The following is a 112893-nucleotide window of genomic DNA, read 5'->3' on the forward strand; positions in this document are numbered from 1 at the left end:
CGGTGCTGGGTGCGCCTTTGCTTCTGGTACTCGGCCATGAAAGCTGCGGTGCCATTGAAGCCGGGATCAAAGCAGTAAAGGACAACGCCAAGTTCCCTGGGCATATTCCGAAGCTGACGGATGCGCTCAAGGGCTCAGTCGAAAAGGCGATCAAACAGCCTGGCAATCTGATGGACAATGCCATCGCGCAGAACGTCAAGGATTCTGTTGAGGCGCTCAAGAAGGCCACACCGCTGCTTACCGATGCGATCAGCAAAGGCAAGTTGAAGGTCGTGGGAGGCGTGTATCGGCTGGCCACTGGGAAGGTGGAGCTTATTGCCTGAGCAAGTGTCTGGATGGGGCCGGCGCGCGCTTACCCCATCCAGCCTTCAGGGCCTGGCTGTGCGCAAAAAAAAGGCCCGCTTGAGCGGGCCTTAGTTCTTCAGCGGTTGCTGCAACCTGATCAGAAGTCCAGGTTCGATACCGACAGCGCATTGCTTTCGATGAAGTCGCGGCGTGGCTCCACCGCGTCGCCCATCAGGGTATTGAAGATCTGGTCGGCGGCAATCGCGTCTTCGATGGTGACCTTGAGCATGCGGCGGACGGTTGGGTCCATGGTGGTTTCCCACAGCTGCTCCGGGTTCATCTCACCCAAACCTTTGTATCGCTGGATGGTGTGGCGCTTGGTGCTTTCGTTCATCAGCCAGTCGAGGGCTTCCTTGAACTCGGTGATCGCCTTGCGACGTTCACCGCGCTGCACGTAGGCACCCTCGCCGAGCAGGGTAGACAGCTTGGCACCCAGGGTGACCACCGAGCGGTAGTCGTTGCTGCCGAAGAAGTCGCGGTTGAAGGTGACGTAGCTGGCCAGGCCGTGGGAAGTAACTTCCACTTCCGGCAGCCAGACATTGCGCTCCTTGTCTTCGCGCAGGCTGGCCTGATAGACCAGGCCCGATTTCTGGCTGTTGCTCAGACGCTCCTGGAACTTCACCTGCCAGGCTTGCATCACCGCGTGGTCGCCCAGTTGCTCCTGAGTGACTTCCGGCAGGTAGATGAAGTGCTCGGTGATGTCTTCCGGGTACAGGCGCGACAGGCGCTTGAGGGTCTTCATCACGGCGCGGAATTCGTTAACCAGGGTTTCCAGCTGTACGCCGGAAACGGCTGGCGCCGACTCGTCCAGGTGCAAGCTGGCATCTTCGAGGGCCGATTGGGTCATGTATTCTTCCATGGCCTCGTCGTCCTTGATGTACTGCTCCTGCTTGCCTTTCTTGACCTTGTACAGCGGCGGCTGGGCGATGTAGATGTAGCCACGCTCGACCAGCTCCGGCAGCTGACGGAAGAAGAAGGTCAGCAACAGGGTACGGATGTGCGAACCGTCGACGTCAGCATCGGTCATGATGATGATGTTGTGATAACGCAGCTTGTCGATGTTGTACTCTTCGCGGCCGATACCGCAGCCCAGTGCAGTGATGAGCGTGCCCACTTCCTGGGACGAGATCATCTTGTCGAAGCGCGCTTTCTCGACGTTGAGGATCTTGCCCTTCAGCGGCAGGATCGCCTGGGTGCGACGGTTACGGCCTTGCTTGGCCGAGCCACCTGCGGAGTCACCCTCCACCAGGTACAGTTCGGAGAGGGCAGGGTCCTTCTCCTGGCAGTCCGCCAGTTTGCCCGGCAGGCCGGCGATATCCAGCGCGCCTTTGCGGCGGGTCATTTCACGGGCTTTACGCGCCGCTTCACGGGCACGGGCAGCGTCGATCATCTTGCCGACCACAGCCTTGGCTTCGTTCGGGTTTTCCAGCAGGAAGTCGGCGAAGTACTTGTTCATCTCTTGTTCCACGGCGGTTTTCACCTCCGAGGAGACCAGCTTGTCCTTGGTCTGCGAGCTGAACTTCGGATCCGGCACCTTCACCGAAATGATCGCGGTCAGGCCTTCACGGGCATCATCACCGGTGGTGGCGACCTTGTTCTTCTTGGCCAGGCCTTCCTGCTCGATGTAGCTGTTCAGGCTACGGGTCAGCGAGGAACGGAAACCGACCAGGTGGGTACCGCCGTCACGCTGCGGAATGTTGTTAGTGAAGCACAGCAGGTTTTCGTTGAAGCTGTCGTTCCACTGCAGCGCAATCTCGACACCCACGCCATCGTCACGCTGGACGTTGAAGTGGAAGACCTGCGAGTTGACCGGAGTCTTGTTGGTGTTGAGGTATTCAACGAACGCCTTCAAGCCACCTTCGTACTTGAAGAACTCTTCCTTGCCCGAACGCTCGTCCTTCAGCAGGATGCCGACACCCGAGTTGAGGAACGACAGTTCGCGAATCCGCTTGGCCAGGATGTCCCAGCTGAAGTGAATGTTCTTGAAGGTTTCAGCCGAAGGCTTGAAGTGGATGTGAGTACCGGTGGTTTCGCTGTCACCGACGACGGCCATCGGCGCCTGAGGAACACCGTGAACGTAGGTCTGTTCCCAGATCTTGCCGCTGCGGCGAACGGTCAGCACCAGCTTCTCGGACAGGGCGTTCACTACCGACACACCTACACCGTGCAGACCGCCGGATACTTTGTAGGAGTTGTCGTCGAACTTACCGCCGGCGTGCAGCACGGTCATGATGACCTCGGCTGCGGAAACGCCTTCTTCTTTGTGCACGTCGACCGGAATGCCGCGACCGTTGTCGCGCACACTGATGGATTCGTCCGTGTGAATGATGACGGTGATGTCATCGCAGTGACCGGCGAGGGCTTCGTCGATCGAGTTGTCGACCACTTCGAAGACCATGTGGTGCAGGCCGCTACCATCATCGGTGTCGCCAATGTACATGCCGGGACGCTTGCGTACGGCATCCAAACCTTTCAGCACCTTGATGCTGGAGGAGTCGTACGTTTGATTTTCGCTCATGCCTTCACTCCCGATGGTCGTGGGTCTGGGTGATACAGCCTTGTTCCACGTGGAACAAGGCAACTGGCGTTTCCGTCTGCCAGCCTTCCCTCAGTAATTCGTGATCTACACAGGTGATGAACACCTGGCAGCGTAATTCTTCAAGCAAGCGGCACAGCGCGCGGCGATGCTGGTCATCCAGCTCGGACGGCAGGTCGTCAACGAGATAAATACAGTGGCCGCGTCGAGCCTGACTGACGAGGTGGCCCTGGGCAATGCGCAGCGCGCACACCACAAGCTTTTGCTGACCACGCGACAAGATGTCGGCTGCGTTATTGGCAGCCAGACGAAGACGCAGATCAGCACGCTGCGGGCCGGCCTGGGTATGGCCCATCTGCTGATCGCGAAGGAGAGAGGAGGCGAGTACTTCTTGCAGTTCCCGGTCCTTGTCCCAGCCTCGGTAGTAGCTCAGGGTCAACCCGTCCAGCTCGACCAGCTCGCTCAGGGTTCGCTCGAAGACGGGCTTCAAGGCCTTGATGTAGTTGCGACGGTATTCATCTATTTCCGCGCTGGCCAGGCATAACTCCCGGTCCCAGGCGGCTTGCGAAGCTGGGTCAAGTGTACCATGCCGCAACCACGAGTTCCGCTGCCGCAGCGCCTTCTGCAGACGTTGCCAGGCAGGCAGGAATCGAGGTTCCACGTGAAACACTCCCCAATCGAGAAACTGCCGGCGGATTTTCGGTGCGCCTTCCAGCAACCTGAAACTGTCCGGGTTGATCAGCTGCAGCGGCAACAGTTCAGCCAGTTGAGCAGCGCTCCTGGCATTCTGCCCGTCGATGCGGATAGTGAATTCGCCCGCCCGCTCCCTGGAGACGCCCAGGTTGCTGGTGCCACCTTCAGCCAACTGAACTTCGCCAAACACGGTGCAAGTAGGTTGCTCGTACTGAATGACCGGGTTCAACCGAGTGCTGCGGAATGACCGGGCAAGGCCAAGCAGGTGCACGGCTTCGAGCACACTGGTCTTGCCGCTGCCATTGGCGCCGTAGAGGATATTGATGCGGGGGGAAGGTGAGAGAGTCACCGGGTGCAGATTGCGCACCGCGGTGACCATGATACGTCGAAGGGACATTTCGCCTGCTACGTATTACAGGCGCATCGGCATGACAACGTAGGAAGAATCGTCATTGCCAGCTTCCTGCAGCAGCGCACTGCTGTTGGAGTCAGACAGAATCAGACGAACTTGCTCGGTAGTCATAACGCCCAACACGTCCAGCAGGTAGCTGACGTTGAAGCCGATCTCCAGCGAACTACCTTCGTAGTCAACGCTGATCTCTTCTTCCGCTTCTTCCTGCTCCGGGTTGTTGGCCTGAATCTTCAGTTGGCCAGCTGCCAGTTGCAGGCGAATACCGCGGTACTTCTCGTTGGACAGAATGGCGGTACGGCTGAACGCTTCACGCAGCGCCTGGCGGTCACCGATTACCAGCTTGTCACCACCCTTTGGCAGCACGCGCTCGTAGTCCGGGAACTTGCCGTCGACCAGTTTGGAAGTGAAGGTGAATTCACCGGTGGTCGCACGGATGTGGTGCTGACCGAGAACGATGCTGACCATGCCTTCCGGATCCGTGAGCAGGCGCGCCAGCTCAAGAATACCTTTACGTGGAACGATGACCTGATGGCGATCATCCTGCTCGATCGGTGCGCTCATCGAGCACAGCGCCAGACGGTGACCGTCAGTGGAAACCGCACGCAGGGTGTTGCGCGACACTTCCAGCAGCATGCCGTTGAGGTAGTAACGCACGTCCTGCTGAGCCATGGCGAAGCTGGTGCGCTCGATCAGGCGGCGCAGTTTGCTCTGCTCCAGGTTGCAGGTCAGCGAGCCCGGGCCTTCTTCAACGGTAGGGAAATCGTTGGCAGGCAGGGTCGACAGGGTAAAGCGGCTACGGCCGGCTTTGACCAGGAGCTTCTGCTCGTCGACCTTGATATCGATCAGAACATCGTTCGGCAGGCTCTTGCAGATGTCCATCAGCTTGCGCGCCGGGACAGTGATCTCGCCTGGCTCGGCCGGTTCTTCCAGTTGCACGCGGCCAACCAGTTCGACTTCCAGGTCGGTACCGGTCAACGACAGCTGCTGGCCTTGCACGACCAGCAGGACATTGGACAGCACCGGCAAGGTCTGGCGGCGCTCGACGACACCGGCGACCAGTTGCAGGGGTTTCAACAGGGCTTCGCGTTGAATGGTGAAATGCATGGTCTAGTCCCTTGCCTTCAATTAGCTGCGCTGGCGACCTTCAAGTCGTCAGCGTCCGCAGCAGGTTCTTGTAGTCCTCGCGGATGTCCGCGTCGGATTCCTTCAATTCGTTGATCTTGCGGCAGGCGTGCAGCACGGTGGTGTGGTCACGGCCGCCAAACATGTCGCCGATCTCCGGCAGACTGTGGTTGGTCAGCTCCTTCGACAGTGCCATGGCCACCTGACGCGGGCGCGCAACGGAGCGCGAGCGGCGTTTGGACAACAAATCGGCGATCTTGATCTTGTAGTACTCGGCCACGGTGCGCTGGATGTTATCCACACTCACCAGCTTGTCCTGAAGCGCCAGCAGGTCCTTCAACGACTCGCGAATCAACTCGATGGTGATGTCACGGCCCATGAAGTGCGAGTGAGCGATCACCCGCTTCAGGGCGCCTTCGAGTTCACGTACGTTGGAGCGGATGCGCTGGGCGATAAAGAACGCGGCATCATGCGGCAGTTCGACCTTGGCCTGGTCGGCCTTCTTCATCAGGATCGCCACACGGGTTTCCAGTTCCGGCGGCTCGACAGCCACCGTCAGGCCCCAGCCGAAGCGCGACTTCAGGCGCTCTTCCAGGCCTTCGATCTCCTTCGGATAGCGGTCGCTGGTGAGAATCACCTGCTGGCCACCCTCGAGCAAGGCGTTGAAGGTGTGGAAGAACTCTTCCTGGGAACGCTCTTTACGGGCGAAGAACTGGATGTCGTCGATCAGCAGCGCATCAACCGAGCGGTAGAAGCGCTTGAACTCATTGATCGCGTTGAGCTGCAGCGCCTTGACCATGTCCGCGACGAAGCGTTCGGAATGCAGGTACACGACCTTGGCATTCGGGTTCTTCTTCAGCAGGTGGTTACCCACAGCATGCATCAGGTGGGTCTTGCCCAGGCCCACACCCCCATAAAGGAACAGCGGGTTGTAACCATGCTTGGGGTTGTCGGCGACCTGCCAGGCCGCAGCGCGAGCCAGCTGGTTCGACTTACCTTCTACAAAGGTCTCGAAGGTAAACGTGCGGTTCAGATAACTGGTGTGCTTGAGCGCGCCTTCAACCTGAACCGTGCGCTGCTCGGTACGGCTGCCGGCAGCCGGTGCCGACGCGCTGTCGCCCATGCCATCGAAGCTGTCACGTGAAGCCGACTCGACGACCTCATTCACCTGCACCGGCTCAGCCGCTGGCGCCTGTACCGGCTCGGCAATGGCAGGCGCAGCGGCCTGTTGAGTCTGGCTTTGTGCAAGCGTGGCTGCGACTGCAGCGCTGACGGGTGCATTGGGTGCGGCCCGTGGAGCAGAGCTGCGACGGCTGCCTATTAACAAGGAAAGGGCTGGCGCCATGCCGCTGCCGTTTTCACCCAACAGTTCGAGCAGACGGCCAAGGTACTTTTCATTCACCCAATCGAGTACGAAACGGTTCGGCGCATAGACGCGCAACTCGTCGCCTTCGGCTTCGACCTGTAGCGGACGGATCCAGGTGTTGAATTGCTGGGCAGGCAGTTCATCGCGCAGAAGCTCCACGCACTGCTGCCAAAGTTCCACTGACACGGATATCCCCTGAGTTGAAAGCCGGATGAGGCAAAAACAAACCGCCATTGTACCGGTCGAGCGATCAGTTATCCACATGTGGAAACATTCCGAGCCATGACAAAACAGCCATTTAGCGGCAAAAACGTCTCTCAAGCTCTGTGAATAAGGTCTGTGGATAACCGTACGTGAGGTCTATGCACAACCCTGAGGTCAGGCCTGTTGATAACTCCTCTGTGGATAACGGGCCTTTCTATCCACAGGCTTTTCCCACGTCCGACACAGGCGGAGCACCTGTTACCGACAAGGTTGTAAATCTCTGTACAGCTCGTAAATATTGGGCTGCATGGAGTTATCCACAGAAGGTTATCCACTTAAGATTTATAAGTTCTTCAGAAAAGCTTTTTATATGTCTCTTCTTTTTTTTCATTTTGTCGTCCGTCTGCCTAGCTGATCAACCCTCCCTGGCATCCAGCCGTCAGGGCGCCTTCTATAAGGAAAGACTGGTTGGAAATTGACCTATGGGCTTGCTTTCTCTAGAATCGCCGATCTCTTAAAAAGGGGGCCATTCCGGCCCGTAGTCGACAAACCAGGTAACAACGCCATGAAACGTACTTTCCAACCAAGCACCATCAAGCGCGCTCGCACCCACGGCTTCCGTGCCCGTATGGCTACCAAGAACGGCCGCGCTGTTCTGTCGCGTCGTCGTGCCAAAGGCCGTAAGCGTCTGGCCATTTGATTTTTCGGCACAGGTGGTGAGTCAGGACTTCAGTCGGGAAAAGCGACTGCTTACACCCCGGCACTTCAAAGCGGTCTTCGACTCCCCAACCGGCAAGGTTCCAGGGAAAAACCTGCTGATCCTTGCTCGCGAGAACGGCCTGGATCACCCGCGCCTCGGCCTGGTGATCGGCAAGAAGAGCGTCAAGCTCGCCGTTCAACGCAACCGCCTCAAGCGCTTGATGCGCGATTCCTTCCGGCTCAACCAGCAAATGCTGGGTGGCCTGGATATAGTGATCGTCGCGCGCAAGGGATTGGGTGAGATAGAAAACCCGGAATTGCACCAACACTTTGGCAAGCTCTGGAAACGCCTGGCGCGCAGCCGGCCAACTCCAGCGGCAAACGCCGATTCCGCAGGGGTAGACAGCCAAAATGCGTAAACTGGCCCTCGTTCCGATCCAGTTTTACCGTTACGCCATCAGTCCCCTGATGGCCAATCACTGTCGTTTCTACCCCAGTTGCTCCTGTTACGCTCTAGAAGCCATTGAAAACCATGGCCTCTTGCGTGGTGGGTGGCTAGCCGTTCGTCGCCTGGGGCGTTGTCATCCGTGGAACGACGGCGGTTTCGATCCCGTTCCCCCCGCTCCTTCCTCCCGAACTTCTTCGATAGCCGAGTAATCATGGATATTAAACGCACGATCCTGATCGTCGCCCTGGCAATCGTGTCCTACGTCATGGTCCTCAAGTGGAACGAGGACTACGGCCAGGCTGCCCTGCCGACTCAGAATACTGCTGCCAGCACCGTTGCCCCGGCCTTGCCGGATGGTGTGCCGGCCGGTACCGCCAGCGCCGATGTGCCGAGCGCCAATGCCGAATCCAGCCCTGCCGAACTGGCTCCGGCCGCGGTCAGCAAGGACCTGATCCGGATCAAGACCGATGTCCTGGAACTGGCTATCGACCCGGTCGGTGGTGACATTGTCCAGCTGAACCTGCCTAAATACCCACGCCGTCAGGACCATCCGGACATTCCGTTCCAGCTGTTCGACAACGGTGGCGAGCGCATCTACCTGGCACAGAGCGGCCTGACCGGCGCCAACGGTCCGGATGCCCGTTCGTCGGGTCGCCCGCTGTACGCCACCGAGCAGAAGAGCTACCAGCTGGCTGATGGCCAGGAACAACTGGTCGTCGACCTCAAGTTCAGCGACAACGGCGTCAACTACATCAAGCGCTTCAGCTTCAAGCGCGGTGAGTACGACCTGACCGTCAGCTACCTGATCGACAACCAGAGCGGCCAGGCCTGGAACGGCAACATGTTTGCCCAGCTCAAGCGTGACGCCAGTTCCGACCCATCGTCGAGCACCGCCACCGGCACCGCGACCTACCTGGGCGCCGCCATGTGGACGGCTTCCGAACCTTACAAAAAGGTCTCGATGAAGGACATCGACAAAGGTAGTTTGAAAGAAAATGTGTCCGGTGGCTGGGTTGCCTGGCTGCAGCACTACTTCGTGACCGCCTGGATTCCGGCCAAGTCGGACAACAATGTTGTCCAGACCCGCAAGGACAGCCAGGGCAACTACATCATCGGCTATACCGGCCCGGCGCTCAGCGTTCCAGCTGGCGGCAAGGTCGAAACCAGCGCCATGCTGTATGCCGGTCCGAAAATCCAGTCCAAGCTGAAAGAGTTGTCCCCAGGCCTGGAACTGACCGTCGACTACGGCTTCCTGTGGTTCATTGCCCAGCCGATCTTCTGGCTGCTGCAACATATCCACAGCCTGCTGGGTAACTGGGGCTGGTCGATCATCGTGCTGACCATGCTCATCAAGGGCCTGTTCTTCCCGCTGTCGGCTGCCAGCTACCGCTCGATGGCGCGCATGCGTGCCGTGGCGCCGAAGCTTGCCGCACTGAAGGAACGCTTCGGTGACGATCGCCAGAAGATGTCCCAGGCGATGATGGAGCTGTACAAGAAAGAGAAGATCAACCCGCTGGGCGGTTGCTTGCCGATCCTGGTGCAGATGCCGGTGTTCCTGTCCCTGTACTGGGTACTGCTGGAAAGCGTCGAGATGCGTCAGGCCCCATGGATGCTGTGGATCACTGACCTTTCGATCAAGGATCCGTTCTTCATCCTGCCGATCATCATGGGCGCCACCATGTTCATCCAGCAGCGTCTGAACCCGACTCCGCCGGATCCGATGCAGGCCAAGGTGATGAAAATGATGCCGATCATCTTCACCTTCTTCTTCCTGTGGTTCCCGGCTGGTCTGGTGCTGTACTGGGTTGTGAACAACTGCCTGTCGATCACTCAGCAGTGGTACATCACCCGCCGTATCGAAGCAGCCACCAAAAAAGCTGCTGCTTGACGGGCTACTGCGCTAGCCTGTGAATAAAAACGCCCCTTCGGGGGCGTTTTTGCTATCTGTCGTTTTTGTCGTAGAGGCTTTCGAGCATGAACACTGTGCGTGAAACCATCGCCGCCATCGCCACTGCCCAGGGCCGCGGAGGCGTCGGGATCGTGAGGTTGTCCGGGCCATTGGCGAGCAAGGCGGGGCAGCTGATTACCGGCCGAACGCTGACGCCACGCCACGCCCACTACGGGCCATTCCGTGACGAGGATGGCCTGGTGCTGGATGAAGGCATTGCGCTGTACTTCCCAAGTCCCAACTCGTTCACCGGCGAGGATGTGCTCGAGCTGCAGGGGCATGGCGGCCCCGTGGTCCTGGATATGCTGCTGCAGCGGTGTGTACAAGTGGGTTGCCGTCTGGCGCGTCCGGGTGAGTTCAGCGAGCGTGCGTTCCTCAACGACAAGCTCGACCTGGCCCAGGCCGAAGCCATCGCCGACCTCATTGAAGCGAGCTCCAGCCAGGCTGCGCGCAATGCCTTGCGCTCACTGCAGGGGGAATTCTCCAAGCGTGTGCACAGCCTGACAGAGGCGTTGATTGCCCTGCGCATCTACGTCGAGGCCGCGATCGACTTCCCTGAAGAGGAAATCGATTTCCTCGCCGATGGCCATGTGTTGTCGATGCTTGATGCAGTGCGCAGCGAGTTATCCACCGTGCAGCGCGAGGCCGGGCAGGGCGCCTTGCTGCGTGACGGCATGACGGTGGTCATCGCCGGCCGGCCCAATGCCGGCAAGTCGAGCTTGCTGAACCAGTTGGCGGGGCGCGAGGCGGCCATCGTCACCGACATCGCCGGCACCACCCGGGACATCCTGCGCGAACATATCCACATCGACGGCATGCCACTGCACGTAGTCGATACGGCCGGCCTGCGGGACACCGACGACCATGTGGAAAAGATCGGCGTTGAACGCGCGCTGAAGGCCATTGGCGAGGCTGACCGAGTGCTGCTGGTGGTCGACTCCACTGCCCCCGAGGCCAGTGACCCGTTCGCCTTGTGGCCCGAGTTTCTCGACCAGCGGCCAGATCCTGGCAAGGTCACGCTGATTCGCAACAAGGCCGATCTCAGCGGTGAGCGGGTAGGCCTGGAACAGTGCGACGACGGCCATGTGACCATCACCCTGAGCGCCAAAGGGGACGATCAGGGGCTACAACTGCTGCGCGATCACCTCAAGGCCTGCATGGGTTATGAACAGACCGCCGAGAGCGGTTTCAGCGCCCGCCGGCGCCACCTGGATGCCTTGCGCCAGGCCAGTTCGCACCTGGAGCACGGTCGCGCACAGTTGACCCTGGCTGGCGCGGGTGAACTGCTGGCCGAAGACCTGCGTCAGGCGCAGCAGGCGCTGGGGGAGATCACCGGTGCGTTCAGTTCCGATGACCTGCTTGGACGGATTTTCTCGAGTTTCTGCATCGGTAAGTAATCCACAGCTGGATAAAACCAAGGCCGCTCCTCCGGGAGCGGCTTTTTTTTGCCTGCAATTTATCCACTCGTCGGATCTTTCAAAACTACACCGCCCCCTGTGGGAGCGGCTTTAGCCGCGAAGAGGCCGGTTCAGGCTTGCGGAAATCCATCCACAGATACAAAACCCTATTCAGGAGCCCTGTGGAAAACCCGGCTTCAGCTCCGTTGATAAGCAGGCGTTTTTTCTGAGGACAAATACGCCTGTGGGTAAACAGTCATTTAATCCACAGGCTAAAAGACGTTATCCATAGCCCTCACGGTGGGTAAGCCACAGGGTTCAATTTTGCTGTAAAACAGACAGATAAAGGGCTGCAGAACCTTATCCACAGGTAGGGCTGTGCATAAGAATAAACATAAAAACAAAGCTTTTTTAAATTTCTCCTCTTTGATTTCTGTTGTCTGCCATTCATCCACAGACTGGTCAAAATTTGCTCAGACGGTTCCTTTAGAGGGGGTGAAGTCCCTATACTTGTCGGCTTACCTTCTCTATTCGCAAAAACAGGCACGAGGTGCGTGGTGGATTTCCCTTCCCGTTTTGAAGTGATCGTCATCGGCGGCGGCCATGCCGGTACCGAGGCTGCGCTTGCGTCAGCACGCATGGGTGTGAAAACCCTGCTGTTGACCCATAACGTGGAAACCCTCGGTCACATGAGCTGCAACCCGGCCATTGGTGGCATCGGCAAGAGCCATCTGGTCAAAGAGATCGATGCGCTCGGCGGCGCCATGGCGCTGGCCACCGACAAGAGCGGCATCCAGTTCCGCATCCTGAACAACCGCAAGGGCCCGGCCGTACGCGCCACCCGTGCGCAAGCCGACCGCGCCATCTACAAGGCGGTGGTCCGCGAGATCCTGGAAAACCAGCCGAACCTGTGGATATTCCAGCAGTCCTGTGATGACCTGATCGTCGAACAGGACCAGGTCAAAGGCGTGGTGACCCAGATGGGTCTGCGCTTCTTCGCCGAATCCGTGGTGCTGACCACCGGTACTTTCCTCGGCGGCCTTATCCACATCGGGCTGCAGAACCATTCCGGCGGTCGCGCCGGCGATCCGCCATCGATTGCCTTGGCTCACCGCATGCGTGAACTGCCGCTGCGCGTCGGCCGCCTGAAAACCGGTACACCGCCGCGTATCGACGGGCGTTCCGTGGACTTTTCGGTCATGACCGAGCAGCCAGGCGACACGCCGATCCCGGTGATGTCGTTCATGGGCAATGCCGACATGCACCCGCGGCAGGTGAGCTGCTGGATTACCCACACCAACGCCCGCACCCACGAGATCATTGCCTCGAACCTCGACCGTTCGCCGATGTACTCCGGTGTGATCGAAGGTGTCGGCCCGCGCTATTGCCCGTCGATCGAAGACAAGATCCACCGCTTCGCCGACAAGGAAAGCCACCAGGTGTTCATCGAGCCGGAAGGCCTGACCACCCACGAGCTGTACCCCAACGGTATTTCCACTTCGCTGCCGTTCGATGTGCAGCTGGAGCTGGTGCGCTCGATCCGCGGTATGGAAAACGCCCACATCGTTCGCCCGGGTTACGCCATCGAGTACGACTACTTCGACCCGCGTGACCTCAAGTACAGCCTTGAGACCAAGGTCATCGGCGGCCTGTTCTTCGCCGGCCAGATCAACGGCACCACCGGCTACGAAGAAGCCGGCGCCCAGGGCCTGCTGGCCGGGACCAACGCCGCGCTGCGCGCGCAAGGCCGCGAAAGCTGGTGCCCGCGTCGCGACGAGGCGTACATCGGCGTACTGGTCGACGACCTGATTACCCTGGGTACCCAGGAGCCGTACCGCATGTTCACTTCGCGCGCCGAATACCGGCTGATCCTGCGCGAAGACAACGCCGACCTGCGCCTGACCGAGAAAGGTCGCGAGCTCGGCCTGATCGATGACGATCGCTGGGCCGCGTTCTGCGCCAAGCGCGACGGTATCGAGCGGGAAGAGCAGCGCCTGAAGTCGACCTGGGTGCGCCCGAACACCGAGCAAGGCCAAGCCATTGTGGATAAGTTCGGCACGCCGCTGGCCCACGAGTACAGCCTGCTCAACTTGCTGGCCCGGCCAGAGATCGACTATGCCGGGCTGATCGAAGCGACCGGCGGTGAGGAAATCGATCCACAGGTCGCCGAGCAGGTCGAGATCAAGACCAAGTACGCCGGTTACATCGACCGTCAGCAGGACGAGATCGCACGTCTGCGCGCCAGCGAAGACACCCGCCTGCCTGTGGATATCGACTACACCACGATTTCCGGGCTGTCGAAGGAAATCCAGGGCAAGCTCGGCCAGACTCGCCCGGAGACCCTGGGCCAGGCTTCGCGTATCCCCGGTGTAACCCCGGCGGCGATTTCCCTGTTGCTGATTCATCTGAAAAAACGCGGCGCTGGCCGCGAATTGGAGCAAAGCGCTTGAGTTCCCTGGTCACCCCGCAACACGCCGAAGAGTTGTCCACAGGTGCGCGCCAGCTCGGAGTCGAGCTGAGCGCCGAGCAGCAGGAAAAGCTGCTGGGCTACCTGGCCCTGTTGATCAAATGGAACAAAGCCTACAACCTCACTGCCGTGCGCGATCCGGACGAGATGGTGTCCCGCCATCTGCTCGACAGCCTCAGCATCATGTCGTTTATCCACAGCGAGCGTGACAACTGGCTGGATGTTGGCAGCGGCGGTGGCATGCCCGGCATTCCTTTGGCTATCCTGCATCCGCACAAGCAGGTGACGGTGCTGGACGCCAATGGCAAGAAGACGCGCTTCCTGACCCAGGTGAAAATGGAACTGAAACTGGACAACCTCACGGTTATCCACAGCCGGGTCGAAGCCTTCCAGCCGTCGCTACCGTTCAGCGGAATCATCTCCCGCGCCTTCAGCAGCATGGAGAACTTCACCAACTGGACCCGCCATCTGGGCGACACCGGGACGCAATGGCTTGCAATGAAGGGGCTGCATCCTGCCGATGAACTGGTAGCATTGCCCGCAGACTTCACAGTGGAAAGCGAGCAGGCCCTGACCGTTCCAGGTTGCCAGGGCCAGCGCCATCTGCTGATACTGCGCCGCAAGGCTTGACTGGGAACACACGCAACAATGGCTAAGGTATTCGCAATCGCGAACCAGAAAGGTGGTGTCGGCAAGACCACCACCTGTATCAACCTCGCAGCATCGCTGGCCGCGACCAAGCGTCGTGTGCTGCTGATCGACCTCGATCCCCAGGGCAACGCGACCATGGGCAGCGGTGTGGACAAACACGAACTCGAGCATTCGGTCTATGACCTGCTGATCGGGGAATGCGACCTTGCCCAGGCCATGCACTACTCCGAGCATGGCGCCTACCAGCTGTTGCCGGCCAACCGCGACCTGACCGCCGCGGAAGTAGTGCTGCTGGAAATGCAGGTCAAGGAGAGCCGCCTGCGCAACGCGCTGGCGCCGATCCGCGAAAACTACGATTTCATCCTCATCGACTGCCCGCCGTCGCTGTCGATGCTGACGCTCAACGCGTTGGTCGCCTCCGATGGCGTGATCATCCCGATGCAGTGCGAGTACTACGCACTGGAAGGTCTCAGCGACCTTGTGGATAACATCAAGCGCATCGCTGCCCGGTTGAACCCGCAGCTGAAGATCGAAGGCCTGCTGCGGACCATGTACGACCCGCGCCTGAGCCTGAACAACGATGTTTCGGCGCAGCTCAAGGAACACTTCGGCGAGCAACTGTACGACACGGTCATTCCGCGCAACATCCGCCTGGCCGAGGCCCCGAGCTTCGGCATGCCGGCGCTGGCCTACGACAAGCAATCGCGTGGCGCACTGGCCTATCTGGCCCTGGCCGGGGAACTGGTACGCCGTCAACGCCGTCAATCTCGCACTGCACAAACAACTTAAGGAATCCGCATGGCCGTTAAGAAACGGGGTCTCGGACGTGGGTTGGATGCACTGCTAAGTGGTCCTTCCGTCAGCGCGCTCGAAGAGCAGGCTGTGACGATCGACCAGAAAGAACTGCAACACCTGCCCGTCGAACTGATCCAGCGCGGCAAGTACCAGCCGCGCCGTGACATGGACCCCGAGGCACTGGAAGAACTCGCGCACTCGATTCGCAACCATGGTGTGATGCAGCCGATCGTGGTCCGCCCGATCGACGGTAGCCGCTACGAGATCATTGCCGGTGAGCGCCGCTGGCGCGCCACCCAGCAGGCCGGTCTCGACACCATCCCGGCGATGGTGCGCGAAGTACCGGATGAAGCCGCCATCGCCATGGCGCTGATCGAGAACATTCAGCGCGAGGACCTCAACCCGCTGGAAGAAGCCTTGGCCCTGCAGCGCCTGCAGCAGGAGTTCGAGCTGACCCAGCAACAGGTGGCCGATGCCGTGGGCAAGTCGCGGGTGACCGTGGCCAACCTGCTGCGCCTGATCTCGCTGCCCGAGGCGATCAAGACCATGCTCGCCCACGGCGACCTGGAAATGGGCCACGCCCGTGCCTTGCTCGGCCTCGAGGAAGATCGTCAGGAAGAAGGGGCGCGTCATGTTGTCGCACGTGGCCTCACCGTGCGCCAAACCGAGGCACTGGTGCGTCAGTGGCTCAACGGCAAGCCTGATCCGGTCGAACCGAGCAAACCTGATCCGGACATCGCGCGCCTTGAACAGCGGCTCGCAGAGCGCCTGGGCTCTGCCGTGCAGATACGCCACGGCAACAAGGGCAAAGGCCAATTGGTTATTCGCTACAACTCGCTTGACGAGTTGCAAGGCGTGCTTGCTCACATCCGCTGAAACAATTCCCGTTGTAGCGCGCAGTCGGAAATCACTACCGAAGAGTTGAATAGGGGTTAATCCACCCCTATACTCTGCGCGCATTTTGTCGGCACAAATTATGCCAAGTCATAACTGACTTGTTGGTCGACTTCCGAGGAGCAGTTGTGATGGAAATCCGCACGCCAAACCGCCTGCCTTTCCATCGCTGGGCGGTTTTTCCGGTACTGCTGGCTCAATTCGTCGTACTACTGCTGGCAACCTTGGTGTTGTGGCAGTGGAAAGGGGCGGTCAGTGGATATTCAGGCCTTTGCGGAGGTTTGATTGCCTGGCTGCCCAATGTGTATTTCGCCTGGAAGGCTTTTCGCTTCAGCGGAGCCAGGGCGGCACAAGCTATCGTCAAGTCGTTTTACGCTGGCGAGGCAGGCAAGATGATTTTGACGGCAGTGCTATTTGCACTGACCTTCGCAGGAGTGAAGCCACTGGCGCCGTTAGCAGTATTCGGCGTCTTCGTGTTGACCCTTTTGGTCAGCTGGTTCGCGCCCCTGCTGATGAATAAAAGACTTTCGAGACCTTAGGGCGTTTGAGGCAACCATGGCAGCAGAAACCGCTTCGGGCTATATCCAGCACCACTTGCAGAACCTGACCTACGGTCAACTACCAGACGGCAGCTGGGGCTTTGCCCATTCGGCTGCAGAAGCCAAGGCAATGGGCTTCTGGGCGTTCCACCTGGACACCCTGGGTTGGTCCGTCGCGCTGGGTCTGATCTTCCTGTTCATCTTCCGCATGGCGGCCAAGAAGGCGACTTCCGGCCAACCCGGCGGCCTGCAGAACTTCGTTGAAGTGCTGGTGGACTTCGTCAACGGCAGCGTGAAGGACTCCTTCCACGGCCGTAGCCCGGTGATCGCCCCGCTGGCGCTGACCATCTTCGTCTGGGTATTCCTGATGAACGCCATCGACCTGGTACCGGTCGACTGGATTCCTCAGCTGGCCATGCTGATCTCCGGTGATCCGCACATTCCGTTCCGCGCCGTGTCGACCACCGACCCGAACGCGACCCTGGCCATGGCCTTCAGCGTGTTCGCCCTGATCATCTTCTACAGCATCAAGGTCAAGGGCCTGGGCGGCTTCATCGGTGAGCTCACCCTGCACCCGTTCGGCAGCAAGAACATCTTCGTTCAGATCCTGCTGATTCCGGTGAACTTCCTGCTGGAATTCGTCACCCTGATCGCCAAGCCGATCTCGCTGGCACTGCGTCTTTTCGGCAACATGTACGCCGGCGAGCTGGTGTTCATCCTGATCGCCGTGATGTTCGGCGCCGGCATTCTCTGGCTGAGCGGCCTGGGTATCGTGCTGCAGTGGGCGTGGGCTGTGTTCCACATCCTGATCATCACGCTGCAAGCTTTCATCTTCATGATGCTGACCATCGTCTACCTGTCGATGGCTCATGAAGATAACCATTAAGACCGCCTGGCGTGTCTTGTAGCCTTCCCCGCTCGTTTGGGGGGAGGGCTTTAAAAGTCCGCAAGGGCAGCTGTACCAAACGATTTGTTTTACCGCTTCAACTTAAAAACCTAACCAATACGACGTAAAAGTCGGGAGGAAAGATGGAAACTGTAGTTGGTCTGACCGCTATCGCTGTTGCTCTGCTGATCGGCCTGGGTGCTCTGGGTACCGCCATTGGTTTCGGCCTGCTGGGCGGCAAATTCCTGGAAGGCGCTGCTCGTCAACCAGAAATGGTTCCGATGCTGCAGGTTAAAATGTTCATCGTTGCCGGTCTGCTCGACGCCGTAACCATGATCGGTGTTGGTATCGCTCTGTTCTTCACCTTCGCGAATCCGTTCGTTGGTCAGATCGCCGGCTAATCACTCGTAACCACGAGTTGATGGCTGTGATGAATTAAGACCGAGCGAGGTGTTGGCGTGAACATTAATGCAACCCTGATTGGCCAATCCGTTGCCTTCCTGATTTTTGTACTCTTCTGCATGAAGTACGTATGGCCTCCGGTCATCACTGCTCTGCAAGAGCGTCAAAAGAAGATTGCCGACGGCTTGGACGCTGCCAACCGCGCAGCTCGCGACCTGGAGCTGGCCCAAGAGAAAGTGGGTCAGCAACTGCGTGAAGCTAAAGCACAGGCAGCCGAAATCATTGAGCAAAGCAAGAAGCGCGCTGCTCAGCTTGTCGAGGAAGCCCGTGACCAGGCCCGCGTCGAAGCTGACCGTGTGAAGGCTCAGGCTCTGGCCGAGATCGAACAGGAACTGAACAGTGCTAAAGACGCCCTGCGTGCCCAAGTGGGTGCCCTGGCCGTTGGCGGTGCTGAAAAGATCCTTGGCGCCACAATCGATCAAAACGCGCATGCGGAGCTGGTTAACAAACTGGCCGCTGAAATTTAAGCGAGGGCGATCATGGCAGAACTGACCACGTTGGCCCGACCTTACGCTAAGGCTGCCTTTGAGCATGCCCAGGCCCATCAGCAACTGGCCAATTGGTCAGCCATGCTCGGCCTGGCTGCTGCGGTGTCGCAAGACGACACCATGCAGCGCCTGCTCAAGGCCCCGCGACTGACGAGCGCAGAAAAGGCCGCCACGTTCATTGACGTGTGCGGTGACAAGTTCAATGCACAGGCACAGAATTTCATTCATGTTGCCGCGGAAAACGACCGTCTCCTGCTTCTGCCGGAGATTGCCGCCCTGTTCGACCTGTACAAGGCCGAGCAAGAGAAATCCGTGGACGTGGAAGTCACCAGTGCCTTCGCGTTGAACCAAGAACAGCAAGACAAACTCGCCAAGGTTCTCAGTGCACGGCTAGGCCAGGAAGTTCGCCTGCACGCGTCGGAGGATGCCAGCCTGATTGGCGGTGTCGTCATCCGCGCTGGTGACCTGGTAATCGATGGCTCTGTTCGCGGCAAGATCGCGAAACTGGCCGAAGCATTGAAATCTTGAGTTTGAAGGGGCAGCAGAGCAATGCAGCAACTCAATCCTTCCGAAATTAGTGAAATCATCAAGGGCCGCATCGATAACCTCGATGTGAGCTCCCAAGCCCGTAACGAAGGTACCGTTGTTTCGGTATCCGACGGTATCGTGCGGATCCACGGTCTGGCCGACGTCATGTACGGCGAAATGATCGAGTTCCCTGGCAGCGTATTCGGCATGGCCCTGAACCTGGAGCAAGACTCCGTAGGTGCAGTGATCCTGGGTGCCTATGACACCCTCGCCGAAGGCATGAGCGCCAAGTGCACCGGCCGCATCCTGGAAGTTCCGGTTGGTAAGGAACTGCTGGGTCGCGTCGTTGACGCACTGGGCAACCCGATCGACGGCAAAGGTCCTCTGGGCAACACCCAGACCGACGCGGTCGAGAAAGTGGCTCCAGGCGTGATCTGGCGTAAGTCGGTAGACCAGCCTGTACAGACTGGCTACAAGTCCGTCGACGCCATGATCCCTGTCGGCCGTGGCCAGCGCGAGCTGATCATCGGTGACCGTCAGATCGGCAAGACCGCCATGGCCATCGACGCCATCATCAACCAGAAAGACTCCGGTATTTTCTGTGTTTATGTTGCAGTCGGCCAGAAGCGTTCCACCGTTGCCAACATCGTTCGCAAGCTGGAAGAAACCGGCGCCCTGGCCAACACCATCGTGGTCGTTGCCAGTGCTTCGGAATCCGCCGCACTGCAGTTCCTGGCGCCATACGCCGGCTGCACCATGGGCGAGTTCTTCCGTGACCGCGGTGAAGACGCCCTGATCGTTTACGATGACCTGTCCAAGCAGGCCGTTGCTTACCGTCAGATCTCCCTGCTGCTGCGCCGTCCACCAGGACGTGAAGCGTACCCAGGTGACGTGTTCTATCTCCACTCCCGTCTGCTGGAGCGTGCATCGCGCGTTTCGGAAGAGTACGTCGAGAAGTTCACCAACGGCGCAGTCACTGGCAAGACCGGTTCCCTGACCGCCCTGCCGATCATCGAAACCCAGGCTGGCGACGTTTCCGCGTTCGTTCCGACCAACGTGATTTCCATCACCGACGGTCAGATCTTCCTGGAATCGGCCATGTTCAAATCGGGCATCCGCCCTGCAGTGAACGCCGGTGTTTCGGTATCCCGCGTAGGTGGTGCCGCTCAGACCAAGATCATCAAGAAGCTGTCCGGTGGTATTCGTACCGCTCTGGCTCAGTACCGTGAACTGGCTGCATTCGCCCAGTTCGCTTCCGATCTGGACGAAGCGACCCGCAAGCAGCTGGAGCATGGTCAGCGCGTAACCGAGCTGATGAAGCAGAAGCAGTACGCGCCAATGTCCATCGCGGACATGGCCCTGTCGCTGTACGCCGCTGAGCGTGGTTTCCTGACTGACGTGGAAGTCTCCAAGGTCGGTAGCTTCGAGCAAGCACTGATCGCCTACTTCAACCGTGATCACGCCGAACTGATGGCGAAGATCAACGTGAAGGGTGACTTCAACGACGAAATCGACGCTGGCATGAAAGCCGGTATCGAGAAGTTCAAGGCCACCCAGACCTGGTAAGCCGCAGCGGGGGCTCCGGCCCCCGCTTGCTAACCTGATAGGTGATACATGGCAGGCGCAAAAGAGATTCGCAGTAAGATTGCGAGCATCAAAAGCACGCAAAAAATTACCAGCGCCATGGAGAAAGTGGCGGTCAGCAAGATGCGCAAGGCACAAATGCGCATGGCTGCTAGCCGTCCTTACGCGGAGCGTATCCGCCAGGTGATCGGTCATCTGGCCAACGCCAACCCGGAATACCGCCACCCGTTCATGATCGAGCGCCCTGTAAAGCGCGCCGGTTATATCGTGGTGAGCAGTGACCGTGGTCTGTGCGGTGGCTTGAACACCAACCTGTTCAAGGCCCTGGTCAAGGACATGAACGAAAACCGCGAACAGGGCGTTGAAATCGACCTGTGCGTGATCGGCAGCAAGGGTGCGACTTTCTTCCGCATCTTTGGCGGCAACGTCGTAGCCGCGATCAGCCACCTGGGCGAAGAGCCATCGATCAACGATCTGATCGGCTCCGTCAAAGTGATGCTGGACGCCTACCTGGACGGCCGTATCGATCGCCTTTCGGTGGTTTCGAACAAGTTCATCAACACCATGACCCAAAAACCGACGGTCGAGCAATTGGTACCGTTGGTGGCAACCCCGGATCAGGATCTCAAGCATCACTGGGATTACCTGTACGAACCCGACGCAAAAGAGCTGCTGGACGGCTTGATGGTGCGTTACGTGGAGTCGCAGGTATACCAGGCGGTGGTCGAGAACAACGCTGCTGAACAAGCGGCCCGGATGATCGCCATGAAGAACGCCACAGACAACGCCGGTGATTTGATCAAAGAGCTGCAGTTGATCTACAACAAGGCGCGTCAGGCTGCGATCACCCAGGAGATCTCGGAAATCGTCGGCGGCGCTGCCGCGGTTTAACGGTTCAAAAATTCAGAGGATCCAGCTATGAGTAGCGGACGTATCGTTCAAATCATCGGCGCCGTCATCGACGTGGAATTCCCACGTGACGTCGTACCGAGTGTTTACAACGCGCTGAAAGTACAAGGCGCGGAAACCACCCTCGAAGTTCAGCAGCAGCTGGGCGACGGCGTGGTTCGTACCATTGCGATGGGCTCGACCGAAGGCCTGAAGCGCGGTCTGGATGTCGTCGACACCGGCGCTGCCATTTCCGTTCCGGTTGGTAAGGCCACCCTGGGCCGTATCATGGACGTACTGGGCAACCCGATCGACGAAGCCGGCCCGATCGGCGAAGAAGAGCGTCGCGGTATCCACCAGCCAGCGCCTTCGTTCGCTGACCAGGCAGGCGGCAACGACCTGCTGGAAACCGGCATCAAGGTTATCGACCTGGTCTGCCCGTTCGCCAAGGGTGGTAAGGTTGGTCTGTTCGGTGGTGCCGGCGTCGGCAAGACCGTAAACATGATGGAACTGATCCGTAACATCGCCATGGAACACAGCGGTTACTCCGTGTTCGCTGGTGTGGGTGAGCGTACTCGTGAGGGTAACGACTTCTACCACGAGATGAAGGACTCCAACGTTCTCGACAAGGTAGCGCTGGTCTACGGTCAGATGAACGAGCCACCAGGAAACCGTCTGCGCGTAGCGCTGACCGGCCTGACCATGGCTGAGAAGTTCCGTGACGAAGGTAACGACGTTCTGCTGTTCGTCGACAACATCTATCGTTACACCCTGGCCGGTACCGAAGTATCCGCACTGCTGGGCCGTATGCCTTCGGCAGTAGGTTACCAGCCGACCCTGGCCGAAGAGATGGGCGTTCTGCAAGAGCGTATCACTTCGACCAAAGAAGGTTCGATCACCTCCGTACAGGCCGTATACGTACCTGCGGACGACCTGACCGACCCGTCGCCAGCGACCACCTTCGCCCACCTGGACGCCACCGTCGTTCTGTCCCGTGACATCGCCTCCCTGGGTATCTACCCAGCGGTCGACCCACTGGACTCGACTTCGCGCCAGCTGGACCCGAACGTGATCGGCAACGAACACTACGACACCGCTCGTGGCGTTCAGTATGTTCTGCAGCGCTACAAAGAGCTGAAGGACATCATCGCGATCCTGGGTATGGACGAACTGTCCGAAAGCGACAAGCAACTGGTAGCCCGCGCTCGTAAGATCCAGCGCTTCCTGTCGCAGCCGTTCTTCGTGGCTGAAGTCTTCACCGGTTCGCCAGGCAAGTACGTTTCCCTGAAAGACACCATCGCTGGCTTCAGCGGCATCCTCAAAGGTGACTACGACCACCTGCCAGAACAAGCGTTCTACATGGTCGGCAGCATCGACGAAGCGATCGAGAAAGCCAAGAAACTGTAATCCCGGCGCCCCGCAAGGGGCGCTAATCAGGTTGAGGCAAGCAGATGGCTATGACAGTCCATTGCGATATCGTCAGCGCGGAAGGAGAAATCTTCTCCGGCCTGGTCGAGATGGTAGTAGCGCACGGCAACCTGGGCGATCTTGGTATCGCTCCAGGCCACGCCCCGCTGATCACCAATCTCAAGCCGGGTCCGATCACGCTGACCAAGCAAGGTGGCGATCGTGAGGTGTTCTACATCTCCGGTGGCTTCCTCGAAGTGCAGCCGAACATGGTCAAGGTTCTTGCCGACACCGTGCAGCGCGCTGCCGACCTGGACGAAGCTCAGGCTCAGGAAGCCCTCAAGGCTGCTGAGAACGCCCTGAATGCGAAAAGCGCGGACTTCGACTACGGTGCTGCTGCCGCACGCCTGGCCGAGGCTGCAGCTCAGCTGCGTACCGTCCAGCAAATGCGCAAAGGCAAGTAATCCGGTTTCGGCCGCATCTTTGCATTGCGATTGAGTTAAAGGGTAGCCTCGGCTACCCTTTTTCTTTTTCTGAATTCCCCTCTTCGGTCATCCCTGACCGCCCAGGATTGGTAGCCAGTCAATGTCCCTTGATATCGTTATTCTCGCCGCCGGCCAAGGTACTCGCATGCGTTCGGCGCTGCCCAAGGTACTGCACCCGGTAGCTGGCAATTCCATGCTCGGCCATGTTATCCACAGCGCGCGCCAGCTTCAGCCCCAAGGCATCCACGTGGTCATCGGCCACGGTGCCGAGCTGGTACGTGAGCGCCTGGCAGCCGACGACCTGAATTTCGTCATGCAGGACAAGCAGCTGGGTACCGGCCATGCCGTTGCGCAGGCATTGCCAGCGATCACCGCCGACACGGTGCTGGTGCTTTATGGCGATGTACCTCTGATCGAAGTGGAAACCCTGCAGCGTCTGCTGGCCAAGGTCAGTGACAAACAGCTGGGCCTGCTCACCGTCACGCTGCAGGACCCGACCGGTTATGGCCGCATCGTGCGTGATGGCGAAGGCCAGGTGACCGCTATCGTCGAGCACAAGGACGCCAGCGAAGCACAGAAGGCGATCAAGGAAGGCAACACCGGCATCCTGGCCATGCCGGCCGCGCGCCTGGCTGACTGGATGGGGCGCCTGTCGAACAACAATGCCCAGGGCGAGTACTACCTCACTGACGTCATCGCCATGGCGGTGGCCGACGGGCTGGTGGTCGCCACCGAACAGCCGCACGACCCGATGGAAGTGCAGGGCGCCAATGACCGTCGCCAGCTGTCCGAACTCGAGCGCCACTACCAGCTGCGCGAAGGCCGCCGGCTGATGTCCCTGGGTGTCACCCTGCGCGACCCTGCGCGCTTCGATGTACGTGGTGAAGTGACCGTTGGTCGCGACGTGCTGATCGACATCAACGTGATTCTCGAAGGCAAGGTGGTCATCGAGGACGACGTGCAGATCGGCCCGAACTGCGTGATCAAGGACAGCACCCTGCGCAAGGGCGCGATCATCAAGGCCAACACTCACCTCGACGGTGCGGTGATGGGCGAGGGCAGCGATGCCGGCCCGTTCGCGCGCCTGCGCCCAGGCAGTGTGCTGGAAGCCAAGGCCCATGTGGGTAACTTCGTCGAGCTGAAAAATGCCCACCTGGGTGAAGGCGCCAAGGCCGGTCACCTGACCTACCTGGGCGATGCCGAGATCGGTGCACGCACCAACATCGGTGCCGGTACCATCACCTGCAACTACGATGGCGCCAACAAGTTCAAGACCGTGATGGGTGAGGATGTGTTCATCGGCTCCAACAACTCGCTGGTGGCGCCTGTGGAAATCAAGGCAGGTGCTACTACGGCTGCCGGTTCGACCATCAATCAGACCGTCGAAGCCGGTGACCTGGCGGTGGCGCGTGCGCGCCAGCGCAACATCTCGGGCTGGAAGCGGCCGGAGAAGATCAAGAAAAGCTGAGTTATACACAGCCGCTTCGATCGAAAGCCGACTTATGTGAATAAGTCGGCTTTTTTCTTGGCTCGAGAAATGTTGTCCACACCTTGACGAAACGCTCATCTTAGGTTTTGATTGCAACCATTATCTTTCGAATCGAAACTTATTAGCCCATGTCGAAACGAAACACCCCCCAACGCCGCCACAACATCCTGGCCATGCTCAGTGAGCAGGGCGAGGTGAGCGTGGACGCCTTGGCCAAGCGTTTCGAAACGTCGGAAGTGACCATTCGCAAGGACCTTGCCGCGCTGGAGGCCAACGGCCTGCTGCTGCGCCGCTATGGCGGTGCAGTGCCGGTACCGCAGGAGATGCTGGGTGAAGCCGCGCAGCCTGTCTCTGCCTACAAGAAGGCCATCGCCCGGGCAGCGGTTGGGCGTATTCGCGAGCATGCGCGGATCATCATCGACAGCGGCAGCACCACCGCCGCCATGATCCCGGAACTGGGGCGTCAGCCCGGCTTGGTGGTGATGACCAACTCGTTGAATGTGGCCCGCGCCATCAGCGAGGTCGAGCACGAACCGGTGCTGCTGATGACCGGTGGCACCTGGGACCCGCATTCGGAGTCGTTCCAGGGTCAGGTCGCCGAGCAAGTACTACGCTCCTACGACTTCGACCAGCTGTTCATCGGTGCCGATGGCATCGACCTGCAGCGCGGCACCACCACCTTCAATGAGCTGCTTGGCCTGAGCCGAGTCATGGCCGAGGTGGCCCGTGAGGTGATCGTGATGGTCGAGTCCGACAAGGTCGGACGCAAGATCCCCAATCTCGAGCTGCCCTGGGGCAGCGTGCACACCCTTATTACAGACGAACGCCTGCCCGCAGCGGCACGCGAACAGATTCAAGCCCGCGGCATCAACCTGATCTGCGCCGCGATCAGCCAGGAGCAATAACCATGTGTGGAATCGTTGGTGCCGTAGCCGAGCGCAACATCACTGCCATTCTCATCGAAGGCCTCAAGCGTCTTGAGTACCGCGGGTACGACAGTGCCGGCCTGGCCGTCTACACCCAGCAGGGCGAACTGCAACGCCGCCGCCGCATCGGCAAGGTCGCCGAGCTGGAAGCTGCTGTGGCCGCTGAGCCGCTGAACGGTCAGCTGGGCATCGCCCACACCCGTTGGGCCACCCACGGCGCACCGACCGAAGGCAACGCCCACCCGCATTTCTCCGCTAGCGAAGTGGCCGTTGTGCACAACGGCATCATCGAGAACCACGAAGAGCTGCGTGAAGAGCTCAAAGGCTTGGGTTACGTCTTCACCTCGCAGACCGATACCGAAGTTATCGTGCATCTGATCCACCACACCCTGAAGACCGTTCCAGACCTGGCCGATGCGCTGAAGTCCGCGGTCAAGCGCCTGCACGGTGCCTATGGCCTGTCGCTGATCAGCGTGAAGCAGCCTGACCGTCTGGTCGCTGCGCGCAGTGGCAGCCCTCTGGTGATCGGCCTGGGCCATGGCGAGAACTTCCTGGCTTCCGACCAACTGGCCCTGCGCCAGGTCACCGACCGCTTCATGTACCTGGAAGAAGGCGATATCGCCGAGATCCGCCGCGACCAGGTGAAGATCTGGGATCAGGCCGGGCAGCCGGTGGTGCGTGAAACCGTGCAGTACCACGAGGGCGCCGAAGCCGCCGACAAGGGCGCTTATCGCCACTTCATGCTCAAGGAGATCCACGAGCAGCCAACCGTGGTCCAGCGCACCCTGGAAGGCCGCCTGGGCAAGGACCACGTGATGGTCCAGGCCTTCGGCCCGCAGGCTGCAGAACTGTTCGCCAAAGTGCGCAATGTGCAGATCGTCGCCTGCGGTACCAGCTACCACGCCGGCATGGTCGCCCGTTACTGGTTGGAAAGCCTGGCTGGCATTCCTTGCCAGGTCGAAGTGGCCAGCGAGTTCCGCTATCGCAAGGTGGTGGTGCAGCCAGACACCCTGTTCGTCTCGATCTCCCAGTCCGGCGAAACCGCCGACACCCTGGCCGCCCTGCGCAATGCCAAGGAACTGGGCTTCCTCGGTAGCCTGGCCATCTGCAACGTCGGCATCAGCTCGCTGGTACGCGAGTCCGACCTGACCCTGCTGACCCTGGCCGGCCCGGAGATCGGCGTGGCTTCGACCAAGGCCTTCACCACTCAGCTGGTTTCGCTGATGCTGCTGACCCTGGCCCTGGGCCAGGTGCGTGGCACCCTGGAAGCGGGCGTCGAAGCTGGGCTGGTCGAGGAGCTGCGCCGCCTGCCAGCGCGCCTGGGCGAGGCCCTGGCCATGGACAGCACCGTGGAGAAAACCGCCGAGCTGTTCGCCGACAAGCATCACACCCTGTTCCTCGGCCGTGGTGCACAGTACCCGGTGGCCATGGAAGGTGCGCTGAAGCTCAAGGAGATTTCCTACATCCACGCCGAAGCCTATCCGGCCGGTGAGCTCAAGCACGGCCCGCTGGCGCTGGTGGATAACGACATGCCAGTGGTGACCGTGGCGCCGAACAACGAACTGCTGGAGAAGCTCAAGTCCAACCTGCAGGAAGTGCGTGCGCGCGGTGGCGAGCTGGTGGTGTTTGCCGACGAGAACGCCGGCATGAGCAACGGCGAAGGCACCCACGTGATCAAGGTGCCGCATATCGCTGACGAGCTGGCGCCGATCCTATACACCATTCCGCTGCAGCTGCTGTCGTACTACGTGGCAGTACTCAAGGGTACTGACGTCGACCAGCCGCGTAACCTGGCGAAGTCGGTAACTGTTGAGTAAGCGCTTGTTCTTCGGAAAAGCGTGATCGTAAATATTAAAGTCTGTCTCTGAATATTAAAGTCTGTCTCGCTTGGAGCCTCTGTGGGCTCCAAGCGCAGATCCCGCTCTGCTGCCCCTCCGCTGCCTTGAAATCCTGGGTGCTCCTCCTTGCTGCTCGCCATCCAACCGCACGAGTCTCTGCGTTCCTTTATCGAAAGGCGATTCAGAAGCCGGACAAGCTTCGCACCGTATAGGCACCGCGACTGAAACCGAATAGATAGATGTCGGAGCCTGGCTTATAGCTGTAGCACAGCTTCTGATATGCACTCTTGATGTTGTCGTCCAACCCGGCGCCGGTGCCACCGCCAATCGCCTTGTCCCACCACTTGCCGGAAGTCCCTACGCCGGGGTGGTAGTACTTTTCCTGCGGCGTGCCCTTTACGTCGCTCTCGGCAACCGCGTTGTGCAGTCGGACGATATTGGTGGGGGCAGGAACGCCTTTATCGAGTTGGTCGGGTGTATTCCAGGTGCCGTCTCAGCAAATGACGATGTTTGCCATGGGGAAGCCCTTTTTAAGTGTTTCGTGAAGTCAAAACTAGTTTAGATAGTGCTTCAAGTATCAGATATTCGGTCCAGCTATATAGCTAATTCCAAAAGTCTCAGTCAGAAAACTTGTTCGTGGTCTATAAGGGGCTGTTATGGTTTTGATACACGTCTTTTTCAAGTTGCCGCCTCATCCATCTATTGCTCTGCAAATATCGATGCCGGCTATGAATTAGCTTGCTTTCGTGTTTGGTGCTTTAGGATATGGATAGTGAGATTTCCTCAGAATTTCATAGCGTCGGGCTCGAAGTGTTCAGGGCGTCGACTCATTAAGGGTCTATAGTAGTGATACACACACTGAATGTCGAAGCAAAGGCGGGCTGGTTATGGATCTCAGCAGCGAGCTTATGGAAGTGGTGGCCAAGTACGCTGGGTTGGCAGGCATTGCTGTACTTACCCTCGCCGGAATATTTTATAAAGTTTTAGCGGAGAAAATACTGGTGCCTTTAGGCCCCGATAAAGCCTATAAGATTCTAAGAATGGTAATTGGGTGGGCAGGAGTAATCGCCATCTTGGGTATCGGAAGTTGGGTTGCTCTGAAGATTATGGAGCGACCTCCAAGCGAAGAGGAAAAAGTATCTGCTGCAGTAAATAATCCGCATTGGAAAGCATTCAAGCAATACTTAGTTACCGGTCGGGATTATACAAAGGCATTTGAGGAAGTAAGCGCCGCTACTGAGGAAGGTAATCCACTAGCACAGACACAAGTTGCACTGTTTTTAATGGGTGGCGTTGGCACGCAGAAAGATCTAAGTCGATCTATTGACCTGGCAACAAAATCCTTGCCGTACCTTACCGAATGGTGCGAGAAACTCAAAAATCCAGCAGCTTGCCTGTATTTGGGTTTATTGTACAGTAATGGTCTGGTTGTAGGTAAAGATGAAAAACATGCTGCGAAATTAATAAGGCTTTCAGCTGAAGGGGGGTACAGTAGATCGTTTGGTATTCTTGCTAGCTTATACGAGGCAGGCGAAGGTTTAGATGAAGATTTGCCAGCTGCTAAAGTTTGGTATGAGAAGTCTATAAAGGCGGGATATCCGTACGCAATGTACGCATTGGCAATGATCTATAGGCAAGATCTAGATAGTGATAAGGACAAATTTGTAACCTATCTATCAATGGCTGAGGGCACTGGATATCCACCCGCGCTTTTACAATTGTCCAAGGAGTATTTAGACGGCGAAGTTTTCGAAAAAAATGATGAAGTTTCACGTCGTTATCTTGAAAAGTCACAGTCCGATGATTTTCCCGAAGCTTATAATGAAATTGGACATCGCTATGCGGCGGGGTATGGGGGGTATCCGTTAGAAGAAGAGAAAGCAGTCTATTTTTATAAAAGAGCTGCTGAACTTGGAGACTTAGATGCAATGGTTGTTTTAGCTTCTTGCCTAGCATCAGGTTGGGGGACTAAGAAAGATTATTCCGAGTCTCTAAAGTGGTCATGGAAAGCGTATAATCAAGGTAATAAAAATGCTGCGCTGGAATTGGCAATTCGACATTTGAATGGGCAGGGAGTAAAAAAGGACGAGAGCAAAGGGCTAGAGCTCATGCAGGAGGCGGCAGAAGGTGGAAATCTTGATGCAGCGGTTCGGCTTGCAACATCTTATATCTACGGAGAAAAGCCTTTTGATAGGGATCTACCTAAGGCATTGTCTATTTTGCAGAAAGGTGTAGAGGCGTCTGATGGGACTTCAGTTGGTCTTGTAGGAGTTGTCTATCTGGAGAGGCGGAAGTATCCTGAGGCGATTGAATATTTTAAGCAGGCTGTCGAACTGGGGCATGCATATTCAGCTTATGAGCTTGGGTATATGTACGAGAATGGTCTCGGCGTAGCGCGGGATCTGGCTACGGCGAAAAAATATTATCATCAAGCAAGTGTTATTGATTCTGGTGATGCCGATTATGAGATGTACGCGGCTGCAGTGGAATACGAACTCTCCACTTCGGTTGAGCAAAAACTAAATGCGTTGAATAAAGTTATTCATTTCTCAGAAGCAGGGAGTCCGTGGGCGCAATATAGACTTTATTCAATATATTCCAAAAGCGCTGTTGATAAGGAGAAGTCACTTTCGTGGCTTAAAAAGGCCGCGTCTAACAATCAGCCATGTGCAATGGTAGATCTAGGAGCTTTGCTCCTGTCTGGTGATGGGGTTGATAAAGATGTACCTAAAGCGATTGAACTATTCCAAAAAGGGTTTGAGGGGGGACGTGCTAGCGGGGGATATAATCTTGGAGTTATATATACTTCTGGCGAATATACTGCGCGGGATATCGAGCGAGGAATAAAATACCTTGAGCAGGCCGCGGATTATGGAAGCACAGAGAGTCTCGTTTACCTGTCAAAATTATACGGTGACGGCCTTCTTGTTAAGGTCGATGTTTTAAAGAGTAAAGAGTATTTATTAAAAGCAGCAACAGCGGGGAATGAAGAGGCAACAAAACTTTTGGTCGAATCTGCTCCTGCAAAAATACAATCGTGCACGGCAAGCGCCGGACCGTGATAGCGGCAAACATAGATACTGTCTTTCATCTAATAGCAAATATTTAGTAGTTGGAAAAGCTTTCGCCGGCGGTCCGTGTGCCCGAACGAGCCCCATGAAAGGCAGGATATTTTTTCCCCCTTACGATAAGGGATTAGCAAACGGCTCTATGACTAACAGCAACGATAAGAGTGGTAGCTTTTGGGCCAGGAGCGGCGGCGCCGGCGGAGCCCAGAGCAAAAGCTGCCCATGGTTTGCGAGGACCTTGAACCCGGACAATGTGTGTCGCTCGGCGCAACGCAATCAATGCTTATCAGTTATTCCTACAGCCAAGCTGTATAAGGACCGCAGTCTGTCGGCGGTCAGCACGGGCGAAGCCGTGGTGCCGGCCTCCGAGTTGAGAGATGCGCTCAAGCATCTCCGAGGACCATGGCCAACAGTCTCAGAGCAAACCTCCTTAGGTTACGCATTCTGCGCAGCCTACCTGTTCATCGTCAGGCTGAGAGTTGCATCTGGTTGGATGCGAGACAGTTTTTAATATTTTCCACAACCGAAAAGCGGCCCGAGCGGTAGGGTGAGACAGACTTTAAAACTCATTCCACCACGCTACAGGCCCCTAGGCTCTGTACTAAAAGAGATGTCGCAAACACCGCATGGAGCAAGCCAGTGAGACCATGGCGGCATAACTTTTTGCGAGCTTGTCGAAGCGGGTCACGATCCGGCGGTTCTCTTTCAGCCAGCCGAACATGCGATCGATGATGTTGCGCTGTCGGTATTTGGGCCGGTCAAACAGTCTAGGTAAGCCAGGCTTGGGCTTGCGCTTCATCGAGCGCAGCGGGATGACGGGTTGCATTCGATATTGGTCGCAGTAGCGGCGTAGCGCTTCGGCGTCGTAGCCCTTGTCGGCGAGCAGCCATTTGCAGCGCTTGCGCGGGCGGCCACGTTGGCTCGATGGAATGCTGACCTCGTCCAACAGTGGTTGTGCGTAGCTGATGTCACTGGCTTGACCGCCAGAGAGGAGAAAGCGCAGCGGTGTTCCGTTGGCGTCGAAGAGCATGTGGATTTTGGTTGTCAGGCCACCTCGACTGCGGCCTAGAGCATGATCGGCAGGCTCGTCAGGCCCCCTTTTTTCCCGGCGCCAGATGAGGCTCGGGTTGCGCGTACTGCGGTTGAGTCGATCATCCAGGTTTGCAGATCGATCAAGCCCTGCTCATTCAATCGCAGGTGCAGACGTTTGAGCATCTGCTCGAAAGTCCCTTGGTTTCGCCAGCCACGAAACCGTTGATACACCGTTGACCATGGGCCGAAGCGCTCTGGCATATCTCGCCATGCAGCACCTGAGCAGAGCACCCACAGCACGCCATCGAGCATCAGCCGGTCGCTCAGTCGAGGCCGGCCTCGGCCATGGGTTTCGATGAAGAGATCGGAGACCACATCCCAGGCCTTGTCCGTGAGTTCGTAGCGCCTTGCCATTACAGAATTCCTTTCCGTTAATGGCGCATGACTCTACAAAACCTCAGCGCTGAAGGAGCGACGATTAGGTTTCTCGGGATTTCGTACAGAGCCTAGATTCGTGCTGAGGCGAGACAGACTTTAATGTCTACGATCACGATGGTTTTAAAGAATTAAAGCTGTCGCTAAACAATAAAAACTGTCGCAGAAGGAGGGAGCCACTCTGGCTCCCCCCATCGACATTTCAGCCTCAAGCTGATTGTGCTCAAGCTTGTGGGTGAGGGTTTAGCCTAGAGCCTCTCGCACTCTCGCAGGTCATCGTGAATTTTGCGATAACCGTACGCACCTCTGCTTTCCAGCCACGCATGTTGAGTATTGAACGTAATACTGATTTATCGACGACTTCTATTAGGATGCCGGTGCTGATTGAAGATTTACCTAGTGGGTCAATATTCGCTCAGCGGCAACAATGCTTGCAATACGTCGTGTAAAATGCGATCACAAGGGATGCACTGGGCTGGAGGACACATGAAGTCTCACTCACACAACGTCAGTGGGAAAAGCCCAGCTCCCGGCAATGCGAAGACATTCGCTGTATGGGCCAGGAAACTCTGGCCGCTGCCAATCCTGTTGCTCGCCACGCTGGCTCGAATGTACGGCTCAACGGCCTCCGCCATATGGTGCGACGAGGGCTCCAGCTTGTTAATGAGCCAGTACTCACCCTCGCTCATCTGGATCCACAGCGCCCATGACGTACACCCACCGCTTTACTTTCTCCTTCTACACGCCTGGATAGGTGCATTCGGGGACAGTATCTTTTCGGTCAGGTTCATCAGCGTGCTGACAGGTGTCGGTACTGTAGCCCTGGGCATGTGGCTGGTTTATCAGATTGCAACACGTCATGCAGCCATACTGGCTGGTGTTTTGTTGGCCTTGCTGCCAATTGCAGTGCGTTACAGTCAAGAAGTGCGCATGTATTCCCTCATGGGTTTTTTTCTGCTGGGCGCAACCATCGCGCTTGTATATTGGGTAAAGAATCCTGAGCGCCACCGCTACCTTTGCGTGTATGTGCTGTTGATGGCGGCCGGTTTCTATACTCATTATTTCACAGGCCTTTGCGTACTGTCTCACTGGGCCTATCTATGGGTTGTGCGCGGCGACAAACACCGCCTCATCACCAGGCCAGCATGGTGGGCCGCCAACAGCTTGATCGTCTTGTTGTATATCCCCTGGATGCCCAACTTGATAGACCTGCTGCAGCACCTTGACCAACTCAAGGCGGGTGGCGACATTGGCTGGATACTGCCCGTTACACTGTATTCACTGCCATCGACAATCTGGCAGGATCTGGCCCTTACCGATGGTCTGGATCTGAAATGGCCAGTCTACTTTGCACTGCCACTGGCGTTGGCGCTGGTAACGGGCGCTGTCTGCCGACAGGATCGAAGTCCGCATAGATTCCATACGTTAATGGCAATATATACGTTTCTGCCGTTGATCGTCGTATTTGCTGTCTCGTGGATAACGCCACTTATGGTCGAGCGTTATCTGATGTTTTCCGCCCTGGGCTTACCGTTGATACTGGCAGTCGCCATTGATCGAATGAAGCGTAATTTTCGCTACGCGGCCATAGCCACCCTGGTAACTTTTCTGGCGGTAGAGCTGGGCGGCCTGAGTAGTTACTACCAAAAGGATGATGATCAGTTCAACAAGCTGGTCAACTTCGTCAATGAAAACTATCGTGCGAATGACCGTATCATCGTCAGCGATCTTTTCTGGTATTTCAGCTATGTCTACTATAACAAGACCGGGTCAGTGCCACTGCTCTATACGCCGCCACAGGCCAACGGCGCTTCGGGTCGGCCAGGTAACTACGGATTTGGCACACTGGTGAACAATGATGCCGATAAAATCTATTTCGACAGCCTTGAAAATCTACCCGTCGGTCAAACCAGAGTCTGGTTGATAAGCAATAGCGAACCGCCCGATGATTTCTCACCGATACCGGATAATTGGAATAAGGTCAGTACGCTAAAAGTCGGCGATACCCAAGTACGCCTTTATACTATTGGCATGCCCTATAACGCGAAAGCAAACTAGCCCCAGCCTACCCTACGAACTCGAAATGTATCGGACGCATCAGAGATAGTGCACGAGCGTGCCACATACTCTGCAGGAACGGCTTTAGCCGCGAAGCAAGCAGCGCGAGGTGAGGATCCAGACGGTATCTTCAAGGGCCCGCGTCTCATTGATGTCATCTGCGCATCAATTAATGAAAAATGAACGATTATCTCCAGCGCCGCTTTCGACGATCATTCCAGAAATAAGCACTTACAATTATTAAGAAACGCTGGAGATCCACCATGAGTCTGCCGTCACGCTCGGTGCCCGAGGGCAAGTCCAAGGCCGGTATGGTCTTCCGGGTAACGTCCGGAAACTTCCTCGAACAGTTCGACTTCTTCCTGTTCGGCTTCTACGCCACGCACATCGCGGGGGCCTTCTTCCCCGCATCCAATGAATTCGCCTCGCTGATGATGACCTTCGCCGTATTTGGCGCAGGCTTCCTCATGCGTCCGCTGGGTGCGGTGATCCTGGGTGCGTACATTGATGACGTAGGCCGACGCAAAGGGCTGATCGTCACCCTGGCGATCATGGCCAGCGGGACCTTGCTGATCGTGCTGGTGCCCGGTTACGCCAGCATCGGACTGTTGGCCCCGGCGCTGGTGCTGATTGGGCGATTGCTGCAAGGGTTCTCGGCGGGCGCCGAGCTGGGCGGTGTGTCGGTCTACCTGGCGGAAATGGCAACGCCAGGGCACAAGGGCTTCTACGCCAGCTGGCAGTCCGCCAGCCAGCAGGTGGCAATCGTCGTCGCCGCCGCGCTGGGCTTTGCCCTCAACGAATGGCTGTCTGCCGCCGAGATCGCCCAGTGGGGCTGGCGCGTGCCGTTCGGTGTCGGCTGCATGATCATCCCGGTGATTTTCCTGCTGCGTCGCAACCTGCAGGAAACCGAAGAGTTCGCCGCCCGCGCGCATCGCCCTACCATGAAGCAGGTGCTGGCGACGCTGGCTGCCAACTCCGGCGTGGTGCTGTTCGGCATGCTGATGGTGGCCATGACCACTACGGCCTTCTACATGATCACCGTGTACGCGCCGACCTTCGGCAAGACCGTGCTGCAACTGAGTACCGGCGACGCACTGTTGGTGACCTTGCTGACGGCGGTGTCGAACTTCATCTGGCTGCCCATCGGCGGCACCCTCAGCGACCGCCTTGGGCGCAAGCCGCTGTTGCTGACCATGTCGCTGATGACCGTGATCACCGCCTACCCGGCGCTGACTTACCTGGCCCAGTCGCCGACCTTTGGCCACATGCTTGAAGTGCTGCTGTGGTTCTCGTTCCTGTACGGCATGTACAACGGTGCGATGATCCCGGCGCTGACCGAAATCATGCCGGTGGAAGTGCGGGTGGCAGGTTTCTCGCTGGCCTATAGCCTGGCGACTGCACTGTTCGGCGGTTTCACCCCGGCGATCTCGACCTGGATGATCCATGTCACCAATGACAAGGCCGCACCGGCCTACTGGATGATGTTCGCCGCCGTCTGTGCATTCGTCGCCACCTGGATGCTCTATCGCCGCCTGGCCAACCGCGCAGCGGTGGCCGCATGAGGGCTTCGTTGAAAGCTTGGCTGGCTGCTACGTTGCTCGCTGGCTGCAGCCTTGCCCAGGCTGCCGAACTGACCGTGATGACCTCGGGCGGCTTCACCGCCGCCTACAAGCAGCTGGGGCCGCAGTATGCGGCGCAGAGCGGCGATACCTTGGTCACCGTGCTGGGCCCGTCCATGGGCAAGGCGCCCGAGGCCATCCCCAATCGCCTCGCTCGTGGCGAACACGCCGATGTGCTGATCATGGTCGGCTATGCGCTGGATGAGCTGATCCGTCAGGGCAAGGTCGACCCGGCATCGCGGGTGGAACTGGCGGACTCGCGCATCGGCCTGGTGGTCAGGGAAGGGCAGGCCAAACCTGCAATCGGCACCGCTGCCGAATTGAAGCAGACGTTGCTGGCAGCGCGGTCGGTGGCCTACTCGGACAGCGCCAGCGGCGTGTACATCGAGAAGGAGCTGTACAAGAAGCTGGGCATCCAGGACCAGCTCGTCGGCAAGAGCACCATGGTAGAGCGCATTCCGGTGGCCTCGCAGGTGGCCAAGGGTACCTATCAGCTTGGCTTCCAGCAGGTTGCCGAGCTGCTGCCGGTGCCGGGTGTCACGTACGTTGGCAAGATCCCGGAGAGCCTGCAGTCGGTGACCCGCTTTGCCGCCGGTATCCCGAAAACCGCCGAGCACCCGGCCGAGGCGAAAAAACTGCTGAATTACCTGGCTTCGCCGGACGTGCAGCCTGCAGTGCGCGCCACCGGGCTGGATTCAGTCGCCCGGTAATACGCCGGGCAATTGCCGAATCAGCCTCACCATCTCGAGTGCCGCCGGTGTCAGCGTGCGGCCGCGGCGCTTGAGCAGGCCCATCTTGCGGCTGACCTCCGGTTCGACCAGTGCAATGCTGGCGAGGATCGGATGCGGAGTCATCGGCAGCGCGATCGATGGCACCGCCGCAATCCCCAGGCCCGCTTCGATCAAACCGAGCAGGGTGGTCACATGCCTGGCTTCGCACACACTCTCTTTGCTGACCTGCATCCCGGCCAACGCCCGATCCAGTACCAGGCGGTTGCCTGACGATTTGCCCAAGGTGATGTAGTCATGCTCATAGGCTTGCGCCCAGGTCACCTTGTCCAGCTTGGCCAGCGGGTGGTCCTGGCGGCAGGCGATGACATAGCGCTCCTCGAGCAGGACGCTGAAGTCGATCTCGGGGGCGAGGTTGCCCGTGAAGCTCAGGCCGAAGTCCGCTTCGCCGGAGGCCACGGCGGCGCTGACTTCGTTGGCGGAGGCGTCGTACAGGTTGATCCGAACTTTCGGATACTGGGTGTGGAAGGCGCGGATTGCATGGGGCATGAAGTAATAGGCCGCTGACGGCACGCAGGCGATGGTCAGGGTGCCGGTGCGCAGCGAGCCACCATCGCCGACGCTGAGCAGCGCCAGGTCCAGGTCGTCCAGCAGGCGTTCGACCTGAGGCAGGAAGGCGCGCCCGACATTGGTCAGCGATACCTTGCGCGTGGTGCGTTCGAGCAGCTTCACGCCCAACGCCGACTCGAGTTTTTCGATACGCCGGCTCAACGCCGACTGGGTGATGCGAATGGTATCGGCGGCGCGGCGGAAGCTGCCTTGCTCGACCACGGCACGAAAGGCCTGCAGGTCGTTCAGATCGAAGTTGATACTCACCCGGTGGGCTCCGCTGGTTTGATCGAAAGCGTGCATCAATGGTATTTCGAAAAAACCGGCGGAGCCAGATGGGTCAGATCTGCATGGCCATGCCGTGCACGTTCATCGCGGCCTGGCGCAGGGCTTCGGAGCGGGTCGGGTGCGGGTGGCAGATCAGGGCGATGTCTTCAGCCGAGGCGGCGAACTCCATGGCCACGCAGAACTCGCCAATCATCTCGCTGACGCTCGGGCCGACCAGGTGCACGCCAAGTACCTCATCGGTGTTGGCGTCGGCGATGACCTTGGCGAAGCCTTCGGTCTCGTGGTTGATCTTTGCGCGGCTGTTGGCGGTGAAGGGGAACTTGCCGACCTTGTAGGCGCGGCCTTCGGCCTTCAGTTGTTCTTCGGTCTTGCCGACGGTAGCCAGTTCCGGACGGGTGTAGATCACGCCGGGGATCAGGTTGTAGTTCACTTCATGGGGCTTGCCGGCGATGCGCTCGATGCAGGCGACCGCTTCATCTTCAGCCTTGTGCGCCAGCATCGGGCCGGAGGTGACGTCGCCGATCACCCACACACCGGGGACTGAGGTACGGTGGTGCTCGTTGCTCAGCATGCCGCGCTTGTCGGTTTCCAGTCCTACGCTCTCAAGGTTCAGGCCCTTGGTGTAAGGACGCCGGCCGATGGCGACCAGTACGTAGTCGGCCTGCAGGGTTTCGGCGGCACCGCCGGCAGCCGGCTCCAGGGTCAGGCTGACACCGTCGGCTTCAGTCTTCGCCTGGGTGACCTTGCTACCGAGCTTGAAGGCCATGCCTTGCTTGGCCAGGGCTTTTTGCAGGGTCTTGGCGGTTTCTTCATCGGTGCCCGGGCAGATGCGGTTGAGGTACTCGATGACGGTGACCTGTGCACCCAGGCGGCGCCAGACCGAGCCCAGTTCCAGGCCGATGACGCCCGCGCCGATCACCACCAGATGCTTGGGCACCTGCGGCAGGGCCAGGGCACCGGTGGAATCGATGATGCGCTGGTTGTCGATGGTCACGCCGGGCAGGGGAGTGGGCTCGGAGCCAGTGGCGATAACGATGTCCTTGGCCTGCAGTGCGGTCTCGCTGCCATCTTCGGCCTTGACGATGACCTTGCCGACGCCATCCAGGCGGCCCCAGCCCTTCACCCAGTCAACTTTGTTCTTGCGGAACAGGTACTCGATGCCCTTGGTCAGGCCGGTCACGCTCTCGTCCTTCTGTTTCATCATCTGGGCGAGGTTGAGCGTCGGCTTCACTTCGATGCCAAGGTGGGCGAACTCGTCGCCGCTGGCCGCTTCGTAAAGCTCGGAGGCGTGCAGCAATGCCTTGGACGGCATGCAGCCGACGTTGAGGCAGGTGCCACCGAGGGTCGAACGGCCTTCCACGCAGGCGACGCTCAGGCCCAGTTGGCCGGCGCGGATTGCTGCGTTATAGCCGCCAGGGCCGCCGCCAATGATCACCACGTCATAGGATTTCATGGGTTTTGTACTCCAGATGAGGAAGCGCGAGAGGGGCATAAGGTTAAGCTGAGAAGCGCAGATTGTATACAATCCGTTGCTTTCATCAGATCAGTTGGTTCTAGACCTTGGTCTCGGTTAGAGGAAAGCTCCTACGAATGAACTACTCTGATCCGGCGACGTTCGAAATTTCAGGCGTCGTGCCTTTAGGGATAGGAGGAGTGTTCATGCTTGCTCAACTTCCACCGGCACTGCAAAGCCTGCATCTGCCGCTGCGGCTGAAACTGTGGGACGGTAACCAGTTCGATCTGGGCCCAAGTCCACAGGTCACCATCCTGGTCAAGGAACCACAGCTGATCAGCCAGCTGACCCACCCAAGTCTGGACCAGCTGGGCACTGCATTCGTGGAGGGCAAGCTGGAACTGGAAGGTGATATCGGTGAAGCCATCCGCGTGTGCGACGAGCTCAGCGAAGCGCTGCTGATTGACGAGGATGACACCCCGCCAGAGCGCCTGTCCCATGACAAGCGCACAGACGCCAAGGCTATTTCCTACCACTACGATGTCTCCAATGCCTTCTATCAACTCTGGCTCGACCAGGACATGGCCTATTCCTGTGCCTATTTCCGCGAGCCGGACAACACCCTGGATCAGGCTCAACAGGACAAGTTCGATCACCTGTGCCGCAAGCTGCGCCTGGATGCCGGCGACTACCTGCTCGATGTGGGCTGTGGCTGGGGCGGGCTGTCGCGTTTCGCCGCGCGCGAATATGGCGCCAAGGTATTCGGTATCACCCTGAGCAAAGAGCAGCTCAAGCTTGGGCGCGCGCGAGTAAAGGCCGAGGGCCTGGCCGACAAGGTCGACCTGCAGATTCTCGACTACCGTGACCTGCCGCAGGACGGCCGCTTCGATAAAGTTGTCAGCGTTGGCATGTTCGAGCACGTCGGGCACGCCAACCTGGCGCTGTATTGCCAGAAGCTGTTCGGTGCAGTGAGGGAAGGTGGCGTGGTGATGAACCATGGCATCACTGCCAAGCACATCGATGGCCGACCGGTCGGGCGCGGGGCAGGTGAGTTCATCGACCGTTACGTGTTCCCCAATGGTGAGCTGCCGCACCTGTCGATGATCAGCGCGAACATCTGTGAGGCGGGGTTGGAAGTGGTGGACGTGGAAAGCCTGCGCCTGCACTACGCCAAGACGCTGCATCACTGGAGCGAGAACCTCGAGAACCAGTTGCACAAGGCAGCGGCGTTGGTGCCAGAGAAGACCCTGCGCATCTGGCGCTTGTACCTGGCCGGCTGTGCCTACGCCTTCCAGAAGGGCTGGATCAACCTGCATCAGATTCTGGCCGTGAAACCATATGCCGATGGCCACCATGATCTGCCGTGGACACGGGACGACCTTTATCGCTGATCATGCTGTGAATGAAGAAAGGGCCGCACAAGCGGCCCTTTCTTCATTCAGAGGATGGGTGAAATCAGTCGCGCAATGCGCATCCCCAGCTGCTGGACACGATGGGTATCGCGGCTGTCTTCGGCGGTGATCTCGCGGGCCTGCTCGAAGTCGTCCTGCAGCATCGCCTCCACCTGGTCGGCGAACGGGCGGTCCACCGTCAGCAAGGTGATTTCGAAATTGAGCCGGAACGAGCGGTTGTCCAGGTTGGCGCTGCCGATTGCGCTGACCTCGTCATCCACCAGCACCACCTTCTGGTGCAGGAAACCAGGCTGATAACGGAACATCCTCACCCCGGCACGTACCGCTTCGAACGCGAACAGGCTGGAGGCCGCATAGACGATCTTGTGATCGGGCCGAGACGGAATCAGCACGCGCACATCCACTCCGCGCAGCACCGCCAGGCGCAAGGCGGCGAACACCGCTTCATCCGGAATGAAGTATGGGCTGGTGATCCATACCCGTTTGCTCGCCGAGTGGATGGCTTCAATGAAGAACAGCGAACAGGTTTCCTGCGGGTCTGCCGGGCCACTGGCCAGGGCTTGGCAGAGCACGCCGTTGTCGGGGTAGGTGTCCGGCAGGATCAAAGGTGGCAGCTGGCGTGTGGCCCAGTACCAGTCTTCGGCAAACGACTCCTGCAGGCAAGCCAGCACCGGGCCACTGATCTGCACATGGGTATCGCGCCAAGGTGAAAGGTGTGGGTTCTTGCCGAGGTACTCGTCCCCTACGTTATGCCCACCGATGAAGCCGAGCAGGCCATCGACCACGACGATCTTGCGGTGGTTGCGGAAGTTGACCTGGAAGCGGTTGAACCATCCGCGGCGGGTGGCGAAGGCATGGATCTGCACACCACCATCACGCAGCACCTGGCTGTAGCTGGCGGGCAGGGCATGGCTGCCGACACGGTCATACAGCACGAACACCTTCACCCCCTCGGCCGCCTTGCGCAACAACAACTGCTGCAGGGTTTTGCCAAGGGTGTCGTCGTGGATGATGAAAAACTGCACGAGAACCGCTTCGCGTGCCTGCTCGATGGCGGCGAAGATCGCGTCAAAAGTGGCTTTGCCATTGATCAGCAGCTTCACTTGGTTATTGGCCAGGCAAGGCATTCGTCCGAGTTTCGGCATGGCACGCAAGGCCGCGTAGCTTTCCGATTGCCTGGCGGTGAGTGCTTCTTCAACCCACGGCCGCCAGTTGAGGTTGGCCATGGCCACATGCATTTCCTGGTTGGCCTGGCGTCGTGCCTGGATGTAGGCGTAGAAGGATCGCGCACCAAAGATCAGGTAGGGAATCAGCGTGAAGTAAGGAATGAAGAACAGCGACATGGCCCAGGCGATGGCGCCCTGGGCGGTACGCACGGTGAACACTGCATGCAATGCGGCGATCATGCCTAGCAAATGGAGCAGGCCGAGCACGTAGCCGAAAAAGTAGGGGCTGTGGTAATCCATACGCATCCTGCTTGCCGAATACACTGCGGATAACAGAACACGTTCCACGTCCGGCTTGCAACCTGAAAGCGGATTTGGCGTCTAAGGCTGAGCCCGGCCCGTTGGCCGGCTTTTCGAGGAGCGTTCGTACATGAAGATTCGTCTGCCACTGTTGGCTTTGGCCTTGGGCCTGAGCAGCCCACTGGTGAATGCGCAGATGTTGCAACCTGGTTTGTGGGAGCTGACTACCAGCAACATGCAGGTCGATGGCAAGCCGTTACCCGATATGCAGTTCATGCTCGGGCAGTTGAAGAACCTGCCGCCGGAACAGCGGGCCATGATGGAAGGGGTGCTGGCCAAGCAGGGCGTCACCATTGGCGGCAATGGGGTGCGTTCGTGCCTGACGCGCGAGCAGGTGCAGACCAACGATATTCCGCTGCAGGATCCGAAGTCGGGCTGCACCCAGAAAATTACCGACCGCACCGGCAATGTCTGGAAGTTCCAGTTCAGCTGCCCGAAAGCCCAGGGTACTGGCCAGGCGACTTTCCTCAGCGACAAGGAATTCACCACGCAGGTCAACGGCACCTTCAATGCCTCGGGCGTTCAGCAGCAGGGCAGCATGAACACCCGGGCCGTATGGCTCGGCAACGACTGTGGAACAGTCAAACCGCGTACCTGAGTTTCACCACCTCCATTGGCTGCTGGCTACCGCATCGTGGGCATGCAGGCTCTCTGCATGTTCCACGCGCAGCTTGAAGGCGGTCGCCCATTCCAACTGCCGTAGCGACTGGTGCAGTCGCCGGGCGGCATCCTCACAGAACATCAGGTTCTGCCCATTGGCCAAGGCGAACGCCTGCTCGTCTGCACGCTTTACCGCGGTCTGCACAGCCGTACCCAGGCTGGCCTCAATCCGGTCGATCAGTTCGGTTATGGGTAACGACGCCAGGTTGTCTTGCAGGCGCACGCTGATCAATGCCTGGCTGCGCTGGCTATGCGGCGTTGCGACGATACCCTGGCTGCTGGCCAACCATTCCAGTACCGCACTGCGCTCCAGGTGCGGCCCAGCGAAGTCAGCCTCGAACTGTTGTTGAATCAGTTGCCTTGCCAGCGCAGCCGAGCAGGGGCAGGTTGAGGAGTAAGGCACACGAACTGATAGTTCCACGTGGAACATTTCATTTTCTATCTTCGCGTCGAGGGTGATCGGATAGCGCTTCCAGCCAGCGAGTGGGCTGACCAAGGCGGGTCGTTTCAGCAGGTGCTCGAAAGCCAGCTTGAGATAAGCCGCGTTGGAAAGCCCTTCGTGACTGGCGAGAAAGTCTGCCAGAAGACGTCGAATGGCCAAGGGCGACAATGGCTGCTGTTCAAGCGATTCCAGTGCGAGGTAGAGGCGAGACATATGAATGCCCCGCGAAGTGCCATCCACCAGGCTGACACCGGCATCGGCCATGGCCGGCACCTGACGGCCATCGAACGAGATGGGTAAGGCGATACCGCACATGCCGACCCAATCCAGCGGGACGGCGTGTGCGTGGGTCTGTGTGGCAATGTCCGGAAGCTTCAGGCTAGTCATGGGGGTACCAGGCAAAGGGGTCAGCGACATCCGCCGACCAGGCTGCAATGCAAGTTGAACCGTTGGCCGCTGGAGCTGGACACGCGATTCAACGTGGTCCAGCCGACACGTCGGCTGTAACCGAACCAGGCTTCACCATCGCTGGCCAGGCCGGTGAAAAACGTCAGCGTGCCGTAACGGCTGTTGGTCTGCGACCAAAGCCGGCGTGTCGCTGAGTCGAAACCGCGCAGGTAGTAATGGCTGCCCTCGGTGCGCACGCTGTAATAACTACCGTTGCCGTCCTGGCAGGCGAGCAGTGTTGCACTACGGGTGCATAACGCCAGCGAGTTGCCCTGCGCCAATGCCAAGGCAGGCATAGGCGTAAGAAGCAGCAGCAACAGGGCTGCACGTGACAGGCTCATTTCCATCTCCGAAGTACGCTTGCGACGAGTACGGCTTGGCGAAATTGTATTGTTACTTTATAACATTGTGCAATGCATCGTTTCGAGTGCGTCCGCCTGAAGGGGTTTCACCATGTCCAATCGCCTCCCTGTCACCGTGCTTTCCGGCTTCCTCGGCGCCGGCAAGAGCACCTTGCTCAACCATGTGCTGCGTAACCGCGATAACCTTCGGGTCGCGGTGATCGTCAACGACATGAGTGAAATCAACATCGACGCCAGTGAAGTGCAGCGCAACGTCAGCCTCAACCGCGCCGAAGAAAAACTGGTAGAGATGAGCAACGGCTGCATCTGCTGCACCCTGCGTGAAGACTTGCTGGAAGAAGTCGCGCGACTGGCCGATGAAGGCCGTTTTGACTATTTGCTGATCGAGTCCACCGGTATCTCGGAGCCGCTCCCGGTCGCCGAGACGTTCACCTTCCGCGATGAGCAAGGCCGTAGCCTGTCCGACATGGCGCGCCTGGACACCATGGTCACCGTGGTCGATGGCCTGAACTTCCTGCGCGATTATCAGGAAGCCGATAGCCTGGCCAGCCGTGGCGAGACGCTGGGTGAAGACGATGAGCGTTCCATCAGTGACTTGTTGATCGAACAGGTCGAGTTCGCCGATGTGCTCTTGCTCAGCAAGATCGACCTGATCAGCCAGCACGAGCGCGAAGAACTCACAGCCATTTTGCGCAGCCTCAATGCTCGCGCGCAGATCATGCCGATGGTCATGGGCCAGGTGCCGCTGGCGCGGATTCTCGATACTGGGCTGTTCGACTTCGACCAGGCCGCCCAGGCACCAGGTTGGCTGCAGGAGTTGCGCGGCGCGCACCTACCGGAAACCGAGGAATACGGCATTGCGGCGAGCACCTGGGAAGCCCGCCGGCCACTGCACCCACAACGTTTCTTCGACTTTATCCACAACACCTGGAGCAATGGTCGGCTGCTGCGCTCCAAGGGCTTTTTCTGGCTGGCCAGCAAATTCCAGGAAGCCGGCAGCTGGTCGCAGGCTGGTGGCATGATGCGCCATGGTCTGGCCGGGCGTTGGTGGCGTTTTGTTCCACGCGAGCATTGGCCGCAGGATGAGCAGAGCACAGCAGACATTCTCAAGCACTGGCACGCCGAAACCGGTGACTGCCGCCAGGAGCTGGTATTCATCGGGCAGAACATCGACTTCACGCAGTTATCCACAGAACTGGATGCCTGCCTGCTGAGCGATGAGGAAATGGTGCTTGGGCCGATGGCCTGGCTTCGCCTGTCGGATCCTTTCGGCCCCTGGCATGCCGAGGAAGCAGCATGAACCCGGCGTTGCAGCCTGTGGATATCCGCCAGGCCTTTGCCGAATCGCCAAAGGTGCTCACCGAGATCTTCCAGGATGGCGTGAACCTGGCCGTCTGGCAGCGCCGCTTGCCAGCACAGGTGGAAGACTTTGCTGCCTTGGCGGTGAGCCTCGGCCAGTCCCTGGCTGACCAGCGCGTACTCGATGTGAGCGAGCACGAGCCGCCGCTATTGCCTGGCTTGCTGCAGGAGGCTGCCGACCTGCAGGGCTACGAGGGCTTTGTCGCCGATGTGAAGTGGCTGGTATCAGCCTACACCTGCCTGCTCGGCGCACGGCGGGTGGGGCTGCGGTTGCGGGTGCTGCAAGGTGCCATGTGCCCGCGCTTCCATGTGGATAACGTACCCTTGCGCTTGCTCACCACCTACGTCGGCCCTGGCAGCGAATGGCTGGAGGAAGGCGCAGTAGAGCGGGTCGGTCTGCATCTAGCGGCGGCACCTGTGGATAACATTCGCACCTTGCAGGCGGGTGAGGTGGCTGTCCTCAAAGGGGAAAAATGGCTGGGCAACGAAGGCGCGGGACTTATCCACCGCTCGCCAGCCAGTGAACAGCGGCGGTTGTTGCTCAGCCTTGACTGGCTGGCATGACGGGGCATAGTGGGGTGAATTCCGCATAGAAGTCCTGACATGCTGCAGAACATTCCCACCCACGTCATTGCCGGTCCCTTGGGGGCCGGCAAGACCAGCCTGATCCGCCAGCTGATGGCCCAGCGCCCGGCAGGCGAACGCTGGGCCGTGCTGGTCAACGAGTTTGGCCTGGTCGGGCTCGATGCGGCGTTGCTCAGCCGTGACGACGACGGCATTGCCATTGGCGAGGTAGCCGGGGGCTGCCTGTGCTGCGTGAACGGCACACCGTTCCAGGTCGGGCTTGGCCGCCTGCTGCGCAAAGCTCGGCCCGACCGGTTGTTCATCGAGCCTTCCGGGCTTGGTCATCCCGTGCAGTTGCTGAACCAGTTGCAGCAGGCACCCTGGGTTGGGGTGCTGGCGGTGCAGCCGTTGGTGATGGTGCTGGATGCTCAGGCACTGGCCCGAGGTGAGCCATTACCGGAGGCTCAACAACAGGCCTTGCAAGCGGCAGCGCTGGTTCTTCTGAACAAGGCCGACGCTGTGGATGAAGATGTCAAGTTGTTGATAAATAAAGAGTTTTTAAATATCCACAAGCTTTGGACCCAGCAGGGGTTGGTCGAGCTCGAAATGCTGCCTGTTTCATCCACAAGTCAAATCAGTGACAGTTCTGTGAATAATTTGCCCGGAGCAAGTCTGTCCACAGCCCCTTCAGCCCTGTGGATAGATCCTTCTCTGCCGATTTGTTCGGCTCAGGAAGGTGAGGGGGGTTGGAGTATCGGCTGGCGCTGGCACCCCGGTCAGCGATTTGATCCACAGCACTTGCAGGCATTTCTTGCGGCCTGGCCATGGCGGCGCGCCAAGGGAGTTATCCACAGTGCAGAGGGGTGGCAGTCATTCAATGGGCTGGAGGGAAACTTGCCGCAATGGCAACCGAGTGACTGGCGCAAGGATTCGCGCATCGAGCTGATCTTCGAGCAGGCGCAGCCAGAGCAGCTGCTACAAGCTGCTCTGGCTAAATGCGTAATCTTGTAGGAGCGGCCAGGGTTCAGTTGCGCCAGCGATTGTGCTCCTGGCGCCACTGCTGCATCTCGATCACATTGTCAGCCCGTGGCGGCGTCTTGATCTCGAACGGGTAGGGTGCCAGTTCGATCTGTGCGCTGTGAGCGCCGAACTGGGTCACGGTACCAGGGTGGCGTTGTTCCCCGGTCACGGTGAACTCGAAGGCATAGACCCGGGCCAGTCGCTTCCTGCCGTTGGCATCGCGGATGAACGCGATGCGTTTGAGCGCAACGGCGTCATCCAGCAGCTCCAGGTCGAGCTTTGCGCAATGCTGTTTGACCCGCTCCAGGGCCTTCTCGCGCAGCCCATGGTTGTGCCATAACCAAGCGCCTGCCGTGGCCAACAACATCAGGACGAAGAGATTCTCCAGGGTCAACATTTACGTATGCTCCAAACAAGTCGAACCAGCTTAACTGCGTCCCTGGCCTGTCGTACAGGTGGCAATCGAGTCCATACTGCGCGCTGCACAATCCTTGAAACAGCTTTGGAACCCTCCCGCATGAAACGTACCCCGCATCTGCTCGCCATCCAGTCCCACGTGGTGTTCGGCCACGCTGGCAACAGCGCTGCGGTGTTCCCCATGCAGCGTATCGGGGTCAATGTCTGGCCCCTCAATACAGTACAGTTTTCCAATCACACTCAGTATGGCCAGTGGGCGGGTGAAGTGCTCGCGCCGGCGCAAATTCCTGCGTTGGTGGAAGGTATTTCCAACATCGGCGAACTGGGCCACTGCGACGCGGTGCTTTCCGGCTACTTGGGCAGTGCCGAACAGGGGCGGGCGATCCTCGCCGGCGTCGAACGCATCAAGGCGGTAAACCCTAAGGCGCTGTACCTGTGCGACCCCGTCATGGGCCATGCGGAGAAGGGCTGCATCGTTGCGCAGGAGGTCAGCGAGTTTCTGCTCGATGAAGCCGCGACCCAGGCGGATATCCTTTGCCCCAATCAGCTGGAACTGGACAGCTTTTGCGGCCGTCGAGCGCAATCGCTCGAGGACTGCGCAAGCATGGCGCGTAGCCTGCTCGAGCGCGGCCCGCAAGTGGTGCTGGTCAAGCACCTGTCGTATCCGGGTCGTGCCGAGGACATGTTCGAGATGTTGCTGGTGACCCGCGAAGAAAGCTGGCACCTGCGTCGCCCCCTGCTGGCCTTCCCGCAGCAACCGGTTGGCGTGGGTGACCTGACTGCGGGGTTGTTCCTGGCCCGGGTGCTGCTGGGCGACAGCTGGCTGCAGGCCTTTGAATTCTCTGCGGCGGCCGTGCATGAGGTGTTGCTGGAAACCCAGGCCTGCACCAGCTACGAACTGCAGCTGGTGCGGGCCCAGGATCGCATCGCCCACCCGCGCGTGCGCTTCGAGGCGCAGCGCCTGGCTTACTAGATCGAGTCGGTTTTCAGGTCCTGGTAGCGCTTTTCCAGTTCCTGGCGAATCTGACGGCGCTGCTGGCCCTGCAGGAAGCGGCGCTTCTCTTCGCTGGTGTGCGGCTGGCGAGGCGGCACCGGCACCGGGCGGCGGTTGTCATCGACTGCGACCATGGTGAAGAAGCAGCTGTTGGAATGGCGCACCGAGCGCTCGCGGATGTTCTCGGTCACGACCTTGATACCCACTTCCATCGAGGTGTTGCCGGTGTAGTTGACCGAGGCGAGGAAGGTCACCAGCTCGCCGACGTGCACCGGCTCGCGGAAGATCACCTGGTCGACCGACAAGGTCACCACATAGCTGCCGGCATAGCGGCTGGCACAGGCATAGGCCACTTCGTCGAGGTACTTGAGCAGGGTGCCGCCGTGTACGTTGCCAGAAAAGTTGGCCATGTCCGGGGTCATCAGGACGGTCATGCTCAGCTCGGCGTTTCCAGGTTCCATAGTGTGCTCACGGTGAGATTGCGCTGAATCGGGGCGGGTATCTGCTGACACTTCTGTTTCCCCTCTAGAAGGTTTGCCTTCCTGAATTACGGGACGTTGCCGGACGCTCCCTCGTCACGCCAATTACGTCATCAGAGGCGGCTGATTGGCCGATCTGTTTCTACATATTGCACCGGCTTTTTGCGGCGGGGTGCGATGTTAACCTGAGTACGCCCATGCAACGTGGGCGTTTCTGCATTCAATACAGTATGTACTTGCTGCTCGCTCGGCTTTGCCTTGGCAGAGGAGCGGTCTGCCCGGGCACCCAGCGACGTCGAAAAGGAGTATCGCGCCATGCATGCCATCAGCTTCATCCAGGACCTGGCAGTGATCATGCTGGTCGCCGGTGTGGTGACGATTCTCTTTCATCGCCTCAAGCAGCCCGTGGTCCTGGGCTACATCGTCGCCGGCTTCATCATCGGCCCGCATACGCCGCCGTTCGGCCTCATCCACGATGAAGACACGATCAAGACCCTGGCCGAGCTGGGGGTCATTTTCCTGATGTTCTGCCTGGGGCTGGAGTTCAGCCTGCGCAAGCTGTTCAAGGTCGGCGCCACGGCATTCATCGCGGCGTTCCTGGAAATCGTCCTGATGATCTGGATCGGTTTCGAGATCGGCCGCTGGTTTGGCTGGAACACCATGGACTCGCTGTTCCTTGGTGCGATCCTGGCGATCTCCTCGACCACCATCATCGTCAAGGCGCTGAACGACCTGAAGATGAAGAACGAGCGCTTCGCCCAGCTGATCTTTGGCGTGCTGATCGTCGAGGACATCCTCGGCATCGGTATCATCGCCTTGCTGTCGGGCATTGCCGTCAGTGGCGCGGTCAGCTCCGGCGAGGTGTTTTCGACGATCGGCAAGCTGTCGTTGTTCATGATCGTCGCGCTGGTCATCGGCATTCTGCTGGTGCCGCGACTATTGGCCTACGTGGCAAAATTCGAAAGCAACGAGATGTTGCTGATTACCGTGCTGGGCCTGTGCTTCGGTTTCTGCCTGTTGGTGGTCAAGCTGGAATACAGCATGGTGCTGGGGGCCTTCCTGATCGGTGCGATCATGGCCGAGTCACGCCAGCTGCTGAAGATCGAACGCCTGATCGAGCCGGTGCGCGACCTGTTCAGCGCGATCTTCTTCGTCGCCATCGGCCTGATGATCGACCCACAGGTGCTGGTCGACTATGCCTGGCCGATCGTGGTCATTACCGTGGCAGTGGTGCTGGGCAAGATGCTGTCGTGCGGCATGGGCGCATTCATTGCCGGCAACGATGGGCGAACCTCGCTGCGGGTGGGCATGGGGCTTTCGCAGATTGGCGAATTCTCCTTCATCATCGCGGCCCTGGGGATGACCCTGCAAGTCACCAGCGACTTCCTTTACCCGGTGGCGGTGGCGGTTTCGGCCATTACCACGCTGCTGACGCCTTACCTGATCCGCGCCGCCGACCCACTGTCACTGAAGCTCGGCAACGTCGTGCCACGGCGCCTGGCGCGGGTGCTGTCACTGTATGGGGAATGGTTGCGCAACATTCAGCCGCAAGGTGAAAGCGCCATGCTGGCGGCGATGATCCGGCGCATTCTGCTGCAGGTGGGCGTCAACCTGGCACTGGTGATCGCGATCTTCTTCAGTGGCGGTTATTTCGCCGGGCGCATCGGCATTTGGCTCAATGAGTGGGTGACGGATGTCAGTCAGCAGAAGGCGCTGATCTGGGGCGCGGCGCTACTGCTGTCGCTACCGTTCCTGATTGCCGCTTATCGCAAGCTCAAGGCTCTGTCGATGCTGTTGGCGGAGATGGGGGTGAAGCCGGAAATGGCCGGGCGGCATACCCAGCGCGTGCGTCGCGTGGTTGCCGAGGTCATTCCGCTGCTGTCGCTGCTGGTGATCTTTCTGCTGCTGTCGGCATTGTCGGCGAGCATCCTGCCGACCAGTGAGCTGTTGCTGGTGATCGCAGTGGTTGCGGCGGTGGTGGTGGCGTTGCTGTGGCGCTGGTTCATCCGCGTGCATTCGCGGATGCAGATTGCCTTGCTGGAGACGCTGGAGAACAGCCGAGACCACTCGCACTGAGGGTTCGCTTGCGCAGGAGCGGCAGCAAGGCCGCTCCTGCAAAGATTGCGCGGGTCGTGATGTCAGCTTTCCAGCCACACATCCCGTGCCCAATGCCACACCGATTCCCAGCTTTCCTCGCCGATCGCTTCTTCGTCGCCATCCCACAGCACCACAGTGCCATCTTCTTCGACGCAGTAGTAATTGTTGCCGTCCTCGCACAGCGGGATCAGGTCGCGCGGAACACCGGCGTCCCAGGCTTTGGCAGCGACGTCGGGCAAGTAGGTGTGAGACTGCGGGTCAGTACAGGTCACCGGCTCCAGCGAGCCGTACACCACGTCACTGACAGTCAGCAGGAACTCCTTGAACACGAACGGAATGTTGATGAACAGCTGTTCCTCGATTTCGACCAGTTGGTCCTCATCGGGAAGCTCCAGCGGCACCGGCACGGGTTCATTGGCTTCACGGAGTTGTTCGATCACTTCTTCCACGGTTTACATCCTCTGACCTTGATGACAACGCTGCGCGTTATACCCTAGTAGCCCGCTCTGGCAAAAGCAAAAACCCCGGGACAGGCCCGGGGTTTTTTGTGCAACGTGCGACGGTTAACCGTTTTGACGGATACCGGCGACCAGCCAAGGCTGGTTCTCGCCCTGGGCGCGAACCATGTGCCAGCTTTCGCTGAAGGCTTCGCCCTGGTCGAAGCGCGAGGTCTTCGACACGCCACGGAAGGTCAGGGTGGCGTCAGTGCGGTCGGCGCGATCGTCGACACCGTCCAGTTGCACATCGAGGTCATCGATGTAGGTGGACTGGAAGCCATCACCCAGGTCGGCACGCTCGCGCTTGAGGAACTCGAGCATCTGCGGGGTGACGAACTCGGCGATCTTGTCCATTTCGTTGGCATCCCAGTGCTGCTGCAGCGACTGGAAGTGGCTGCGGGCCGCGGCCAGGAAGCTCTGCTCGTTGAACCAGGCCGGCGCGTTGATCACTGGAGCGGCTGCGGCGGCAGGGGCGGCCGAACCACCGAAGATCGACGGCTGGGCAGGCTGCTGGCCATGGGCTTCACGCTGGAACGGTGCGTGGCCCGGAGCGGCCATTTGCGGCTGCTGCTGGCGACGACGCGCGGCAATGAAGCGGAACACCAGGAAGGCGATCAGGCCCATGATCAGGAAGTCCATGATCTGCATGCCCTGGAAGCCGTCACCCATGAACATGGAAGCCAGCAGGCCACCGGCGGCGAGGCCGGCCAGTGGGCCCAGCCAGCGCGAAGCACCGCTGGCGGCGGCCGGGGCGCGGCCTGGAGCGGTCGGCGCGGCGGCAGGCGTGGTTGGCGTTGCCTGGCGGGTCTGGTGGATAGGCGCGGCGCCCGAGCTCTTGCCACCGCCGAAACGCTTGGCGTTGGCGTCCAGGCTCAGCGTCAGGCCGACGCAGAGCGCCAGTGCGATGCTAAGAAAACGTTGCATAAATGGGATTTCCCCTGTTGTGGATTGCACGCGCGCCATGGTGCACAGGTTCCCATGCACATGACCAGCGACAAGATGTTTCCAGCTTTTGCCTGAATGTTTCGAGGCCTTTAGATAGCCTCGAGCTTGGCGTACCCCAGCATGAGCCATTTGCTGCCTTCGGCAAAGTTCACCTGCACCCGCGCCTGGGCACCGGAACCCTCGAAGTTGAGGATCACCCCTTCGCCAAACACCGCGTGCTGTACGCGCTGCCCCAGGCTGAAGGCGGTCTGCGGAATGGCCGCATTGGCAAACAGGTTGCTGCTCGTGCTCGTCGAGCCGCCGAACGGTCGGCTGACACTGTTGGAAAGGCGTACTTCCTGAACCAGGCCGCTCGGAATCTCGCGTACGAAACGGGACACCTTGTTGTACGTCTCGCTGCCATAGAGGCGGCGGGTTTCGGCATAGGTCATGATCAGCTGGCGCATGGCACGGGTAATGCCCACGTAGGCCAGGCGACGTTCTTCTTCCAGGCGGCCGGGTTCTTCCAGGCTCATCTTGTGTGGGAACAGGCCTTCTTCCATGCCAACCAGGAACACGTAGGGGAATTCCAGGCCCTTGGCGCTGTGCAGGGTCATCAGCTGGATGCTGTCTTCGTGCTCGTCCGCCTGGGCATCGCCTGCTTCCAGCGAGGCATGGCCAAGGAAGGCCGACAGCGGCGACAGGTCGGCGTCGTCTTCGCTGGTTTCGAAGTTGCGTGCGGCGCTGACCAGTTCCTCAAGGTTTTCTACCCGTGCCTGGCCCTTTTCACCCTTTTCTTCCTGGTGATAGATGATCAGACCGGACTGCTCGATGGCCGTCTGGGTCATGGTGTGCAGCGGCATGTCCGCGACCTTGCTGGCCAGGCCCTCGATCAACTCGATGAAGGCACCCAGGGCAGAAGCGGCGCGGCCTTTCAGCGCCTTGGCGGCCAGCAGCTGGCACATGGCCTCCCACATCGACAGCTGGCTGTGGCGGGCATGCTCGCGGATGGCTTCGACGGTTTTTTCGCCGATCCCGCGTGGCGGCACATTGATCACCCGTTCCAGCGCCGCATCGTTGCCGCGGCCTTCGATCAGCCGCAGGTAAGCCATGGCGTTCTTGATTTCGGCGCGTTCGAAGAAGCGCTGACCGCCGTAGATGCGGTAGGGGATGCGTTCGCGCAGCAGGGCTTCTTCCAGCACACGTGACTGGGCGTTGGAGCGATACAGGATGGCGATGTCGCTGCGCGCGTTGCCTTGCTTGATCAGGCTCTCGATGGTCTCGACCACATAGCGCGCTTCATCGTGTTCGTTATAGGCGGCGTACAGCGTCAGCGGCTCGCCTTCGCCCATGTCGGTCCACAGTTCCTTGCCCAGGCGCCCGCTGTTGTTGGCGATCAGCGCGTTCGCGGCCTTGAGGATGCCGCCGGTGGAGCGGTAGTTCTGCTCCAGGCGGATCATCTCGGCGTCGGGGAAGTCGGCTGTGTACTGATGAATGTTCTCGATCTTGGCACCGCGCCAGCCGTAGATCGACTGGTCGTCGTCACCCACCGCCATCAGGCTGCCGCCATTCTTGCCCGCCAGCAGACGCAGCCAGGCGTACTGCACGGCGTTGGTGTCCTGGAATTCGTCCACCAGCAGGTGGCGGAAGCGCCGCTGGTAGTGTTCCAGCAGGCCAGGGTGGTCACGCCACAGGTCGAGGGCGCGCAGCAGCAACTCGGAGAAGTCGATGACCCCGGCGCGCTCACAGGCCTGTTCGTAGGCGCTGTAGACATCACGCATGGTCTGCAGGAACAGGTCGCCGCTGGCCTGGATATGTTGCGGGCGCAGGCCCTCGTCCTTTTGCCCATTGATGAACCATTGCGCCTGGCGCGCCGGCCATTTCTGCTCGTCCAGGCCGAGTTCGCGCATGACGCGCTTGATCAGCCGCTGCTGGTCATCGCTGTCGAGGATCTGGAAGTTCTGCACCAGGCGTGCTTCCTGCCAGTGCGCCCGCAGCAGGCGGTGCGCCAGGCCGTGGAAGGTGCCTACCCACATGCCGGCCGGGTTGATACCCAGCAACTGCTCGATCCGCTGGCGCATTTCGGCAGCAGCCTTGTTGGTGAAGGTCACCGACAGGATCGAGTGCGGCGACGCCTGCTCGACCTGGATCAGCCAGGCGATACGGTGCACCAGCACGCGGGTTTTACCGGAACCGGCGCCAGCAAGCACCAGCTGACGACCAAGCGTGGCCGCGACGGCCTGGCGTTGGGCATCGTTGAGGGAATTCAGCAGGAGGGAGAGGTCATCTGTGTGCATCCGGCCATTCTAGGGGCAGGCCGGGCAACGGGCAAACGGCTACTGTATAAATATTCACCTCTTGAGCGGTCGCTCATCGGGTTCTGGTTGCCGCGACATATCAGCTATACCAGTGTCTGCACCCGCGTGGCTTGGTGAAAGATGCCCGGCAGCAGTTTGGTCAAGTCTGTCGTTTGTGTAAGATCGCAGCTCGTTTAGTGCCAACCATAACAAGAACACTACAAGAACCAGCGCTATGACCCAGGACTGCACGGCGATCGGAGTATCGCTGGAGATGACAAGGAACGTGCGCAGGCAGTTCGCCACCCAGCTCTCAGTCGAGCGAACCCGTCTGCTGTATCAAGGCTCTCTGTTACCCACATTGTTCATGCTGCTCAACGGCCTGCTGTGCGCCTGGCTGTGGTGGACCCCTGGGCGCTATCTGCTGGTGGGCGTGTGGCTGGTGTGGCTGCTCGCGCTGGTGACCCTTCGGGTGATCCAGGTGGCGGCGTTCGACGCAGCCACGGCGCAACGCCAGGCCAACCCCGGCTGGCGGCGCATGTTCCTGTTCGGTTCGGCATTCAGCGGCCTGACCTTGGCCTGTGCCGCGGTCGCGCTGGTGCCGGAAGACAACTTCGTGCAGCAGGCCTGGGTGTTCGGGTTGCTGGGGATGGCCACCTTGAGTGCGAGCATTGCCTATGCAGTCAGCCTGCCGGCCTTCCTCAGCTTTGCCTTGCCCTGCCTGTTGCCACCCATCCTGTGCCTGTTCTACTTCGAGGCGGGGCAGCAGCGCGGTTGGGGCTGGCTTGGCCTGATACTGCTGGCCGCGCTGCTGGTGGTGGCCTGGCAGGTCAACCGGCTGCTCGACCGCAGCCTGCTGCGGCGTTTCCAGAACCAGGCGTTGAACCAGGACCTGCAACGGGTTTCGGCGCAGAAGGTGCTCGAAGAGCAGCAGCGCCTTGCTGCCACGGTGTTCGAAGCCTGCAATGAGGGTGTGGCGATTCTCAGTGCCGATTTTGTGGTGCTGGCAGTGAACCAGGCTTACTGCCAGATGACCGGACTCCACCGCTCCGAGCTGCTGGCGCGTGAGCTGTTCGACCTGCCATGCCACAGCGATGCGCGCCGGCACAGCCAGGCCATCGAGTCGGCGCTGGCACAGCAAGGCGGCTGGCAGGGTGAGCTGGTAGAGGCACGCAAGCACGGCGAGTTGCACCCGCAACGGTTGCAGCTGACGGCTGTGCGCGACACTCAAGGCCACTTGAGCCAGGTGGTTGGCTTCTTCACCGACCTGTCGGCCGGCCGGGCATCCGAGGAGCGCCTGCGCTACCTGGCGCACTACGATGAACTGAGCGGGTTGGCCAACCGTACTCTGTTCCGGCTGCGCCTGCAGGAAGCGGCGCAACGTGTGCGCAGCAACGGCCGAAGCCTGGCATTGCTGCATGTCGATCTGGACCGTTTCAAGCTGCTCAACGAAAGCCTGGGCCATGAACTGGCCGATCAGCTGATTCACAAGATTGCCCGGCGCATTGTCAGCACCGTTCCCGAGGCGGATACCGTGGCGCGGCTTTCCGGCGATGAGTTTGCCGTGCTGTTCGATGGCTACAGCAGCCTGTCGAGCCTGGTTCGGGTCACCACCCGCTTGTTGAACAAGTTGCGCAAGCCGCAACGGCTCGATGGGCATGAGGTCGTGGTCAGCGCTTCGGTGGGTATCAGTGTGCTGTCCGATGCCACACTCGATGCCGATGCCCTGATCAGCCAGGCCGACATGGCCAAGCAGCATGCCAAGCACCTGGGGGGTGACAACTTCCAGTTCTATACCGAGAGCCTGCGCGCCAGTACCCTTGAGCGCCTGCAGCTGGAGAACCAGCTACGCAAGGCCATCGAAGAAGAACAACTGATGGTCTATTACCAGCCCAAGCTGTGCCTGCTCAGTGGGCGCTTGCATGCCGCAGAGGCACTGGTGCGCTGGCAGCATCCACAGTGGGGCATGGTGCCGCCGGGGGAATTCATCGGCCTGGCGGAAGAAACCGGGCTGATCGCCCCTATTGGTGAGTTCGTGCTCCGCCATGCCTGCAGGCAGGCGCGCGAATGGCTTCGGCAAGGGCTGGAGGTGCGGGTTTCGGTCAACCTGTCGGTCTACCAGCTGCGCCAGGGCAAGCTGGTCAGCCTGGTGCGCCAGGTACTCGAGGAAACCGGGTTGGCCCCGCATCTGCTGGAGCTGGAGCTTACCGAAAGCCAGTTGCTGGACAGCGTCGAACACATCATCTCGACTTTCGAGCAGCTGCACCTACTGGGGGTGAAACTGGCCATCGACGATTTTGGCACCGGTTATTCGTCGTTGAGCTACCTCAAGCGTTTGCCGGTGGACTACGTGAAGATCGACCAGGCGTTCATTCGTGGTTTGCACGAGGGTAGCCAGGATGCGGCCATTACCCAGGCGATCATCACGATGTCCAGGAGCCTGGGCCTGAAAGTGGTGGCGGAGGGGGTGGAAACGGCAGAACAACTGGCGTTCCTGCGTGAGCAGGCATGTGACGAGGCCCAGGGTTACCTGATCAGCAGGCCCGTCCCGGAGCCTGAGTTCAGGCAGATGATTGCCCGCCCGTGGGGGCATTGAGCGCACCAACCCTCAGCCATGCCAGTGCCTGCCATGCCTGGCCAGCAGGCTGGTGGCCTGTTCCGGACCATTGTTGCCGGCAGCATAGTGGCGGGGCGCCTGGAAGTGCTCTTGCCAACCCTCGATGATCGGGTCGATCCAGGCCCAGGCGGCCTCCACTTCGTCGCGGCGCATGAACAGCGTCGAATCGCCCTCCAGGATGTCCAGCAGCAGGCGTTCGTAGGCGTCCCAGCGGCGGGTCTGGCCAAAAACCTGGGCAAGGTTGAGGTCCAGGTCGACGGGCTCCAGGCGCATGCCCTTGCCGGGGCTCTTGGTCATCATGCGCAGGCTGATGCGCTCTTCGGGCTGCAGCTGGATCAGCAACTGGTTGACCTGGCCACCGCTGAACAGCTCGTGGGGTACCGGTTTGAACTGGATGACGATTTGCGACGAGCGCCGCGCCATGCGCTTGCCGGTGCGCAGGTAGAAGGGCACGCCGGCCCAGCGCCAGTTGTCGATGTGGGCGTGCACGGCGACGAAGGTTTCGGTGTCGGTGTCGTTGTCGACGTCCTTCTCGAAGTAGTAGGCCGGCACTTCCTGGCCGCCGATATGGCCGGCACCGTACTGGCCACGCACGGTCTTGTCCTGCACGTCCTGGCCGGTAATGGGCTTGAGGGCGCGCAGAATCTTCACTTTCTCGTCGCGTACGGCTTCGGCCTCGAATTGCGCAGGCGGTTCCATGGCCACCAGGCACAGCAGCTGCAGCAGGTGATTCTGCAGCATGTCGCGGGTCGCCCCGGCGCGGTCGTAGTAACCGCCGCGGTTTTCCACGCCGAGGGTTTCGCAGACGCTGATCTGCACATGGTCGACCTGGCCGTTGCGCCACACCGGTTCCAGCAGGGCATTGGCGAAGCGCAGGGCCATCAGGTTCTGCACGGTTTCCTTGCCGAGGTAGTGGTCGATGCGAAACACCTGCGATTCATCGAACACCGCGCCGATCGCTTCGTTGATGGCGGTGGCGGATGCCAGCGAGTGACCGATCGGTTTCTCCAGCACGATGCGCGCTTCGCTGTCGGCCAGCCCGGCAATACGCAGATGGTTGGCGATCGGTACGAAGAGGTTGGGCGCAGTGGCCAGGTAGTAGATGCGGGTCAGCCCTCCAGGCTCGCCGAGGTAGCGCGCCAGGCGGCCGAAATCGGCGCTTTGCGCGGCATCCATGGGGAAGTAGTCGAGGCGCGCGGAAAAGCGTTGCCACACATCCTCGTCGAAATCGTGGCGGGCGATCTGCGCCCGGCAATGGCGTTCGGCGAGCTTGAGGTATTCGTTACGGCTTATGTGGCGACGGGCGAGGGCAATGATGCGCACCGCATTGTTCAGGCGCGCCTCGCGATACAGGTGATAGAGCGCTGGCAGCAGTTTGTGCAGGGCCAGATCACCGGTGCCACCGAACACCAGAATGTCGCAAGGAATAGTCAAACCACCACTCTCCACGTTCGTTTAACTGGGCGGGTTGGCGTCCATGTAGTATAACTACAAGAAAGCTACATCCCGGCCAGCCGATCATAACCGAGTCCAGCCCGTGAATCTGTTGCAACATATCGCCCAATCGCGCCACCTGCTGCGCAAATCGGAACTCAAAGTGGCCGACCACGTGCTGCTCGACCCGGCCGCCGTGATGCACAGCTCCATGGCTGACCTGGCACACAGCGTGGGTATCAGCGAGCCGACCATTGTGCGTTTCTGCCGGGCGATCGGTTGTTCGGGCTTCCAGGACCTCAAGCTCAAGCTGGCGCAAAGCCTGGCGGCCGGTGCCAGCTTCGGCCAGTTCGCGATTCATGAAGACGACTCGGTCGCCGACTACAGCCTGAAAATTTTCGACACCACCCTGCACACGCTGATGGAAGTGCGCGAGCACCTGGACCCGCAGGCCCTGCAGCAGGCCGTGAGTGCCATGGCTCAGGCGCAACGCGTGGAGTTCTATGGTTTTGGTGCATCCGGCGCGGTAGCCGCCGACGCCCAGCACAAGTTCTTCCGTCTGTTGCTCAGCGCTGCGGCCTACTCCGACCCGCACATGCAGGCCATGTCGGCGGTGACGCTGAAACCGGGTGACGTGGCGGTGTGCATTTCCCAGTCGGGGCGTTCAAAGGACCTGCTGATCACCGCCAACCTGGTGCGTGAAAGCGGTGCCAACCTGATCACCCTGTGCCCGAGCGCGACGCCGCTGGCGGAGCTGTCGACGGTCAACCTGGCGATCGACGTGCATGAAGACACCGAGATCTATACCCCGCTGACCTCGCGTATCGCTCACCTGGTGGTGATCGACGTGCTGGCCATGGGCGTGGCCATGGCCCGTGGGCCGAGCCTGGTCAATCACCTCAAGAGCGTAAAGCGCAGCTTGCGCAGCCTGCGCTTGTCGCCCAAGTCGATCAAGGCTACCGACGACTGAGGGAAGCCAGATCAGGCTGCCAAATTTCACGATTCTGTCACCATTCCACAGCCAAACCGTAAACCCTCAAGGCCAGTCTGAAACTCCCGCATCCTATCTGGGAGACAGGCAATGGCTCGTGACTTCGACGGTACGTACCAACCCAGCGCCAAGGCTCGCAAGCAGCAGGAAAAGGATCAGCGCCGCATGGAATACCGCCGCGCGATCGAGAGCTATTGCGACCAGCGTCAACTGCTCCGCGATCTGGTCGACTACCCCGAGCTGCAAGCGCTCACGGTATGGCAGGCGTCGGCGGCAACTTCCCCGAAAAACGCTCAACAAGCGCGCTGATCAATGCACGTTCGCTGCGGATGAACGCCAGAAAGGCCAAGGCCACCGGCGACTGTCGTTTGGCCTTGGCCTGCACAACGCACCAGCTGCGGTACAGTGGCAGCTCCTCCACCGGCAGCTCCCGGAGCACCCCCGTTGCCAGCTCGAGGTTCACGGCATGGCGGGTCAGCAAGGCAATACCCAGGCCGGCAATCACGCATTCGCGCTGGGCATCGGCCGAAGCGACCTCCAGCGTCTGGGTGAAGTGCACGCGCTTGTCCTTGAAGTACTCCTCGCAGGCCTTGCGCGTTCCCGAACCCTGCTCGCGGACCAGCAGGGTATGAGGCTCCAGGTCCTGCAGGCGCAGGTGTTCGAGTTTGCACAGCGGGTGTTCCGGCGGGGCCACCGCAATGATCGGGTTGTTGAGAAACGGCAGAAACTCCAGGCCCATGTCCTGCGGCACCATCGACATGATGATCAGGTCGTCGCGGTTGTCGGAAAGCCGGCGGATCGCCTGGGCCCGGTTGACCACGGTCAAGGTCAGGTTGACCTCCGGGTGACGTTGCTTGAAGGCGGCGAACAGGTGTGGCACGAAGTACTTGGCACTGGACTCGATGGCCAGTTTCAGCTGCCCTTGCAGTGAGCCCTGCATGTCCGACAGCTGCATGTCGAGGCTTTCCAGGCGCCCGAAGATGTCGCGGCTGGCCCGCTGCAGCGCTTCGGCGGCTTCGGTCAGGTAAAGCTTCTTGCCGACATACTCGAACAGTGGCTGGCCGATCAGCTCTTCGAGCTGGCGGATCTGTAGACTAACGGCGGGTTGCGTCAGCGCCATCTCCTCAGCCGCACGGCTGTACGAGCGCAAATCGCACACCTCGTTGAAGATCTGCAATTGACGCAATGTCATACGCATCAAGGACTTACGCATTTTTATCGGCTCTTCGGCAATACCTTGTTACCGAACTATAAGCTTTTGCTAATACAGCCTCTAACAAATATTGATTTTTGTTTATCGACCCACAGCGCTAGGGTGAATGTGCGACTGGCCAGCAACCTCTGGTCACGCGCCGACCGGTAGAACCGGATCGTCTGTTCCTACGGCTTTGGGAAGACTCCAGTGATAAAAAAAATCCTGATCGCCAACCGGGGTGAAATCGCAGTTCGGATCGTGCGTGCCTGCGCCGAGATGGGCATTCGCTCTGTCGCGATCTATTCCGACGCCGACCGTCATGCCTTGCACGTCAAGCGCGCCGACGAGGCTCACAGCATTGGTGCCGAGCCACTGGCCGGTTACCTGAACCCGCGCAAGCTGGTCAACCTTGCTGTCGAAACCGGCTGTGATGCCCTGCACCCAGGTTACGGTTTCTTGTCGGAAAACGCCGAACTGGCAGAGATCTGCGCCGAGCGCGGGATCAAGTTCATTGGCCCGGCTGCCGACGTCATTCGCCGCATGGGCGACAAGACTGAAGCGCGTCGCACCATGATCCAGGCCGGTGTGCCGGTGACCCCGGGTACCGAAGGCAACGTCGCCGATATTCATGAAGCCCTCAGCGAAGGTGACCGTATCGGCTACCCGGTGATGCTCAAGGCCACTTCCGGTGGTGGCGGCCGTGGTATCCGCCGTTGCAACAGCCGTGAAGAGCTGGAGCAGAACTTCCCACGGGTGATTTCCGAGGCCACCAAGGCCTTCGGTTCGGCAGAAGTGTTCCTGGAAAAGTGCATCGTCAACCCCAAGCACATCGAGGCGCAGATCCTTGGTGACAGCTTCGGCAACGTCGTGCACCTGTTCGAGCGCGACTGCTCGATCCAGCGCCGTAACCAGAAGCTCATCGAAATCGCCCCGAGCCCACAGCTCACCCCTGAGCAGCGCGCCTACATCGGCGACCTGGCGGTGCGTGCGGCCAAGGCGGTGAACTACGAGAACGCCGGTACCGTGGAGTTCCTGCTCGCCGATGGCGAGGTGTACTTCATGGAGATGAACACCCGGGTGCAGGTGGAACACACCATCACCGAGGAAATCACCGGTATCGACATCGTCCGCGAGCAGATCCGTATTGCCTCGGGCCTGCCGCTGTCGGTGAAGCAGGAAGACATCCAGCACCGTGGCTACGCGTTGCAGTTCCGCATCAACGCCGAAGACCCGAAGAACAACTTCCTGCCCAGCTTCGGCAAGATCACCCGCTACTACGCCCCCGGCGGCCCGGGCGTGCGCACCGACACGGCGATCTACACCGGCTACACCATTCCGCCGTTCTACGACTCCATGTGCCTGAAGCTGGTGGTCTGGGCGTTGACCTGGGAAGAAGCCATGGACCGCGGCCTGCGGGCCTTGGACGACATGCGCGTGCAAGGGGTGAAGACCACTGCCGCGTACTACCAGGAAATCCTGCGCAATCCGGAATTCCGTAGCGGCCAGTTCAACACCAGCTTCGTCGAAAGCCACCCGGAACTGACCAACTACTCGATCAAGCGCAAACCCGAAGAGCTGGCCCTGGCCATCGCCGCCGCCATCGCCGCCCACGCAGGCCTGTGAGGAACCCCATAATGTCCAAGAAAATTCACGTAACCGACACGATCCTGCGCGACGCCCACCAGTCCCTGCTGGCTACCCGCATGCGTACCGAAGACATGCTGCCGATCTGCGACAAGCTCGACAAGGTCGGCTACTGGTCGCTGGAAGTCTGGGGTGGCGCCACCTTCGACGCCTGCGTGCGCTTCCTCAAAGAAGACCCTTGGGAGCGCCTGCGCAAGCTGCGTGCGGCCCTGCCCAACACCCGTCTGCAAATGCTGCTGCGCGGCCAGAACCTGCTGGGCTACCGCCACTACAGCGACGACGTGGTCAAGGCTTTCGTCGCCAAGGCTGCGGTCAACGGCATCGACGTGTTCCGCATCTTCGACGCCATGAACGACGTGCGTAACCTGCGCGTGGCGATCGAGGCGGTCAAGGCTGCCGGCAAGCATGCCCAGGGCACCATCGCCTACACTGTCAGCCCCGTGCATACCATCGATGCCTTCGTGAAGCAGGCCCAGCAGATGGAAGCCATGGGTTGCGACTCGGTGGCGATCAAGGACATGGCCGGCCTGCTGACCCCGTTCGCTGCCGGTGAGCTGGTCAAGGCACTGAAGGCCGAGCAGTCGCTGCCGGTGTTTATCCACTCCCACGACACCGCCGGCCTGGCTGCCATGTGCCAGCTCAAGGCCGTGGAAAACGGTGCCGACCACATCGACACGGCGATCTCCAGCTTCGCCTGGGGTACCAGCCACCCGGGTACCGAATCGATGGTCGCCGCGCTCAAGGGCAGCGAGTTCGACACCGGCCTGGACCTGGAGCTGCTGCAGGAAATCGGCCTGTACTTCTACGCCGTGCGCAAGAAGTACCACCAGTTCGAGAGCGAGTTCACCGCCGTGGACACCCGCGTGCAGGTCAACCAGGTGCCAGGCGGGATGATTTCCAACCTGGCCAACCAGCTCAAGGAGCAGGGCGCGCTGAGCCGCATGAACGAAGTGCTGGCAGAGATCCCGCGCGTGCGTGAAGACCTCGGCTTCCCGCCGCTGGTGACGCCGACCTCGCAGATCGTCGGTACCCAGGCGTTCTTCAACGTGCTGGCCGGTGAGCGCTACAAGACCATCACCAACGAGGTGAAGCTTTACCTGCAAGGCGGTTACGGCAAGGCGCCGGGCGTGGTCAACGAGCAGCTGCGCCGCCAGGCGATCGGTAGCGAAGAAGTGATCGATGTGCGCCCGGCCGACCTGCTCAAGCCAGAGATGGCCAAGCTGCGTGGCGACATCGGCGCCCTGGCCCGTTGCGAAGAAGACGTGCTGACCTTCGCCATGTTCCCGGACATTGGCCGCAAGTTCCTCGAGGAACGTGAAGCTGGCACCCTGACTCCGGAAGCCCTGCTGCCGATTCCTGAAGCCGGTGCAGTGGCGTCCCATGGCGGTGAAGGTGTACCGACCGAGTTCGTCATCGACGTTCACGGTGAAACCTACCGCGTCGACATCACCGGTGTGGGCGTCAAGGCCGAAGGCAAGCGTCATTTCTATCTGTCGATCGACGGCATGCCGGAAGAAGTGGTGTTCGAGCCGCTCAACGAGTTTGTCGGTGGTGGCGGCAGCAAGCGCAAGCAGGCCAGCGCACCGGGCCATGTCAGCACCACCATGCCAGGCAACATCGTCGATGTGCTGGTCAAGGAAGGCGACGTGGTCAAGGCCGGCCAGGCCGTGCTGATCACCGAAGCGATGAAGATGGAGACCGAAGTGCAGGCAGCCATCGCCGGCAAGGTCGTGGCCATCCACGTGGCCAAGGGCGATCGCGTGACACCAGGCGAGATCCTGATCGAGATCGAGGGCTGATATAAGCCCTCATCTACAAGCGGTTAACCTCTGGGGAGCGGATGCTCCCCTTTTTTATGCTTGCTAGTGCATTTTAATGCAGATTTTTGAAGGTGAGTCATCTGGATATGCACTAAAATGCAGAATCAAAATGGAGATCCAATTTAAATCTGCACTAAACTGCAGATAAACCGCCTGATGCGATCGACGGCATGCAGTAAATTGCAGGTGAACCATGTACAGACTCACGCTCCAACTTCATGATCAAGGTCAGTGGCATGATGCTGTTGCCATCGCCTTCGCCGAGCCTGAAAAGAGCCTCTCCAGTCCCTGCGAATTCGGATACACGTCCGAGTACGTCAAAACCAATCTGGATGCCTACGACAGCCTGCTCTGCCAGGCGGCAAGCGCGAGGCTGCCAGTGGACTTTGGCTCTCATCGATTGCAGCACGCTCCTGCCTTCCTGTACGACATCGCGCCCGCAGGAGCTGCGAAGCGCTTTCTGCTCAGGCATATCGGCCGTGAGAAACCGGAGGGTATGGGCGAGGACTTGTTTCTGCTGGGCCGCTCGACCCCGGCCCCGATCGGTAATCTGCGCATCAAGGAGTCGGTTGAACTACTGGATCTTGCCGACCCCATCGGTTTCACCCGCCAGGACGTCATCACCCGCGATCAACGTTTTCTGGAATACGCCTATGAACAAGGTGCGGCCATTGGTGGCGCGACAGGCGCCGGTGGCGAAGCGCCAAAGCTGTTGATGACCGAAGGTGAGAACGGCCAGTTGTATCCGGATGCGGTGCTCGCAGATGAGCGTGCCGGTCGGCACTGGTTCATCAAGTTCGCCCGGAACCAGGCCCTGGCCGATGACCAGGACATCCTGCGGGCTGAGTACCTCTACTATAAGGCGCTGCAGCAGCTTGGCATCGAGACTGTGGCCAGTGAGCACATGGCGCTGGAAGAGGGCAGAAAGCCCAGCCTGTGGATGGAGCGCTTCGATCGTCAGGTTTGCGCTCAGGGTGTGCAGCGCTTTGCCGTGGAGTCGGTGTATTCGCTGTGTGGGGTTACCGAGCCCGGTAGCCGGATGGGGCACCTTGAGGTAATCGAGGCGCTCGCCGGGCTGTGGAAGATGGCCGGACAAGGCAAAGAGGTGCCTGACCTGATTGCGGATTATCTGCGGCGCGACTTGATCAACAAGATCTTGGGTAACGCTGATAACCACGGGCGTAACACAGCAATCATTCGTACCCGCGACACGGTTCGTCTGGCTCCCATCTACGACCTTGCGCCGATGGTGATGGATCAGGAAGGAATAACCCGAACCACCAAATGGCCTGCTTCGATCGAAAGGGCAGGCGAAATCGACTGGCAGGCTGTTTGTGATGCGCTGGCGGAATTCGTCGACCCGGGCGAGGCTTACCAGCGTTTGCGGCAGGATGCCCGGCATCTGTTGGCATTGCCGGATACCTTGTCCGGTCTTGGGCTTCCCGATGCAGTGATGAATCACCCGGCGATTGCGCTGGGCAAGCTTGAGCGCCGAATGGCGGATTGGGGCTTGGCATGACGATTTCTATCGAGGCTCGCGGGCTGATGATCGATGGCGTGCGCGAAGGTATTGCCAACGGCAGCCTTGAACTGGGGGCTGCCGTGCGACGGTTGCGCGTGGAGGTGGCAAAGATGCAGCAAACTCAGTTTGCGCGGATGTGCAAGATTTCCGTGCGTACGCTCATTCAGATCGAGCAAGGGGACGGCAATCCCACGCTCAAGTCGTTGAACGCTGTATTCAAACCATTTGGTTTGCAGATGGGTGTGGTCAGGCGCGCGAGCCAGATCTGGTAAACCCCTCAGATCGATCACAGGCCCGCTGGCCCGCGATCGCTCTCGATGATTCAGCCCCTGCGGCAGTCCTCAAGTGTTCGAGCCTGGCCTTCTGGCCTCTGATTCACTGCGCTCAACCACCGCTCGAACCCCGCCGCCACCTGTGGCCATTCATCATCGGTAATCGAATACCACGCCGTATCGCGGTTGTGGTCCTTCACCACCAGGTGCTTGCGGAACACGCCTTCAAAAGTGAAACCGAACCGCTCCGCTGCGCGCTTGGAGCGGGCATTGGCGTTGTTGCATTTCCACTCCAGCCTCCGGTTGCCCAGCTCGAAGCCTAGCTTGCCCAGCAGGTAGACGGCCTCGGTGCTCTTGGGCGTGCGCTGCATGGGGGCGCCGAAGGCGATGTGGCCGATCTCGATGCGGCCGTGGTCAGGCACGATCGACATCAGGGTGAGCACGCCCTGGGCCTGGCCGTTGGCGCGGTCGATCACGGTGTAATACAGCGGGTCGTGGCCGGCAGCGTTGCCTTGCAGCCAGCGGTCGAAGGCAGCGCGCTCGGTGAATGGGCCGTAGGGCAAGTAGTCCCACAGCACAGGATCGGAATCGGGACCTTGCAGGGCGGCCCAGAGGTCGTCGCCGTGGCGCGCCGGGTCGAGTTTTTCCAGGCGAATGAAGCGGCCTTCGATAGGCTCGGCCTTGGGCGATGCAGCAGGTTTCCAGTTCAGTGCGTCAGTCATGTGGCCTACAACCCTTTGCGGAATTGGATGAAGCCCGGGCGCTCGGCAACCTGCTCGTACAGGCTGATGGCGGTGGCGTTGGTTTCGTGGGTCAGCCAGTGCACCTTGATGCAGCCGGCGGCCTTGGCCGTGGCGTACACGTGCTCGATCAGCTGGCGGCCGATGCCCAGGCCGCGCTGGCTGCTGTCGACGTAGAGATCCTGCAGGTAGCAGGAGTTCTCGATGCTCCAGTTGGAACGATGGTAGATGAAGTTGACCATGCCCACCGCCTTGCCATCGACCCAGGCCAGGGTCGAATGGGTCGGTTCGTTGGGGTCGAGCAGGCGTTGCCAGGTGCTGAGGCTCACCGCTTCTGCCAGCTCGGTCTGGTAGAAGCGCAGGTAGGCTTGCCACAAGGCGAGCCAGGCGGCGTGGTCTTGGGCGCTGACAGGGCGCAGGGTAACGCTGGGCATGGGGCTTTTCCTTCAGAGTTGGCGCATGTGCGCCGCAAGTTGGTTGTCCAGGTAATCCGGGCTGGCGCCCAGGCCATCGCGTACGCCGGCGATATCCTCGGCCGAGCGGTTCTGGCTGAGCTTGCGCGCGCCTTGCAGGCGGGCGATGGGCAGGCGGATGCCGACGATGGCGCGGAGCATGCCGTCGAGGTAGTCGGCGGGGGCGTCGGCGACGTTCCAGGGTGCGCTGCGGCCCTGTTCGTGGCGGTCGGTCAGGCGGCTGACGATCTGCAGCAGCGGCGCGGCGTCGTGGATCACTTCGGCCGTGCCGTAGGCGTGTACGGCAAGGTAGTTCCAGGTCGGCACCACCTTGGGGTTTTCGGCCTTGCTCGGGTAGTAGCTGGGGCTGACGTAGGCGTCGGCACCCGGGAACACCAGCAGTGCTTCGGCGCCTTGCGCGAGGTCCTGCCATTGGCGGTTGGCCCGCGCCAGGTGGGCATAGACGATGCCGAACTCGCCCTTTTCGGCGTCGAGCAGCACCGGCAGGTGCGTGGCCAGCAGGCCCTGTTCACCGTGGCTGACCAGCACGGCCAGGCGGGTGTCGCGCATGTGCTGATGCAAGCGCTCAAGGTCGTGTTCCTGGTGGGGTTTGCTGTTGTACATGCGCAGGGTCCTTGTCGAATGGCTCCATCCTAGGCAGGCTATTGGCTCTGGGTAAGAGCCATTAATGGCTGTTTTGATAGGTCCAATGCCATGAGCGAGCGCCCCCTCGTATTGCCTTTCGATCCTGCCGGTATCGTGCTCGATCGCCGTCGCGGCCTCAGCCAGCAGCTGTACCAGGCCTTGCGTGCGCGGGTGCTGGATGGTCGCCTGAGCAGTGGCACCCGGTTGCCGGCCACGCGTGACCTGGCGAACGTGCTGGCGCTGTCGCGCAACAGCGTGGTGCGTGCCTATGACCAGTTGTATGCCGAGGGCTACATCGAAAGCCGGGTAGGGGATGGCACGTATGTGAGCCGCCTGCCGAAACTATCCACACAACTGTCCACAGGGTTATCCCTGGGTTTATCAACAGACTTATCCACATTTTCTCTGAAAGATACTGAGGATTTATCCAGCAACCAGCTTTCCAGCGAGCCGTTGGAGCGGTTGAAAAGTAACCATCTGCCACCGCCAAAAAGCGGTGTGCCGAGGGCATTTCGAGTCGGAATTCCGGCGTTCGATCTGTTCCCGTTTGACGTGTGGGCCAAGCTGCAGGCGGCTTTCTGGCGCAATCCGTCGCCTGCGCAGTTGGGTTATGGCGACCCGGCGGGTGAGCCGGCGCTACGCGAGCTGATAGCCGCCTATTTGCGCCGTTCGCGTGGCCTTTCCTGCACGGCTGAACAAATTGTGATCACCAGTGGTGCGCAACAGGCCATTAGCCTTTGTGCACAGTTGCTGGTGCAACCGGGCGACGGCGTGGCTGTGGAAAACCCGGGGTATCGAGCCGCGGGGCATACCTTCGCCATGGCCGGTGGCAGGGTCACCGGCGTGGCGGTGGACGAAGAGGGCATGGATTGCCAGCGCCTGGAGCAGTTGACGGACTGCCGGCTGGCCTATGTCACCCCGGCGCACCAGTACCCGACCGGCGTGACCATGAGCCTGCCGCGGCGCCTGGCCTTGCTGGCCTGGGCCGAGCGCAACGATGGCTGGATCGTCGAGGATGACTACGACGGCGAGTACCGCTACAGCGGCGCGCCCTTGACCCCGCTGGCAGCGCTCGACCGCCAGGGGCGGGTGTTGTACGTCGGTACCTTTGGCAAGATCGCTTTCCCGGCTTTGCGCCTGGGCTATCTGGTGCTGCCGCCACGGCTGGTGCAGGCGTTCAGCCGGGGCCGGGCGCTGGCGGTGCGGCATTCGGAGGTGGGCACCCAGTGCGTGATGGCCGAATTCATGGCCCAAGGGCACTTCCAGCGGCACATCCGGCGCATGCGCAAGGCGGCATTGAGCCGGCGCAATGTGCTCAAGGCGGGATGGCCGGTGGATATACCTGGGCTCGGAGCGATGCCTGAGGTGGCGGCGGGGCTGCATGTAAAGGTGGATGTGGATAACTTTGCGCGGGAGCAGGAACTGGTGGCCAGGGCTGAAGCGGTGGGGGTGGAGGTGAACCCGCTGAGCAGTTACTGGCTTGAGGACAGCGAGGTGCCTGTGGATAAGCAGGCGGGGCTGGTGCTGGGGTTTGCGGCGGTGCCTGAAGGGCAGATCGCCGAAGCCTTGCTGAAATTGCGCAGGGTCTGGAAAAGGTAAATGGGGCCGCTGCGCGGCCCCGGTTGTACATCAGGTTCCGGATTTGATCCGGGTCCAGGCGCGGGTCCGAGCCCGCTCAGCTTCACGCGACAGGGGTTTGAGGGTATACAGCTTGGCCATCGCCTCCGCCGTCGGGTACAGGTTCGGGTTGTTGCGAATCGCCGGGCTGACTTTATCGGTGGCATCCTTGTTCGGGTTCGGATAGCCGACAAAGTCGCTGATCGGTGCAATCACCTCAGGCCGCAGCAGGTAGTTGATGAACGCGTGGGCATCCTCCGGGTTCGCCGCGTTCTTCGGGATCGCCAGCATGTCGAACCAGATCGGTGCACCTTCCTTGGGCAGGCGCATGTCCACCACCACGCCGTTCTTCGCATCTTTCGCGCGGTTGGCGGCCTGCGAGAAGCTGCCGCTGTAGCCCACCGCCACGCAGATATCGCCATTGGCGATGTCGGCCATGTACTTCGAGGAATGGAAGTAGGTGATGTACGGGCGGATCTTCAGCAGCAGTGCCTCGGCCTTCTTGTAGTCGTCCGGCTTGTCACTGTTGGGTGGCAGGCCCAGGTGCTGCAGGGCCAGTGGCAGGATCTCCGACGGCGAGTCGAGCAGCGCGACGCCACACTGCTTCAGCTTGGCGATGTTCTCTTCCTTGAAGATCAGGTCCCAGCTGTCGACCGGGGCCTTGTCACCGAGCACGGCCTTGACCTTGTCCGGGTTGAAGCCGATCAGGATGGTGCCGTACATGTACGGCACGGCGAACTTGTTGCCCGGGTCGTTGGCCTCGATCAGTTTCATCAGCGCCGGGTCCAGGTGTTGCCAGTTCGGCAGCTTGCTGCGGTCCAGTGGCTGGAACACGCCGGCCTCGATCTGCTTGGCGAGGAACACGTTGGATGGGACTACCACGTCGTAGCCGGAGTTGCCGGTGAGCAGCTTGGCCTCGAGCGCTTCGTTGGTGTCGAAGATGTCGTAGATCAGCTTGACGCCACTGTCCTTCTGGAAGTCGCTCAAGGTCTGCGGGGTAATGTAATCGAACCAGTTATACACACGCAGGGTGCGCTGCTCGGCTTGAGCGTGCAGAGCACCGGTGAACAGGGTGGCAGCGATGAACGGGGCGAGCAGACGCTTGAGTCGGACCATGATCAGGCTCCTGGCTGGGCGCGCTGGAAGCCTTCCAGCACATTGACTGCGTTGATACCGATTTCTTCCACAGCGTAGCCACCTTCCATCACGAACAGGGTGGGCTTGCCGAGCTGGGCGATACGCTTGCCCATTTCCAGGTAATCCGGGCTGTCCAGCTTGAACTGGGAGATCGGATCGTCCTTGAAGGTGTCCACGCCGAGCGAGATCACCAGCACGTCGGCGTCATAGGCGGCAATACGTTGGCAGGCGTCTTCCAGTGCAGCGCTCCAGGCTGCCCAGTCACTGCCGGCGGGCAGCGGGTAGTTGATGTTGCAGCCTTCGCCTGCACCTTCACCGGTTTCGTCGGCGTAGCCGAGGAAGAACGGGAATTCATCTTGTGGGTCGCCGTGGATCGAGGCGAAGAACACGTCGTTGCGTTGGTAGAAAATGTCCTGGGTGCCGTTGCCGTGGTGGTAGTCGACGTCGAGGATGGCCACCTTGGCGCGGCCCTGGTCGAGGAAGGCCTGGGCGGCGATCGCGGCATTGTTCAGGTAGCAATAGCCGCCCATGACTTCAGCGGCGGCATGGTGCCCTGGTGGGCGGCACAGGGCGAAGGCCGAGTGAGCGCCTCGCTGGATTGCAGCCTGGGCGGTCAAGGCGACCTGTGCAGCGCTGTAGGCAGCCTGCCAGGTGCCAGCGGTGATTGGCGCGCCGGCGTCGAAGCTGTAGTAGCCCAGTTCGCCATGCAGGCCGGTTGGCTTGACCTGGCGCAGGGTGCGCGCCGGCCAGGTGAAGGGCAGCAGGTCACCGTCGTGGCCGAGCGCGGCCCAGCGTGCCCAGGCGCCCTGGAAGAAGTCGAGGTAGTCGGCACTGTGAATGCGTTGCAGCGGTGCGCGGCCGAAGTCGGTCGGGCCCTGGACCTCGCCGAGGTTGCGCTTTTTCACTTGTTCGAGGACATGGTCGGCGCGTGAGGGCATTTCGAAGCAAGGCATCAGCTTGCCGTCGATCAGCTCGCAGCGGCCATGGTGCAGGCGGTGATCATCGGAATAGATCGTCAGCATTTGTTGTTCTCCGGGGGTACTGGCGTGGGCCCATTTTCACGGGCGACCCGGTGGTGGAGAACGACGCAAACGGCCAAAAGGGGATCGATGTGGCCAAGCTCGTTGGCCACTCACCGGTCAACCGCGGAAGTGGCTTGGGGCCACGCCGCTCCAGCGCTGGAATGCATGGCGGAAACTCGCGGTCTCGCTGAACCCCAGGGTCTCGGCGATGCGGTAGATCGGCATCTGCTCATCGGCCAGCAATTGCTTGGCCCGATCGAAGCGCAGCTCATCGAGCAGTTGTTGATAACTGCAGCCCAGCGCCTGCAGGTGCCGGCGCAAGGTCCGCGACGAACAGTTCATCTGCCGCGCCAGCCCCTCCAGGCCCGGCGCCGCGTCCAGTTGTTGCAGCAACAGCTGGCGGATCCGCCCAAGCCAGGCCTGGCGCCCGGTGAATTCCAGGTTCAGGCGCCGGCAGCGCTCACTCATGGCCTTGTGGGTAATCGGGTCGGCCAGCGGTAATGGCATGTCCAGCCAGCGCCGCTCGAAGGCAAAGGCGTTGTCCTCGGCGTCGAAGGCCAGTGGGCACTGAAAGGCGCCGGTGTAGAGGCTGTGGTAGCCGGGCCGCGTGTGCTCGAAGCGGGCGCCGAGCAGCGGCAGCGTGCGGCCGAGCAGGTCATCGCAAATCACTTTCAACGACACCAGGCAGAACTCGGCATTGAAGGCGGCGAGGGCCGGGCTGTCATGGTATTCGCTGGCGCTGAACCAGACGCGCTGGCCATCGTCGACCAGGCGCAGCTTGAAGACTGTTCCCAGCAGTGCCGGATAGTGCAGCGCCAGGCGCAGGGCGTCACCCAAAGTGGCACTGGAGAGCAGGGCGTAACCGAGCATGCCGTAGCACGACACATGCATGCGCCGGCCCAGTTCCAGGCCGATCTCCTCGCGCCGGGCCACGGCATTGGCGCATACCTGCAACTCTTGCTGGGTGGTGATGCGTGCGTCGCTATGGCCCAGGTCGGCCGGGCCTATGCCGCTGCCGGCGAGCAACGTTGTCGCCTCGCAGCCTTCTTCCTGGAACAGGTTGAGGATCAGCGAAACCGCGTTGAGGGTGGTCAGGTGGCTGTGCAGCATGCTCGGTCATCCCGTGGGCCTGGGAGGCATTATGGAGCAAGTTGTGTGCCGACACCGGCACGGCATGGCTGGCGCGGCATTCATGAGGCGAAAAAAAAGGCCCGGAGCGTGCGCTCGGGCCTTTGAAAGGTTGAGAGGTGTCTAGTCCCTCGACCTGGTGAGACTGTTTGCAGCGGCCGGGTTACGCCTTCAGCGGAACCAGACGTGGAGCGATCATGTTTTCCGGACGCAGGATGTCGTCGAGCATCGCGTCGTCCAGCAGCTTCTCTTCACGCACCAGTTCCAGTACGCCGCGGCCGGTTTCCAGGGCAACGCGGGCGATACGGGTGGCGTTTTCGTAGCCGATGTACGGGTTCAGGGCGGTGACCAGGCCGATCGAGTGCTCGACCAGTTCACGGCAGCGCTGTTCGTTGGCAGTGATGCCGACGATGCAGTGCTCGCGCAGCATGTCCATGGCGCGCTGGAGCAGGCGGATCGAGTCGAAGATCTTGTAGGCGATCAGCGGCTCCATCACGTTCAGCTGCAGCTGGCCACCTTCGGCGGCGACGGTCAGGGCCAGGTCGTTGCCCATGATGGCGAAGGCCACCTGGTTGACGGCCTCAGGGATTACCGGGTTGACCTTGCCTGGCATGATCGAGCTGCCTGGCTGGCGCGCCGGCAGGTTGATCTCGTTGATGCCGGTGCGTGGGCCGCTGGACAGCAGGCGCAGGTCGTTGCAGATCTTCGAGAGCTTGACCGCGGTACGCTTGAGCATGCCGGAGAACAGCACGAAGGCGCCCATGTCGGAAGTGGCTTCGATCAGGTCGGCAGCCGGTACCAGTGGCTGGCCGCTGATGGTGGCCAGGCGTTGTACGGCCAGGGCCTGGTAGCCCGGGTCGGCGTTGATGCCGGTGCCGATGGCGGTACCGCCCAGGTTGATTTCGGTCAGCAATTCCGGAGCCAGCGAGCGCAGGCGCTGCAGGTCTTCGGTCATGGTGGTGGCGAAGGCACGGAACTCCTGGCCCAGGGTCATCGGCACGGCGTCCTGCAGCTGGGTACGGCCCATCTTCAGTACGTGGTCGAATTCCTTGCCTTTGGCCGCGAAGGCCTGGATCAGGCTGTCGAGGCTGGCCAGCAGGGCGTCGTGGCCCAGCAGCAGGCCCAGGCGGATGGCGGTCGGGTAGGCGTCGTTGGTCGACTGCGCCATGTTCACGTCGTTGTTCGGGTGCAGGTACTGGTACTCACCCTTCTGGTGGCCCATGGCCTCCAGCGCGACGTTGGCGATGACTTCGTTCGCGTTCATGTTGGTGGAAGTACCGGCACCACCCTGGATCATGTCCACCACGAACTGGTCGTGGTAATCGCCTTTGATCAGGCGGGCGCAGGCTGCACTGATGGCAGCGTGCTTGGCATCGCTCAGGTGACCCAGCTCACGGTTGGCGTCGGCAGCAGCCTGCTTGACCATGGCCAGGGCCACGACCAGCTTCGGGTAGTGCGACAGCGGAACACCGGAGAGATGGAAGTTGTTGGCAGCGCGCAGGGTCTGGATGCCGTAGTAGGCATCGGCAGGGACTTCAAGGGTACCAAGCAGATCTTTTTCGACGCGGAACGATGCAGCGGAGGACATGATGGATATCATCTCGATTTTGACCCGGCACATGCCGGAATGGCGCCAATCCTAGGCCTGAAGGGGATTTTGCGGCCAATGCTGTTGCACGCTAACCTATGCACAAACGGCATAGTGTTTCATGTGACGCCAATTGACATTCGAGCGTGTTCCATTTTGGTGCACGCCGGGAGATCTGCTTCATGAACCTCGAAAGCAAGTGGCTGGAGGACTTCAGTGCCTTGGCCTCCACCCGCAGTTTTTCCCAAGCGGCCGAGCGACGTTTCGTCACGCAACCCGCCTTCAGCCGGCGCATACGCAGCCTGGAAGCGGCGCTGGGCCTGACTTTGGTGAATCGTTCCCGCACGCCCATTGAACTGACCGAGGCTGGCCAGCTTTTTCTCGTTACCGCACGCACCGTTGTCGACCAGTTGAGCGAAGTTCTCCGCCATTTGCATCACCTCGAAGGTGGCCAGGGTGAGGTGATCCAGGTGTCTGCCGCGCACTCCCTGGCATCGGGCTTTTTCCCACGCTGGGTAGCCCAGTTGCGCAATGATGGTTTGAACATCGCCACTCGCCTGGTAGCGACCAACGTCGGAGATGCGGTGCATGCATTAAGGGAAGGGGGTTGCGACCTGATGCTGGCGTTCTATGACCCCGACGCCGCCCTGCAGATGGATGCCGAGATCTTCCCGTCGCTGCACATGGGCACCACCGAAATGCTTCCGGTGTGCGCAGTGGATGCCGACGGCAAGCCGCTGTTCGACCTTGAAGCCGATGCCAGCGTGCCTCTGTTGGCCTACAGTGCCGGCGCGTTCCTCGGGCGTTCGGTGAACTTGCTGCTGCGCCAGCGCAATCTGCGCTACACCACTGTCTATGAAACGGCCATGGCTGACAGTCTCAAGAGCATGGCGCTGGAAGGGATGGGGGTTGCCTGGGTGCCGCGCCTGTCCATGCGAGGCGAGCTGGAACGCGGAGAGCTGGTGATCTGCGGGGGCAGCCAGTGGCACGTGCCGCTGGAAATCCGCCTTTACCGCTGTGCACTGGTGCGCAAGGCCAACGTGCGTCTGCTGTGGCGCAAGCTGGAGTCGGCAGGTGGCCCGGGCGAGGTATCAATTTGAGTTGTACTTGAGGTAATCGGCAATGGCTGTTCGATTCTGCTCGCTGTATCGATAGCAGTTGGAGCGCAGCTTGATGCGGGCGGGCACCATGTAGGTTTCGCAGAACCAGCCGTTGAAGTCGGTGTGCGCATGTTCATGCGTGGCGGAGAGCATATGGCCGATCTCGTGTGCAGGCGCTGCATAGGTGGCCATTGAGGCGATGCCTGTATTGCCGTTGGTGTGGGCGAGGCCCGCAACGAAATTCAACCCGCTGCGGTCGTAGCTTTCCCTTGTAAGTAATAGGTCCTTGTTCATGTAGGAAAAGGGCCTAGCCGAACGCTGGTAAAGAATTTCTTCGGTGAAGGCATCGAGTAGCTGATTTGAGCTCATCGTGCGGTAGTCGATGTCGGTCAGGCCCGGCACGGCACGTTGAAAGATCACTTCGATCGGGTGCTGCGTGAAGGTACGCATTTCATCCAGCCAGTGCTGGAAATAGTCATTCTGCAATTGGTCATCGCTCATGTCGGCCAGTTCATCATGTGGGTAGACCGTGACTACCAGGGATCTGGCCGCCCAGGCTGAGGGCAGGATCACGCTGCAGGCCAGGCTGACTGCGAGTGCGATATGGCGGGGATTGAGCATCTTTGCTTCCTTCGATGATGATCAGTGGCGAAGGGGCGAATTGTCTGAAGCAATCGCACGTTGGGTCAGCAGGAAAAGTTGTCCCGCGAGACAGCTTGCCCTTTGATCCGACATGTGCTTGTGGGGGTGGGCGGCCCGCCCAGAAATACGCTACAATCCCGCGCCTTCGGCCGACCCGGTCGATTCAGAATCCGTATGACAAGCCACGCCGGTCCACCTGCGTGGCTTGTTGCTTTTAGCGCGCCAGAAGGCGCTTGCAGGAGAGGCTCGACGATGAGTGCACTGGTTGGCGTGATCATGGGCTCCAAGTCCGATTGGTCCACCCTTAGCCACACCGCCGATATGCTGGAAAAACTCGGCATTCCCTACGAAGTGAAGGTGGTTTCCGCCCACCGCACCCCGGACTTGCTGTTCCAGTACGCCGAAGAGGCCGAAGGGCGTGGCATCGAGGTGATCATTGCGGGTGCCGGTGGCGCTGCCCACCTGCCAGGCATGTGTGCCGCCAAGACCCACCTGCCGGTGCTGGGCGTGCCCGTCCAGTCGTCGATGCTGTCGGGCGTCGATTCGCTGCTGTCGATCGTGCAGATGCCTGCCGGTGTACCCGTGGCCACCCTGGCCATCGGCCGTGCTGGCGCCGTCAACGCCGCGCTGCTGTCGGCGAGCATCCTGGGCGCCAAGTACCCGCAGTACCACGCGGCGCTCAAGCAGTTCCGCACCGAGCAGACCGACACCGTGCTGGACAACCCAGACCCGCGCCAGGCTTGAGGCTGAACCCATGAAGATCGGTGTAATCGGTGGCGGCCAGTTGGGCCGCATGCTGGCCCTGGCGGGCACCCCGCTGGGCATGAACTTTGCCTTCCTCGACCCGGCACCGGACGCCTGTGCCGCCCCGCTGGGCGAGCACCTGCGTGCCGACTATGGCGACCAGGACCACCTGCGCCAGCTGGCCGACGAAGTCGACCTGGTGACCTTCGAATTCGAGAGCGTCCCGGCCGAGACCGTGGCTTTCCTGTCGCAGTTCGTCCCGGTCTACCCGAGTGCCGAAGCCCTGCGCATCGCCCGCGATCGCCTGTTCGAGAAGAGCATGTTCCGCGACCTGGGCATCCCGACCCCGGCCTTCGCCGACATCCTCTCGCAGGCAGACCTCGACGCGGCGGTCGCCAGCATCGGCCTGCCGGCCGTGCTGAAGACCCGCACCCTGGGCTACGACGGCAAGGGCCAGAAGGTTCTGCGCACGCCTGAAGACGTGGTTGGCACCTTCGCCGAACTGGGCAGCGTGCCTTGCCTGCTGGAAGGTTTCGTGCCGTTCACGGGTGAAGTATCGCTGGTGGCCGTGCGGGCCCGCGATGGCGAAACCCGCTTCTATCCGTTGGTGCACAACACCCACGAGAGCGGCATCCTGCGCCTGTCGGTGGCCAGCGAAGCGCACCCGCTGCAGGGCCTGGCCGAAGACTATGTCGGCCGTGTGCTCAAGCAACTGGATTATGTCGGTGTAATGGCCTTCGAGTTCTTCGAAGTCGACGGTGGCCTGAAGGCCAACGAAATCGCCCCGCGTGTACATAACTCCGGGCACTGGACCATCGAAGGCGCCGAGTGCAGCCAGTTCGAGAACCACCTGCGGGCCGTGGCCGGCCTGCCGCTGGGCTCGACTGCCAAGGTCGGCGAGAGCGCCATGCTCAACTTCATCGGTGAAGTGCCAGCAGTCGACAAGGTGGTGGCCATCGACGGTTGCCACCTGCACCACTACGGCAAGGCCTTCAAGGTCGGGCGCAAGGTCGGCCACGCCACCCTGCGCTGCCAGGACATGGTCAGCCTGAAAGCCAGGATTGCCGAAGTGGAAGCGCTGATCAGCAACTGATCGAACTTCTGCCTGGGGTCTGCTCTCTGAAAATGGCAACAAGCCAAAGCGCTGTCTAGGCTTTGGCTTGTTCCATCTTCATATCAGAGGGATTGCCATGGGCATCATTGGAACCATCTTCATCGGCCTCATCGTCGGCCTGCTGGCTCGCTTCCTCAAGCCGGGCGACGACAGCATGGGCTGGATCATGACCATTCTGCTGGGTATCGCCGGTTCCCTGCTCGCCACCTATGGCGGCCAGGCACTGGGGATCTACCAGGCGGGCCAGGCGGCAGGATTCATCGGCGCGCTGGTCGGTGCGATCGTCCTTCTGGTGATCTACGGATTCATCAAGAAACGCTGAATACTGGTTAGAATGCCCGGCAATTCATCCCGAGTTGCCGAGCATTTACATGCGTGCCTTTTTCCTCATTCCGTTGCTTCTGGCCAGCACCCTGGCCCATGCCGAACTGCCCGAAACCGACTGGCTGGAGCTGATGCCCAAGTCGGACCAGAAGGCGCTCGAAGAAATGCCCGAAATCGACCACAACTCGCCGGAAGCCAATGGCACCTTCACCGCCAAGGGCGGCCTCAAGCAGAGCAAGGGCCTGCCGGCGGTGATGTATTCGACCAAGACCGTGGCCGCCATGAACGGCAAGGACATTCGTTTGGGCGGCTATCCGGTGCCGCTGGAAAGCGATGCCAAGGGCAACAGCACCTTGTTCTTCCTCGTACCTTACCCGGGCGCGTGCATCCACGTGCCGCCGCCGCCGCCTAACCAGCTGGTGCTGGTGCGGTATCCGAAAGGCTTGAAGATCGATGACATCTATACACCGCTTTGGGTCAGCGGCACGCTGAAGGTGGAGAAGGTCAGCAATGACCTGGCCGATGCGGCCTATGCGCTGGATGCGGGGAAGGTGAGGGTGGTGGAAGACGCGGACCTCTGAAGCCTGTAGCGGCCTCTTCGCGGGCAAGCCCGCGAAGGGGTTGAAGCAGAATTCAGATCGCGCCGCTACCGATACTGACCTGCAACGACCGGCTGGCGCCGGGCTTGAGCTCCACCACATCATCCCAGACATTCGCCGTCTCGATGCACAGCATCCGCTGCCAGCCGTCATCGGCCATGTCTGCCAGCTCCTTGGCCCGCTCGGTCCAAGGGTTCCAGATCACCGCCGAGCGCGACCCGCTACAGGTCAGAGTGATCCGCCGCTGCCAGTGTGGATCGACAATGCTCAGCGTTTGCGGTGTATCCAGGTAGATCCGGTCGGTTTCCCCGGCAAACGCCAACGCGCCCTGCTGCTGGCGCTGTTCCCAGTCGGCCAGGGTTTCGATGTACTGCAGCCCTTCGACCCCTTCGACCCGCGCCTGGCGCACGTCGCTGACGGCAAAGTAACTGTGCAGGGCCTGGCTGATGGTCACTGGGCTGTTGCCCATGTTGCGGCTGTTCAGGGACACGGTGAGCGCATCGCCGAGCACGATCTGCAGCTTCAGCTCGACATCATGCGGCCAGCCCGGCAGATCGCCCTGGGCCTCCGGCAGCTCGAATTCGATGTGCAGGTCATCGCCTTTTTCTTCGACGCCCAGCAACTTCCAGTCACGCGTGCGCGCCAGGCCGTGGGCGGGCGCCTGCTCGCCATGGTACATAGCCTGCACCGATGCGGGATTGCGCTGCAAGTTGCCAAACCACGGCCAGCACACCGGTACACCGGCACGCACCGATTTGCCCTGGCGGAAGATGGCCTGGTCGCTCAGCCACAGCAGCGGTGGCTCGCCAACACGCTGGTAGCTGAGGATCTGCGCGCCCTGCTGGGCGATCAGTAGTTCGGCGTGGTCGCTGCTGATGCGCCAGCAGTTGAGTTCGCCGTGTTGCTCGGATTCGACCTTGAAGGTAGCCATTGCACTCGTCTCATTGATTGCCTGTGGGCCCTTGGACCCGGTGACGTGCAATGAGTTTACCGCCCGCGAGGCTCAGCGGCGAGGCACCGAGCGGGTTCGGCCACTGCCATCGATGGCGACGAACACGAATGTCGCTTCGGTAACCTTGCGCCACTCGCTGGACAGTGGGTCGTCACTCCACACCTCGACCATCATGCGGATCGAGCTGCGGCCGATCTCCAGGGTCTGGGTGTAGAACGACAGTTGTGCGCCCACAGCCACCGGCACCAGGAAGGCCATGCGGTCGATGGATACCGTGGCGACCCGGCCGCCAGCGACGCGGCTGGCCATGGCGGTGCCGGCCAGGTCCATCTGCGCGACCAGCCAGCCGCCGAAGATGTCGCCGAAGCCATTGGTTTCGCGCGGCAGCGCGGTGATCTGCAAGGCCAGGTCGCCTTGCGGGATAGGATCTTCTTGTTCGAGCTCAATCATGCGATGGGGCCTCTGACCCGTGACGCTTTCGTTGGTGTGGCGCAAGGCCGGGAAAACGATTCAGCCGACAACATACTACGCTGATTCCGCTTCGCTGGGCGGCCATAGGGAAACTCTGCGAAACCGTCTGACATCATGACCGGCGTTTTCGCACAACTTCCCACGGTTAAAGCAACCTTTTCCTACGAACGGCCAGTATATATAGCCAATCGCCCAGCGACGACCGCACATTCGCGAATATCTGTAGGGATTTTGTATCGCTTTCAGCGCAGCTCGGCAATTTGCTATCTTCGCTCCTCGCCCTAATCCAGAAGCCGCGTGCCAAGCGGCCTGCATGACCTACAAGAGAACGACGAGCGATGACCTCCGTGCCGAGCAGTATCGAGCAGCCCTCGCGGCCGCTGACCCGCAGTGACTACAAGACCCTCTCACTGTCCGCCCTGGGCGGAGCCCTGGAGTTCTACGACTTCATCATCTTCGTGTTCTTCGCCACGGTGGTCGGCAAGCTGTTCTTCCCCGCCGACATGCCCGAGTGGCTACGCCTGATGCAGACCTTCGGCATTTTCGCCGCCGGCTACCTGGCACGACCGCTGGGGGGCATCGTCATGGCCCACTTCGGCGACCTGCTCGGGCGCAAGAAGATGTTCACACTGAGCATCTTCATGATGGCGTTGCCGACCCTGATCATGGGCCTGCTGCCGACGTATGCTCAGATCGGCCTGTGGGCGCCGGTCCTGTTGCTGCTGATGCGGGTGATCCAGGGTGCGGCCATCGGTGGCGAGGTGCCGGGCGCCTGGGTGTTCGTATCCGAGCATGTGCCAGAGCGCAACACCGGCTACGCCTGCGGGACCCTGACCGCGGGCCTGACGGCCGGCATCCTGCTCGGCTCGCTGGTGGCGACCCTGATCAACACCCTCTACAGCGCTGAAGAGGTGGCGGATTACGCCTGGCGGATTCCGTTCCTGCTCGGCGGTGTCTTCGGCCTGTTCTCGGTGTACCTGCGCCGCTGGCTGCACGAGACCCCGGTGTTCGCCGAGATGCAGCAGCGCAAGGCACTGGCCGAAGAGCTGCCGCTGCGCGCGGTGCTGCGTGACCACCGGGGCCCGATCATCCTGTCGATGCTGCTGACCTGGATGCTGTCTGCCGGCATCGTGGTGGTGATCCTGATGACCCCGGCACTGCTGCAGAGCATCTATCACGTCAGCCCTACCGATTCGCTCAAGGCCAACAGCCTGGCGATCGTGCTGCTCAGCGTCGGCTGCATCGGCGCTGGCAGCCTGGCCGACCGTTTCGGGGCGGGCCGGGTGTTCGTGATCGGCAGCTTGCTGCTGCTGGCCAGCTCCTGGACGTTCTATCACAGCCTGCCGACCCATCCTGAACTGCTGTTCCCGCTGTATGCGGTGACCGGCTTGTGCGTGGGTGTGATCGGCGCAGTGCCGTACGTGATGGTCAAGGCATTCCCGGCGGTGGTGCGCTTCAGCGGGCTGTCGTTCTCCTACAACGTTGCCTACGCCATCTTTGGTGGCCTGACACCGATGGTGGTGACGGCGCTGCTCAAGGTCAGCCCGATGGCGCCGGCCTACTACGTGGCGGGTCTTTGTGCCGTTGGTCTGGCCGTGGGCCTGTACCTGCTCGCCAAGAAGCGCTGATTTGCGCCAAGGCTACTGGCCTCTTCGCGGCTAAAGCCGCTCCCACAGGGATTTGGCCTGCGCCGTACCTGTGGGAGCGGCTTTAGCCGCGAAGAGGCCAGGCCTGTTTTCAGTGATGGCCTTTCATCCATTTGTCACAATTGAGTCATATCGTATTCATGCGGCCTGCAGATACTTGGCCCCGTTCCATCCAACACCCCAATATTCCTGCTAGGAGCAAGGCATGAAACTGAAGCGTTTGATGGCGGCCATCACCTTTGCCGCCGCTGGCGTTGCGACCGCCAACGCGGTAGCCGCCGTCGACCCTGCAATCCCGACCTACACCAAGACCACCGGTGTTTCGGGCAACCTCTCCAGCGTCGGTTCCGACACGCTCGCGAACCTGATGACTCTGTGGGCCGAGGCCTACAAAAAGGAATATCCGAACGTAAACATCCAGATTCAGGCTGCCGGTTCCTCGACCGCGCCACCCGCGCTGACCGAAGGCACCGCCAACCTCGGCCCGATGAGCCGCAAGATGAAGGACGTCGAACTGCAGGCCTTCGAGCAGAAGTACGGCTACAAGCCAACCGCCATCCCGGTCGCCGTCGACGCCCTGGCCGTGTTCGTGCACAAGGACAACCCGATCAAAGGCCTGACCATGGCCCAGGTCGATGCCATCTTCTCGTCCACCCGCCTGTGCGGCGCCAAAGCCGACGTCAAGACCTGGGGTGACCTGGGCGTGACCGGCGACCTGGCCAACAAGCCGGTTCAGCTGTTCGGCCGCAACTCGGTATCGGGCACCTACGGCTACTTCAAGGAAGAAGCCCTGTGCAAAGGCGACTTCAAGCCTAGCGTCAACGAACAACCTGGCTCGGCTTCGGTCGTGCAGTCGATCAGCTCCTCGCTGAACGGCATTGGCTACTCGGGCATCGGTTACAAGACCGCCAGCGTCAAGACCGTGGCCCTGGCCAAGAAAGAAGGCGGTGAGTTCATCGAAGACAACGAAGCCAACGCCCTGAACGGCTCGTACCCGCTGTCGCGCTTCCTGTACGTCTACGTCAACAAGGCGCCGAACAAGCCTCTGGCTCCGCTGGAAGCCGAGTTCGTCAAGCTGGTGCTGTCGCAAGCTGGCCAGCAGGTCGTGGTGAAGGATGGCTACATCCCGCTGCCGGCCAAAGTGGTCGACAAGACCCTGGCTGATCTGGGCCTGTCCCACGCCGGTAACGTTGCAAAGAAGTAAGTAACTGAGAAGAGGCCGGCACCGCAGCGGCCGGCCTCTTCCACGCTTTTCTCCGTCCGAAGCCAGGGTTCCTGCGCGGCGGGCTTCGTCACGTCAACACATTGTCATGTTTTTGTCATACGGGACCGCTAGGGTGTGCGCATGAATGATCTGGCCAATTCCACAATGACCCCAAATTCCCCGCCCGTGCGGATTGACTTCAATACGCCCGAGTTGCAACGCAAGCGCCGCATGCGTGCGCTCAAGGACCGCCTGACCCGCTGGTATGTACTGGTGGGCGGGCTTGCCGTGTTGGCAGCCATCACGCTGATCTTTTTCTATCTGGCTTATGTGGTGCTGCCACTGTTCCAGGGCGCCGAGCTGACCAGCAAGAAGGCCCTGGAGCCGACCTGGCTGCAACAGGATGCCGGCAAGCCTCTGATGATCGCCCTTGAAGAGCAGAACCTGGTCGGCATGCGCGTTTCGGACAAGGGTCAGGCCATTTTCTTCGACACCAAGAGCGGTAACCAGCTGAGCCGCGTCGACCTGCCATTGCCGGCAGGGACCCAGGTTACTTCGATCAGCGCCGACCAGCCGGGCAGCCCGCTGGTCGTCCTCGGTCTGTCCAATGGTCAGGCACTGGTGTTCCACCACACCTACAAGATCACCTACCCGGACAACAAGAAGACCATCACCCCAGGCATCGACTACCCGTACGGCCAGGAGCCGTTCGTGCTCGACGAGCAGGGCCGCGCGCTGGAGCACGTGAGCGTCAACGTCAACGGTGACACCCTGGTGCTGGCCGGCGCCACGGGTGCGCACCTGCAGGTGATCGAGCTGTCGCGTACTGAAAACATGCTGACCGGCGAGGCCAGCACCGAGCAGAGCCGCATCGAATTGCCGCAGATGACCGAGGTCGTGAAGAACATCTTCATCGACCCGCGTCAGCAGTGGTTGTACGTGATCAACGGTCGCGCCACCGCCGATGTCTTCAGCCTGCGCGACAAGAGCCTCAATGGCCGCTACAAGCTGTCCGAAAGCGCCGACACCGAAATCACCGCCACTGCCCAGCTGGTCGGCGGCATTTCGCTGATCATCGGCGATTCCAAGGGCGGTCTGGCCCAATGGTTCATGGCCCGCGACCCGGATGGCGAGCAGCGCTTCAAGCAGATCCGCACCTTCCAGATGGGCACGGCGCCGATCGTCCAGATCGATGCCGAAGAGCGTCGCAAGGGCTTCATCGCCCTGGACAGCGACGGCAAGCTCGGCGTGTTCCACAGTACTGCGCATCGCACGCTGCTGGTCGAGCAGGCCGCCGAAGGTGCTGGCATCCTGGCCCTGTCGCCACGTGCCAACCGCATCATCATCGAAGAAGGTAGCAAGCTGCTGCCGCTGAGCCTGCGCAACCCGCACCCGGAAATTTCCTTCAGCGCACTGTGGGGCAAGGTCTGGTACGAAAACTACGACGCGCCTAAATACGTCTGGCAGTCGACCGCCTCGAACACCGACTTCGAACCCAAGCTGAGCTTGTCGCCGCTGACTTTCGGTACCCTCAAGGCCGCGTTCTACGCGATGATCCTGGCGGCGCCGCTGGCCATTGCCGCTGCCATCTACACCGCCTACTTCATGGCCCCGGGCATGCGCCGCAAGGTCAAGCCGGTGATCGAACTGATGGAAGCGATGCCGACGGTGATCCTCGGCTTCTTCGCCGGCCTGTTCCTCGCGCCATACCTGGAAGGCCACCTGCCGGGTGTGTTCAGCCTGTTCCTGATCATGCCCCTGGGTATCCTGCTGACTGGCTTTGCCTGGAGCCGCCTGCCGGAGTCGATCCGCCTGCGCATCCCGGATGGCTGGGAAGCGGCGATCCTGATCCCGGTGATCCTGGTGATCGGCTGGCTTGCCCTGGCTGTCAGCCCGTACCTCGAGAGCTGGTTCTTTGGTGGTGACATGCGTCTGTGGATCGAACACACCCTCGGCCTGCGCTATGACCAGCGCAACGCCATGGTGGTGGGTATCGCCATGGGCTTCGCGGTCATCCCGAACATCTACTCGATCGCCGAAGACGCCGTGTTCAGCGTGCCGCGCAGCCTGACCCTGGGCTCCCTGGCCCTGGGGGCGACGCCGTGGCAGACCCTGACCCGCGTGGTCATCCTCACCGCCAGCCCGGGGATCTTCTCGGCGCTGATGATCGGCATGGGCCGTGCGGTGGGCGAGACCATGATCGTGCTGATGGCCACCGGCAACACCCCGGTGATGGAGCTGAACCTGTTCGAAGGCATGCGCACCCTGGCCGCCAACGTGGCGGTGGAAATGCCTGAATCGGAAGTCGGCGGCAGCCACTATCGCGTGCTGTTCCTCGCCGCCCTCGTGCTGCTGATGTTCACCTTCATCATGAACACCTTGGCCGAGCTGATTCGCCAGCGTCTGCGCAAGAAATACTCGTCGCTTTGATAGAAAGGTAGCGATCCGTGAAAAAGGATTCCCTCAAAGGCTGGTTCAAGAGCGGCGCCCCAGGCGTCTGGATCAGCGGTGGCGCGGTGGCCATGGCGGTGATCATGACCGTTGGCCTGCTGGCGGTGATCGCCGTGCGCGGCCTGGGCCACTTCTGGCCGGCCGACCTGATCCAGGCCACCTACAAGGTGCCGGGTCAGGCCGACCACGTTGTCATCGGCGAAGTGGTGCAGAAGGAAGAAGTCCCGCGCGCTCGCCTCAAGGGCGCCGGCCTGCCGGTGCCGGACGACGGCCCGGAGTTCATGACCCGTGAGCTGATCAAGGTGGGTAACCGCGACCTCAACGGCAGCGACTTCACCTGGGTGGTCGGCGAATGGCTGGTAGACGAGCAGCGCCCGGCTGACCTGATGGCCCTGGAGCGCCGCGAGTGGGGCAACTTCTACGGCTACCTGGTCAGCGTCAAGGAAGAGGGCCGCGTGGTTGCCCAAGGCCCGGCGGCCTGGGGCGAGCTGCAAGCCCGCCTCAAGCGCGCCAACCAGCTCAACAGCGAACTGCAAACCCTCGAGAAGAAAGACATCGGAGCCATCAACCATGGCCTCGAACGCCTGCGCCTGCACGGTCGCAAGCTGGAACTGGACGGCAAGCTGGACGCCGCCGCCCAGGCCGACATGGACGCCGAACGCGCCGAGCTGAACAGCCGCTACAAGGCCATCGAGGACCGCCTGCTGGGCCTGCACCAGGCCTTCGCCCGCGACAGCCTGGTAGCCCGTGACGGCAACGGCCGTGAAGTGGAAATCAACCTGAGCAAGGTGGTGCACGCCATCCAGCCGAACGGCATGTCCGGCTTCAGCAAGATGGGCACCTACTTCGCCAAGGTCTGGGAATTCCTCAGCGACGACCCACGTGAAGCCAACACCGAGGGCGGTATCTTCCCGGCCATCTTTGGCACTGTGATGATGACCCTGATCATGGCCGTGATCGTCACGCCGTTTGGCGTGCTGGCTGCGGTCTACCTGCGCGAGTACGCCAGGCAAGGCCCGGTGACCCGCCTGATCCGCATCGCGGTGAACAACCTGGCCGGGGTACCGGCGATCGTCTACGGCGTATTCGGCCTGGGCTTCTTCGTCTACGTACTGGGCGGCTCGATCGATCGCCTGTTCTTCCCCGAAGCGCTGCCGGCGCCGACCCTGGGTACCCCGGGTTTGCTGTGGGCTTCGCTGACCCTGGCGCTGCTGGCCGTTCCGGTGGTGATTGTGGCCACCGAGGAAGGCCTGGCGCGGATTCCGCGGACCGTGCGTGAAGGCTCCCTGGCCCTGGGTGCGACCAAGGCCGAAACCCTGTGGAAGATCGTCCTGCCGATGGCCAGCCCGGCCATGATGACCGGCATGATCCTCGCCGTGGCCCGCGCCGCCGGTGAAGTGGCGCCGCTGATGCTGGTGGGTGTGGTGAAGCTGGCGCCATCGCTGCCGCTGGACGGCAACTACCCGTACCTGCACCTGGACCAGAAGATCATGCACCTGGGCTTCCACATCTACGACGTCGGCTTCCAGAGCCCGAACGTCGAAGCGGCGCGACCGCTGGTATACGCCACCGCGCTGCTGCTGGTGCTGGTGATCGCCACCCTCAACCTGTCGGCGGTGTGGATCCGTAACCACCTGCGCGAGAAGTACAAGGCGCTCGACAGCTGAGCCTAATTGCAAGCGTGCCGCCTGCCAGCCGGGCGGCCCTTTGAAACGAATTGAAAGCGTATGGAGTTGACCATGCAGAACGAATCCCACACTCACGGCATCGACATGTCTGCCCTGGGTCGCGACAAGCAGGGCCTGCGCCTGGCCGAAGAAACCGTGGCCATCGAAGTGCCGGGCCTGAGCCTGTTCTACGGCGACAAGCAAGCCCTGTTCGACGTGCAGATGAACATCCCCAAGCAGCGCGTGACCGCCTTCATCGGCCCGTCCGGCTGCGGCAAGTCGACCCTGCTGCGCACCTTCAACCGCATGAACGACCTGGTCGACGGCTGCCGTGTGGAAGGCGCCATCAACTTGTACGGCAACAACATCTACCGCAAGGGCGAAGACGTGGCCGAGCTGCGCCGCCGGGTGGGCATGGTGTTCCAGAAGCCCAACCCGTTCCCCAAGACCATCTACGAGAACGTGGTCTATGGCCTGCGTATCCAGGGCATCAACAAGAAGCGCGTACTCGACGAAGCCGTGGAGTGGGCGCTGAAGGGCGCCGCCCTGTGGGATGAGGTCAAGGACCGCCTGCATGAATCCGCCCTGGGCCTGTCCGGCGGCCAGCAGCAGCGTCTGGTGATCGCCCGCACCATCGCCGTCGAGCCGGAAGTGCTGCTGCTCGACGAACCATGCTCGGCGCTGGACCCGATCTCGACGCTGAAGGTCGAAGAGCTGATCTACGAACTGAAATCCAAGTACACCATCGTCATCGTGACCCACAACATGCAACAGGCGGCCCGTGTTTCGGACTACACCGCGTTCATGTACATGGGCAAACTGGTCGAATTCGGAGATACCGACACCCTGTTCACCAACCCGGCGAAGAAGCAGACCGAAGACTACATCACCGGTCGGTACGGCTAAGCGCTGCGGTGTGTGGCACCGGCTTTGCCGGTGTTCGCGGCGGTTCGACGCCTCGATAAACCCGCTCCTACAGGGCCGCGCGATACAAAGGAAAAACGATGATCAACAAAGAAAGCCTTACCCACCATATTTCCCAGCAGTTCAACGCCGAACTCGAAGAGGTGCGCAGCCACTTGCTGGCCATGGGTGGCCTGGTCGAGAAGCAGGTGAACGATGCCGTTACCGCGCTGATCGAAGCCGACTCGGGTCTGGCCCAGCAGGTGCGTGAAGTCGATGAGCAGATCAATCAGATGGAGCGCAACATCGACGAGGAATGCCTGCGCATCCTCGCCCGCCGCCAGCCAGCGGCCTCCGACCTGCGCCTGATCATCAGCATCTCCAAGTCGGTGATCGACCTTGAGCGTATCGGTGACGAGTCGACCAAGATCGCCCGCCGCGCCATCCAGCTGTGCGAGGAAGGCGAGTCGCCGCGTGGCTACGTCGAAGTGCGCCACATCGGCGACCAGGTGCGCAACATGGTGCGCGACGCCCTCGATGCCTTCGCCCGCTTCGATGCCGACCTGGCGCTGGCGGTTGCCCAATACGACAAGACCATCGACCGCGAATACAAGACTGCCCTGCGTGAGCTGGTCACCTACATGATGGAAGACCCACGTTCGATCTCGCGGGTGCTCAGCGTGATCTGGGTGCTGCGTTCGCTGGAGCGGATCGGCGACCACGCGCGCAACATCTCGGAGCTGGTGATCTACCTGGTGCGCGGTACCGATGTACGTCACATGGGCCTCAAGCGCATGAAGGCAGAAGTCGAGGGCACTGCGGGTGACGAGGCCGAAAGCGCTAATGTTCCGGCGAAACCTGACGATAAATAAGATTGCTCGCGAGCATCGACGCCCGGCCCGTGCCGGGCGTTTTCGTGTGTGGCAGAGCAATCAGCAGGCACCCGCGAACGATGCGAAGAAGTCCCGGCGTGACCCTAGAGTTGGCAAGTAGCCACCATTGCGCGGTAGGCTAGTCGGGTTCAAGAGGAGTATCGATGAGTAAAGTCAATGTGCTGGTCGTGGATGACGCCCCGTTCATTCGTGACCTGGTGAGGAAGTGCCTGCGCAATGCCTTCCCGGGCATGGTCATCGAAGACGCGGTCAACGGTCGCAAGGCCATGGCGATGCTGGGCAAGGAACCGTTCGACCTGGTGCTGTGCGACTGGGAGATGCCAGAGATGTCTGGCCTGGAACTGCTGACCTGGTGCCGTCAGCAGCCCGAGATGAAGGACCTGCAGTTCATCATGGTGACCAGCCGTGGTGACAAGGAGAACGTGATCCAGGCCATCCAGGCCGGCGTCTCCGACTTCGTCGGCAAGCCGTTCACCAACGAGCAGCTGCTGACCAAGGTGAAGAAGGCCCTGAGCAAGATCGGCAAGCTGGAAAGCCTGATGGCCGGGGGGCCGGCACGGGTGAATTCGGCATTCGCCAACGACTCCCTCAGTGCACTGACCGGCGGCAAGCCTGAAGCGGCCAAGGTAGCGGCGCCTGCGGCTGCGCCGGCCAAGCCTTTGCTCAACGCGCCAAAGCCTCAGAGTGCGGCTGCTGCGGCCCAGGCCGGGCGGGGGCAGGGCCAGTTGCGCCTGTCCAGCGGTACCCAGCCCTGTGTGATCAAGGCGCTGAGCCTCAAGGAGGCGTTGCTGGTGGTACGTCGCGGTGCAGCGCTGCCACAGGTGCTGGAAGGCGCGGTGCTCGACCTGGAGCAGGGTGAGAACGCCGAAGTGGCGCGCCTGAACGGCTACCTGCATGCCATCGCGGCACTGGAGCCCAAGCCTGAAAGTGACTGGTTGCAGCTGACCTTCAAGTTTGTCGACCAGGATGCGCAGAAGCTCGACTACCTGTCGCGCCTGATTGCCCGTGGTACCCAGCAGAAGCACTTCACCCCCGGCGCTTGATCAAGGCCATATACAGGTTTATCACCAACTTTCAGGCATGCGCTGTGCTTGTGGGAGCCGCGCTTGCCGGCGATGGGCCGCGAAGCGGCCCCGCGATTTCAAAGTAGTTGCATAAACTGTCGGGGCCGCTTTGCGGCCCATCGCCGGCAAGCGCGGCTCCCACAAGGTCCGCATCTACCTGCCGGTGCTTCCGACCAGCTGCAATACCGCCCACAAATCCCGCTGCTAGTCTTCGAAAGATCGCAACTGTCAAAAAGCCACCATCATGCCAGCCACCGCTCGCTTGCTGCTTTTCTGTGCCTTGCTTTCAGCCTCGGCGTCGAGCATGGGCATGACGATCTACAAGACCGTCGACAACTCCGGCGTGGTCTCGTACTCCGATCGCTACAGCCCGGGGGCGAAAACCTTCGAGCTCAGCGAGCCGATCCTCGACCACATCGATGGCAAGGTGCGCCTGCAGGCCGAAACCTTCCCAGGCGGCGTGCGCTTCATGGTGCGCAACGACTTGTATGTGCCCATGCAGGTCGAGCTGAGTATCGACAAGCTGACCAACGCCTTCGGTGGCAACCAGCCGCGCAACATACGCGCCGTGGTGGGGCCACGTTCGAGCAAGGTGCTGAGTTCGGTGCTGGCTGCACCCGGCGGCAAGCTGCAGTACGCCACCCGCTTCCAGTACGCCATGGGCGACCCTGGCCAGCGCTCTCTGGCTTACCGCTACCCGTTTCCCTGGAAGGGTGGGCCATTTCGCCTGACCCAGGGGCCCAACGGCCGTTTCAGCCACTTCGGCCCCAGGAGCCGCTATGCGATGGACATCGCCATGCCGGAGGGCACGGCGATCATCGCTGCCCGTGGCGGGATGGTGGTGAAGGTCGAGAATGGCCAGAGCGGACGGGGCACCAACCCGGGTGGCAATTTCGTGCGGATTCTGCACCCCGACGGCACCATGGGCGTGTACCTGCACCTGATGCGGGGCTCGGTGGTGGTGCGTGAAGGGCAACAGGTGGTGGTAGGGCAGGCCCTGGCCAAGTCGGGCAATACCGGCAACAGCACCGGGCCCCATTTGCATTTCGTGGTGCAGCGCAATGTGGGGCTGGCGCTGGAGTCGATACCGTTCCAGTTCGACCGGCCGCTTGGCGGGTCGCCGGACTTCACTGCCGGCAACCCTTAGGGTCAGTCGAGCTTGAGCACCTTGGCCAGGACGATCTTCGGCCCTTTCATCTTCTTGATGATGATGCGCAGGCCTTCGACCTCCAGCACTTCCTCTTCTTCTGGCACGCGCTTGAGGGTCTCGTAGACCAGGCCGGCGAGGGTTTCTGCCTCGATGTGATCGAGGTCGACCCCGAGCAGGCGTTCGACCTTGAACAGCGGCGTATCGCCCCGCACCAGCAGTTTGCCCGGCTGGTAGGCGAGGATGCCGCGTTCGGTCTTGCGGTGTTCGTCCTGGATGTCACCCACCAGCACTTCCAGCACGTCTTCCATGGTCAGGTAGCCGATCACCTTGCCGTCGGCTTCCTCCACCAGCACGAAGTGCGCGCCGCCTTTGCGGAACTGCTCCAGCAGCTGCGACAACGGCATGTGCCGCGATACACGCTCCAGCGGGCGGGCCAGGTCGTCCAGGTCGATGGTTTCGGGCAGGTGTTCGAGTTCGGCCAGCTCCAGCAGCAAGTCCTTGATGTGCAGCAAGCCGGTGAATTCCTCGCGCTCGGCGTCGTACACCGGGTAGCGGCTGAACTTGTGCCGGCGTACCAGGGCGAGGATTTCCTTGAGTGGGGCATGGGCGTCGATGCTGACCATGTCCTCACGCGAGTTGGCCCAGTCCACGACTTCCAGCTCGCCCATTTCCACGGCCGAAGCGAGTACGCGCATGCCTTGGTCGCTCGGGTCCTGGCCACGGCTGGAGTGCAGGATCAGCTTGAGTTCTTCGCGGCTGTAGTGGTGCTCGTGGTGCGGGCCGGGCTCACCCTGGCCGGCGATGCGCAGGATGGTGTTGGCGCTGGCGTTGAGCAGGTAGATGGCCGGGTACATGGTCCAGTAGAACAGGTACAGCGGCACGGCGGTCCACAGCGACAGCAGTTCGGGCTTGCGGATGGCCCACGACTTGGGCGCCAGTTCGCCGACCACGATGTGCAGGTACGAAATGACGAAGAAGGCGACGAAGAACGACACCGCCTTGACCAGTTCGGCGCTGTCCACGCCCAGGTACGCCAGCAGTGGCTCCAGCAGGTGGGCAAAGGCCGGTTCACCGACCCAGCCCAGGCCCAGCGAGGCGAGGGTGATGCCCAGCTGACAGGCGGACAGGTAGGCGTCGAGCTGGTTGTGCACCTTGCGCAGGATGCTGCCGCGCCAGCCATGCAGTTCGGCGATGGACTCGACGCGGGTGGCGCGCAGTTTGACCATGGCGAACTCGGCGGCAACGAAGAAGCCGTTGAGCAGCACCAGCAGGAAGGCGAAGATGATCATGCCGAAATCGGCGAATAACGAGGCGAGGCTGATACCAGGGGAAGGGTCCATGATGGAGTTTTTACGGGGTCCGTCTTTGAGATAGAGAGAAAAAAAGTGCCAGCTCTTGCTGGCACAGGGGGTCCAATGTAGCGGCTGGGGCCGCAAAAGCAAAGGGCTGCAAAGCAGCCCCCGGTACCTCAGGCCTTGCTGTTGGCCAATTGTGCCGGCCCAAAGTGGCAGGTGAAGGTACTGCCATGCCCCGGCACGCTGCTGATTTCCAGCTTGCCGCGGTGGCGCATCAGTACGTGCTTGACGATCGCCAGCCCCAGGCCGGTGCCGCCGGTGTTCGACGCACGGCTGGAGTCGACCCGGTAGAAGCGCTCGGTCAGCCGCGGCAGGTGCTTGGCGTCGATACCGACCCCGGAATCCTGCACCGACAGGTGCGCGCCGTGTTCGTCGCCCCACCAGCGGATACGGATGCTGCCTTCATCCTGGGTGTACTTGACGGCGTTGAACACCAGGTTGGAGAAGGCGCTGCGCAGTTCCGACTCGCTGCCCTTCAAGCGCAGGCCCGGTGCGGCTTCCAGGGTGATTTTCTGGTTGCGCGGCCCGGACAGTGCCTGGGCATCGTTCTTGATCGCGGCGAGCAGGGCATCGACCGCCACCGGCTGGTTGTCCGAGGGGTAGTCGGTGGCTTCCAGCTTGGCCAGCAGCAACAGGTCGTTGAGCAGGGTCTGCATGCGCGAGCCTTGCTGGGTCATCTGCTGCAGCGCCCTGGCCCAGCGCGGGTTCACGTCCTCGACGTTGTCCAGCAGGGTTTCCAGGTAGCCGGTGATCACGGTCAGCGGCGTGCGCAGCTCGTGGGAGACGTTGGCGACGAAGTCCTTGCGCATCTGCTCGAGCTGATGGATGCGGGTGACATCGCGCACCAGCATCAGGTGCTCGTTGTTGCCGTAGCGGGTGATGTGCAGCTGCACGCGCAGGCGGTCGTTGATCGGAGACGGGATTTCCAGCGGCTCGACGTAGTTCTCCGCCTCGAAGTATTCCTTGAAGCGCGGGTGGCGCACCAGGTTGGTGACCGGCTGGCCGCCGTCCTGCGGGGTCTTGAAGCCCAGCAGCGTCTCCGCGGCGCGGTTCCACCACTCCAGGTTGCCATCGCTGTCGAGCATGATCACCGCGTCGCGCAGCGCCGCCGTGGACTCCTGCACCCGGTCGATCACCGCCTGCAGGCGCCCGCGCACGCGCTGGTCGCGGCGTTGCAGGTGGTAGATGCTGTCGAACACCTCACCCCACAGGCCGTAGCCATCGGGCGGTGCTTCGTCGGGTTGGTGGTTGCGCAGCCAGTCGTGCAGGCGCAACAGTTGCTTGAGGGTCCAGCCCAGGTACAGCGCCAGGCCGATGGCCAGGCTCCAGCCGTAATAGCCGCTGACCAGGCCGCCGATCAGGCAGACGGTGATCAGCAGCAACAGGTGGCGAATCAGGGTCGCGTGCCAGTTCTGGTTCAATTGACGGTCCTTGTACAACGACTTGCAGCTTGGCGCTTGTAAGCTCGATCAGCTCTTGGTCGAGAAGCGGTAGCCAGTGCCCCGGACGGTTTGTACCAGATTTTCGTAGGCTTCACCCAGCGCCTTGCGCAGGCGACGGATATGCACGTCGACGGTGCGCTCCTCGACATACACGTTGCCGCCCCACACCTGGTCGAGCAGTTGGCCGCGCGTGTAGGCGCGTTCCTGGTGAGTCATGAAGAACTGCAGCAGGCGGTACTCGGTAGGGCCCATCTCGGCCGGCTTGCCGTCGATGGTCACGCGGTGGCTGATCGGGTCGAGCAGCAGGCCGCCGACTTCGATTGGCGCTTCGCTGTCGCTCGGGCCGGTGCGACGCAGCACGGCCTTCAGCCGGGCCACCAGCTCGCGGGGCGAGAACGGCTTGGTGATGTAATCGTCGGCGCCGACTTCCAGGCCCTGGATCTTGTTGTCCTCTTCGCCTTTGGCGGTGAGCATGATGATCGGGATATCGCCGGTCAGCTCGTCGCGCTTCAGGCGGCGCGCCAGCTCGATGCCGGAAGTGCCGGGCAGCATCCAGTCGAGCAGGATCAGGTCCGGCTTGCGGTCGACGATGATCGCGTGGGCCTGCTGCGAATTCTCAGCTTCCAGGCAGTCATAGCCGGCCATTTCCAATGCAACGGCGATCATCTCGCGAATAGGCGCTTCGTCGTCGACGATCAGAATGTTTCTGCCAACCATGCTCAAAACCTCTCCCAGTAATCGTGTCTTGGCCCGCATTAGATAACGGAATTATTGCAGCTGTGTGACAGGGTGTTGGCCGTTCTGGCGACATTCCATGACTGGGCTAGGCTTCACAGGGCCGCTGCGGCGGCGAACAGAATGCAATCCACCCTCGAATTCATGGTGATTCCAATGACACGACATACGCTGAGCTGGATGGCCGTTTTCGCTGCAATGGCGCTGCCGGGGGTGGCGTCCGCCGACCATGGCATGGTTAAAGGCGACATGCTGGTCGATCACAACGGCATGACGTTGTATACCTTTGACAAGGACGCTGGCGGCAAGTCGATGTGCAATGGTGACTGTGAGAAGAACTGGCCGCCATTGATGGTCGAAAAGGGTGAAAAGGCTGAGGGCAAGTGGACGCAGATCAAGCGTGACAGTGGCCACATGCAGTGGGCCTATGACGGCAAGCCGGTGTACACCTTCAAAAATGACATGAAGGCCGGTGAGACGAAAGGTGATGGCATGAAGGACGTCTGGCACGTCGCCAAACCTTGAGATAGCTGGGGCCGCTTCGCGGCCATTTCCGACCGGTCCGGCGCACCGGTCGGAAAGGGCTGCAAGGCAGCCCCCACAGGATCAACGCAAGGCGTAATCCAGCACGACCCCGATGAACACCAGCATCCCCGCCCAGTGATTGTGCAGAAACGCCTTGAAGCACGACTCGCGGTCCAGCTTGCGCGTCGACCAGAATTCCCAGGCGAAGCACGCTGCCGCCCCCAGCAACCCCAGGTGGAACCAGCCGCCCAGCTCGAAACGGCTGCCCGCCAGCAACAGGCAGCCCAACGACAACAGCTGTAAGGTCAGGATAATCGTCCGGTCCGCCTCGCCGAACAGGATCGCGGTCGATTTCACCCCGATCTTCAGGTCGTCATCACGGTCGACCATGGCGTAGTAGGTGTCGTAACCCACCGTCCACAGCAGGTTGGCGATGTACAGCAGCCAGGCACTGGCCGGCAACTCGCCACCGGCCGCGGTAAAGGCCATGGGAATGCCCCAGGAATACGCGGCACCCAGCACCACCTGCGGGTAGTACGTGTAGCGCTTCATGAACGGGTAGCAGAACGCCAGCGCCACCGCGCCGAACGACAACCACACGGTCCGGCTGTTGGTGCACAGCACCAGCAGGAAGCTCACACCGACCAGGATGGCGAACAACGCCAGCGCCTCGCGCGATTTGACCCGGCCACTGGCCAGCGGGCGGTCGGCAGTACGTTTGACGTGGCCATCGACCTTGCGGTCGGCGAAGTCGTTGATGCAGCAGCCGGCGGCGCGCATCAGCACCACGCCCAGGCCGAAGATCAGCACGTTGGCCAGGGTCGGTGAGCCGTGCCCGGCGATCCATACCGCTGACAGGGTCGGCCAGAGCAGCAGATAGATGCCGATCGGCCGGTCCATGCGGCTGAGCTGGACGAAGTCCCAGGCCCGTGGGTGCAGGCGGTTGAGCGACTTGAGCAGTTGCAGGTACATCAGCGGTTCTCCTCCTTGGCCGCTTGCCACAGTGTAGGCAGGAAAACCTCGGCCACCAGCAGGTCGAGACCGTCTCGGGCGAAGCGCGAGCGGCGCCCCCACAGACCGGCTTGTGCGGCATTGGCTGGCAACCAACCTTGTGGATAACGGCACACCTCGATCGGGTGGCGGATGAACGCTTGGTCGCAGAACAGCAACTCGCCCAGCGAGCGGCTGCCCAGGGTTTCAAGGTCCAGGCCGCCCCGTTCCAGGGCGCTGCGGCTGGCCACGCTGCGGGCGAACACCCAAGGTTCGCCATGCCCGCGCAGGAACACCTCGCGCACCCAGCCTTCGGCACCTGGGGCGATGTTCAGGGCCAGGCATTCGTCTGCGCGCAGCGGTTGCCAGCCTTCAAACAGGGGGGTGACACTGAAGTGATCCTGGGACAGCTGGGTGAGGCGGCGAGTCAGGGAGCCTTCGTCGAACAGCCAGGCCAGGGTTGGCTGGTCGATTTCAGTGGCCAGCTGTGAATACGGCAGCCACGCGACAGCGGCTGCTTGCGGGGATTCGTACGACACGTCGGTATGCTTGATTACAGCCAGAGAGGCGGCGAGCTTAGCATGATTGCCCTGGCTGCTTGCATAATGCCGGGCTCTGCAGGAGCGGGCTTGCCCGCGATAGGGCCATTCGCCCGCACAACAAAAGTCTGAGAATTACCGAGGAACAAGACCTGATGAAAAAGTGGCAGTGTATTGTCTGTGGCCTGATCTATGACGAAGCCGAAGGTTGGCCGGATGACGGCATCGCGCCCGGTACCCGCTGGGAAGACGTACCGGCAGACTGGCTGTGCCCTGACTGCGGTGTGGGCAAGAGCGACTTCGAAATGATCGCCATCGGCTGATAGAGGAAAGCACGACATGACGTCCCCCGTGGTAATCATCGGTACCGGCCTGGCCGGCTACAACCTGGCCCGTGAATTTCGCAAGCTCGATGGCGATACGCCGCTGCTGCTGATTACTGCCGACGACGGCCGTTCCTACTCCAAGCCGATGCTGTCCACCGGCTTTGCCAAGCACAAGGACGCCGATGGCCTGTGCATGGCTGAACCTGGCGTGATGGCCGAGCAGCTCAAGGCCGAGATCCGCACCCATACCCGCATCAGCGGTATCGATCCGGGCCACAAGCGCCTGTGGATCGGTGAAGAGGCGATCGAGTATCGCGACCTGGTGCTGGCTTGGGGCGCGCAGACCGTGCAGGTGCCGATCGAAGGCGATGGTGCCGAACGGGTGTTCCCGATCAACGATCTCGAAGACTATGCGCGCTTCCGTGCTGCTGCAGCGGGCAAGCAGCGTGTGCTGATTCTCGGTGCCGGCCTGATCGGTTGCGAGTTTGCCAACGACATGCACCTGGGCGGTTTCGAGGTCGACGTGGTGGCGCCCTGCGAGCAGGTCATGCCGACCTTGTTGCACCCGGCCGCCGCCGCTGCCGTGCAAGCTGGCCTGGAAGGGCTGGGCGTGCGCTTCCATCTCGGCCCGGTACTGACTCGCCTGCAAAGGGCGGGCGAGGGGCTTGAGGCACACCTGTCCGATGGGCAAGTGATCGCCTGCGATCTGGTGGTATCGGCCATCGGCCTGCGTCCGCGTACCGACCTTGCCGCTGCCGCCGGGTTGCAGACCAACCGCGGCGTGGTCGTGGACCGCCAGCTGCGCACGTCGCACAACAACATCTTCGCCCTTGGCGACTGCGCCGAAGTCGACGGTATCAACCTGCTCTATGTGATGCCGTTGATGGCCTGCGCCCGTGCCCTGGCGCAGACCCTGGCCGGCAATCCGACCCCGGTCAGCTATGGGCCGATGCCGATCACCGTGAAGACCCCGGCCTGCCCGCTGGTGGTGTCACCGCCGCCAGCGGGCCGTGAAGGCAACTGGCAGGTCGAAGGGCAGGGTAGCGACCTGAAAGTGCTCTGCCATGCTGCCGACGGCCAGTTGCTCGGCTATGCCCTGACCGGCAGCGCCGTCATGGAAAAACTGGCGTTGAATCGGCAGTTACCCGCGCTGATGGCGTGAATAGCGGGCGTTCTGTCGGATTTATCCTGTTGTTGCCAGCACAATGGCCGCCCAGATACTGGCGCGGCCTCGGTGGGCGTGCCATTCTCAGTTCCGTCTGCCGCAGATTAGAGCCTGCGGTGCCTTGAACGCTGCTTCAATGGCAGCACGGCATAACAACAAGAAATTCCGTCAAAGAGGCTTCACTATGCGTAAACCAGAACTCGCCGCTGTCATCGCCGAAAAGGCCGACCTGACCAAGGAAAAGGCCAACCAGGTGCTGAACGCCATTCTCGACAGCATCACCGGTGCCCTGGACAAGGACACGGTCACCCTGGTCGGTTTCGGTACCTTTGAAAAACGCCATCGTGGTGCCCGCACTGGCAAGAACCCGCAAACGGGTGAGCCGGTGAAGATCAAGGCCAGCAACACTGTTGCCTTCAAGCCTGGCAAGAACCTGCGCGACAGCGTCAACGTACCCGCCAAGCCAGCCAAGAAAAAGTGATCGACTGCTGACCCCCAGTGTCATCCAGGCGGGCGCCCCAGGGCGCCCGTTATGCATTCTGGAGGCTAAGTGTTGCGAACTTGCGTAATTAGTTCAGGAAAAGGATAAACTGCGCGCTTCAGTCATTTTTTATTCGAGGCGCGTTGATGAAGTTTCGCTTTCTTCTCTGGGCCATGGGGCTGCTGATGGCCAGGGCCAGCCGCAACAACCCGGCTTTCCAGCAGCAACTCAAGGACAAGGACCTGGTGTTCCAGATGCAGACGCTGGACGGCAAGGTGGCGCGGCACTTCATCGTCAGCGGCGAGCGCATCAGCAGCAAAGGCGGCAGCCATCCGCAGCCGGCCTTCGCCATCGCCTTCAAGGATGCCGCTTACGGCTTTGCCACGATGCAGGCGGGGAACAAGCAGCTGGCGTTCATGCAGGGCATTCAGGACAAGAACATCCAGATCAAGGGCAATCCGGCGCTGGTGATGTGGTTCCAGGGGCTGATGAAATACCTGAAGCCCAAGAAGAAAGGCTGACTCACCAGGGCTGCAAAGCAGCCCCAATGGCCTCAATGCGGGGCGTTGAGCTGCGAAGCCAGGTCCCGCAGCAAGGCCTCAGCCTCGAGCACCTTGTTCACCACATCCTCCGCCTTGTCCCGGGTGATCCCCAGACGTTCCAGCAGTTCATCGGGAATCTGCTGCTGTGGCCCCGAGCCAATCCCCCGCGAGCGCAGCAGACGGGTCGCCAGGCACACCAGGTTGGGGTAGGCCGAGTATTCGCCGTCATACGCCGGGTCATGCTGGAAGCGCAGCGCGGTCGACAACTCTTCGGGCATGTCCCACAGCTTCATCAGCCAGGCGCCGATCTGCTCGCGGCTGATGCCCAGCAGGTGTTGTTCCACATAGGTGTGGCACAGGTGCGGGTTGACCTCCAGATGGCGGCAGATCAGCGAGAAGTGCGGCGGGAATACATGCGCCAGCAGCAGGTAGCCAAAGTTGTGCAGCAGCCCTGCCAGGTAGGTCAGGCCGGCTTCCGGGCGCTCGGCGCGGGGCATGGCGCGGGTCAGGCCTTCGATGATGGCGGCGGTGTAGATCGACTGCTGCCAGTACGGCGTGGCTTGCTGCGGATGGTCCTTGGGCAGGCTCAGGGTCTTGCCCAGCGCCAGGCCCAGGGCCAGGTTGATCACCAGGTCGAAGCCCAGTACGCGGACGATGGCATCTTCCACCGAGCGGATCTTGCCGGGCGAGGCGTAGTAGGGCGAAGCCGCCCAGCTGACCACCTGGGCGGCCAGGGCCGGGTCGGTTTCGACCACGCCGGTGATGTCGTCGATGCTGGCGTTGGGGTCGACCCGCAGCTTGATGATCTTCTGCGCCGTGTCGGCCAGTGGCGGGATCTCGATGGTTTCTTCCAGGCGCTTCTGGATGCGCCGGGCCGTGAAGGCCTGGACCGCCAGGGTGATTTCCTTGGGGTCGTCATCCGGGCGATCGAGGTTGGGGCGGATGTCGCGCACAGGCTGGCCGAACGTGCCGGCACTGGCCTTGGCGAGCATGCGCTTGAAATCATCGCGGCGTACCTTCAGCAGCAGGCCGGCTTCGCCGGACTGGATGTGCAGGTGCTCGGCCTCGAGCAGTTTGCCTTCGTACAGGCAGGGCGAGCTGGTCAGGGCCGGAATGGCCGGCAAGGCCTTGAGCTGGTGCTTGTCGAGCATCTGCTTGAGGCGCGGCAACGGCACGGCCTTGAGCTTGCGGCCAGTCAGCTCTTCGAGGCGATTGAGGTCCAGTAGCTTGCTCTGCGGGAACAGCACCAGCAGGGCGCCGATCTCGTCGTCGAGCAGGACCGCCTGCACTCGGGACGCGGCTGGCAGCTCCGGATGTTCCGCTACCTCTTCAAAGGCCACGTGCAGTTTTTCGAGCAACAGCCGGATGACAGACGGTGCGTGTGGGGTTGCGGTGTCCAGGGCAACTTCAGTCATGGTCTGTATCCACAAATTCTTTTAAACGCGAAGTATAACCAGCCTGATGGCAAAGCTGGATCCATTCTGGGACAGGCGTCACACCTGGCCATATTGTTGACCGTGACGCAGCCAGCGATCGAGTAGCGGGCTGACATGCTCGGGCCAGCGTGCCAGCAGTGCCTGGGCAGCGTCACGCACCGCCGGCAGCAGGTCGGCGTCGCGCATCAGGTCGGCGACCTTGAACTGCAGCAGGCCGGTCTGGCGTGTGCCGAGCATTTCGCCGGGCCCACGCAGTTCGAGGTCCTTCTCGGCAATGATGAAGCCATCGTTGGTTTCCCGCATGATCCCCAGGCGTTCGCGGCCAATCTGCGACAGCGGCGGGTGGTACAGCAGCACGCAGTGGCTCACCGCGCTACCCCGGCCAACCCGGCCACGCAGCTGGTGCAGCTGGGCCAGGCCCAGGCGCTCGGGGTTCTCGATGATCATCAGGCTGGCGTTGGGCACGTCGACGCCGACCTCGATCACCGTGGTGGCGACCAGCAGTTGCAGGTTGCCTTGCTTGAACTCGGCCATGACTTCGGCCTTTTCAGTCGGCTTCATGCGGCCGTGGATCAGACCCACGCGCAGTTCGCCGAGTGCACTGCCAAGCTCTTCGAAGGTGCTCTCGGCCGCCTGGCAGGTCAGCTCTTCGGATTCCTCGATCAGCGTGCACACCCAGTAGGCCTGGCGCCCCTCGGCGCAGGCGGCGCGGACCCGCTCGACCACTTCGAAGCGGCGGCTGTCGGCGACCAGCACGGTATTCACCGGCGTGCGCCCTGGCGGCAGTTCGTCGAGCACCGAGGTGTCGAGGTCGGCATAGGCGCTCATGGCCAGGGTGCGCGGGATCGGCGTGGCGGTCATGATCAGCTGGTGCGGGCACAGCTCGCCGGCCACGCCTTTCTTGCGCAGGGCCAGGCGCTGCTGCACGCCGAAACGGTGCTGTTCGTCGATGATCGCCAGGGCCAGGTGCTTGAAGCGGACTTCTTCCTGGAACAGCGCGTGGGTACCGACCACCATTGGCGCACCACCGGCGATCTGCTCCAGGGCGCTGGCGCGGGCCTTGCCCTTGAGCTTGCCGGCCAGCCAGGCGACTTCGATGCCCAGCGGCTCCAGCCAGCGTTTGAAGGTGATGTAGTGCTGCTCGGCAAGGATCTCGGTAGGCGCCATCAGCGCCACCTGATAGCCGGCTTCCAGGGCCTGCAGTGCAGCGAGGGCGGCGACCACGGTCTTGCCGGCGCCGACATCGCCCTGCACCAGGCGCATCATGGGTTCGTGCTGGCTGAGGTCATAGGCAATTTCGTTGGCTACCCGCTGCTGCGCCCCGGTCGGCTGGAAACCCAGGTTGGCCAGGTACTGCGCCTGCAGCCGTTTGGCCTTGGGCAGTACCGGCGCCCGCAGGCTGCGCAGGCTTTCGCGCAGGCGCTGCTGCGACAGCTGGTGGGTCAACAGCTCTTCGAAGGCCAGGCGATGCTGGGCCCAGTGCTGGCCTTCGGCGAGCTCGTCGAGGTCGGCATCGGCTGGCGGGTTGTGCAGGTAGCGGATGGCATCGTCCAGCGGCGCCAGGTGGTAGTCGCGGGCCAGTTCGTCGGGCAGCCAGTCGGGCAGGCTGCGCGGGCCGAGCATGCCCAAGCTCTGCTGGCAGAGCAGGCGCAGGCGTTGCTGGGTAAGGCCTTCGGTGGACGGGTAGATCGGCGTCAGGGTCTGTTCGACCGGTGGCGCCGGCTCGTCGCCATTCAGCGCACGGTATTCCGGGTGGTAGATCTCCAGGCCCGAGGCGCCGGGGCGGGCTTCGCCGTAGCAGCGCAGGTGGGTGCCACGCTTGAGGCCTTCCTTCTGCGCATTGCTGAAGTGATAGAAGCGCAGGCTCAGCACGCCTGTGCCATCACCCAGGCGTACTACCAGGCTGCGGCGCTTGCCCATGGTCACGTCGGCACCGCTGACCACGCCCTCGATCACCGCGTCCTGGCCCGGGCGCAACTGGCCGATCGGCACCACGCGGGTACGGTCCTGATAGCGCAGGGGCAGGTGGAACAGCACATCCTGCAGGTTCTCCAGGCCGACCTTGGCGAGCTTTTCCGCCATGGCATCGCCTACGCCCTTGAGCGCCGTGACCGAAACCTTCGACAGCTCAGTCATGGATCAGGCCGGTTGTTCCACAGGCGGCTTGGCCACCGAGCAGAGACGGATCGAGTCGGCAAGGATCTCGATCGCCTTCGGCCGCGGGAAGCTGGCGCGCCAGGCAATGGCCACGGTACGGAACGGTGCAGGCGGGGTAAGCGGACGCACTTCGATGACCCCTGGCGCATAGTGATGGCTGTGCACGGCCGACAACGGCAGGATCGACACCCCCAGGCCGGACGCGACCATGTGGCGGATGGTTTCCAGCGAGCTGGACTCGACCGTGGTGTGCCTGGAGCCCTCGCCACCTTTGTTCAGCGTCGGGCAGGCCTCCAGCACCTGGTCGCGGAAGCAGTGGCCTTCACCGAGCAGCAGCAGGCTCTTGTCGTTGAGCATGGCAGTGTCGATGGTCTTCTTCGCCGTCCACGGGTGGTCGGCTGGCATCAGGGCACAGAAAGGCTCGTCGTACAGCGGCAGGGTCAACACATCGGCTTCGTTGAACGGCAGGGCGATGATCACTGCGTCCAGTTCGCCGTTGCGCAGCTTCTCGCGCAGCACGTGGGTGAAGTTTTCTTCGATATACAGCGGCATCTGCGGCGCTACCCGATGCAACTGCGGGATCAGGTGCGGGAACAGGTACGGGCCGACGGTATAGATGGCGCCGACCTTGAGCGGAGCGGTCAGCTGGTTCTTGCCCGCCTGGGCCAGTTCGCGAATGCCCTGGGCTTGCTCCAGTACCTTCTGCGCCTGGGCAACGATGCTTTCGCCGACCGGGGTCAGGCGCACCGCGCTCTTGCTGCGCTCGAAGATCAGCACGCCGAGCTCGTCCTCAAGCTTCTTCACGCCGACCGACAGGGTCGGCTGGCTGACGTGGCAGCGCTCGGCAGCATGGCCGAAGTGCTGCTCCTGGGCGAGCGTGACGATGTAGCGTAATTCTGTGAGGGTCATAACGTGCGTCCATGAAGTTGCGGGCCCAGCATAGCGGCTGCAATCGATAGACGCACGTTATCAGACTTGCCGATTTGTGACAGAAACAAAAGTATCAGCGACGGTCCAGCGAGTAGACGAACGGTGCCACGACTTCGATCGTGCCATTGGTCAGCAACTCGGCTGGCGGCTTGGGTACCGTGCCGGCGCGGCGGATCATTTCCATGGTTGCCCGGTCCAGGGACGCGCTGCCGGAGCCGCCTGCCATGGAGTAGGACACCACCTTGCCTTCGGCGTCGACCACGAAGCGCAGGCGGTTGATGCCTTGCAGGCCACGACGGCGAGCGTCCTCCGGATAACGCTTGTACTTCGCCAGGTGGCGCAACAGGTCGCTCTGCCAGGTTGGCAGGGCCTGGCTGTTGGAGGTGATGCTTGGCGCCGGTGCCGCCGATTTCTGCGGTGGCGTATTGCTTGGCGGCGTATCGGCTACCTGTTCCTTGGCCGGTGGCTCATCCTTGGGCGGCTCAGGCTTCTTCTCAGGCTTTGGTGGCTGAGGCTTGGGCTTGGGCTTTGGCGGCTTGGCGATGGCGATCTTCGGTTTCGGCGCCTCGACCAGCTTCGGCAGCGGCGGTTCTTCGACCGGTGCCGGTGGCTGTGGGGCGGCTTTCGGTGGTGGTGGCGGCGCGGGCTCGGGCAGCGGTGCCAGTTCGACCATCATGGCTGCCGGGGGCAGTTCGATAGCCTGGGGCACCGACCAGTTGAGCGTCAGCAGCACGGCGACCACGTGCACGCCCAGCACGATCGCCAGGCTGCCACCGTAGCGCGCCACGTTTGAGCGCGGTTTCGTCATTTCTTGGCTGCCGTCTCGAGACCTACCAGACCGACCTTGAGGTAGCCGGCCGCGCGCATGTTGTTCATCACTTCCATCAGGTCACCGTAATCCACGCCCTTGTCGGCCTGGAAGAAGATGGTGGTTTCCTTGTCGCCCTTGGTCTTGGCGTCGAGCATCGGGCCAAGCTGTTCGGGGGCAGGTACCTGATCGTCGCCGACATACAGCTTCTGGTCGGCCTTGACGCTGACGAACACCGGTTTCTCGGGCCTCGGTGCCGGCTTGGCAGTCGAGGCCGGCAGGTCGACCTTGATGTCGACCGTGGCCAGTGGCGCTGCGACCATGAAGATGATCAGCAGCACCAGCATCACGTCGATGAACGGCGTAACGTTGATTTCGTGGTTCTCGGCGAGGTCGTCGCCACCTTCGTTGAGATGCAGGCCCATGGTTTACCCCACTTTCACCATGTGCGGGGCGGCGCGCTCGCTGCCCTGGTGGTCCAGGTCACGGCTGACCAGCAGCAGCACCTGGGCGGAGGCGTCGGACACCTGTGCCTTGTAGCCTGCGATGGAGCGGGCAAAGACGTTGTAGATGACCACCGCCGGGATCGCTGCGACCAGGCCCAGTGCAGTGGCCAGCAGGGCCTCGGCAATACCTGGGGCAACCACGGCCAGGTTGGTGGTCTGGGTCTTGGCGATGCCGATGAAGCTGTTCATGATGCCCCACACGGTACCGAACAGGCCGACGAACGGCGCAGTGGAGCCGATGGTGGCGAGCACGCCGGTGCCGTTGCTCATGGTGCGGCCGCTGGCAGCGACCAGGCGCTCCAGGCGGAAGCTGACGCGTTCCTTGATGCCTTCTTTCTCGCGGGCATTGGCCGACAGGCGCATCTCTTCGAGGGCGTCGTGGACCAGGGTGTGGGCGAGGGTGCCTTCTTTATTGGCGACGGTGCTGGCCTCTTTCAGGCTCACCGACTTCTTAAGTGCGGCAATCTCGCCACGCAGGCGGCGCTTGGCGCCCATCAGCTCGAAGCCCTTGGCGATCCAGATGGTCCAGGTGATGATCGAGGCGATGGCCAGGCCGATCATCACGATTTTGACGACGATGTCAGCGTTCTTGTACATGCCCCAAGGGGACAGGTCGTGGGCCATACCCAGCGAGGTGTCTTCAACCAGTTCCTGAACGGCCGGGTCGGCAGCGGCAGGGGCATCGACCGGGGTGGCAGCCTGGCCTTCGACAGCAGCCGGGGCCGGGGTGGCCGGAGCGGCAGCGGCAGCCGGGGCGGCGGTGTTGGCGTTAGGCTCATCGGCCATGGCCACCGGGGCCAGCACCAGGCTGAACATCAGCGCGGCGATGGCGCGCCAGGCGCGCGACGGGGTTGGCGAAGCGGAAGGTTGAGTACGTGTCATGCTGGCCGGACCTGATGAAGAAAAAGTGAGCGTTCTCCAAGGCCTCGAGATAGGCCGAGAACAGATAGGGGTGCCATTATTGCAAGTAATTCTTGTTAACAAAAGTAATCTTGTTGCTTTTTTCACCTGCGGTCTAGCCGCCTATCGTGTAATACGGCTAGCCTGATCCTTTGGTCTAGGGAGTTTTGAGATGTCAGACCTTTCCGCAATTATCGTGGGATGTGGTGATGTAGGCGGCCGCCTGGCCCGCCAGCTGCTGGCCAAAGGCTGGCAAGTCAGTGGCTTGCGCCGCTCGGTCGGGCAGCTGCCCGAGGGCGTCGTGCCCATCGCTGCCGACTTGTCCGAGCCTGCCATTCCATTGGCCTGGCCGCAGCGCTCGCCGGACTACCTGGTGTACTGCGTCGCCGCCAGTCAGCATGACGAGGCGGGCTATCAAGCTGCTTACGTCGACGGTTTGCGCCATGTGCTGGCGTGGCTGGCCGAGCGTGGCCAGCGTCCACGGCGTTTGCTGTTCGTCTCCAGCAGCAGCGTGTTCGCGCAAAAGGACGGTGAATGGATTGACGAAACGGCTGCCACCGAACCTGAAGGTTATTCCGGGAAGGTGATGCTGGAGGCCGAAGGGTTGGCGCTGGCCAGCGGCATTCCTGCCAGCGTGATTCGCCTGACCGGCATCTATGGCCCAGGTCGCGAGTGGCTGCTGAGCCAGGTGCGGCAAGGCTATCGGGTGGCCGAGGAGCCGCCGCTGTATGGCAACCGGATTCATGCCGAGGATGCGGCGAGCCTGATGGCGTTCCTGCTGCAGGCCGATGCCGAAGGTGTGGCGCTGGAGGATTGCTACATCGGCGTCGACGACGACCCGGCGCCGCTGGCCGATGTGGTGGCCTGGCTACGGGAGTACATGGGTGTTACCGAGTGGTCCGATGAGCAGCGGGTGCGCCGTACCGGCAGCAAGCGTTGCAGCAATGCCCGGGTGCGGGCGTTGGGCTGGGCGCCGGAGTATCCGAGCTACAAGGAAGGCTATGCGGCGATTCTGGCAGGCAAGCGCTGAAATCTAGAGGCCTGGCGCGGTTCTTGTAGGAGCGGCCTTGTGTCGCGAAAGGGCTGCGAAGCGGCCCCAGGATCTCAGCTTCGCCGCATAGATTGCCGGGGCCGCTGCGCGGCCCTTTCGCGACACAAGGCCGCTCCTACAGGGGTCGCGTGTCAGTCCCGCTCCAGCACCCACTGCTGGGCGCCGGCTGCCAGCTGCGGAATCTCGTCCGCCTGGGCGGTGTTGACCGCCTGGAAGATTGCAATCTTGTCGCCATCACGCTTGAAGATGAACGGCGCGCCGCGCTGATTGCGCTCCAGCCACAGGCTGTCGTTGTCGCCACCCATGCTGGCGCAGTCGCCGGCCAGGCACAGGGCGAAACGGTCCGGGCCTGGCAGGCCGGTGACGTTGCCGGTATCGCTGAAGCGTACGGTGGCGCCCTTGCCCTGGCCCTCGATGATCTTCCAGTCGCCACCGAGGTAAGCCTGGTACAGCGCCTTCTCGAAGCTGCTGCCCAATGGTGCGTTGCCGGGCTGCTTGGCGCGCACGAAGGTCTGCTCGGCACCGCCCTGGGTTGTGGCTTTCAGTTCATCGCCATCGAGTTCGAGTTGTTCGGTCTGGCCGCCCTGGAAGCTGGCCTGCCATTGCTTCTGGTTGGCGCTCAGCTGGCCGTCGGCAGCCTCGAAGCCATTGCTGAAGCTGGCCTGCTGGTGGGCGACATCGAGCTTCCACTCGAACACCGGGCCGTGCTCGTTCAGGGCCTGGCGCAGGCTGCCGCCTTTGCTGGCGGCCTTGATGGCGGCCTGGTTGATCCAGGTGCCGTTGAAATCTTCGGGTTTGTGGCTGGCGCAGCCGCTCAGGAGCAGGGCTGCCAGCGCGATGGGCAGTGCTTGACGCATGACGGGATAACCTTGCAGAGGAGGGTGACGGGCAGGGCGCCCGTCACCAGGGGCATCATTCGATGACCAGGATGGCGTCCATTTCGACCTGGGCGCCTTTCGGCAGTGCAGCAACGCCGATGGCGGCGCGGGCTGGGTATGGCTGTTCGAAGTAGCGGCCCATCACCTCGTTGACCTTGGCGAAGTGGCTCAGGTCGGTGAGGAAGATGTTCAGCTTGACGATGTCCTTGAACGAACCGCCAGCCGCTTCAGCCACGGCCTTCAGGTTCTCGAACACCTGTACGGTCTGGGCTTCGAAGCCTTCGACCAGTTCCATGGTCTTCGGGTCCAGCGGGATCTGGCCCGACATGTAGACGGTGTTGCCGGCCTTGATCGCCTGGGAGTAGGTGCCGATAGCGGCAGGGGCCTTGTCGCTGTTGATTACGGTCTTGCTCATGATGACTCCTTGCGGTTGGCGGACTACGTACGCATGCGGGTGATGCGGACCACGCCGGTCAAGGTACGCAGCTTCTTGATCACACGCGCCAGGTGCACACGGTCGTGCACGCTGACCACCAGTTGGACCACGCTGATACGGCCGTCGCGTTCGTCCATGCTGATCTTCTCGATGTTGCCGTCGGCAGCGTTGACGCTGCTGGCCAGCAGGGCGATCAGGCCGCGCTGGTGTTCAAGCTCGACACGCAGCTCGACGTTGAATTCGCCAGCGATGTCCTTGGCCCACGAGAGCTGTACGCACTTCTCCGGGTTGTGGCGGATTTCGCTGATGTTGCGGCAGTTTTCCAGGTGCACGACCATGCCCTTGCCCGCCGAAAGGTGGCCGACGATCGGGTCGCCCGGAATCGGTGTGCAGCACTTGGCGTAGCTCAGTACCAGGCCTTCGGTTCCGCGAATCGCCAGTGGGCCTTCCGGCGCCGGCAGCTGTTCGCCTTCGGCCGACAGCAGGCGGCGGGCGACCACGTAGGCCATGCGGTTGCCCAGACCGATGTCTTCGAGCAGGTCTTCGATCAGCTCCAGGCGGTACTCGGCGAGAATCGCCTGGATGCGCTCCTGGGGGATCTTCTCCAGGCTGCTGTCGAAGCCGGTCAGCACCTTGTTCAGCAGGCGCTCGCCAAGGCTGATCGACTCGGAGCGGCGCTGCTGCTTGAGGGCGTGGCGAATGTGCGTGCGCGCCTTGCCAGTGACCACGAAATTGAGCCAGGCCGGGTTCGGCCGTGCGCCCGGGGCGCTGACGATTTCCACCGTCGAGCCGCTCTGCAAGGGTTCGGACAGCGGCGCCAGGCGGCGGTTGATGCGGCAGGCGATGCAGCTGTTGCCGACGTCGGTGTGCACCGCGTAGGCGAAGTCGACGGCGGTGGAGCCTTTGGGCAGCTCCATGATCCGGCCCTTGGGCGTGAACACGTAGACCTCGTCCGGGAACAGGTCGATCTTCACGCTTTCGATGAATTCCAGCGAGTTGCCGGCGCGCTGCTGCAGTTCGAGGATACCCTTGACCCACTGCCGCGCGCGGGCGTGGCTGCCCTTGGGCTGTTCGTCCTCGTTGGACTTGTACAGCCAGTGCGCGGCGATGCCGTTGTTGGCCATCTCTTCCATCTCGCGGGTGCGGATCTGGATTTCGATGGGCACGCCGTGCATGCCGAACAGCGTGGTGTGCAACGACTGGTAGCCGTTGGCCTTGGGGATCGCGATGTAATCCTTGAAGCGACCGGGCAGCGGCTTGTACAGGTTGTGCACGGCGCCGAGCACGCGGTAGCAGGTGTCGACCTTGTCGACGATGATGCGGAAGGCGTACACGTCCATGATCTCGTTGAAGGCGCGGCGCTTGCCACGCATCTTCTTGTAGATGCCATAGAGGTGTTTCTGCCGGCCGCTGACCTCGCCTTCGATGCCGTCGGCGGCCAGGCAGTTGGCCAGCGAGTGCTCGATCTTGGCGACGATCTCTTTACGGTTGCCACGTGCGCTCTTCACCGCCCGGTGGATCAGCGACGAACGCATCGGGTGCATGGCCTTGAAGCCGAGGTCCTCGAACTCCACGCGCACGGTGTGCATGCCCAGGCGGTTGGCGATGGGGGCGTAGATCTCGAGGGTTTCCTTGGCGATGCGCCGGCGCTTTTCGCCAGACAGCACTTCCAGGGTGCGCATGTTGTGCAGGCGGTCGGCCAGCTTGACCAGGATCACGCGGATATCGCGGGCCATGGCCATGGCCATCTTCTGGAAGTTCTCGGCCTGGGCCTCGGCCTTGGTCTCGAAGTTCATCTGGGTCAGTTTGCTGACCCCATCGACCAGTTCGGCCACGGTCTCGCCAAACTGCTGGCAGAGGGCTTCCTTGGCGATGCCGGTGTCTTCGATCACGTCGTGCAGCATGGCCGCCATCAGGCTCTGATGGTCCATGTGCATGTCGGCCAGGATGCTGGCCACGGCCAGCGGATGGGTCACGTAGGGCTCGCCGCTGCGGCGGCGCTGCCCGTCGTGTGCCTGTTCGGCGTAGAAATAGGCGCGGCGAACCAGGTTGACCTGTTCGGGGCCCAGGTAGGTCGACAGCCGTTCGGCTAAGGCTTCTATGCCCGGCATGGTTTCACCTCTTGCCGAGGAAGAGGGCCTTGTGCCGCGCGACGTCGACAGGGCATCGATCAGACAGCCTCGTTGGACTCGTCCTCGAACGCGGCGAAGACCGGATCCTCGGTGACGATCTCTTCGGCGGCGATGAACTCAGGGGTCACGATACCTTCGGCGATTTCGCGCAGAGCGACCACGGTCGGCTTGTCGTTTTCCCACGCTACGCGTGGCTCTTTGCCGCCGGTAGCCAGCTGACGGGCGCGCTTGGTCGAGAGCATGACCAGCTCAAAACGGTTATCCACGTGTTCCAGGCAGTCTTCAACAGTTACGCGGGCCATGGTCTTCCTCAGTAGCAAATGCGGTAGGCGTGCAGCCCAATATGGGCAGGCGGACTCGATAGTTTAAAAAATCACCAGCCAATAGGGAAGCGCTGTTTTGTCGGCTACCTCGTAAGGCCTGCGTATCACCGTACCCTGCGGGCGCGGCTTCAGCCACGGAAGGGCCGAAACAGACACCCTTGCTGCATGATCCCGACGATAACCTCAGAGCATCGCATCCCGCAACCGCGGCGTCAGCTCCTCGAACAGCGTCTGCACCGAGCGCAATGCCCGGCAATCCGGCCGTGTCAGCAGCCACAACTGGGTATCGCAGCCCGGCAGCGGCCCGCTCAACGCATCGACCCCCGGCAGCGCATCCACCATATAGTCCGGCAATGCCGCCACGCCCAGCCCGGTGCTCACCAGCTGGGCGATGGTCGACATGCTGCTGCACTGGTAGCGCGGGCTCAGCCCTGGGTACTGCTGGTTGCGCCAGACCACGGTGGGATGGTCCTGCATGGAATCGTCCGGGGCGATCCACGGCACGCTGCTGGCCGACTCGTTCAGGCGCTCGCGCCACTGCGGCTGACCGCAGATCACGTAGGACGTGGAGCCCAGGCAACGACCCACCAGGTGCTCCGGCGGCGTATTGGTCAGGCGCAGGGCGATGTCGGCATCGCGCCGGCTGAGGTTGGCGAAGGTGTTGGAGGTGCCCATCTCCAGCGACAACGCCGGGTAGTTCGGCATGAACGCCGCCAGCGCCGGCAACAGCAGGCTGTGCATCACGGCTTCAGTGCAGGTCACGCGTACGGTGCCGCTGACCACTTGCTCGCCGCTGGTCATGGCGATGCGTGCGGCATCCAGCGCCTGCTCGGCGCGCTCGGCCTGCTCGGCCAGGGCCTGGGCCGTATCGGTCGGCAGGTAGCCTTTGCGGCTTTTCACGAACAGCGCGGTGCCCAGCGCCGACTCCAGCCGGCGAATCGAGCGGAACACGGTCGACACGTCGACCTTGAGCAGTTCGGCGGCCTTGGCCAATGAGCGCCCGCGTTCCAGTGCCAGGACCAGGGAGAGGTCGGCGTGGGTAATCTGATATTGCATTGGTGCACGCTCTGCTTGCCGAATTGCCAATGTCTGTTGCGTGAGGGCCATTTTATAGTGAAACGGCCCCCGGGAATCAATGCGCCCGGTCGGGTAACCAATCCCCACGATGGGAAAGTGAAAAGAACAACAGCTGCAACCATCGTCGCCCGTGAGGCGCCAGCCGTATCCCCCACATCGCCGCAGCAAATCATAGGATGTAAGCCATGACGTCGGTCACCCCGTGCGCCAGTACTTCCAGCGAGATGAATGACTTCCTTCAGGCCCATCCGGATACGCAGTACGTCGATCTGCTGATTTCCGACATGAACGGCGTGGTACGCGGCAAGCGCATCGAGCGCGCCAGCTTGCACAAGGTGTACGAGAAAGGTATCAACCTGCCAGCCTCGCTGTTCGCCCTCGACATCAATGGCTCGACCGTGGAAAGCACCGGCCTGGGCCTGGACATCGGTGACGCCGACCGCATCTGCTACCCGATTGCCGGCACGCTGTCCGACGAGCCGTGGCAGAAGCGCCCGACCGCACAGCTGCTGATGACCATGCACGAACTCGACGGTGAGCCGTTCTTCGCCGACCCGCGCGAAGTGCTGCGTCAAGTGGTGAGCAAGTTCGACGCCATGGGCCTGGATATCTGCGCCGCGTTCGAGCTGGAGTTCTACCTGATCGACCAGGACAACCTCAACGGCCGCCCGCAGCCGCCACGCTCGCCAATCTCGGGCAAGCGCCCGCAGTCGACCCAGGTGTACCTGATCGACGACCTCGACGAATACGCCGACTGCCTGCAGGACATGCTCGAAGCGGCCAAGGAGCAAGGCCTGCCAGCCGATGCCATCGTCAAGGAAAGCGCCCCGGCGCAGTTCGAAGTCAACCTGCACCACGTCGCCGATCCGATGAAGGCCTGCGACTATGCGATCCTGCTCAAGCGCCTGATCAAGAACGTCGCCTACGACCATGAAATGGACACCACGTTCATGGCCAAGCCCTACCCGGGGCAGGCGGGCAACGGCCTGCACGTGCACATTTCGCTGCTGGACAAGAAAACCGGCAAGAACATCTTCGCCCATGAAGACCCGCTGCAAAGCGACGCGCTGCGCCACGCCATCGGCGGTGTGCTGGAGACCATGCCGGCGTCGATGGCCTTCCTGTGC

The 112893-nt window shown here is 61.2% G+C and carries 104 protein-coding genes and 1 pseudogene (2 of these 105 cut by a window edge); 61 read left to right on the top strand and 44 right to left on the bottom strand.

All coding sequences use genetic code 11. The annotated features are described in order from the left end of the window. Positions 1 to 323, top strand: the final stretch of a protein-coding gene (locus tag ACIPZ8_RS20655) for a carbonic anhydrase (protein ID WP_400726894.1). 424 nt of this gene lie to the left of the window's left edge; only the last 323 of its 747 coding nucleotides appear in the window; its start codon lies beyond the left edge, outside the window; it ends in the stop codon at positions 321 to 323. 119 nt (positions 324 to 442) lie between these two features. Here ACIPZ8_RS20655 and gyrB read toward each other — a convergent pair whose 3' ends face one another. The 4 genes from gyrB to dnaA are packed head-to-tail and all read right to left on the bottom strand — an operon-like array spanning position 443 to position 6660. Beyond that, positions 443 to 2863 (bottom strand): DNA topoisomerase (ATP-hydrolyzing) subunit B, encoded by a 2421-nt coding sequence (gene gyrB, locus ACIPZ8_RS20660; RefSeq protein ID WP_400726897.1) that lies wholly within the window; start codon positions 2861 to 2863, stop codon positions 443 to 445. A gap of 4 nt (positions 2864 to 2867) precedes the next feature. Then, a complete protein-coding gene (gene recF / locus ACIPZ8_RS20665) occupies positions 2868 to 3971 on the bottom strand; it encodes a DNA replication/repair protein RecF (RefSeq protein ID WP_400726900.1) in 1104 nt (367 codons plus the stop codon). A 15-nt stretch (positions 3972 to 3986) separates the two neighbouring features. Next, on the bottom strand, positions 3987 to 5090 hold the full coding sequence (dnaN, locus tag ACIPZ8_RS20670) for a DNA polymerase III subunit beta (protein WP_400726903.1): 1104 nt from the start codon (positions 5088 to 5090) through the stop codon (positions 3987 to 3989). A gap of 40 nt (positions 5091 to 5130) precedes the next feature. Then, entirely contained in the window at positions 5131 to 6660 is a 1530-nt protein-coding gene (gene dnaA, locus ACIPZ8_RS20675) for a chromosomal replication initiator protein DnaA (protein WP_400726906.1), read from the bottom strand. 583 nt (positions 6661 to 7243) lie between these two features. Between dnaA and rpmH the strand changes: the two genes are divergently transcribed. The 21 genes from rpmH (at position 7244) to glmS (ending at position 27476) form a co-directional block, all read left to right on the top strand. After that, entirely contained in the window at positions 7244 to 7378 is a 135-nt protein-coding gene (rpmH, locus tag ACIPZ8_RS20680; RefSeq protein WP_003253163.1) for a 50S ribosomal protein L34, read from the top strand. A gap of 13 nt (positions 7379 to 7391) precedes the next feature. Then, complete coding sequence (rnpA, locus tag ACIPZ8_RS20685; RefSeq protein ID WP_079230262.1) at positions 7392 to 7796, top strand: ribonuclease P protein component; 405 nt, start codon at positions 7392 to 7394, stop codon at positions 7794 to 7796. Next, positions 7789 to 8034: a membrane protein insertion efficiency factor YidD gene (yidD, locus tag ACIPZ8_RS20690; RefSeq protein ID WP_079230263.1), complete on the top strand. Its 246-nt coding sequence runs from the start codon at positions 7789 to 7791 to the stop codon at positions 8032 to 8034. Before rnpA ends, yidD begins: the two co-directional genes overlap by 8 nt. Before the next feature lie 2 nt (positions 8035 to 8036). Beyond that, entirely contained in the window at positions 8037 to 9713 is a 1677-nt protein-coding gene (yidC, locus tag ACIPZ8_RS20695; protein WP_400726909.1) for a membrane protein insertase YidC, read from the top strand. 86 nt (positions 9714 to 9799) lie between these two features. Beyond that, entirely contained in the window at positions 9800 to 11170 is a 1371-nt protein-coding gene (gene mnmE, locus ACIPZ8_RS20700; RefSeq protein WP_400726912.1) for a tRNA uridine-5-carboxymethylaminomethyl(34) synthesis GTPase MnmE, read from the top strand. Positions 11171 to 11727: 557 nt separating this feature from the next. Then, entirely contained in the window at positions 11728 to 13620 is a 1893-nt protein-coding gene (mnmG, locus tag ACIPZ8_RS20705) for a tRNA uridine-5-carboxymethylaminomethyl(34) synthesis enzyme MnmG (protein ID WP_400726913.1), read from the top strand. After that, positions 13617 to 14267, top strand: coding sequence for a 16S rRNA (guanine(527)-N(7))-methyltransferase RsmG (gene rsmG / locus ACIPZ8_RS20710; protein WP_400726916.1), 651 nt, complete (start codon positions 13617 to 13619; stop codon positions 14265 to 14267). The genes mnmG and rsmG overlap by 4 nt, the downstream gene beginning before the upstream one ends. A gap of 18 nt (positions 14268 to 14285) precedes the next feature. Then, on the top strand, positions 14286 to 15077 hold the full coding sequence (locus ACIPZ8_RS20715; RefSeq protein WP_060507762.1) for a ParA family protein: 792 nt from the start codon (positions 14286 to 14288) through the stop codon (positions 15075 to 15077). Between the two features lie 9 nt (positions 15078 to 15086). Further along, positions 15087 to 15959, top strand: coding sequence for a ParB/RepB/Spo0J family partition protein (locus ACIPZ8_RS20720; protein ID WP_294327059.1), 873 nt, complete (start codon positions 15087 to 15089; stop codon positions 15957 to 15959). A gap of 149 nt (positions 15960 to 16108) precedes the next feature. After that, on the top strand, positions 16109 to 16516 hold the full coding sequence (locus tag ACIPZ8_RS20725; RefSeq protein WP_008092225.1) for a F0F1 ATP synthase subunit I: 408 nt from the start codon (positions 16109 to 16111) through the stop codon (positions 16514 to 16516). 16 nt (positions 16517 to 16532) lie between these two features. Beyond that, complete coding sequence (gene atpB / locus ACIPZ8_RS20730; protein WP_400726919.1) at positions 16533 to 17402, top strand: F0F1 ATP synthase subunit A; 870 nt, start codon at positions 16533 to 16535, stop codon at positions 17400 to 17402. A gap of 143 nt (positions 17403 to 17545) precedes the next feature. After that, entirely contained in the window at positions 17546 to 17803 is a 258-nt protein-coding gene (atpE, locus tag ACIPZ8_RS20735; protein ID WP_003097235.1) for a F0F1 ATP synthase subunit C, read from the top strand. A 57-nt stretch (positions 17804 to 17860) separates the two neighbouring features. Beyond that, positions 17861 to 18331: a F0F1 ATP synthase subunit B gene (locus ACIPZ8_RS20740; RefSeq protein WP_027917106.1), complete on the top strand. Its 471-nt coding sequence runs from the start codon at positions 17861 to 17863 to the stop codon at positions 18329 to 18331. A 12-nt stretch (positions 18332 to 18343) separates the two neighbouring features. Then, positions 18344 to 18880, top strand: coding sequence for a F0F1 ATP synthase subunit delta (locus tag ACIPZ8_RS20745; RefSeq protein WP_003253191.1), 537 nt, complete (start codon positions 18344 to 18346; stop codon positions 18878 to 18880). Between the two features lie 21 nt (positions 18881 to 18901). Next, positions 18902 to 20446, top strand: coding sequence for a F0F1 ATP synthase subunit alpha (gene atpA, locus ACIPZ8_RS20750; RefSeq protein ID WP_400726922.1), 1545 nt, complete (start codon positions 18902 to 18904; stop codon positions 20444 to 20446). A 48-nt stretch (positions 20447 to 20494) separates the two neighbouring features. Continuing rightward, complete coding sequence (gene atpG, locus ACIPZ8_RS20755) at positions 20495 to 21355, top strand: F0F1 ATP synthase subunit gamma (RefSeq protein ID WP_013974905.1); 861 nt, start codon at positions 20495 to 20497, stop codon at positions 21353 to 21355. Between the two features lie 27 nt (positions 21356 to 21382). Then, positions 21383 to 22759 (top strand): F0F1 ATP synthase subunit beta, encoded by a 1377-nt coding sequence (atpD, locus tag ACIPZ8_RS20760; protein ID WP_008092236.1) that lies wholly within the window; start codon positions 21383 to 21385, stop codon positions 22757 to 22759. Positions 22760 to 22803: 44 nt separating this feature from the next. Beyond that, on the top strand, positions 22804 to 23223 hold the full coding sequence (locus tag ACIPZ8_RS20765; protein ID WP_103448396.1) for a F0F1 ATP synthase subunit epsilon: 420 nt from the start codon (positions 22804 to 22806) through the stop codon (positions 23221 to 23223). Between the two features lie 121 nt (positions 23224 to 23344). Then, positions 23345 to 24712 carry a bifunctional UDP-N-acetylglucosamine diphosphorylase/glucosamine-1-phosphate N-acetyltransferase GlmU gene (glmU, locus tag ACIPZ8_RS20770; protein ID WP_400726926.1) on the top strand — a complete coding sequence of 456 codons (1368 nt, stop codon included), beginning with the start codon at positions 23345 to 23347 and terminating at the stop codon, positions 24710 to 24712. Between the two features lie 149 nt (positions 24713 to 24861). Beyond that, the gene (locus ACIPZ8_RS20775; protein WP_400653996.1) at positions 24862 to 25638 is read left to right on the top strand and encodes a DeoR/GlpR family DNA-binding transcription regulator; all 777 of its coding nucleotides are present in this window, start codon (positions 24862 to 24864) and stop codon (positions 25636 to 25638) included. A 2-nt stretch (positions 25639 to 25640) separates the two neighbouring features. Beyond that, entirely contained in the window at positions 25641 to 27476 is a 1836-nt protein-coding gene (glmS, locus tag ACIPZ8_RS20780) for a glutamine--fructose-6-phosphate transaminase (isomerizing) (protein ID WP_400726929.1), read from the top strand. Positions 27477 to 27678: 202 nt separating this feature from the next. Here glmS and ACIPZ8_RS20785 read toward each other — a convergent pair. Then, positions 27679 to 27978: pseudogene (locus ACIPZ8_RS20785) on the bottom strand (phospholipase effector Tle1 domain-containing protein); the annotation flags it as partial. 406 nt (positions 27979 to 28384) lie between these two features. On the opposite strand from ACIPZ8_RS20785, the gene ACIPZ8_RS20790 reads away from it, so the two are divergent. Next, entirely contained in the window at positions 28385 to 30559 is a 2175-nt protein-coding gene (locus ACIPZ8_RS20790) for a tetratricopeptide repeat protein (protein ID WP_400726932.1), read from the top strand. Positions 30560 to 31166: 607 nt separating this feature from the next. Here ACIPZ8_RS20790 and ACIPZ8_RS20795 read toward each other — a convergent pair. Next, positions 31167 to 32011, bottom strand: a protein-coding gene (locus ACIPZ8_RS20795; RefSeq protein ID WP_400726935.1) for an IS5 family transposase whose coding sequence is annotated in 2 segments (ribosomal slippage) — positions 31167 to 31663 and positions 31663 to 32011 — 846 coding nt in all. Because the reading frame shifts where the segments join, the coding sequence is not laid out codon by codon here. A 507-nt stretch (positions 32012 to 32518) separates the two neighbouring features. On the opposite strand from ACIPZ8_RS20795, the gene ACIPZ8_RS20800 reads away from it, so the two are divergent. The 3 genes from ACIPZ8_RS20800 (at position 32519) to ACIPZ8_RS20810 (ending at position 36419) form a co-directional block, all read left to right on the top strand. After that, on the top strand, positions 32519 to 34090 hold the full coding sequence (locus tag ACIPZ8_RS20800; protein ID WP_400726938.1) for a glycosyltransferase family 39 protein: 1572 nt from the start codon (positions 32519 to 32521) through the stop codon (positions 34088 to 34090). Between the two features lie 263 nt (positions 34091 to 34353). Further along, positions 34354 to 35652, top strand: a complete 1299-nt coding sequence (locus ACIPZ8_RS20805) for an MFS transporter (protein WP_400726940.1) — start codon at positions 34354 to 34356, stop codon at positions 35650 to 35652. After that, entirely contained in the window at positions 35649 to 36419 is a 771-nt protein-coding gene (locus tag ACIPZ8_RS20810) for a substrate-binding domain-containing protein (protein ID WP_400726943.1), read from the top strand. Before ACIPZ8_RS20805 ends, ACIPZ8_RS20810 begins: the two co-directional genes overlap by 4 nt. Here the strand turns inward: ACIPZ8_RS20810 and ACIPZ8_RS20815 are convergent. Then, on the bottom strand, positions 36405 to 37313 hold the full coding sequence (locus ACIPZ8_RS20815) for a LysR family transcriptional regulator (RefSeq protein ID WP_400726946.1): 909 nt from the start codon (positions 37311 to 37313) through the stop codon (positions 36405 to 36407). The genes ACIPZ8_RS20810 and ACIPZ8_RS20815 overlap by 15 nt on opposite strands. A gap of 73 nt (positions 37314 to 37386) precedes the next feature. After that, positions 37387 to 38787: a dihydrolipoyl dehydrogenase gene (gene lpdA / locus ACIPZ8_RS20820; RefSeq protein WP_400726949.1), complete on the bottom strand. Its 1401-nt coding sequence runs from the start codon at positions 38785 to 38787 to the stop codon at positions 37387 to 37389. Positions 38788 to 38993: 206 nt separating this feature from the next. Here lpdA and cfaB point away from each other — a divergent pair, with 206 nt between their 5' ends. Continuing rightward, entirely contained in the window at positions 38994 to 40178 is a 1185-nt protein-coding gene (cfaB, locus tag ACIPZ8_RS20825; RefSeq protein ID WP_400726952.1) for a C17 cyclopropane fatty acid synthase CfaB, read from the top strand. Between the two features lie 47 nt (positions 40179 to 40225). On the opposite strand, the gene cls is transcribed toward cfaB, so the two are convergent. Further along, positions 40226 to 41665 (bottom strand): cardiolipin synthase, encoded by a 1440-nt coding sequence (gene cls / locus ACIPZ8_RS20830; protein ID WP_400726955.1) that lies wholly within the window; start codon positions 41663 to 41665, stop codon positions 40226 to 40228. Between the two features lie 130 nt (positions 41666 to 41795). Between cls and ACIPZ8_RS20835 the strand changes: the two genes are divergently transcribed. Next, the gene (locus tag ACIPZ8_RS20835) at positions 41796 to 42323 is read left to right on the top strand and encodes a DUF3617 domain-containing protein (RefSeq protein ID WP_099814980.1); all 528 of its coding nucleotides are present in this window, start codon (positions 41796 to 41798) and stop codon (positions 42321 to 42323) included. 3 nt (positions 42324 to 42326) lie between these two features. Here ACIPZ8_RS20835 and folE2 read toward each other — a convergent pair whose 3' ends face one another. Both folE2 and ACIPZ8_RS20845 read right to left on the bottom strand, forming a co-directional pair. After that, the gene (gene folE2 / locus ACIPZ8_RS20840) at positions 42327 to 43214 is read right to left on the bottom strand and encodes a GTP cyclohydrolase FolE2 (RefSeq protein ID WP_400727100.1); all 888 of its coding nucleotides are present in this window, start codon (positions 43212 to 43214) and stop codon (positions 42327 to 42329) included. A 20-nt stretch (positions 43215 to 43234) separates the two neighbouring features. Next, positions 43235 to 43615, bottom strand: a complete 381-nt coding sequence (locus ACIPZ8_RS20845) for a glutamine synthetase (RefSeq protein ID WP_400726959.1) — start codon at positions 43613 to 43615, stop codon at positions 43235 to 43237. A 112-nt stretch (positions 43616 to 43727) separates the two neighbouring features. Between ACIPZ8_RS20845 and zigA the strand changes: the two genes are divergently transcribed. From zigA to ACIPZ8_RS20860, 3 genes are read left to right on the top strand one after another with little or no spacing between them, the layout of a single operon-like run. Then, a complete protein-coding gene (zigA, locus tag ACIPZ8_RS20850; protein ID WP_400726962.1) occupies positions 43728 to 44936 on the top strand; it encodes a zinc metallochaperone GTPase ZigA in 1209 nt (402 codons plus the stop codon). Continuing rightward, a complete protein-coding gene (locus ACIPZ8_RS20855; RefSeq protein ID WP_400726965.1) occupies positions 44933 to 45559 on the top strand; it encodes a DUF1826 domain-containing protein in 627 nt (208 codons plus the stop codon). Before zigA ends, ACIPZ8_RS20855 begins: the two co-directional genes overlap by 4 nt. 39 nt (positions 45560 to 45598) lie before the next feature. Further along, on the top strand, positions 45599 to 46570 hold the full coding sequence (locus ACIPZ8_RS20860; RefSeq protein ID WP_400726967.1) for a CobW family GTP-binding protein: 972 nt from the start codon (positions 45599 to 45601) through the stop codon (positions 46568 to 46570). 13 nt (positions 46571 to 46583) lie between these two features. On the opposite strand, the gene ACIPZ8_RS20865 is transcribed toward ACIPZ8_RS20860, so the two are convergent. Further along, entirely contained in the window at positions 46584 to 46976 is a 393-nt protein-coding gene (locus tag ACIPZ8_RS20865) for a DUF3301 domain-containing protein (RefSeq protein WP_103448416.1), read from the bottom strand. Positions 46977 to 47096: 120 nt separating this feature from the next. On the opposite strand from ACIPZ8_RS20865, the gene pdxY reads away from it, so the two are divergent. After that, positions 47097 to 47969, top strand: coding sequence for a pyridoxal kinase PdxY (gene pdxY, locus ACIPZ8_RS20870; protein ID WP_400726970.1), 873 nt, complete (start codon positions 47097 to 47099; stop codon positions 47967 to 47969). On the opposite strand, the gene ACIPZ8_RS20875 is transcribed toward pdxY, so the two are convergent. After that, positions 47966 to 48451: an acyl-CoA thioesterase gene (locus ACIPZ8_RS20875; protein ID WP_400726973.1), complete on the bottom strand. Its 486-nt coding sequence runs from the start codon at positions 48449 to 48451 to the stop codon at positions 47966 to 47968. The genes pdxY and ACIPZ8_RS20875 overlap by 4 nt on opposite strands. Positions 48452 to 48784: 333 nt before the next feature. On the opposite strand from ACIPZ8_RS20875, the gene ACIPZ8_RS20880 reads away from it, so the two are divergent. Further along, complete coding sequence (locus tag ACIPZ8_RS20880; RefSeq protein ID WP_400726976.1) at positions 48785 to 50545, top strand: cation:proton antiporter; 1761 nt, start codon at positions 48785 to 48787, stop codon at positions 50543 to 50545. Between the two features lie 62 nt (positions 50546 to 50607). On the opposite strand, the gene ACIPZ8_RS20885 is transcribed toward ACIPZ8_RS20880, so the two are convergent. The 3 genes from ACIPZ8_RS20885 to uvrD form a co-directional block, all read right to left on the bottom strand. Then, positions 50608 to 51015: an SMI1/KNR4 family protein gene (locus ACIPZ8_RS20885; protein WP_400726979.1), complete on the bottom strand. Its 408-nt coding sequence runs from the start codon at positions 51013 to 51015 to the stop codon at positions 50608 to 50610. A gap of 114 nt (positions 51016 to 51129) precedes the next feature. Further along, complete coding sequence (locus ACIPZ8_RS20890; protein WP_110638879.1) at positions 51130 to 51987, bottom strand: Tim44 domain-containing protein; 858 nt, start codon at positions 51985 to 51987, stop codon at positions 51130 to 51132. A 110-nt stretch (positions 51988 to 52097) separates the two neighbouring features. Beyond that, positions 52098 to 54284 (bottom strand): DNA helicase II, encoded by a 2187-nt coding sequence (gene uvrD, locus ACIPZ8_RS20895; RefSeq protein WP_400726982.1) that lies wholly within the window; start codon positions 54282 to 54284, stop codon positions 52098 to 52100. 235 nt (positions 54285 to 54519) lie between these two features. On the opposite strand from uvrD, the gene ACIPZ8_RS20900 reads away from it, so the two are divergent. After that, the gene (locus ACIPZ8_RS20900) at positions 54520 to 56880 is read left to right on the top strand and encodes a putative bifunctional diguanylate cyclase/phosphodiesterase (protein ID WP_400726984.1); all 2361 of its coding nucleotides are present in this window, start codon (positions 54520 to 54522) and stop codon (positions 56878 to 56880) included. 12 nt (positions 56881 to 56892) lie between these two features. Here the strand turns inward: ACIPZ8_RS20900 and zwf are convergent, their stop codons facing one another. Then, positions 56893 to 58335, bottom strand: a complete 1443-nt coding sequence (gene zwf, locus ACIPZ8_RS20905) for a glucose-6-phosphate dehydrogenase (RefSeq protein WP_400726986.1) — start codon at positions 58333 to 58335, stop codon at positions 56893 to 56895. A gap of 103 nt (positions 58336 to 58438) precedes the next feature. On the opposite strand from zwf, the gene hexR reads away from it, so the two are divergent. Together hexR and ACIPZ8_RS20915 are read left to right on the top strand one after the other, a co-directional pair. Next, complete coding sequence (gene hexR, locus ACIPZ8_RS20910) at positions 58439 to 59305, top strand: transcriptional regulator HexR (protein ID WP_027917078.1); 867 nt, start codon at positions 58439 to 58441, stop codon at positions 59303 to 59305. A 111-nt stretch (positions 59306 to 59416) separates the two neighbouring features. Next, complete coding sequence (locus ACIPZ8_RS20915) at positions 59417 to 59635, top strand: PA3496 family putative envelope integrity protein (RefSeq protein ID WP_400726989.1); 219 nt, start codon at positions 59417 to 59419, stop codon at positions 59633 to 59635. Here the strand turns inward: ACIPZ8_RS20915 and ACIPZ8_RS20920 are convergent. Further along, positions 59577 to 60524 carry a LysR family transcriptional regulator gene (locus tag ACIPZ8_RS20920; protein WP_400727102.1) on the bottom strand — a complete coding sequence of 316 codons (948 nt, stop codon included), beginning with the start codon at positions 60522 to 60524 and terminating at the stop codon, positions 59577 to 59579. The two genes, ACIPZ8_RS20915 and ACIPZ8_RS20920, sit on opposite strands and share 59 nt — an antisense overlap. Before the next feature lie 204 nt (positions 60525 to 60728). Here ACIPZ8_RS20920 and ACIPZ8_RS20925 point away from each other — a divergent pair, with 204 nt between their 5' ends. The 4 genes from ACIPZ8_RS20925 to ACIPZ8_RS20940 all read left to right on the top strand — a co-directional run bounded on the left by ACIPZ8_RS20925 (position 60729) and on the right by ACIPZ8_RS20940 (position 65779). Further along, complete coding sequence (locus tag ACIPZ8_RS20925; protein ID WP_027917076.1) at positions 60729 to 62144, top strand: acetyl-CoA carboxylase biotin carboxylase subunit; 1416 nt, start codon at positions 60729 to 60731, stop codon at positions 62142 to 62144. An 11-nt stretch (positions 62145 to 62155) separates the two neighbouring features. Continuing rightward, the gene (gene oadA / locus ACIPZ8_RS20930; protein ID WP_400726993.1) at positions 62156 to 63964 is read left to right on the top strand and encodes a sodium-extruding oxaloacetate decarboxylase subunit alpha; all 1809 of its coding nucleotides are present in this window, start codon (positions 62156 to 62158) and stop codon (positions 63962 to 63964) included. Positions 63965 to 64178: 214 nt separating this feature from the next. Continuing rightward, a complete protein-coding gene (locus tag ACIPZ8_RS20935; protein ID WP_400726996.1) occupies positions 64179 to 65504 on the top strand; it encodes a type II toxin-antitoxin system HipA family toxin in 1326 nt (441 codons plus the stop codon). Beyond that, positions 65501 to 65779 (top strand): helix-turn-helix domain-containing protein, encoded by a 279-nt coding sequence (locus ACIPZ8_RS20940; protein ID WP_400726999.1) that lies wholly within the window; start codon positions 65501 to 65503, stop codon positions 65777 to 65779. Before ACIPZ8_RS20935 ends, ACIPZ8_RS20940 begins: the two co-directional genes overlap by 4 nt. A 50-nt stretch (positions 65780 to 65829) precedes the next feature. Here the strand turns inward: ACIPZ8_RS20940 and ACIPZ8_RS20945 are convergent, their stop codons facing one another. The 3 genes from ACIPZ8_RS20945 to ACIPZ8_RS20955 are packed head-to-tail and all read right to left on the bottom strand — an operon-like array spanning position 65830 to position 67595. Next, the gene (locus ACIPZ8_RS20945) at positions 65830 to 66501 is read right to left on the bottom strand and encodes a GNAT family N-acetyltransferase (protein ID WP_400727002.1); all 672 of its coding nucleotides are present in this window, start codon (positions 66499 to 66501) and stop codon (positions 65830 to 65832) included. A 5-nt stretch (positions 66502 to 66506) separates the two neighbouring features. Further along, a complete protein-coding gene (locus ACIPZ8_RS20950; protein WP_085676520.1) occupies positions 66507 to 66953 on the bottom strand; it encodes a GNAT family N-acetyltransferase in 447 nt (148 codons plus the stop codon). A gap of 12 nt (positions 66954 to 66965) precedes the next feature. Then, positions 66966 to 67595, bottom strand: coding sequence for an FMN-binding negative transcriptional regulator (locus ACIPZ8_RS20955; RefSeq protein ID WP_400727005.1), 630 nt, complete (start codon positions 67593 to 67595; stop codon positions 66966 to 66968). Between the two features lie 90 nt (positions 67596 to 67685). Between ACIPZ8_RS20955 and ACIPZ8_RS20960 the strand changes: the two genes are divergently transcribed. Then, positions 67686 to 69215, top strand: a complete 1530-nt coding sequence (locus ACIPZ8_RS20960) for a PLP-dependent aminotransferase family protein (RefSeq protein ID WP_400727008.1) — start codon at positions 67686 to 67688, stop codon at positions 69213 to 69215. Between the two features lie 30 nt (positions 69216 to 69245). On the opposite strand, the gene ACIPZ8_RS20965 is transcribed toward ACIPZ8_RS20960, so the two are convergent. From ACIPZ8_RS20965 to aspA, 4 genes are all read right to left on the bottom strand, one after another. After that, positions 69246 to 70349: a polyamine ABC transporter substrate-binding protein gene (locus tag ACIPZ8_RS20965; protein ID WP_400727011.1), complete on the bottom strand. Its 1104-nt coding sequence runs from the start codon at positions 70347 to 70349 to the stop codon at positions 69246 to 69248. A gap of 2 nt (positions 70350 to 70351) precedes the next feature. Beyond that, entirely contained in the window at positions 70352 to 71392 is a 1041-nt protein-coding gene (locus ACIPZ8_RS20970; protein WP_400727013.1) for a histone deacetylase family protein, read from the bottom strand. Between the two features lie 117 nt (positions 71393 to 71509). Next, positions 71510 to 72502, bottom strand: coding sequence for an AraC family transcriptional regulator (locus tag ACIPZ8_RS20975; RefSeq protein ID WP_400727016.1), 993 nt, complete (start codon positions 72500 to 72502; stop codon positions 71510 to 71512). A 181-nt stretch (positions 72503 to 72683) separates the two neighbouring features. Further along, positions 72684 to 74108, bottom strand: coding sequence for an aspartate ammonia-lyase (aspA, locus tag ACIPZ8_RS20980; protein ID WP_027917067.1), 1425 nt, complete (start codon positions 74106 to 74108; stop codon positions 72684 to 72686). A 182-nt stretch (positions 74109 to 74290) separates the two neighbouring features. On the opposite strand from aspA, the gene ACIPZ8_RS20985 reads away from it, so the two are divergent. Next, positions 74291 to 75208 (top strand): LysR substrate-binding domain-containing protein, encoded by a 918-nt coding sequence (locus tag ACIPZ8_RS20985; RefSeq protein ID WP_400727019.1) that lies wholly within the window; start codon positions 74291 to 74293, stop codon positions 75206 to 75208. Here the strand turns inward: ACIPZ8_RS20985 and ACIPZ8_RS20990 are convergent. After that, positions 75200 to 75829: a hypothetical protein gene (locus ACIPZ8_RS20990; protein ID WP_400727021.1), complete on the bottom strand. Its 630-nt coding sequence runs from the start codon at positions 75827 to 75829 to the stop codon at positions 75200 to 75202. The two genes, ACIPZ8_RS20985 and ACIPZ8_RS20990, sit on opposite strands and share 9 nt — an antisense overlap. 273 nt (positions 75830 to 76102) lie before the next feature. Here ACIPZ8_RS20990 and purE point away from each other — a divergent pair, with 273 nt between their 5' ends. The 4 genes from purE (at position 76103) to ACIPZ8_RS21010 (ending at position 78613) form a co-directional block, all read left to right on the top strand. After that, a complete protein-coding gene (purE, locus tag ACIPZ8_RS20995; protein WP_003253304.1) occupies positions 76103 to 76594 on the top strand; it encodes a 5-(carboxyamino)imidazole ribonucleotide mutase in 492 nt (163 codons plus the stop codon). Between the two features lie 10 nt (positions 76595 to 76604). Next, entirely contained in the window at positions 76605 to 77687 is a 1083-nt protein-coding gene (locus ACIPZ8_RS21000) for a 5-(carboxyamino)imidazole ribonucleotide synthase (protein ID WP_400727024.1), read from the top strand. A gap of 97 nt (positions 77688 to 77784) precedes the next feature. Continuing rightward, positions 77785 to 78030 carry a GlsB/YeaQ/YmgE family stress response membrane protein gene (locus ACIPZ8_RS21005; RefSeq protein ID WP_400727026.1) on the top strand — a complete coding sequence of 82 codons (246 nt, stop codon included), beginning with the start codon at positions 77785 to 77787 and terminating at the stop codon, positions 78028 to 78030. A gap of 49 nt (positions 78031 to 78079) precedes the next feature. Further along, a complete protein-coding gene (locus tag ACIPZ8_RS21010; RefSeq protein ID WP_400727029.1) occupies positions 78080 to 78613 on the top strand; it encodes a DUF3299 domain-containing protein in 534 nt (177 codons plus the stop codon). A gap of 52 nt (positions 78614 to 78665) precedes the next feature. Here the strand turns inward: ACIPZ8_RS21010 and ACIPZ8_RS21015 are convergent, their stop codons facing one another. Together ACIPZ8_RS21015 and ACIPZ8_RS21020 are read right to left on the bottom strand one after the other, a co-directional pair. After that, positions 78666 to 79562: a D-hexose-6-phosphate mutarotase gene (locus ACIPZ8_RS21015; protein ID WP_400727031.1), complete on the bottom strand. Its 897-nt coding sequence runs from the start codon at positions 79560 to 79562 to the stop codon at positions 78666 to 78668. A 72-nt stretch (positions 79563 to 79634) separates the two neighbouring features. Further along, positions 79635 to 80033 carry an acyl-CoA thioesterase gene (locus ACIPZ8_RS21020; protein ID WP_027917060.1) on the bottom strand — a complete coding sequence of 133 codons (399 nt, stop codon included), beginning with the start codon at positions 80031 to 80033 and terminating at the stop codon, positions 79635 to 79637. Between the two features lie 359 nt (positions 80034 to 80392). Here ACIPZ8_RS21020 and ACIPZ8_RS21025 point away from each other — a divergent pair, with 359 nt between their 5' ends. The 8 genes from ACIPZ8_RS21025 to ACIPZ8_RS21060 all read left to right on the top strand — a co-directional run bounded on the left by ACIPZ8_RS21025 (position 80393) and on the right by ACIPZ8_RS21060 (position 91029). After that, positions 80393 to 81682, top strand: coding sequence for an MFS transporter (locus tag ACIPZ8_RS21025; RefSeq protein WP_400727034.1), 1290 nt, complete (start codon positions 80393 to 80395; stop codon positions 81680 to 81682). 223 nt (positions 81683 to 81905) lie between these two features. Further along, positions 81906 to 82904, top strand: a complete 999-nt coding sequence (locus tag ACIPZ8_RS21030; RefSeq protein ID WP_400727037.1) for a phosphate ABC transporter substrate-binding protein PstS — start codon at positions 81906 to 81908, stop codon at positions 82902 to 82904. A 141-nt stretch (positions 82905 to 83045) separates the two neighbouring features. After that, a complete protein-coding gene (locus ACIPZ8_RS21035) occupies positions 83046 to 85334 on the top strand; it encodes a phosphate ABC transporter permease (RefSeq protein WP_400727039.1) in 2289 nt (762 codons plus the stop codon). Positions 85335 to 85351: 17 nt separating this feature from the next. After that, positions 85352 to 87022, top strand: a complete 1671-nt coding sequence (gene pstA / locus ACIPZ8_RS21040) for a phosphate ABC transporter permease PstA (RefSeq protein WP_400727042.1) — start codon at positions 85352 to 85354, stop codon at positions 87020 to 87022. Positions 87023 to 87094: 72 nt separating this feature from the next. Then, the gene (gene pstB, locus ACIPZ8_RS21045; protein WP_110638940.1) at positions 87095 to 87928 is read left to right on the top strand and encodes a phosphate ABC transporter ATP-binding protein PstB; all 834 of its coding nucleotides are present in this window, start codon (positions 87095 to 87097) and stop codon (positions 87926 to 87928) included. A 98-nt stretch (positions 87929 to 88026) separates the two neighbouring features. Then, positions 88027 to 88797, top strand: a complete 771-nt coding sequence (gene phoU, locus ACIPZ8_RS21050) for a phosphate signaling complex protein PhoU (RefSeq protein WP_400727046.1) — start codon at positions 88027 to 88029, stop codon at positions 88795 to 88797. A gap of 164 nt (positions 88798 to 88961) precedes the next feature. Beyond that, positions 88962 to 89861: a response regulator gene (locus ACIPZ8_RS21055; protein ID WP_400727049.1), complete on the top strand. Its 900-nt coding sequence runs from the start codon at positions 88962 to 88964 to the stop codon at positions 89859 to 89861. A gap of 265 nt (positions 89862 to 90126) precedes the next feature. Continuing rightward, a complete protein-coding gene (locus tag ACIPZ8_RS21060) occupies positions 90127 to 91029 on the top strand; it encodes a peptidoglycan DD-metalloendopeptidase family protein (RefSeq protein WP_400727052.1) in 903 nt (300 codons plus the stop codon). A gap of 2 nt (positions 91030 to 91031) precedes the next feature. Here the strand turns inward: ACIPZ8_RS21060 and ACIPZ8_RS21065 are convergent, their stop codons facing one another. The 3 genes from ACIPZ8_RS21065 to phoB form a co-directional block, all read right to left on the bottom strand. After that, on the bottom strand, positions 91032 to 92372 hold the full coding sequence (locus tag ACIPZ8_RS21065) for a hemolysin family protein (protein WP_294330288.1): 1341 nt from the start codon (positions 92370 to 92372) through the stop codon (positions 91032 to 91034). A gap of 128 nt (positions 92373 to 92500) precedes the next feature. After that, entirely contained in the window at positions 92501 to 93808 is a 1308-nt protein-coding gene (gene phoR, locus ACIPZ8_RS21070) for a phosphate regulon sensor histidine kinase PhoR (RefSeq protein WP_400727055.1), read from the bottom strand. Positions 93809 to 93856: 48 nt separating this feature from the next. Then, positions 93857 to 94546 carry a phosphate regulon transcriptional regulator PhoB gene (gene phoB / locus ACIPZ8_RS21075; RefSeq protein WP_003253341.1) on the bottom strand — a complete coding sequence of 230 codons (690 nt, stop codon included), beginning with the start codon at positions 94544 to 94546 and terminating at the stop codon, positions 93857 to 93859. Between the two features lie 174 nt (positions 94547 to 94720). Here phoB and ACIPZ8_RS21080 point away from each other — a divergent pair, with 174 nt between their 5' ends. After that, entirely contained in the window at positions 94721 to 95089 is a 369-nt protein-coding gene (locus tag ACIPZ8_RS21080; RefSeq protein WP_400727104.1) for a hypothetical protein, read from the top strand. A gap of 81 nt (positions 95090 to 95170) precedes the next feature. On the opposite strand, the gene ubiA is transcribed toward ACIPZ8_RS21080, so the two are convergent. Together ubiA and ACIPZ8_RS21090 are read right to left on the bottom strand one after the other, a co-directional pair. Then, positions 95171 to 96061: a 4-hydroxybenzoate octaprenyltransferase gene (gene ubiA, locus ACIPZ8_RS21085; protein ID WP_400727057.1), complete on the bottom strand. Its 891-nt coding sequence runs from the start codon at positions 96059 to 96061 to the stop codon at positions 95171 to 95173. Beyond that, entirely contained in the window at positions 96061 to 96618 is a 558-nt protein-coding gene (locus tag ACIPZ8_RS21090; RefSeq protein ID WP_400727060.1) for a chorismate--pyruvate lyase family protein, read from the bottom strand. The genes ubiA and ACIPZ8_RS21090 overlap by 1 nt, the downstream gene beginning before the upstream one ends. A 155-nt stretch (positions 96619 to 96773) precedes the next feature. Between ACIPZ8_RS21090 and ACIPZ8_RS21095 the strand changes: the two genes are divergently transcribed. From ACIPZ8_RS21095 to ACIPZ8_RS21110, 4 genes are all read left to right on the top strand, one after another. Then, the gene (locus ACIPZ8_RS21095; RefSeq protein WP_027592137.1) at positions 96774 to 96941 is read left to right on the top strand and encodes a rubredoxin; all 168 of its coding nucleotides are present in this window, start codon (positions 96774 to 96776) and stop codon (positions 96939 to 96941) included. Positions 96942 to 96957: 16 nt separating this feature from the next. Next, a complete protein-coding gene (locus ACIPZ8_RS21100) occupies positions 96958 to 98106 on the top strand; it encodes an NAD(P)/FAD-dependent oxidoreductase (protein WP_400727063.1) in 1149 nt (382 codons plus the stop codon). A 187-nt stretch (positions 98107 to 98293) separates the two neighbouring features. Further along, positions 98294 to 98590, top strand: coding sequence for an HU family DNA-binding protein (locus ACIPZ8_RS21105; RefSeq protein WP_060507706.1), 297 nt, complete (start codon positions 98294 to 98296; stop codon positions 98588 to 98590). A 146-nt stretch (positions 98591 to 98736) separates the two neighbouring features. Continuing rightward, the gene (locus ACIPZ8_RS21110; RefSeq protein ID WP_027917039.1) at positions 98737 to 99111 is read left to right on the top strand and encodes a helicase; all 375 of its coding nucleotides are present in this window, start codon (positions 98737 to 98739) and stop codon (positions 99109 to 99111) included. Positions 99112 to 99143: 32 nt separating this feature from the next. Here the strand turns inward: ACIPZ8_RS21110 and ACIPZ8_RS21115 are convergent, their stop codons facing one another. The 6 genes from ACIPZ8_RS21115 to exbB form a co-directional block, all read right to left on the bottom strand. Beyond that, entirely contained in the window at positions 99144 to 100547 is a 1404-nt protein-coding gene (locus tag ACIPZ8_RS21115; protein WP_400727066.1) for an HDOD domain-containing protein, read from the bottom strand. Positions 100548 to 100625: 78 nt separating this feature from the next. After that, positions 100626 to 102704: an ATP-dependent DNA helicase RecG gene (recG, locus tag ACIPZ8_RS21120; protein ID WP_400727069.1), complete on the bottom strand. Its 2079-nt coding sequence runs from the start codon at positions 102702 to 102704 to the stop codon at positions 100626 to 100628. A 3-nt stretch (positions 102705 to 102707) separates the two neighbouring features. Then, entirely contained in the window at positions 102708 to 103634 is a 927-nt protein-coding gene (locus tag ACIPZ8_RS21125) for a hydrogen peroxide-inducible genes activator (RefSeq protein ID WP_060507702.1), read from the bottom strand. Positions 103635 to 103728: 94 nt separating this feature from the next. Continuing rightward, positions 103729 to 104463 carry an energy transducer TonB gene (locus tag ACIPZ8_RS21130; protein ID WP_400727072.1) on the bottom strand — a complete coding sequence of 245 codons (735 nt, stop codon included), beginning with the start codon at positions 104461 to 104463 and terminating at the stop codon, positions 103729 to 103731. Then, entirely contained in the window at positions 104460 to 104888 is a 429-nt protein-coding gene (gene exbD / locus ACIPZ8_RS21135) for a TonB system transport protein ExbD (protein ID WP_054884743.1), read from the bottom strand. Before exbD ends, ACIPZ8_RS21130 begins: the two co-directional genes overlap by 4 nt. Positions 104889 to 104891: 3 nt before the next feature. Continuing rightward, a complete protein-coding gene (gene exbB, locus ACIPZ8_RS21140; RefSeq protein ID WP_400727075.1) occupies positions 104892 to 105851 on the bottom strand; it encodes a tonB-system energizer ExbB in 960 nt (319 codons plus the stop codon). A 190-nt stretch (positions 105852 to 106041) separates the two neighbouring features. On the opposite strand from exbB, the gene ACIPZ8_RS21145 reads away from it, so the two are divergent. Next, a complete protein-coding gene (locus ACIPZ8_RS21145; protein WP_400727077.1) occupies positions 106042 to 106899 on the top strand; it encodes an SDR family oxidoreductase in 858 nt (285 codons plus the stop codon). Between the two features lie 152 nt (positions 106900 to 107051). Here the strand turns inward: ACIPZ8_RS21145 and ACIPZ8_RS21150 are convergent, their stop codons facing one another. The 5 genes from ACIPZ8_RS21150 to ACIPZ8_RS21170 form a co-directional block, all read right to left on the bottom strand. Continuing rightward, the gene (locus tag ACIPZ8_RS21150; RefSeq protein WP_400727079.1) at positions 107052 to 107777 is read right to left on the bottom strand and encodes a hypothetical protein; all 726 of its coding nucleotides are present in this window, start codon (positions 107775 to 107777) and stop codon (positions 107052 to 107054) included. A gap of 55 nt (positions 107778 to 107832) precedes the next feature. Further along, entirely contained in the window at positions 107833 to 108213 is a 381-nt protein-coding gene (locus ACIPZ8_RS21155) for a RidA family protein (RefSeq protein WP_009684531.1), read from the bottom strand. A 23-nt stretch (positions 108214 to 108236) separates the two neighbouring features. Then, a complete protein-coding gene (spoT, locus tag ACIPZ8_RS21160; protein WP_103448468.1) occupies positions 108237 to 110345 on the bottom strand; it encodes a bifunctional GTP diphosphokinase/guanosine-3',5'-bis pyrophosphate 3'-pyrophosphohydrolase in 2109 nt (702 codons plus the stop codon). Between the two features lie 59 nt (positions 110346 to 110404). Further along, positions 110405 to 110668 carry a DNA-directed RNA polymerase subunit omega gene (gene rpoZ / locus ACIPZ8_RS21165; protein WP_016394025.1) on the bottom strand — a complete coding sequence of 88 codons (264 nt, stop codon included), beginning with the start codon at positions 110666 to 110668 and terminating at the stop codon, positions 110405 to 110407. Between the two features lie 204 nt (positions 110669 to 110872). Then, entirely contained in the window at positions 110873 to 111745 is an 873-nt protein-coding gene (locus tag ACIPZ8_RS21170) for a LysR family transcriptional regulator (RefSeq protein WP_400727081.1), read from the bottom strand. 206 nt (positions 111746 to 111951) lie between these two features. Here ACIPZ8_RS21170 and ACIPZ8_RS21175 point away from each other — a divergent pair, with 206 nt between their 5' ends. After that, on the top strand, positions 111952 to 112893 hold the 5' portion of the coding sequence (locus ACIPZ8_RS21175) for a glutamine synthetase family protein (RefSeq protein WP_400727083.1). It continues 441 nt past the right edge of the window; 942 of the gene's 1383 nt are visible here — the first part of the coding sequence; its start codon is at positions 111952 to 111954; its stop codon lies off the right edge, out of view.

It is taken from the genome of Pseudomonas sp. NPDC089422 (genome assembly GCF_044749405.1).
Lineage (GTDB): Bacteria > Pseudomonadota > Gammaproteobacteria > Pseudomonadales > Pseudomonadaceae > Aquipseudomonas.

Excerpts from the sequence above, each read along its gene's own strand:
- phoU (WP_400727046.1), top strand. The coding sequence starts at position 88,027 with ATGATCAACAAAGAAAGCCTTACCCACCATATTTCCCAGCAGTTCAAC.
- ACIPZ8_RS20745 (WP_003253191.1), top strand. The coding sequence starts at position 18,344 with ATGGCAGAACTGACCACGTTGGCCCGACCTTACGCTAAGGCTGCCTTT.
- ACIPZ8_RS20860 (WP_400726967.1), top strand. The coding sequence starts at position 45,599 with ATGCTGCAGAACATTCCCACCCACGTCATTGCCGGTCCCTTGGGGGCC.
- yidD (WP_079230263.1), top strand. The coding sequence starts at position 7,789 with ATGCGTAAACTGGCCCTCGTTCCGATCCAGTTTTACCGTTACGCCATC.
- ACIPZ8_RS20845 (WP_400726959.1), bottom strand. The coding sequence starts at position 43,615 with ATGAGCCTGTCACGTGCAGCCCTGTTGCTGCTGCTTCTTACGCCTATG.
- ACIPZ8_RS21095 (WP_027592137.1), top strand. The coding sequence starts at position 96,774 with ATGAAAAAGTGGCAGTGTATTGTCTGTGGCCTGATCTATGACGAAGCC.
- ACIPZ8_RS20975 (WP_400727016.1), bottom strand. The coding sequence starts at position 72,502 with ATGCTGCACAGCCACCTGACCACCCTCAACGCGGTTTCGCTGATCCTC.
- ACIPZ8_RS20790 (WP_400726932.1), top strand. The coding sequence starts at position 28,385 with ATGGATCTCAGCAGCGAGCTTATGGAAGTGGTGGCCAAGTACGCTGGG.
- ACIPZ8_RS20970 (WP_400727013.1), bottom strand. The coding sequence starts at position 71,392 with ATGCTGACGATCTATTCCGATGATCACCGCCTGCACCATGGCCGCTGC.
- purE (WP_003253304.1), top strand. The coding sequence starts at position 76,103 with ATGAGTGCACTGGTTGGCGTGATCATGGGCTCCAAGTCCGATTGGTCC.
- cls (WP_400726955.1), bottom strand. The coding sequence starts at position 41,665 with ATGGATTACCACAGCCCCTACTTTTTCGGCTACGTGCTCGGCCTGCTC.
- ACIPZ8_RS21010 (WP_400727029.1), top strand. The coding sequence starts at position 78,080 with ATGCGTGCCTTTTTCCTCATTCCGTTGCTTCTGGCCAGCACCCTGGCC.
- ACIPZ8_RS21035 (WP_400727039.1), top strand. The coding sequence starts at position 83,046 with ATGAATGATCTGGCCAATTCCACAATGACCCCAAATTCCCCGCCCGTG.
- ACIPZ8_RS20950 (WP_085676520.1), bottom strand. The coding sequence starts at position 66,953 with ATGCCCAGCGTTACCCTGCGCCCTGTCAGCGCCCAAGACCACGCCGCC.
- ACIPZ8_RS20715 (WP_060507762.1), top strand. The coding sequence starts at position 14,286 with ATGGCTAAGGTATTCGCAATCGCGAACCAGAAAGGTGGTGTCGGCAAG.
- atpE (WP_003097235.1), top strand. The coding sequence starts at position 17,546 with ATGGAAACTGTAGTTGGTCTGACCGCTATCGCTGTTGCTCTGCTGATC.
- ACIPZ8_RS20725 (WP_008092225.1), top strand. The coding sequence starts at position 16,109 with ATGGAAATCCGCACGCCAAACCGCCTGCCTTTCCATCGCTGGGCGGTT.
- pstB (WP_110638940.1), top strand. The coding sequence starts at position 87,095 with ATGCAGAACGAATCCCACACTCACGGCATCGACATGTCTGCCCTGGGT.
- ACIPZ8_RS20805 (WP_400726940.1), top strand. The coding sequence starts at position 34,354 with ATGAGTCTGCCGTCACGCTCGGTGCCCGAGGGCAAGTCCAAGGCCGGT.
- ACIPZ8_RS21130 (WP_400727072.1), bottom strand. The coding sequence starts at position 104,463 with ATGACGAAACCGCGCTCAAACGTGGCGCGCTACGGTGGCAGCCTGGCG.
- atpA (WP_400726922.1), top strand. The coding sequence starts at position 18,902 with ATGCAGCAACTCAATCCTTCCGAAATTAGTGAAATCATCAAGGGCCGC.
- ACIPZ8_RS20935 (WP_400726996.1), top strand. The coding sequence starts at position 64,179 with ATGTACAGACTCACGCTCCAACTTCATGATCAAGGTCAGTGGCATGAT.
- gyrB (WP_400726897.1), bottom strand. The coding sequence starts at position 2,863 with ATGAGCGAAAATCAAACGTACGACTCCTCCAGCATCAAGGTGCTGAAA.
- aspA (WP_027917067.1), bottom strand. The coding sequence starts at position 74,108 with ATGTCCTCCGCTGCATCGTTCCGCGTCGAAAAAGATCTGCTTGGTACC.
- ACIPZ8_RS21015 (WP_400727031.1), bottom strand. The coding sequence starts at position 79,562 with ATGGCTACCTTCAAGGTCGAATCCGAGCAACACGGCGAACTCAACTGC.
- dnaN (WP_400726903.1), bottom strand. The coding sequence starts at position 5,090 with ATGCATTTCACCATTCAACGCGAAGCCCTGTTGAAACCCCTGCAACTG.
- mnmE (WP_400726912.1), top strand. The coding sequence starts at position 9,800 with ATGAACACTGTGCGTGAAACCATCGCCGCCATCGCCACTGCCCAGGGC.
- ACIPZ8_RS20940 (WP_400726999.1), top strand. The coding sequence starts at position 65,501 with ATGACGATTTCTATCGAGGCTCGCGGGCTGATGATCGATGGCGTGCGC.
- ACIPZ8_RS21125 (WP_060507702.1), bottom strand. The coding sequence starts at position 103,634 with ATGACCCTCACAGAATTACGCTACATCGTCACGCTCGCCCAGGAGCAG.
- ACIPZ8_RS21020 (WP_027917060.1), bottom strand. The coding sequence starts at position 80,033 with ATGATTGAGCTCGAACAAGAAGATCCTATCCCGCAAGGCGACCTGGCC.
- lpdA (WP_400726949.1), bottom strand. The coding sequence starts at position 38,787 with ATGAAATCCTATGACGTGGTGATCATTGGCGGCGGCCCTGGCGGCTAT.
- ACIPZ8_RS21005 (WP_400727026.1), top strand. The coding sequence starts at position 77,785 with ATGGGCATCATTGGAACCATCTTCATCGGCCTCATCGTCGGCCTGCTG.
- ACIPZ8_RS20955 (WP_400727005.1), bottom strand. The coding sequence starts at position 67,595 with ATGTACAACAGCAAACCCCACCAGGAACACGACCTTGAGCGCTTGCAT.
- ACIPZ8_RS21025 (WP_400727034.1), top strand. The coding sequence starts at position 80,393 with ATGACCTCCGTGCCGAGCAGTATCGAGCAGCCCTCGCGGCCGCTGACC.
- rpmH (WP_003253163.1), top strand. The coding sequence starts at position 7,244 with ATGAAACGTACTTTCCAACCAAGCACCATCAAGCGCGCTCGCACCCAC.
- ACIPZ8_RS20810 (WP_400726943.1), top strand. The coding sequence starts at position 35,649 with ATGAGGGCTTCGTTGAAAGCTTGGCTGGCTGCTACGTTGCTCGCTGGC.
- exbD (WP_054884743.1), bottom strand. The coding sequence starts at position 104,888 with ATGGGCCTGCATCTCAACGAAGGTGGCGACGACCTCGCCGAGAACCAC.
- ACIPZ8_RS20890 (WP_110638879.1), bottom strand. The coding sequence starts at position 51,987 with ATGCAACGTTTTCTTAGCATCGCACTGGCGCTCTGCGTCGGCCTGACG.
- ACIPZ8_RS21110 (WP_027917039.1), top strand. The coding sequence starts at position 98,737 with ATGAAGTTTCGCTTTCTTCTCTGGGCCATGGGGCTGCTGATGGCCAGG.
- ACIPZ8_RS21065 (WP_294330288.1), bottom strand. The coding sequence starts at position 92,372 with ATGGACCCTTCCCCTGGTATCAGCCTCGCCTCGTTATTCGCCGATTTC.
- ACIPZ8_RS20765 (WP_103448396.1), top strand. The coding sequence starts at position 22,804 with ATGGCTATGACAGTCCATTGCGATATCGTCAGCGCGGAAGGAGAAATC.
- yidC (WP_400726909.1), top strand. The coding sequence starts at position 8,037 with ATGGATATTAAACGCACGATCCTGATCGTCGCCCTGGCAATCGTGTCC.
- ACIPZ8_RS20965 (WP_400727011.1), bottom strand. The coding sequence starts at position 70,349 with ATGGTCCGACTCAAGCGTCTGCTCGCCCCGTTCATCGCTGCCACCCTG.
- spoT (WP_103448468.1), bottom strand. The coding sequence starts at position 110,345 with ATGCCGGGCATAGAAGCCTTAGCCGAACGGCTGTCGACCTACCTGGGC.
- ACIPZ8_RS20945 (WP_400727002.1), bottom strand. The coding sequence starts at position 66,501 with ATGACTGACGCACTGAACTGGAAACCTGCTGCATCGCCCAAGGCCGAG.
- ACIPZ8_RS21030 (WP_400727037.1), top strand. The coding sequence starts at position 81,906 with ATGAAACTGAAGCGTTTGATGGCGGCCATCACCTTTGCCGCCGCTGGC.
- pdxY (WP_400726970.1), top strand. The coding sequence starts at position 47,097 with ATGAAACGTACCCCGCATCTGCTCGCCATCCAGTCCCACGTGGTGTTC.
- ACIPZ8_RS21170 (WP_400727081.1), bottom strand. The coding sequence starts at position 111,745 with ATGCAATATCAGATTACCCACGCCGACCTCTCCCTGGTCCTGGCACTG.
- ACIPZ8_RS20835 (WP_099814980.1), top strand. The coding sequence starts at position 41,796 with ATGAAGATTCGTCTGCCACTGTTGGCTTTGGCCTTGGGCCTGAGCAGC.
- ACIPZ8_RS20900 (WP_400726984.1), top strand. The coding sequence starts at position 54,520 with ATGACCCAGGACTGCACGGCGATCGGAGTATCGCTGGAGATGACAAGG.
- atpB (WP_400726919.1), top strand. The coding sequence starts at position 16,533 with ATGGCAGCAGAAACCGCTTCGGGCTATATCCAGCACCACTTGCAGAAC.
- ACIPZ8_RS20865 (WP_103448416.1), bottom strand. The coding sequence starts at position 46,976 with ATGTTGACCCTGGAGAATCTCTTCGTCCTGATGTTGTTGGCCACGGCA.
- ACIPZ8_RS20775 (WP_400653996.1), top strand. The coding sequence starts at position 24,862 with ATGTCGAAACGAAACACCCCCCAACGCCGCCACAACATCCTGGCCATG.
- ACIPZ8_RS20855 (WP_400726965.1), top strand. The coding sequence starts at position 44,933 with ATGAACCCGGCGTTGCAGCCTGTGGATATCCGCCAGGCCTTTGCCGAA.
- phoB (WP_003253341.1), bottom strand. The coding sequence starts at position 94,546 with ATGGTTGGCAGAAACATTCTGATCGTCGACGACGAAGCGCCTATTCGC.
- ACIPZ8_RS21000 (WP_400727024.1), top strand. The coding sequence starts at position 76,605 with ATGAAGATCGGTGTAATCGGTGGCGGCCAGTTGGGCCGCATGCTGGCC.
- exbB (WP_400727075.1), bottom strand. The coding sequence starts at position 105,851 with ATGACACGTACTCAACCTTCCGCTTCGCCAACCCCGTCGCGCGCCTGG.
- atpG (WP_013974905.1), top strand. The coding sequence starts at position 20,495 with ATGGCAGGCGCAAAAGAGATTCGCAGTAAGATTGCGAGCATCAAAAGC.
- ACIPZ8_RS21150 (WP_400727079.1), bottom strand. The coding sequence starts at position 107,777 with ATGCGTCAAGCACTGCCCATCGCGCTGGCAGCCCTGCTCCTGAGCGGC.
- ACIPZ8_RS21060 (WP_400727052.1), top strand. The coding sequence starts at position 90,127 with ATGCCAGCCACCGCTCGCTTGCTGCTTTTCTGTGCCTTGCTTTCAGCC.
- folE2 (WP_400727100.1), bottom strand. The coding sequence starts at position 43,214 with ATGACTAGCCTGAAGCTTCCGGACATTGCCACACAGACCCACGCACAC.
- ACIPZ8_RS20985 (WP_400727019.1), top strand. The coding sequence starts at position 74,291 with ATGAACCTCGAAAGCAAGTGGCTGGAGGACTTCAGTGCCTTGGCCTCC.
- atpD (WP_008092236.1), top strand. The coding sequence starts at position 21,383 with ATGAGTAGCGGACGTATCGTTCAAATCATCGGCGCCGTCATCGACGTG.
- ACIPZ8_RS21115 (WP_400727066.1), bottom strand. The coding sequence starts at position 100,547 with ATGACTGAAGTTGCCCTGGACACCGCAACCCCACACGCACCGTCTGTC.
- rpoZ (WP_016394025.1), bottom strand. The coding sequence starts at position 110,668 with ATGGCCCGCGTAACTGTTGAAGACTGCCTGGAACACGTGGATAACCGT.
- ACIPZ8_RS20880 (WP_400726976.1), top strand. The coding sequence starts at position 48,785 with ATGCATGCCATCAGCTTCATCCAGGACCTGGCAGTGATCATGCTGGTC.
- recF (WP_400726900.1), bottom strand. The coding sequence starts at position 3,971 with ATGTCCCTTCGACGTATCATGGTCACCGCGGTGCGCAATCTGCACCCG.
- ACIPZ8_RS20800 (WP_400726938.1), top strand. The coding sequence starts at position 32,519 with ATGAAGTCTCACTCACACAACGTCAGTGGGAAAAGCCCAGCTCCCGGC.
- oadA (WP_400726993.1), top strand. The coding sequence starts at position 62,156 with ATGTCCAAGAAAATTCACGTAACCGACACGATCCTGCGCGACGCCCAC.
- ACIPZ8_RS20920 (WP_400727102.1), bottom strand. The coding sequence starts at position 60,524 with ATGCGTATGACATTGCGTCAATTGCAGATCTTCAACGAGGTGTGCGAT.
- ACIPZ8_RS20990 (WP_400727021.1), bottom strand. The coding sequence starts at position 75,829 with ATGCTCAATCCCCGCCATATCGCACTCGCAGTCAGCCTGGCCTGCAGC.
- ACIPZ8_RS20875 (WP_400726973.1), bottom strand. The coding sequence starts at position 48,451 with ATGGAACCTGGAAACGCCGAGCTGAGCATGACCGTCCTGATGACCCCG.
- glmS (WP_400726929.1), top strand. The coding sequence starts at position 25,641 with ATGTGTGGAATCGTTGGTGCCGTAGCCGAGCGCAACATCACTGCCATT.
- ACIPZ8_RS21155 (WP_009684531.1), bottom strand. The coding sequence starts at position 108,213 with ATGAGCAAGACCGTAATCAACAGCGACAAGGCCCCTGCCGCTATCGGC.
- ACIPZ8_RS21100 (WP_400727063.1), top strand. The coding sequence starts at position 96,958 with ATGACGTCCCCCGTGGTAATCATCGGTACCGGCCTGGCCGGCTACAAC.
- ubiA (WP_400727057.1), bottom strand. The coding sequence starts at position 96,061 with ATGTACCTGCAACTGCTCAAGTCGCTCAACCGCCTGCACCCACGGGCC.
- glmU (WP_400726926.1), top strand. The coding sequence starts at position 23,345 with ATGTCCCTTGATATCGTTATTCTCGCCGCCGGCCAAGGTACTCGCATG.
- ACIPZ8_RS20720 (WP_294327059.1), top strand. The coding sequence starts at position 15,087 with ATGGCCGTTAAGAAACGGGGTCTCGGACGTGGGTTGGATGCACTGCTA.
- recG (WP_400727069.1), bottom strand. The coding sequence starts at position 102,704 with ATGACTGAGCTGTCGAAGGTTTCGGTCACGGCGCTCAAGGGCGTAGGC.
- uvrD (WP_400726982.1), bottom strand. The coding sequence starts at position 54,284 with ATGCACACAGATGACCTCTCCCTCCTGCTGAATTCCCTCAACGATGCC.
- ACIPZ8_RS20960 (WP_400727008.1), top strand. The coding sequence starts at position 67,686 with ATGAGCGAGCGCCCCCTCGTATTGCCTTTCGATCCTGCCGGTATCGTG.
- ACIPZ8_RS21055 (WP_400727049.1), top strand. The coding sequence starts at position 88,962 with ATGAGTAAAGTCAATGTGCTGGTCGTGGATGACGCCCCGTTCATTCGT.
- zigA (WP_400726962.1), top strand. The coding sequence starts at position 43,728 with ATGTCCAATCGCCTCCCTGTCACCGTGCTTTCCGGCTTCCTCGGCGCC.
- ACIPZ8_RS20915 (WP_400726989.1), top strand. The coding sequence starts at position 59,417 with ATGGCTCGTGACTTCGACGGTACGTACCAACCCAGCGCCAAGGCTCGC.
- ACIPZ8_RS21145 (WP_400727077.1), top strand. The coding sequence starts at position 106,042 with ATGTCAGACCTTTCCGCAATTATCGTGGGATGTGGTGATGTAGGCGGC.
- cfaB (WP_400726952.1), top strand. The coding sequence starts at position 38,994 with ATGCTTGCTCAACTTCCACCGGCACTGCAAAGCCTGCATCTGCCGCTG.
- ACIPZ8_RS21080 (WP_400727104.1), top strand. The coding sequence starts at position 94,721 with ATGACACGACATACGCTGAGCTGGATGGCCGTTTTCGCTGCAATGGCG.
- ACIPZ8_RS21105 (WP_060507706.1), top strand. The coding sequence starts at position 98,294 with ATGCGTAAACCAGAACTCGCCGCTGTCATCGCCGAAAAGGCCGACCTG.